Below are 114,665 nucleotides of genomic sequence, written 5' to 3'. Positions count from 1 at the left end.
AAACGTCCAGAACGCGGTACCGGGCGTTCGACGGCCGCGGAAGGCAATGAAGGAGACCGATGAACCAGAGCGTGCTGCCCAACATGGACTTCTCCGCGTACGTGGACTCGGGAAGGTTCTCCCGGCCGGGACGGCTACGAGTGCTGGACCAGCTGACTCGGCTCCAGACCGAACGCTTACGGGTCAGCCGCGCGGTGGAGCGCGGACAGCGGGTCGCAGCGCGCATCCTCGGGCGCGGCACGATCGCCATCAACCGGAACATGGCCCTCGAGGTGCCGTCCTGGCGGACTCTCGAGTCGATCCGCAGCTCGGGCACCGTCGGCCAGCTCGCCGTGAGTCTCCCGAACAACACGATCGTGATGGAGAACGGCCTGCGCATGACCAGCATCTGGCACTTCGACGGCCTGGACCCGGAGGTGCGGCTGATCCTGTCCGCCGAGGACCCGGCGGCGTACTTCTTCGGCTACGCACCGGTGCAGATGAAGATCGTCGACAACGCCGAGGTGTTCCTCGACGGACCGACGATCCGCGGCGAGCCGACGGTGATCGCGGTACGGGACACGGCCTGCCTGGATGCCGCTCGTGGTTACTGGGAGGCGGTGCGCAGCACGATGTATCCGTGCGCCGCCGAGGCTCCGGCGGTCGACGGCTTGTCGGAGCGTCAGCGGCGGGTCGTCACGCTCATGCTCACCTGTCCGTCGGACGAGCAGATCGCCCAGCGGCTCGGGGTGAGCGTCCGGACGGTGCGCACCGAGGTCGCGGCGGTCCTCGACCTGCTCGACGCGCCGACGCGGTTCGTGGCAGGGGTCCGGCTGCGGGAGTACCTGAGCGCCGTCACCGCCTGACCGGCGCGCCGGGGGCGCCATGGCGTCCATGAACAGGGCGCGGGCGCCCCCGGCGACGCGGTCAGCTACGCGGGCAGATGTACACCGAGTTCGTGGTGACCCAGTCTCCGCCCACCGAGCCGGACCGCAGCCACTGCACGTACGCCTGCGCCCGGACGAGCTTGCGCGCGGAGGAGCCGCACGACCATGAGTTGGTGCGCTCCACATCCTGCTCGGAAGCCCAGCTGTCGGCGGGGAACTCGTCCCGGAGGTCCAACCAGGTGCCGTTGTAGTTGTACTGGAGGCGGACCTCGACCACCTGGACGCTGTAGTTGTAGGCGTCGTCCCTGTCGGCCACCCGGGCATGGGCGTTGAAGACCCCGGCGGACGACATCTCCACGTTGGCGCAGCGGAGGATCCGGTCGCCGGGCTGGTCTCCGTCGCAGTTGTGCGCGATCTGCTCGGCCGCCACCGCGGGCGAGGCGACGAGCATGGTGGCTCCCAGAGCCACGCCTAGGATCGCGGTCAGCATGCGCTTGATCTGTCGGTTCGTTCGCATGACCGCAGTCAAATACTGGGGCTGGGGAGCGTGTTGCAGGATCCTGCAGGGTCACGTCCAACTCCCACGCGGCACGACAAGACGGAGGCCGCCCGATGATCCACACCTTCCACCTCGCCGAGCTGCCGGCCGCCGTGACGGCACGCGCGCTGCTGCGGCCGCCGTCGGGCACCACCGCACCCGGGCTGGACCACGCCGAGTGCCTGGCGCTCATGCGCCTGGGGGCGCCCACCGTCTCCCTGGACCGGCTGCAACTGCGACGACCGTCGCGCGGATGCGCCTGCTCGAGGTCCCCCGGTTCCTGCGGTGGGGCAAGCCGGTGGAGCGTCAGGTGCGCGACCACCCCGGTACCACGCTCGCCCTGGCCGCCTTCCGGCCGCCGCACACGATCTCGACGTTCTCCGTGTGGCGCACCGTGCGCGAGATGGAGGAGATGGTGCACGGCAGCTCCGGGGTCCCCGCCGACCGGCGGCACGCGGATGCCATGGTCGAACGGCGGCGCCGTGACTTCCACCACGAGTTCGCGACGTTCCGCTTCCGCCCGCTCTCGGAGCACGGCACCTGGGAGGGCCGGACGGGGATCGTTCCGCTGAGCTGACTCCGTTCGGCAGGCTCACGGCAGCCGTAATGGACCGGGTTACGGCTCTGCCGAGCCTCTTGAACGCGAGTCAGCCAACGGTCCCCTCAACCGCCCGATCACCGGGTCGACGTTGCCAATTCCTCAGCGCGCATGCCGCGGTCCAACTGCTGCACCGGGGCGAGACGTCCCGTCGCCAGCACCCAGGCGGCAAGCCCCGCGACCGGGATCGTGATGTACACCGTGACCATGGTGACGTCGACGTCCGCCAGCAGGAACCCGACCAGCAGGGCCAGCACCATGTTGTTCCCGGCGTGGGCGAGGCTCGCCGTCCACACGCTGCCGCTGCGCACCCGCAGCCAGCTCAGGACGATCTCCTGGCAGACGAACGACACCGTCCACACCGCGAGGCCCACCACGACGTCGTCGAACTCGATGTATCCGACGAACGCGAGCGGGTAGTGCCAGACCGCCCAGATCAGACCGGTGGCGAGGGTCGCCGCCACGGGCCGGCCGACGAAGACCCGTTGCCGCAGGTAGCCGGTCCAGCCGAACTCCTCGCCCCAGTAGATCGGCGTGAGCAGTGGGACGACGAGCAGCAGGACCGCGACCAGCGCCCAGCCGGGCAGACCGCCCATCTGGCCGTCCAACGAGGCAAGGGGCACGCCGAACAGCGCGGCCACGGCAGCGGTGGCCGCAACGAGAGCAACCGGGCCCAGCCACGCCATGAGGTACTGCGGCCACGCCTCGCGCAGCCGCAACCGCAGCCCGGCGTCCGCGAACCCCTCACCGGTCACCCACCGCCGCACGACGAAGGCCGCGAGCGCCGGCGCGAACGCGAACGGCAGCTGCACCAGCGGGTTCACGAGCGAGTAGCCGAGCGCCCAGGCGCCGACCATGCCCAGCCAGGCAAAGCCGAACGCGATGACGAGAAAGGTGGTCAGCCCGCGTGCGCGGGTCTTCATGGCTGTCATGCCCCCACAAGATCATCGGGGCACGGGCACGGTCATTGACGGCAAGGGGTCATTCAGGGGTAGTGCCAGGCCTACCGTTCACCAGTCGCCGACCTCCTGGAGGAACGCGTCCGCCTCCTGTACGAGCTCCGCCGTCGGACCGTCGACGATCGCGTACGGCCTCAGCTGTCCCAGCACCCCGGCGAGCCACCCGCAGTACTCCTCGAGCAAGTACGCGTCGTCGTCGTCCGACTCGCGCTCACCCTTCGCCAGGAAGAGCAGGGTGCGCGCCCATTCCAGCCCGTAGTCGCCGAAGCCGGTCCGCATCTCCATCTCCTGCGCCTCGGAGGCCTCGACGAAGAGGTCGTGCGCACGCACCCGGAGCCCCTGGACGGTCCAGTCCACCCGGAGCCCCTGGACGCGCCCGTCATCGTCGGGGTCCTCCATGCTCAAGCGGTCCGCGATCGTGTTGTGGAACCGTGCCAGCCTCGCGCGCGTGGAATCCGCACCCACCGGGGTGATGCCGATCGCCGACAGCCCGCGTGCCTCCTTGGGGCTCAACGGTCGCTCGGTTGTGAGGCTGAGGGCGACGTCGCCGAGGATCTTGACGGCGGAGTCGACCGTGTCCGCGAGGTCTTCCTCGGGCGCGGCCGCGGCGGGCGCTTCCGCGGCGGGCGCTTCCACCGCAGGCGCCGCGTGCCCGGCGAGCTCGGCGCGCCACCGCTCGGCCCGCCCGTCGGCGTCGGCGACGAGCTGGTTGTACTTCCCGGGGTTGTGGGGCTGCAGCCGTCGGTACAGCTCCGCCGCACGGTCGGCCGCGGCGATCGCCTCGTCGACGCGCCCGTTGCGGCCGAGGACCGACGCGTGGAAGTACAGCACGGCGGCCTCCCCGTGGACGTGCCGGGGGTCTCCGGGCTCGAACCGCGCCAGCGCCACGACTGCTTGCAGCGAGATGTCGCTGAAGGTGAGAGCCTCAGCCCATCGTCCGGCGGCCGCCTCCCGCTGCGCTGTGGCTCCTGCCCTTTCGACCATCGCCTCGTTCTGGGCGATCAATGCCTCGCGCCCGTACGGGTCCCTCGCCTTGCCGCGACCGAACAACCCCATGGGAACTCCCTCGCGCTCCGGTGGGATCGGACGCCTGCCCTGAGCCGCCGTCCCACCCACAGCCAGCGAGCCTGCGAGTGATGTTACGGACAACACGGACACACAGGCCAGGATGAATTGTCGACGGAAGGGCCCGCGGACACGACGTCCGCGGGCCCTTCCGTCGACAAGCCGTATGACCGGCTCCGATCAGTCAGCCGTGCAGGTCACCGGCACCGACGACGGCGCGGTGCCGTTCCCGGTGAACCCGATCTCGGTGGACGCACCGGCGGCCAGCGACCCGTTCCAGTCGACGTCGGACACCGTCACCGCCGAGCCCGACGTGCTGAACCGTCCGTTCCAGCCCTGCACGAACGACGCCGGTGCCAGGTTGAACCTCGCGGTCCAGCCACCGATCGCCGCACTGCCCGCGGTGACCCGGACGGCCGCCTGGAAGCCGCCTTCCCACTGCCTCACGACGGTCAGCGCGCCGCTGCAACCACCCGGCTCCTCGACCGGGCCCTCGGCGGTCGTCGCCGCGACCCGGCCGGACGGTGGCGAGACGTTGCGCGCGGCGTCGTACGCCCGCACCGTGTACCCGTACGCGGTCTCCGGGTCCAGGCCCGTCTCGGTGTACGACGTCGTGCTCGAACGGCCCACGACCGCGCCGTCCCGCAGCACCTCGTAACCGGTCACGCCCACGTCGTCCGTGGCGGCGGCCCACGTCAGGGAGACGGAGTTCGCCGTCGTACCTGTCACCCGCAGGCCGGTCGGCGCCGTCGGCGCCTGCGTGTCCGGCTCGCCGACGCCGTCGCCCAGGAGCCGGTCGTAGTCGGCCATCGCCGTCGCGACGGCGACCTGGGCCCAGAACCGGTGATAGGTGAACTGCGGCGCGGCGCCGCCGTCCAGGTACTCCTGCACCTCGGGGAACATCGGGTCGTCCTGGTAGAACGACCGGATGTCGAGGAACGACACCCCGGGCTCGACCACGTCGCCGTTCGGGTTCGTGCCCGACCAGCCCGGCGGCACGTAGGTGCCGTTGCCACCCGGGGTGATCTCGTCGTCGAACCGCCCGTAGTCCGTGCGGGTCTCCACGGTGGCGACACCCATGTCGTCACTGTCCTGGGTCCACATGGCGTCGAGCAGAGCCTTGGCGGTGTCGTCAGCGGCCTGGTCACCCGAGGCCGCCGCGTAGTAGATCAGCGTCCGGGCGAGAGCCCCGGCGACGCCGACGTCCTGCCCGTGGTCCGTCACCTCGACGTGCAGCCCCGCGTTGCTGCCCGGGTTACCCGGGTTCCACGTGTCGGGCTGGCCGGACCACGACAGCGTGGACGGCACCTCCCACGTGGTGTCGGTGACGGTGATCTCCGACAGCACCCACGGCACCCACTTCTCCAGGATGGCCTCGGCCCGCGCGTCGCCCGTCTCGTGGTAGAGCTGCGCGATCCGTTCCATGCCCCAGCCCTGCATGCCGATCCACTGGTTCGACGGCGGGTCCTCGTAGACCGGGTCCTCGTCGTAGACCATGCCGTAGAACGTGCTGGAGCCAGCCGGGTGAGCGGCGTAGCGGCCGCCGACGCTGTTGGTCGCGCCACCGGCGATCCCGCCCTCGTCGGACTGCAACCACTGGAAGAACTCGATCTGCCGGTCCAGGCTCTCCGACCAGTCGTCCTGCGCGGTCGGCGACGCCGGGACCAGGTCCGGGACCGTCGACAGCGCGTGCGCCGCGAGCGGGTTCTGGTAGCCGAAGTGCGCGTGCGACGACCCGATGCGCCAGGCCCACGGGCCGGACGTGTCCAGCGCGCCGCCCCACGCGTAGTACCAGGACAGCAGGTAGTGCGCAGAGCTCCGGCCGCTGCCCGCCGGGCACGACGTCGACTCGCAGCCGGGCTCCTTGAAGTACTTGTCGAACAGCGCGTAGCGCAGGTAGTCGCCCATCTTGGACGCCTTGTCGACGGTGCCGGCGATCTCGGAGCCTGCGCCCTGCGCCTCGGCGAACTGCTTGGCCCAGTACACGGCCTCGATGGCGCGGGCATCGGCGTCCGGCGCGTTGGTGTACTTCCACTGCTTCGCGTAGCTCGCGTCACCCGTGAACAGGTCGAGGTACCCGTTGGGCCCGCCGTAGGAGAAGTCGTCGATCGACGGCTGCGGGATGGTCTCCCACACCGACTCCTGCGGACCCCGCTGGAACGTGTTGATGTACGACGGGCCGGGATGGTCCGGCCCCTGCAGGGTCGACGAACCAGGCGCGGCTCCGAAGCCGTAGATGTTGTCGACGTCGGAGAGCCAGTGCATGCCGTAGACCTCGGACGTGCCGTAGGTCTGCCGCAGCTCGGAGCCGATCGGGTCCGAGCCGACGGACACCCCGGTGTCGAGCTGTGACGGGTACTGGCTCGGATGGTCGTGCTCGGGGGCGTATGTCGCCGGGTCGGCCGGGTTGTACGCACCGTTCGTCGGCTGGTTCTCCGTCGTCGGGATCATGTTGTCCTCGAGCGTGTCCCAGGCGTGGTTGAACGGGTCCCAGTCCCCCGTGACCTGCCCGTACGACGCCTCCAGCCAGAGCCAGAAGCTGTACGCCTCCGACGTCGTCTCGTGCCCGTAGTCCGGGGCCTCGACCATCAGCGTCTCTGCTGCGTGGTACGGGATCCCCTGCGGCGAGAAATAGCCGTTCGCCGGGTCGTGGAGCTTCTCGTACATCTCGAGGAACCGGTCGGTGTACGCACCGGCCACCGCGAGCGGCGCTGCCGCGGTCGCCCCGCCGCCGTCGTCCTCCGGGACGACGCCCGGCAGGCCGGCGCTCGCGGGCGCCATCATGCCGATCGTCGCCAGTGCCGCGACGGTGAGCGTCGCGGTGGTCGCGGCTATGCGCCGCCGTCGTCTGGGGCTCCTCGGAGCCGCTGGGTCTCGGTGCATCCCGTGCATCCCGTGCATGGCGGGCCGCCTTCCTTGGTCGGTGCACATGGCCGACGCCTCGGCGGGCCGGGGCGCGTCATGACTTTCCGGTCTGACGGCGGCGCGGGGCAACGAACCTAAAGGATTAACGTGGCGGGTTCGCGGGCCGCATGGGACGCCGTCGGGCAGGCAGCGCCGGGGGCTCCGACTGGGGTTCCGGCCCGGTCGGCGGGTACCCTACGGCGTGCCAACGAACGCGGGGATCGACCCGGACGAGCTCGCCACCACCCTTCGGGTGCTGGGCAGCCTCAAGGACCTCGACCCCAACCACCCCGACGTCCAGACGGTCAAACGGGCGACCGGTTACATGTGGAAGCTGCTCAAGAAGTCGCGCAAGGCCGCGGTCCGCGACGAGATCCAGGCGCACGACCGGAGCGTCATCGAGAAGACGGCGACCGGTTCCGCAGCGCGGATCGACGACGAGACCGCCGGCATCCCGCTGGTCTCGACCGCGCCGGGGGCGTTCGCCGGAGAGCTCCGCACCGCCCGCGCCTGCTACATCTGCAAGTCGGACTACACGCTGGTCGACTCGTTCTACCACGGGCTGTGCCCCGACTGTTCCGCGAAGAGCCACGCGCGGCGCGACCAGCGCACGGACCTGACCGGCCGCCGCGCCCTGCTCACCGGGGGCCGCGCGAAGATCGGCATGTACATCGCGCTGCGCCTGCTGCGCGACGGCGCCCACCTCACCATCACCACCCGGTTCCCCAAGGACGCGGTGCGCCGCTTCTCGGCGATGCCCGACGCCGCCGACTGGCTGCACCGGCTCAAGATCGTCGGGATCGACCTGCGCGACCCCACCCAGGTGATCGCCCTGGCCGACGACGTCGCAGCGGCGGGCCCGCTCGACATCCTGGTCAACAACGCCTGCCAGACGGTCCGCCGGTCCCCGGGGTCCTACTCACAGCTCGTCACGGGCGAGTCGACGCCGGTCGCCCCGCTCCCCCACGGGCTGGTGGCGCCGGAGATGGTCACGTTCGACCGGATCTCGGAGGCGCACCCCGCCGCGATCGCGGGGGCGCTGACCGCCCTCTCGGTCGCCCACCACGAGGGCCAGTCGCAGGACGACGCCGTCGCAATGCACAGCGCGGCGTCCCTGACGGCGCTGGCGCTCCGCGCGGGGTCGGCCTCCCTCGACGCCCACCTGGCCGGCACCGCCGTCGACGCCGGCGGGCTGCTCCCCGACCTGCAGACGACCAACTCGTGGACCCAGGTCGTGGACGAGGTGGACCCGCTGGAGCTCCTGGAGGTCCAGCTCTGCAACTCGATCGCGCCGTTCCTGCTCATCTCCCGGCTCAGGCCGGCGATGCGGGCCGCGACCTCCAAGGCGCGACGCGGGTACGTCGTCAACGTCTCGGCCATGGAGGGACAGTTCTCCCGCCGCTACAAGTCCGCGGGACACCCGCACACCAACATGGCCAAGGCGGCCCTCAACATGCTGACCCGGACCTCCGCCGCGGAGATGTTCGAGAAGGACCGGGTCCTGATGACCGCGGTGGACACCGGGTGGATCACGGATGAGCGCCCGCACCAGGAGAAGCTGCGCATCGCCGCCGAGGGCTGGCACGCGCCCCTCGACCTGGTGGACGGCGCCGCCCGCGTCTACGACCCGATCGTGCAGGGCGAGGCCGGGAAGGACCTGTACGGCTGCTTCCTCAAGGACTACGAGCCGTCGCCCTGGTAGAACAGCGACGCCGGGGCTTGCTTCGCCTTCTCCTCGGGGCGGCAGCCCACGCCGCGGCACTATCAGTGCCCGGTCCCGAGGTTGGCCTCGGGACCGGGCACTGAATCACGGCGCCGGCGCCCCCAGCGTTCCGAGCCGAGCGAGCTCATAGCTGAGCGCTCGCTCGGGGGCGTCGATCTGGTTCTGCGTGCCGACGACCCCTGCTGCCACCGTTCGCGCCTCGGCGAGCGCGTCGAGCATCGCCGCCCACGCCTCGGCGGGATAGTCCCCCGAGTCGAGCGATTCGGCGTAGGCGATCGCAGCATCCAGGTCGCCCTTGTCGAGCGGCTGGTTCTGCGAGGTCAGCGTGTCGCTCAGCAGGAAGCGGTCGAAGTCGACATGGCCGCCGGTCTGCTGGGTCGCGTAGTTGAACAGTGCTACCCGGTGCCCCATGAAGTGGATCGATCCGCCGAACTCGAGCGGGCCGACGGCGTCGCCGAGCCTGGTCCAGTCGGTCCCGTTCAGGCTGTAGTAGAAGGTCGTGAAGAGCCTCTCCGAACTCCGGGCGAAGTCCAGGTCTGCCTTCAGGTACACCTGCGTGGCACCCCCGAGCGACGTAGCGGTGCCCGGGAGGAAGCTCTCGACCGCCGGCTGGTCGACCGGTGCGGTGAAGGGACGTCCACGATGGACGACCCCCACCGTGTTCACCCCGTTCACGCGCTTGACCCCGACATAGGAGAAGTCGTGGCCGAACGCCGCAAGACCGGCCACGTCGCCGTTCTTCATGCCCGAGACGTCCAGCTTCGTCTCGACCGACTGCCGAGGCCCGAAGGAGCGCTGCGAGAGTGTGTTGCGCGCTTCCTCGAGCCAAGTGAGCTCGCCACCGGGGCTGCGGTGCGTGTACGCACCGGTCACGATCTTGCCGGCCGTCAGACGCAGCCACCCCGCGCGATCCGTGAGCGACCAGTACCGGTTGTCGGGCGTGTGGTTCCACTCCCAGGCCAGGTCGAGGTTCGACCCGTTCGGCGCGATCTCGTCGGGATGCGGCAGCTCTCCGGCGGCTGAGGGGTGCCCGACGAGTGACACGTCGTCGACCTTGTAGTCCATGAGGTGCGTGTTGGGGTCTGCCGACGGATTGCTCGTCCAGGGGGTCTCGATGAAGATGCGGACGTCGGAGAGGGCCTGCGATGCGGGAATCGTGAACGATCCCGACACCTTGCCCCAGCTCCCGCGGGTCACGGCCGTGGCGGGCGTGAGGTTGGTGAAGTTGGTGTTGTTGCCGCCGTACCGAGCGGTGATGAGGAACTGCTTGGTCGCCGGGCTGGCGGGGTTGTCGTACTTGATCCATGCCGAGACGTCGTACGTGACGCCGTGCTGCACCTTGCCGGTGACGTTCTGCGCCGGCCCCGATCCCGTGGCAGTCCGCCCGGTGACCGCGAGGGCCCTCGAGCCGGTGTGCGCGTCGGACGTCGTCGAGAGCGTCGCACCGTCGTTGGCGATCCAGCCCGCTGTGCTTCCGGACTCGACGCCGGGGTTGCCGAAGAGCTCGACGCCGACCAGCGACTCGTCGATGTCGGGTGGTGTCGGCAGCGTCCACTGCTCGTCCTGGTAGCCGCGGTGCGGTGCATCGTTGTCGAAGTCGTCGGACACGACGACGCTCTTGAGCCGCTCGAAGCGCTCCTGCTCAGGGGTGAGCCTGATCGGCTTGTCGAAGACGCCGTCGACCGGCACGACGCCGTTGTTGCCGAAGGTCGGCCACCCGCCGCTCCAGGTCGCCGGGATCAGCGCCGGGATACGACCGACCGGATACGAGTCGCGGAAGAAGAAGCCGTGCCAGTCGTCGCCGCCGGCGCCATCCGCGACGGGCACGAGGCTGCCCTGGGCGAACCCGTTCGAGTTCAGTGCTCCATGGGACTCGTAGGGTGCCGGGGTAGCCGCGAGGCGCCCGAGCAGTTCTCTCGAGCGGAACATGACGACCTGTCGACCGTCGCCGGGCCAGGTGACCATCACCACGTAGTAGTACCCGTCGATGAACGCGACCTGGGCGCCCTCGAAGATCGTATCGGTGCCGATGTACGGCTTGTCCGCGTAGTCGCTGCGCCGGATCACGTCCGGGAACTCCTGCTCGACCGCCGTCAGCGTCGAGTTCAGCCGAACCGCGCTGGAGCCACCGCCACCGTAGAAGATGTACGGCGTTCCGCCGTTGGCGTCGTCGAAGAAGAGCGAAGGATCGTGGAAACCTCGGCCGAACGCCGTCTTCGTCCACGCTCCGTTCTCGATGTCGTCGGTGCGGTACAGGAAGGCGCCGCCGAGGTTCAGGGAGTTGATCAGCACGTAGAAGGTGCCGTCGTGGAAGCGGATCGACGACGCCCACTGCCCCTCCCCGTAGGAGTTCTTGCCGTTGCGCAAGGACGCGGCATCACTGATGTCGAGGCGATCGAACGCGTAGCTCACGATCTCCCAGTTGACGAGGTCGTACGACTTCATGATCGGCGCGCCCGGGCTGAGGTGCATCGTCGTGCTGACCATGTAGTAGGTGTCGCGTCCTTCGTCGTTCTGCGACGCGGGGACGCGCTCGACACTGACGTCCGGCACGTCGGAATTGAGCAGGGGGACCTTGTAGGTGCCGTCACCGCTGTCCGTCGTCGTATACGACGAATCAGGGCTCCACTCTTCGCCGACGCGGACGAGCTGCCACTGCTGGTTGCTGCCGCCCCAGTCGCCGTACTGCACGACGCCGGCGCCGTCGTTGGTCGCCGCGTTCTGGACCTCGACCGCCTTGTTGCTGTTGCGGTTGATCAGCCGGACGTAGCCGCCGTCGGAGTCAGCCAGCCGGAACTGCTGGTTGGTGCCGCCGTGGTCCGCCCACTGGTGGATCGCCGCGCCGTCCGCCGTCGACCAGCTGGACACGTCGAGCACCTTGCCGGAGTGCCGCGCCTTGATCTTGTAGTAACCACCGCCCGCGTCCACGAACTGGAACTGCTGGTTGGTGGCGTTCGTGCGGGTCCACTGGTGCAGCAGGGCGCCGTCGGCCGTGGACACGCCGCTGACGTCCAGGGCCTTGCCGCTGGTGCGGTTCAGCAGCACGTACCAGGCACCGGGGTCGACCGTGGCGGCAGCAGCCGGGCCGGTCACCGCGACGGCACCCGCGCCGACCAGCACCGCCGCCACGGTGGCGGCGACGAACCGCTTCAACCAACGAGGTCGCCGCGACGGCGACGCAACTGACGAATGGCGAGAAAAGGCAGACATGATCCTCCTTGATCAAGAGCCGGACGGTTCACCCGGAGAGGCGTGCACCGCGACCCATACCCGTGCGCTTGCTGAGAACTGTTAGCGCTCACATCCGTGCTGCTGGTGCCGTGCACCTGTGCTGCTCATGGCGCGGCCACTCCTGGCCCGAACTCGAACGAAGCGAGATGTCGCTCAACTTGGACTTCGTCGGCTTCGACCAGATTGTGAGCGCTAACATGCCACCCCGTCAAGGTGCCCGCGGGCCGCCGACGGCCGCGCGTCAGGCTCCCTCGACGTGCAGCGCTGCCGCCGAGCGCGGGTCGTGCGTGGCGACGTAGTGGTCCTCCGCGGCGACCCAGCGCCGGATCCACACGTCGTCGTTCTCGCCCCGCTCCACCTGCCGCCGCAGACGGGTCTGCGGCGGGCAGACAGCGTCGCATGGTGGTCGAGCCGGGTCGCTTGGTGGCGCTGGACTACGTCCCGCCGATCGAGGGTCGTACAGAGGGCCTGATCTTCGTCTACGACGGTGGACGTATGACCGACGAGCAGGCCGCGGCGATCCAGCTGCCCCACGAGGAGCTGCGGTCCTGGGCATGGTGCACGGTCGATCAGGTGCACGAGCGGATGCGCCCCCTGGTCGCCCGTCGTATCGAGGCCGCACTCGGCGCGATCGCTGATGGTGGTGTGGTGGAACTGGAGAACGGCTACTCGGTCAGCGTGAAGCCGACCGAGTAGCCGCTCCGATCAGGCTGCCTGCAGTCAGGCGGCCTGCAGCCGGGCCCGTGTGGTAGCCGTGCGAAGGAGCTCGGACCCACCGGAGCGGTAGAGGGAGTCGCGGATCCGGTCGGCAAGAAAGGCCCCGCGGACTTGATGTCCGCAGGGCCTCTCCGTCGGTCGCGAGTCAGTCGCGAGAACAGGCTGTCACCAGCCGCGCTCGGCCAGCCGGTGCGGCTCCGGGATCTCGTCGACGTTGATGCCGTGGTCCAAGATTGGACCAAGCGCATTCCGGACGCTACGGACCCGGAAGTCCTCTTCAGCTCGTGAGCGACCCGCCGTCATGTTCACAACGTCCCGGGTCAGCACATCTACCTCGCAGCGGGATAGGCAGCGGGATAGGTGGCCGTCCTGCGGGCCACGACCGTCTCGTCGCCGACCTGCCCGGTGACGGTGACCGTCACCTCGCCTGCCGGTATCGAGGCCTGCCGCGAGCTGATCGACACGTTCGCCGACGCCCCCGGCTGCACCGCGGTGAACGACCGCGCGCCGTAGGGCGTCTCGATCTCCACGTCGAGCGAGATGTCCGCGCCGTTCGTCACGGCGACGGACACGTACTGCTTGCCCGCCAGGGTCCGCGTCGTGGCGGACACCGAGAGCTGCCTGATGACCCTCCACTCGAGCTGGGCCGCTGCTGCGTCGAGCACGCGCTGTGCCTCGTCGGCCGTGTCCTGCGTGACGTCGTCGGCGAGGACCGTCGCCCTCGCCGCGTCGAGCGCGGCGCGGAAGACGGCGAAGTCGACGGAGACGTACCGGTCCTCGCGGGCGAGCACGGGTTCGGCATGCTCGATCGCCGCGGTCAGACCGGTGAGGTCCACCTCGGGGGGCTCCTGCCCCTGCGGGCCGAACTCGTACCACTGGAGGTTCGCCACGTAGTTGAGCTCCTGGCCGGGCACGGCGTCCGCCCGCATGACGACGATCAGCGTGTGCGTGCCCGAGACAGGCTCGTCGAGCTCCGCGGTCGTCTCGACGTAGTTGCCCCACCCGCCCGTCTTCGGCAGCTCGACGGTCGCGACCTTCGTCGCCCCGCCCACCTCGTCGAGGTAGAACTCGAGCCGGCGGTTGTCACCGACACGCTCGTCGCGGGTCGACGCGCTCACCGTGACCCGGGTGAGGGGTTCCGGGCCGAGGTCCCGGGCGTCGTAGGTCAGCCGACCACCGTCCCAGGTCCCGCCGACGTTGCCGGCGGGCGCCTCACCGCCCTCCTTCTTCAGGCCGTTGCCGTTGTCGGCGTCGTAGGTCTCGGCCTCGATCCGCACCGGTTCGGCCGTCTCGGGCCCGTCCTCGGCCGTCCGGAAGAACTGCGCCCAGTCCACGTTCGCGACCCACGAGCTCGGCTGGGCCGGGTCGGGCGTGCCGCCGAACACGAGGTAGATCCGGTTCGATCCCGCGAGCGTCCCAGGATCGTCGATCGTGGCCTCGGCGGTGACGTAGTCGTCCCACCCGGCGGTGAGCTCCAGCTCCACCCTGGCCGCGACGGGACCGTCCACCGCGCCGACGCGCACCTCGACATGCTCGTCCGTGGCGCTGTCGGCGGGGTTGTTGGCATAACGCAGCTTGATGCGCCTGGGGAGCTTGTCCCCGAAGTCGATCCCGTCGTACGCGATCCAGGAACCGACCTGGACGCCACCGATGTTCCCGTTCTCCGGGCTCAGCCGGCCGCCCGAGGACTCGTCGAAGTGCTCCGCCTCCAGCACCCGGTAGGGCGTCCCCGTGATCCGCAGGGCGGCGGCCGCCCTCGTGAGCCGGTCCAGCGCCGCACGGAGGTCGTCGTCGGAGGCCGACTCGTCCGCGAGCGTCTCGGTGGCGGCGTCGCGGGCCGCGTCGAAGGCGGAGAAGGACGCCGCGGAGTACGCCCCGCGGACGACGAGGTCGGCCTCGGTCAGCAGCGCGCCGAGCTTCTCACGCCACCGCTGGTCCCGTTCGACCACGACGGTCGCCAGGCCGGAGAGCCCGTCGCCGTGGACGCTCGCCGCCGGAGTACCGTCGAGAGCCGCGTCAGCGAGGTCCAGGCCGAAGGCCGCGCGCTGCGCGTCACCGAGCGAACCGGTCAGGCGGAGCACCAGCGTGCGCGCGTCCTCCAGGACCGCTGTGGCCTCGACACCCCCGGGCAGGCCCCGCAGCGTGAGGTCACCGTCCGCGACGAGGTCACGCCCGTTCGCCCCCGCGAAGCCTGCGCCGCTCAGCGTGAACGTCGTCGAGACGTCGACGGCGCCGTCGGCCGCGGCCTTGAGCCGGGTCGCCTCCGCCCGCAGCGTCGCGCCCTCGAAGTCCACCCGGAAGGTGAACTGGCGGGCGCCGGTCGAGGGCGCACGCGAGAAGGCGTCGTCGGAGATCGACACGGTGAGGTCGTCCACGCCGTCGAACGCCTCCGACCGCTCCGCCGAGCCCGTGAGCGACAGCCGCACGCGCCGGTCCCCCGTGCGCTCCGCCGCCAGCGTCAGCCCCGCGGGCAGGTTCTCGGCGGTGACGGCGTCCGCGAGGCTGTCGCCGTTCGCCCCCGCGAACGTGCCGTTCGCAAGGTTCAGGTCGATGCTGTTGCCGATCGACCCGTCGCCGGCCTCCGCCTCGGCGAACGTTCGCGACGACACGGAGACGGCGCTGATGGGGTCGTAGGCCGAGCTCGGCAGCTCGTCGCTCAGCGACGGCGGCGCGACGGACCCGGCGGCCCAGTCGGAAGCCTCCTGGCCCATCCGGAAGCTCAGCTCACCGCCGGCGGTGAGCTGGTCGTACGTCAGCCAGGTGCGGTCGAACGCCTCACCGTTCAGGGTGGCCGACTGGATGTAGTAGGACTCGGGAGACACCCCGTCCGCGGAGATGTCGAGAGTCCGCCCGGACGGGTAGCTGACGCGCACGTTCTCGAAGAACGGCGTGCCGATCTGGTACTGGTCGGTTCCCGCGGCCACTGGGAACAGTCCGAGCGCCGCCGCGACGAACGTCGACGACATCGTCCCGGTGTCGTTGTCCATCGTGGGCAGGAAGCCCTGTGGATCGTTGCGGAACACCTTCGTCCTCACGGGCGGGGTGAGCTCACCGCCCCCCGAGGGCAGCTCGTGGGTGCTGCCGGTCGCGATGTAGCGGTTCCAGGTCTCCTTCGTGTAGATGCTCCGCACCCAGTGCTGGGTCCGCGCCGGGGCGCCGACGTAGTTGAACAGGTACGGCGCCTGAAGGTCGATCTCGTTCGCGTTGGCGTGCAGCATGCGCTTGCCGTCGTCGGGCGCCTGCTCGCCGAACATGAAGCCGAGCGCCTTGCGCGTGGTCTCCTCGCCACCCATCTTGCTGATCAGCCCACCCATGTCGCCGGCCGCGTACCAGTGGTACTGCCACAGCGTGCCCTGGTAGACGTTTCCGGCTTCGAACCGCTCCGGGTCCGCGTCGGTCCAGGCCCCGTCCGCGTTCCTGGGGAAGATCAGCCCGGTCTTCGTGCCGTCGGCCAGGGTGACGGAGCTCGGCTTGAACAGGTTCGTCCAGTTGGCGGAGCGCAGGCGGTACTGCTGCGCCTCGTCCGTCTTACCGAGCGAGTCGGCGATCGTGGCCATGGCCCAGTCGTCGTAGGAGGTGCCGAGCGTGTCGTCGACCTCGTTCGCGATGTAGCCGCGGCGCACGTTCCCCTCGTCGCCGTAGCCACCCCTCGACTGCGAGACCAGGGCGGGCCAGGCCTGGTCGAGGCCGTGCAGCTGCGCGCCCTTGGCGACGGCGTCGGCGACGACGACCGCGGCGCGCTCGAACCGCACCGTCGGCACCGAGTGGGTGACGTCCGACTGGGAGCCCTTGCCGGTGCTCGCGAACGACCCGTAGAGGTCGACCACCGACTGGGCCATGTCCCGGAACACCTCGGGGTACCCGATCGCGAGGATCTCGTACTTGCGGAAGTCGTCCCAGAATCCCCAGCCGTCGTAGTGCGTGTAGCCGTCGGCCTGGTGCACCTCGCCGTCGAGCCCGCGGTAGGTGCCGCTCGTGCTCGTCGCGTTCACCGGCGAGCCGAACATGCGGTAGAGGTGCGTGTAGAACAGCGTCTGCAGCTCGCCGTCCGGATCGCTGGTCCCGGAGGCCGTCACGGCCAGCCGGCCGAGGATCTCGTTCCATGCGGCCCTTGTCTGCGTGCGCACCTGCTCGAAGGTGCGGTCCCCCATCTCGGCCGCCAGGTCGGTCCTGGCCTGGTCGACGCTGATCGGGGAGACCGCCACCTCCAGCCCCACCTGCTGCCCCGCGTCCACCTCGAAGTCCACGACCGCGCCGATGTCGGTGCCGTCACGGTGCGGTTGCTCGGCCAGAGGGCCGGAACCGCCCCAGGTGCGCACGTTCGACGCCGGCACCGTCGACTCGACGTAGTAGTACATCTGGTAGTCGTAGCCGTTGAAGTGCCCGGTGAAGCTGCCGGAGAGCGCGACACGCCCGTCGTCGAGCGTCTCGTGGCCGAGCGTGGCGCCCCTGCGGCTGGTGAAGTTGTTGCGCAGGTCGACGACGAGGGACGCGGTCCCGGCCGCCGGGAAGGTGAACCGGTCCTGGCCGGTGCGCACGTCGGTGGTCGCCTCGGCGCGGATCGCGCCCTCGTCGGTCGCGAGGTCGACGGCGTAGTACCCCGGCTCGGCCTCTTCGTCCGCGTGGCTGTAGTCCTTCGCGTACGTGTCGGTTCCCGGACGGCTCGTGTACTGCTGGTACGTCGGCACGACGAGGAGGTCGCCGCCGCCGCCCGAGCCGCCCACGCCGTTGAGGTCGGTGTGCGTGAAGCCCGCGATCTGGTCCTCGGCGTAGTCGTAGCCCGAGTGGGAGCGGCCGGGGGTCGTCATCGGGTTGATCTTGACGATCGAGGACGGTGCCTCGGCGCCGACCAGGTCCTGGCCGAAGTCGTCCTCGGTCGAGACGAAGGGGTTGACGAGACCGGCGTAGTCGACCTGGTCCGCCGCGGCGGCGGACGGTTCGGGGCCGACCGGGGCGACGGACAGGCCGGCCCCGGTCAGCGCGACGGCCGTGACGGCCGCCAGCAGGCGTGGGAAGCGGGATACGGGGGACATGACCAGTGGTTTCTCCGGATCAGACGGTGTCAGCCGTAGGGTTGATCAGCCGTGGGTGTCGGCTGCGGTGATGCGGGCGGGCTCGGCCCGCGCGGGCAGGACGCCGGCCTCGGCGAGCGCCTCCTCGCGCGCTCGCGCGACCAGCCGCTCCGTGCGCCGCCGCTCGTGACGACGCTGGAACAGGGCCCAGGCCGCCAGCAGCGCGGCCAGGACCAGCACGACGATCTGCGGCCAGGGCACCGCGAGCACCGTGGTCTGCGCGCTCGCGGGCTCGGCACCCTCGAACGACAGGTCGTCGGAGACGGGCCGGGGCTGTGCCACGACCCGCACGTCGTAGGTCAGCAGCGGCCAGGCGTCCTGGAAGCGGACGGTTCCGCGCCGCGTCTCTCCCGGCGCGATCTCGGCGATCTCCTCGCCGCGGAGAGTGCGCTCGCCGAGTCCGAACGGTCCGGACAGCGCGATCTCGGGCCGGGTGCTCAGGCGGGTGTTACCCGTGTTCTCGAGCGTGTACGCGACCGTGACGTCGCCCGCCTCGAACGGGTTCACGGAGCCGGCGTAGGACGCCGACGCCGCGATCCCGGCGGACGGCGCGAGCTCCCCCGTCACACGCGTCATCACCCGGAAGCCCACCCGTGACTCGACGCCGACCTCGCCACCGCCCGTGGAGTGCACGCTCGCCGCGACGCCCGCGGCGTGGTCGCCCGGCTCGGCGTCGGCCGGGACGGTCACCGTGAACGGCACGATCTCGGTGGCGCCCGCCGCGACGCTCACGCTCGCGGGCAGGTCGATCCAGGTTCCGGCCGCGACCGACTCCTGGTGGGCGGGAAGCATGTTGAAGCGGCCCGTGTCGGTGAAGTATCCGTCGGCGGCGGACAGCCGGAACCGCACCTCGTCGTCACCGTGGTTGGTGACCGCCAGGTGCTCGGAGCGCGACTGGCCGGGGTCCGCCTCCCACTCGACCCAGGCCCGGCCGTCCTCGCCGTTCGCGTCGCCCGGTCGCACCGACCACGTCACGGTGTCGCCCTCCGCGGCGCCGGCGGGGGTGGCCACCAGCACGGAGGCAGCGGTGAGCGCCAGCGCGGCGAGCATGGCGAGCGGGTTCTTCACGGGCGGGGCTCCTGGGATCGGGGGCGGGGCGACGAGGGCCGGCGGGGAGCCGGAGGCGTGCTCCGGTCCCCTGCCGGCCGATGACGTCACTCGAACAGTGACAGGGTGATCGTCGAGGAGTAGCTGCCGGCCTCGACGTCCGCCGGGACCAGGAGCTTCAGGTCCGCGACGGCGCTGAACCGGCCGCCTCCGGCGTTGGCGTCCGCCGAGTCCGCGAGGTAGAGCAGCTCCTGGTCGGCCAGGCCCGGGTCCGACGGCGCCACGTCGCCGCCGACCTCGACGAAGGGCTCCCCCTCCCCCTCGCCCTCGACGAGCTGCGGCGACCAGCCGAGACGGCTCGCCTCGATGGTGTGCTCACCCTGCTCGTCGTGGAAGTCGCTCGCGGTGCCCATCACGTACCAGAAGGCACCGGCCGGGATGTCGTCCGGCGTGCGGGTGTCGGTCACCGTGACCTTCGGCAGCGTGCCCGTGAAGACACGCTCCAGGTCGGTCGACCCGCCCTCCGTGAGCGCGGTCGTGTCGCTCTCGACCGTCATCGCCAGGGCTCCGGGCCCGGTGAGCGGCTCGATCTCGACGTCGACGTCCACGGTGCGGGAGTCCTGCTCGTCGTCGGCCATGGCCGCCGTGCCTGCCGACGCCAGCAGCGCGGCGCCGAAGGCGATCGCACTGCCGCGCAGCACGAGGGAGTTCTTGTTCACGTCGTTCTCTCCTGGTTCAAGGGTCTTGTCTCTCGGGGCCGCGGGCACACCGCGACGGTTCGCCACGGGTCAGCCGGCGGCCGGGTACGAAGCGGTCTTCGAGGTCGTCACCGTCTCGCCGCCGCGCCGGCCCGTGACGGTGACCGTCACGTCGCCGCCGGGGATCGCCGTCTCGCGCGAGCTGATCGACACGCTCGCCGACCGGCCGGGCTGCACCGCGGCGAACGACTTGGAGCCGTACGCGGTCTCCACCACGACGTCGACCGGCGCGGCCTCGTTGTTCGTCACGACCGTCGAGACGTGCTGCTTGCCCGCCACCGTGCGCGTCGAGACGTCCACCGACACGTCCAGGCCCGTCGTCGCACCCGCCTTGGCGAGCACGACCTCGTCCACGACGCTGTTCACCGGAAGTGCGGCGCCGTTGGCCTGGCTGCGCAGGGTGCGCACCGTGATCGTCTCGTCGGTGACCTCGACGGCCGAGTAGTTGCGCACCCGCTCCTGGTTGATCACCGAGGCGAACCACGCCTCGGGTGCCCGGGTGTCGTAGTACTTCGAACCGCTGGACGAGTTCGCCGTGATGTACAGCACCTCGCCGTCCTCGGCCTCGACACGCTCCTGGCCCGCGACCTCGGTCGGGTCGGCGAGCTCGCCGTCCTTGATCAGGTAGCTGCGGGTGTAGTTGTGGTCGTGCCCCATGAGCACCATGTCGAAGCCCAGCTCAGAGATCTTCGCCGGCATGTTGTCGCGCCGGTCGATGATGTCGCCGTCGTCCGTGTGGGAGGCGACGGAGTAGATCGAGTGGTGGAAGGCGAGCACCTTCCACTTCGCGCGGTGGCCCTGCTCCGCGACGACCCGCTCCATGAAGGCGTTGTGGGAGGCGAAGTCGCGGCTGTTGGAGTTGATGTTGAGGAACAGCACGTCCTTGTACAGGAACCAGTAGTCGCCGCCCGACGACGTGCCGTTGGACGCGCCGCCGGACTCCAGGTCCTCGTTCGGCACGTTGAAGTGCTGCTCGTAGGCCTTCGACCCCACGTCGTGGTTGCCGTTGGTCACCACCAGCGGAACGCTGCGGACCTGCTCCGGCTTCAGCAGGGTGTCGTACTGGGCCTCGCTGCCGGCGGTCTCGACCTGGTCGCCGGCCGAGAACAGCATCTCGGCGTCCGGGTACGAACGTGTCGCGACGTCCAGCGTGTCGATCCAGCCTGCCTCGTCGCGCGCGAGGTTCCCGGAGGCGCCGACCTGAGGGTCGCCGAAGAACAGGAAGGAGAAGTCGCCCGTGAAGTCCTGCGTGCGGAAGGTGTGGGCGTCGGACCAGCCGGTCGCGTCGCCGCCGACGCGGTAGGCGTACTCCGTGTTCTCCTCGAGCTGGTCGAAGGTCACGTCGCGGAAGTACTCGCCGCTCGTGGTCTCGCCGCTCTTGGCCGCCTCGACCGTGCGCGCCGTGGCGGGGAAGACGCCGTCGACGACGTCCGCCGCCTCGGCCAGCTGCGCGACCTGCGGAACGTCGACGTTCGAGTACCAGGTGAGGTTGCGCTCGGCCTGGGTCGCACCGACGTGCAGGGCGAGGTCGGCGATCTCAGGCTCGGGGGCCGGGCCGGCGGGAGCCAGCGAGCTCAGGTCGACGTAGATGTCGCTGCTGGTCTCACGGTCCTGGTAGAGCGCGATGGCGATCGTGTTCGCCCCGGGCTCCAGCGCGTCGGCCGGAACCGTGAACGTGCTGGTCACGGGGTCGCCGTTGCTCGCGCCCGCATAGGTGAGGTTCTGGTTCGCGGCCCCGTTCACGCGCTCGTCGACGAACCCGGCGACCTTCTCGCCGTTGACATAGACGCGTACGGCGTCGTCGTAGGTGATCGCGCCCACGAGCGAGTCGAGCTGCGCGAGCTGGCCGTCGGAGACCTCGAACTCGGTGCGCAGGTGGTAGGTCGGAACCGTGTTCTGCGAGCCGTCGAGCGTGTACTGCAACAGCGTGTTCGCGACGAAGCCGCCGCCGAGGTCCGGGGCACCCCGCTTCGACCCGAAAGGCCCGACGGCCTCGCTCCACGCGGAGTCGTCGAAGTCGGTGGTGGTCCAGGACAGCGAGCCGTCGCCGGACGGGTCCGTGCCGTCGTCGGAGTACTTCCAGGCGTCGGCCGTCGTGAGGAACGCCTCCGGCAGCGACTCCGGCCCGAACTCCAGGTAGTCGATGTTGCCGAAGTAGTTCGGGAAGCCGGCGGCCTCGCCCGGCTTCGGGTCGACGTGCATGACCACGATCACCTTGTGCCGGCCCGAGACCTCGGTGAGCAGGTCGGCCGTCGTCGCGCCGTACGAAGACCAGTCGCCGCCCGTCGCCGAGAGCGCCACGGTCGCGACCTTGTTCTCGTCGCTCTTCTCGTCGAGGTAGACGTCCATCGACTGGTTCACTCCGCTGCGGCCGGAGTTGATGACGTAGCGCAGCGTGAGCGTGGACAGCGGGGTGCTACCGAGGTCGACGTCGTCGAACCAGATCTCGGACCCGTTGAAGGTGTTCTTGACGCGCGAACCTCCTGAGGCGCCGCCGTCCGACTCGACGCCGGTGTCCATCACCCGGCCGTCGACCACCTCACCGTTGTTGTTCCCCGTGTACGTCTCGGCCTCGACGCGGACCGGCGTCACGCCGGCTTCCGCGGAGGGCGCGCTGGGGGTCGTGTCGGCCGCCGTGGCCGGGAGTGCGAACACTCCCGCGACGAGCGAGAGGAGGACGACGCCCGCGAGCCCACGCCACCCGTTCCTGCGCTTGCGCGAGTCGCCGACCGGGGTCCGCTTCGCTCTGGTCATCAGCAAGAGGTCACACGCCAATCTTGAGTTCCGTACTGCGGGATGGGAGCGCACTCACGACGCCCGATCGGCACAGTGCTGACCTCAGATGGCCTGGTCGAGGAGATGGGATGAACAACAGGGGCGACCGGGGCGAAGGGTGGCGGAACACCCTCGCGCCACGGGTGAAAAAGTGGCGCTCCGCCGCTCAGTCGAGGTAGAGGACGACGCCGGTGGTCTCGTCCTGGATGCTCGCCAGCCCCGCCCGGATCGCGGCCGCGCCACGCTGCTCGGTGATGCTCGCGTCCACGAGGTCACCGTCCGGGCCGGCCGCCGACCCCCGCGAGGTCGCACCGTCCCAGACCACGGCGGTGACGTTGTCGGTCGGCTCGGCCAGCTGCGCACCGACGACGAGGAACTGCTGGCCGAGCCGCTGCGCGCTCTCGAAGCCGAGCACGTCCACGACGCCGTCCCCCAGGCCGACGACCAGGTCCGGTTCCACGTCGAGCGCCCGATCGAGGGCCGCGCCCACCGGGTCCGCGGCACCCTCGGCGGCTGCGAACTGCTGGAGGTCCCCGCCACCTGCAGAGACCACGCCCCTCGCGGCCGACAGCAAGGTCGCGGACGACGCCGACGCGTCGGGGACGACCACGGCGATCAGCTGCCCCTCCAGACCGGAGAGGGACGCAGGCGGCGTTGCCTCGATCGTTCTTCCCGGCTCAGGCACGGTCTCGTACGCAGCCCCCGACAGCTGCGGCGCGCCGTCCTCCTCGGGAGCCGAGCAACCCGCCGACAACAGAGCGACGGCCAGGAGCATCGCCACGCCGTATCGGGTTCGTCCGTGTGTCACAGCGGCAAGTGAAACCCAGGACGACATGGCAACGGTAGCCGTCAGGTGTCCGCCCGCCGTCCGCCTGGTGAACGGACCACGCAAGGTTGTCCGGCGCAGCGCGCGCCCACTGTTCTGCAGGGTTCAAGTCGCTGTTCTGCAGCACGGAGGTCGCTGATTCGTACCAAGAGATGAGCACCGGGCTGAACGCGAATCAGCCAACGGCCCCGTGACACTGCTGGCACCAAGCAGAAGAGCCCCGCGGACTCGACGTCCGCGGGGCCTCTCTGTCGAAGACCTAGCTCACCAGCCGCGCTCGGCCAGCCGGTGCGGCTCCGGGATCTCGTCGACGTTGATGCCGACCATCGCCTCGCCCAGACCGCGCGAGACCTTGGCGATCACGTCGGCGTCGTCGAAGAACGTCGTCGCCTGGACGATCGCCTTCGCGCGCTGCTCGGGGTTGCCCGACTTGAAGATGCCCGAGCCGACGAACACGCCCTCGGCGCCGAGCTGCATCATCATCGCGGCGTCGGCCGGGGTGGCGATGCCGCCCGCGGTGAAGAGCACGACGGGCAGCTTGCCCGTGGTCGCGACCTCCTTGACCAGCTCGTACGGCGCCTGCAGCTCCTTGGCGGCGACGAACAGCTCGTCCTCCGGCAGCGAGGTCAGACGGCGGATCTGCTGGCGGATCTGCCGCATGTGCGTCGTCGCGTTCGACACGTCGCCCGTGCCGGCCTCGCCCTTCGAGCGGATCATCGCCGCGCCCTCGGTGATGCGGCGCAGCGCCTCGCCCAGGTTCGTCGCGCCACAGACGAAGGGAACGGTGAAGTTCCACTTCTCGATGTGGTTCGTGTAGTCCGCCGGGGTCAGCACCTCGGACTCGTCGATGTAGTCGACGCCGAGCGACTGCAGCACCTGCGCCTCGACGAAGTGGCCGATACGCGCCTTCGCCATCACGGGGATCGAGACGGCCTCGATGATGCCGTCGACCATGTCGGGGTCGCTCATGCGCGACACGCCGCCCTGCGCACGGATGTCCGCAGGCACCCGCTCCAGCGCCATGACGGCCACCGCGCCCGCGTCCTCGGCGATCTTCGCCTGGTCGGGGGTGACGACGTCCATGATGACGCCGCCCTTGAGCATCTCGGCCATACCGCGCTTCACGCGCGCGGTGCCGACCGTACCCACGGTGTTCTCGCCGGTCACGGATTCAGTCACGGTTACCTCGCAAAGTTCTCGCCGATGAGATCGACGCCGGTCGTTCCGGGCGCGGTCGGCGCCCTGACCGAATTCTATCGTCCACCCCGACCCGCCCCGTCCGCCGTTCACAGGGCGGTCATCCGCCGTTCGGCTCCAGGGCGTGCGGCAGGGCGTCGTCCAGCTCGACGGTGCGCGGCATGGGCGCCCGGCCCGCCAGGTGGAACAGCCGGACGTACCAGAGCCTGCGCACCCGCCGCGTCTGCGCGACCGCCTCGTTGTGGAACCGGCGCGCCAGCGTCGCGCGGTACCAGGCCGCCGCGAGCGCCGCCACGATCTCGCTCGACGGCCCCGCGAGCAGGAGCTGTACCGACTCCGGCTCCCCCATCGCCTCCCGCAGGGTCGCGGTGAGCCCCGACTCCGCCCGCTCGCGGTCCGGGCCCAGCCCGTCCATCTTGAGCGCGGCGGCGGGCGAGGTGACGGGTCCGGCGTCCGACGCCGTGTACGCGGCGTCCGCCACCAGGATGGCGCTCGCGGGGTCCAGCGCGCCCGACGCCGCGAGCTCGACCGCCGTCGACGCCCTGCGCACGAGCTGCGAGTCGAGCGCGATCCGGGACGCGGCGACCTTCCGGTGCAGCCGGTCCACGCGATAGGCGCCCCGCCAGGCGAGGAGCAGGCCGATCGCCAGTACTCCGAGCGCGACGAGCGCCATCTCCGACCAGGTCATGCGTCGCCCCCGACCCGGCGCGGGAAGAGTCCCATGACGCGTCCGACGACGTCGCCGCCGATGGCGTTGTCGGCGGCGAGCGTCATGTCGTAGACGGCGAGCACCTGCTCGGTGACGCCGGACCAGTCGAACCGCTGGACCCACTGCGTGGCGTGGGCGCGGTAGGCGTCGCGCCGCGCGGGGTCGGCGAGCAGCGCCAGCACCGTGGCGGCGAGGTCGCCGGGGTCGCCGGTGCGGAAGAGGGCGCCCGCGGCGCCGTCGTCCAGGACGCGCTGGAAGGCACCGAGGTCGCTGGCCACCACCACGGCTCCGGCGGCCATGGCCTCGACGAGCACTATGCCGAAGCTCTCCCCGCCGGTCTGGGGTGCCACGTACAGGTCGGCGGAGGCCAGGAGCTCGGCCTTCTCGGCGTCGGTGACGCCGCCGAGGAACTCGACGGACGAGGCCTGCTCGCCCAGCAGCTCGCGGGTCTCGGCGACTATGCCGTCCCCGCGGCCCGCCACCAGGAACCGGGTGCCGGGCTTGCCGGCGAGGATCGTGGGCACGGCCTGCACGAGGAGGTTCAGGCCCTTGCGCGGCTCGTCGAGCCGGCCGAGGAACGCGACGGTCGGGGCGGAGGGCGTGCCGGTCCACTCGGGGCGCCGGGGGCTGCTCGCGAACACCTCGGTGTAGACGCCGTTCGGGATGACGACGGCGTCCCCGCCGAGGTGGTCCACCAGGGTGCGGCGCGCGTCCTCGGACACGGCGATCCGGGCGGCGACCTTCTCCAGGGACTGGCGGACCAGCGGGTAGGCGACCTGGAGCGCGCGCGAGCGCACCTGCGAGGTGTGGAAGGTGGCGACCACGGGCTCCGTCGTCTGCCAGAGCGCGAGCATCGACAGCGACGGCACCATCGGTTCGTGCAGGTGGACGATGTCGAAGGCGTGGCCGCCGATACCGCCCTCGAGCCAGCGGCGGACCCGCGTGGCGGTCAGCGGCCCGAAGGTGAGCCGGGCGACCGACCCGTTGTAGGGCACGGGGACGGCGCGGCCGGCGGCGGTAACGACGTCGGGCAGCTCGGTGTCGTCGCTGGAGGGGGCGAGCACGGACACCTCGTGGCCCGCGGCCTGCAGAGCCTCGGCGAGGTCGCGCACGTGGAACTGGACGCCGCCGGGGGCGTCGAAGGAGTAGGGGCAGACGATGCCTATCCGCAGCACGCGGTGGCTGCGGCGTCGGACGCCTCTCATCCGGTCTCCCGCGCGCGGCGGGCGGGTCCGAGGTCGTCGACGAACACGCGCTGCAGCATGTGCCAGTCGTGGGTGTGCTCGACGATCGTCCGTGCGAGCTGGTCCACCCAGCCCTGCGTGAGCAGGCGGGCCCGCTCGTCGCGCGGCAGCCCGGCGTCGGGTACGGGCAGCGGCGGGTGGAACGTGATGACGATCCCCCACGGCGTGCGTGCGGCCCGACGGCGGTCGCCGCGCAGCCGCTCGTAGGTGATGCTCACGGCGTGCACGGGGACGCCGGCCTCCAGGCCGACCAGGGCGGGCCCGGCGGCGACCCGGGCCCGGTGCCCGGCGAGGTCCACCTCGATGCCCGTCGAGGTGAGGTCCCGGTCGCTGAGCAGCGGGATGAGCCTGCTGCCCTCCTTGGCGCCGCGGACCAGGGCGCCGAGCACGTCACCGCTGCCGAGGGCCAGCACGTTGATGCCCAGGGAGCCGCGGAACCGGACGAACTCGTCGAACAGCTCGTCGGGCTTGAGCCGTTCGGCCACGGTGAGCACGCCCGCGAGGTAGCGGGAGCCGTAGGCCCCGGCCAGGTCCCAGTTGCCGAGGTGGCCCAGTGCCAGGGAGGCCGCTCCCCCGGCGTCGACCCCCGGCCGGACGTGCTCGTCGTAACCCTCGACGCGCACGCGCGCCTTCAGCTGCTCGGGTGTGACGCCCTGCAGGGTGAACGCCTCGCGGAAGTAGCGCATGTAGCTGCGCATCCCGGCACGGGACAGGCGGCGGATCGCGGCGGCGTCGAGGTCCGGCCGGACGCGGGCGTAGTTGCCCTCCATGCGGCGCACGCCCTTGGTGCGCCGCAGCCAGGTGACGTCGGCCACCACGGTGAACAGGCCCCGCAGGACGGGCTCCGGGATCTTCGTCGCGTTCCGCCACGCGAACGTGTACGCCGCCGCGACGTTCATCAGGCCTCCTGCCCGGCCCTGCTGGTGAGCTGCGCCCGCACCGTCGCCATCCGCTGGAACACGGTCACCAGGCTCGCGAGCGCCAGCAGCGTCAGGACGACCTCCAGCACCACCACGGGCAGGCCCACCTGGATGAACGTGAACGGGACGAGGGCCAGCAGGAGCCGGTCGGCGCGCTCGGCGATGCCGACCTGGGCGGTGGCGCCGACGCTCTCGGCGCGGGCCCTGGCGTAGGGCACGACGCTCCCGAGCACCAGGCAGGCCAGCGCGACGGCGATGCCCCAGAGGCCGTTGTGCTCGTCGGGGTGCAGCACGAACCAGAGCATGATGCCGCCGAACACCGCGCCGTCGGCCACGCGGTCCAGCGTGGAGTCGAGGAACGCGCCCCACGGGCCGGACCGCCCGGACATGCGCGCCATCACGCCGTCGAGCGAGTCGAACAGGACGAAGAACCCGACCAGGAGGCCGCCCACGAGCGTGTACCCCAGGGGGAACAGGGTCAGCGAGATCGCCGAGACGATCAGCGTGCCGGCGATGGTCACGGCGTCCGGTGAGACCCGCAGCGCGAGCAGCAGCCGGGCCAGGGGCGTGAACACCGTGGTCATCAGGGAGCGCAGGCTCCGTAACATTCAGTTCTCCTCTTGGTTGCCGCCCCCTGCGGTCACCCACGCCTCCGCGAGCCGGCGGCGAGTTACTCCCAGCAGCTCGGGCAACGCCTTGGTCTGCCCTACCACGGGCAGGAAGTTCGCGTCACCCAGCCAGCGAGGCACCACGTGCTGGTGCAGGTGCGCCGCGATGCCCGCGCCCGCCACCTCGCCCTGGTTGATACCAAGATTGAAGCCTGCCGGCGCGTACACGGCGCGCGACACGCGCATGGCCTGCTGAGTCATCTGCGCCAGCTCGACGGTCTCGGCGGCGGAGAGGTCCGTGTAGTCCGAGACGTGCCGGTACGGCAGCACCATCAGGTGCCCCGAGTTGTACGGGTAGAGGTTCAGCATCACGTAGCACCGCTCCCCGCGGGCGACGACGAGACCCTGCTCGTCGTCGCCCCGCGGGATGCGGCAGAACGGGCACTGCCCGGCCGTCGAGTCGGCCGGCTTGTCCTGGCCGCCGATGTAGACCATGCGGTGCGGCGTCCACAGCCGTTCGTACCCGTCGTCGGGCGGGCCGAAGTCCGCGGCGTCCTGGACGGTGGGTTCCATCAGGCCTGCTGCGACCGCTCGGCCACGGCCGCCACGATGCGCTCGACGGCGTCCGCCACGGGCACGCCGTTCTCCTGCGTGCCGTCGCGGAACCGGAACGAGACGGCGCCGGCCTCGGCGTCCTCACCGCCGGCGATGAGCGTGAAGGGCACCTTCTCCTTGGACGCGTTGCGGATCTTCTTGGCGAACCGGTCGTCCGACAGGTCGATCTCGACGCGGACGCCGCGAGCCGTGAGCTGCGCGGCGACGTCCTTCACGTAGTCGTCGAACGCCTCGGCGACGGGCACCAGCTTGACCTGCACGGGCGCGAGCCAGGCCGGGAAGGCGCCCGCGTAGTGCTCGATGAGCACGCCCATGAACCGCTCGATGGAGCCGAACTTGGCCGAGTGGATCATGACCGGCTGCTGGCGCGTGCCGTCGGCGGCCGTGTACTCCAGACCGAAGCCCTTGGGCTGGTTGAAGTCGTACTGCACGGTGCCCATCTGCCAGGTCCGGCCGATGGCGTCCTTGGCCTGCACCGAGATCTTGGGGCCGTAGAACGCGGCGCCGCCCGGGTCCGCGACGAGCTCCAGGCCCGTCTCCCGGCCGACCTCCTCGAGGATCTTCGTGGCCGCGGCCCAGTCCTCGTCGGAGCCGACGAACTTGTCCGGCTTGGAGTCGTCCCGCGTGGACAGCTCCAGGTAGAAGTCGTCCAGGCCGAAGTCGCGCAGCACGCTCAGCATGAAGTCCAGGAGGTGCTTGACCTCGGACGGCGCCTGCTCCGGCGTCACGTAGGAGTGCGAGTCGTCCTGGGTCAGGCCGCGCACGCGCGTCAGGCCCTGGACCACGCCGGACTTCTCGTAGCGGTACACCGAACCGAACTCGAACAGGCGCAGCGGCAGCTCACGGTAGGAGCGCCCGCGCGAGGCGAAGATCAGGTTGTGCATCGGGCAGTTCATGGCCTTGAGCCGGTACTTGGACCCCTCGAGGTCCATCTCCGGGAACATGGTGTCCGAGTAGTACGGCAGGTGCCCCGAGGTGTGGAACAGGCCGTCCTTGGTGATGTGCGGCGTGCCGACGTAGGAGAAGCCCTCCTCGATGTGCCGCTGGCGGACGTAGTCCTCCATGACGCGCTTGATCACGCCACCCTTGGGGTGGAACAGCGGCAGGCCGGAGCCGACCTCGTCGTGGAAGCTGAACAGGTCCATCTCGGTGCCGATGCGGCGGTGGTCGCGACGCTCGGCCTCGGCCAGCCGCTCCAGGTGCGCCCGGAGCTCGTCCTTGGAGGGCCAGGCCGTGCCGTAGACGCGCTGCAGCATCGGGTTCTTCTCGCTGCCGCGCCAGTAGGCGGCCGCCGAACGCATGAGCTGCACGCCGTTGCCGATCAGGCGGGTGCTCGGCAGGTGCGGCCCGCGGCACAGGTCGCTCCAGACCACGGTCTCGGTCTCGCGGCCCGCGCCCCGGACGTTGTCGTAGATGGTCAGCTCGGCGCCGCCCACCTCAACATTTTCGCCGTTGTCGTCGTCGCTCGAGCCGCCCTTGAGGCCGATCAGCTCCAGCTTGTACGGCTCGTTCGCCAGCTCGGCGCGTGCCTCGTCCTCGGTGACGACCCGGCGGCGGAAGGTCTGGCCCTCCTTGATGATGCGGCCCATGATCTTGTCGAGGTTCTTGAGGTCCTCGGGCGTGAACGGCGTCTCGACGTCGAAGTCGTAGTAGAAGCCGTCGGTCACGGGCGGGCCGATGCCCAGCTTCGCGTCCGGGTTGACCTGCTGCACCGCCTGGGCGAGCACGTGCGCCGCGCTGTGCCGCAGCACGGCCAGGCCGTCGGGCTCGGCGACCGTCACGGGCTCGACCTTGTGACCGGCCGGGATCTCCCGGTCGAGGTCCCACAGCTCACCGTCCACCCGGACCACCACGACGTCGCGGCGCGTGCCGTACAGCTCGATACCGGTGGTCGTCGCGGTGGTCGTCGTCGCCTCCGTGAGGTTCTCAGCCGGGGTGTGGTCGGCGGGGGCGGGCGGCGATACGACGTCGGACACGACTGTGCTCCTAGAAAAAGGTCACGAGAAACGGATCGAGGGGCACCGTCGTCTCCGACGGTGCCCCTCGATCGTACCGACCGTCGGTCGCGAGCGCCGACAGCGTGGCGCTCGCGTCCCTCGTTGCCGGTCTAGCGCTCGCCGCCCCACTCCTTGGCCTTGTCGCCCAGCGAGTCGATCGCGCCGTCGGCCTTGTCGGGTGCGAACTCCTTGAGCTTGTCGGTGGCAGCGTCGACGTTCTCGTCGGTGAGCTGCTCCTTCGCCTTGGCGACGTTGTCCGGGTCGGTCACGAACTCCTTGGCCTTGTCAAAAAGCCCCATTTTCGAATCCTCTCGACACAGGCACACGGCTGTGCGCCCCCTGCTCGGCGACGGGGTCCCGCCACCAGTCGAGAACCTACGCGCACCCTGCCGCTCGCGCACTGCTGGGTTGGGCAGATCGTCGCATTCCGGGCCCTGGAGTCGGCAGGCGGGCTCCGCGTCTCGTACCGTCAGGCCGTGGAGTACGTGGAGTACCTGACCATCGCCGTCACAGCGGCGGCCGTCATCATCGCCGTCACCGCGCTCGCGCCCCGGGCCGGCGTCGCGTCGCCCCTGGTCCTCGTGGTGCTCGGCGCCGGTGTGAGCCTGCTGCCGTTCGTCCCGGCCATCGAGGTGCCGCCCGAGCTGATCCTCGGCGGTGTGCTGCCCCCGCTCCTGTACTCGGCGGCGGTCGGTCTGCCGTCCATGGACTTCCGGCGCGACTTCGCGGCCATCGGCGGCCTGTCCGTCACCCTCGTGGTGATCAGCTCCGTGCTGCTGGGCCTGCTGTTCCGGTGGCTGATCCCGGACATCGACCTGGCCACCGCCATCGCCCTGGGCGCCATCGTCAGCCCGACCGACGCCGTCGCGACCACCATCGTCAAGCGGCTCGGGGCGTCCCCGCGCAGCGTCACGATGCTCGAGGGCGAGTCCCTGCTCAACGACGCGTCGGCGCTGGTGCTGCTCCGGTCGGCGATCGCGGCGACGGCGGCGACCGTCAGCCTGTGGGAGGTCATCGGTGACTTCGCGTACGCCGCGGGCGTGGCGGTCCTCATCGGCGCCCCGATCGGCTGGGTGGGCCTGCGCATCCGCAAGCGGCTGGGGCACGCCGCGCTGAGCACCGCCATGTCGTTCGTCGTCCCGTTCGCGGCGTACCTGCCCGCGGAGGAGCTGCACGCGTCGGGCCTGGTCGCCGTGGTGGCGGCGGGCCTGGTGACCGGCAACGGGTCCGCGCGGCACCTGCGGCCGCAGGACCGGATCGCCGAGCGGTCCAACTGGCACACCGTCGAGCTGCTGCTGGAGGGCGCGGTCTTCCTGGCGATGGGCATCCAGCTGTTCGACCTGATCGAGGACGTCGAGCGCGGCAACGGCTCGGTCCTGCAGGCCGCCGGCGTCGCCGCCATCGCGGGCGCCGTGGTGCTCCTGGTGCGAACGGCCTTCGTCACGCCGCTGATCGGCCTCCAGGCGCGCAGGGCCCGCCGCGGCGAGGCCGTCCGGGAGACCCTGTCGGGCTTCCAGGACCGCATAGACCTCCGGGTCGCCGCCACCCCGTCCCCCGTCGCCGGGAACGCGGAGGTCGCGGGCAGGCGCTCGGCCGCCGCCCGGCTGGAACGGATCCAGGGCACGCTGCGCCGCCGCACCGCCGACATCGACTACGTCCTCGCCAAGCCGCTCGGCTGGCGCGAGGGCACCCTGCTCGTGTGGGCGGGCATGCGCGGCGTGGTGACGCTCGCCGCCGCGCAGACGCTGCCGGCGGAGACTCCCGGCCGGTCCTTCCTGGTCCTCGTGGCGTTCGGCGTCGCGTTCGGCACGCTGCTGGTCCAGGGCAGCACCCTGCCGTGGGTGACCCGCCGGCTGGGCCTGGTCGGGCAGGACACCACCGGCGACCTCCCGGCCCTGCGCCGCGAGACCGTGCGGGCCGCGCGCGACTTCCTCGCCGACCCCCGCCGCCCGGACGGCACGCCGTACGACGACGGGGTGGTCGCCCGGGTGCGCAAGGACATGTTCCGGGAGCACGAGTCGCAGGACGAGGACGCCGAGCTCACCCGGGAACGCTTCGTCCAGTACCGGGAGCTGCGGCTGGCCGCCATCGCCGCCCAACGCGAGGAGCTACTCGCGGCCCGGGCCGCCGGCACCTACGACTCGGCCCAGCTCGGCGACGCCCTGGACCTGCTGGACGCCGAGCAGATCGCCGTCGAGATGCGCAAGGGCAAGCTGCCGGTACATCCGGACGATTCGGACCGCTAATCTCACCCTGTGACGGACTACACACCGCTCCATCTCGACTGGCCCGGCTGTCTCAACGTGCGTGACCTGGGCGGACTCCCCCTCACCGGTGGCGGCACCGTTCGCGAACGGGCACTGGTCCGTTCGGAGTCGCCCAGCTTCCTGACGGACGACGGCGTCGCCGCCGCCACCGCGTACGGCCTCTCGCGGATCATCGACCTGCGCCGTCCGGCCGAGATCGACCTGGAACCCAGCCGGCTGGCGGGCCTCACCGCCCTCCACCTCCCGGTGCAGGAGCCCGGCGACCCCATCGAGGGGCCCTGGGTCCCCCTCTACACGGGGCTGCTGGACCGGCGTCCCGAGCTGTTCGCGCGCGCCGTCGCAGCCGTCGCGGACGCCCCCGAGGGACCGGTGCTGGTGCACTGCGCCGCGGGCAAGGACCGCACGGGGCTGGTGGTGGCGCTCGCGCTCTCGCTCGTCGGGGCGGACCTCGACGCGCTGGCCGACGACTACGAGCTCACCAACGAACGGCTCGCCCCGCGGTACGCCGCGCCGGGAGCGGTCCTCGACCTCACGGTCGGGCGTGAGATCCCGCCGACCCGGCACGTGATCCTCGGCGCCCTGGAACACCTACGGACACGACACGGTTCGGTCGAGGCCTACCTCACCCGCAACGGCCTCACCCCGGGCCACGTCCGAGCCCTCCGCACCCGCCTGACCGCCCCCTCCCCTCGTTGAGTGCTCGATATTTGCCCTTCTGACGGCCGTCAGGGGGCGAATATCCAGCACTCAACGGCAGCAGGTCAGGGGTGGGCTACCGCCGCCGCCCAGGAGAGCATCGGGGACTGGTTGTTGGTCGCCCTGAGGCGGATCGTCACCGGGCCCGGCTCGGCCAGCTCGACGTCGTAGCTGAGCACCTCGCTCGGGTTGCCCGAGCTCAGGGTCACCGTCCCGACGGGGTGGCTCGCGCCGTCGTGGTCGAGCAGGACGTCCGCGCTCCGGCTGCTGTCGGGCCACCACGAGTGCGATCCGGCCGCGAGGGTGTACGACCCCGCGGGCAGCGTGAAGGTGTAGGACACCTCGGCCCCCACCTGGTTCGCCGTGTACATCCCGGTGGTCGTCGTCTTGTCGTACGCGCCGGGCAGGACGCCCTTGTAGCTGATGGACCGGCTCCCTGAGGCGCTCTGCCCCCAGTGACCCCAGTCCGCGCCGTTCTCCCGGACCTGGTCGGGTGCGTCGTTCACGAGCGCGTCGCCGACGAGGCCGGCGATCGCCCCGTAGGCGGGCGAGTCGTACCCGAGCGCGCCGCCGCTGGTCGCGTTCACGTCGGCGAACGCGACGGTCCCCCGCGGTACGACCTCGACGTGCGCGGTGGCGGACGCCTGGCCGTACGAACCCTTGACGGCGGCCGTCGCCCAGGCCTCGCCGAACGCCGCCGGGTCGACGGTCCAGTCCACCGGCACCTCACGGGTGGTGCCGTCGGTGAGCTCCGCGGTGAGCGTGTCCGGCAGTTCGGGAACGTCACCGACGTAGGTCGCCACGCGGGGCTCCTCGAGGTCGACTATCCGGTTCGCGACCGGCGCGGACGCCGTCCGGAGCCGGGCCACGAGGTCCGCCGCACCCTGTCCGTCGAGCCGGTAGCGCCTCGGGTCGGCGACGGCGGCGCGAGCGTCCGCGATGCCGTTCTGGAGCACCGTCCACTCGACGTCGGTGAAGTCGCCGGTGCGCTCGACGTCCTCCGCGGCGTCGAGCGCGGCGGCGAGCGCCCGGACGTCGGTCGCCCGGGACGCGGGTGCCGAGATCACGCCGACGGCGTCGACGTTCAGCGTGCCCGACGCGACGGTGAGCTTCACCGTGTGCTTGCCCCAGCGCAGGCCCCGCAGCTCGAACGCCTGCTGGTACTGGCCGGACGCGCGGGTGCGGGCGTTGAGCTCTACCGGCTCGCCGTCCACGGTGACGTCCAGGCGTGCGGACCCGTCGTTCGGGCCGAGCACGTCGAGCCCCGAGCCAGTGAAGGTGTAGCTCACGGAGGCGCCGTCGGCCTGGTTGATCGACGACGTGCGGCCGTACTCGAACATGCCCTTGCCGTTGGCGTGCGCCCACTCGCCGTCGTAGACGAGCTTGGTCGCCGCCGGGTCGTCGAGGACTGTCATCTCGTGGCCGTCGAGGTACTCGCCGTAGTACGGCACCTCGTCGGCCACGCGCTCGACCTCGAGGTTGTCGAACTGGGTCCAGTGGAACCCGCTGGCGAGGTCGACCCAACCCGACAGGATCGGAGCGGCGTCCGTCCAGTCGAACACCTGCGTGCCGTCGACCCAGCCGGTGACCCGGTCGCCCGCGACCTGCACGGACAGCTCGTGCCACGCGGCGGCGTCCCAGCCGTCGCCGGCGACGGAGCCGCTCTCGACGGTGGTCCCCCGCCGGGTGAGCTGCCAGCCGCCGTCGACGGCCAGCTTGAGCGCGTACGGCGTGCCGCGGAGGTCGTGGGAGGTGTCGCCGCCGCTGGAGCGGGCGCCGAGGGCGGCGTAGTTGCCGCTCACGGTGTCCCGCTCGAAGCGGACGTCGACGGTGGCGCGGTAGTTGCTCCAGCGCCGGTCGCCGACGGCGGTGATCGGCTCGCCGTTGTTCCACGCCCCGCCGACGCCGGTGCCCTCGCGGTCGACCTGCTGGCGCAGGACCCGCTCGCCGTCGTCGGCCAGGTAGGCCTCGAAGGAGCCGTTGCGGTCCCACGTGTACAGCGGGATCGCGCCCGTGTCCCCGCCGCGGGAGTCGATGAAGTCCTCGGTCCGGCCGGTCAGCCCGCCGCCCTTGCGGACGATCGGCACGCGCTTGTCCGAGTAGTCGAAGCCGTCGGACCAGAGCACGTTCCGCGGTACCTCGCGGGACGCGCCGGCGTCGAGCACCGTGCGCTCGCCCTCGACGGGCAGCGGCGTGGTCCAGCCCTTGTCGCGGCGGACGTCGAGCGAGGTCACGGTGGTGATCGAGTACGGCTGCACGGTGACGCTGTAGGCGCCGTCGGCGTCCGCGGAGACGTTGCCGACGTGCCGCTTGTAGCGGGCGTCGAAGGCCTCGCCGTCCTCCGCCGCGCGGGTCTCCCACACCGCGAGACGGGGCTGGTACCCGAGGTCCAGGTCCTCCGGGGTGATCCGGTAGGTCCGCGGCGTCTCGGAGTCGTTGACGACCACCGTGGAGAAGTCCGAGCGGTCGGGCGCCGCGAGCGTCAGGTAGTTCGGGCCACCGCCTCGCCCGTTGACCGGGTTGGTGCCGGTCGCCGTGGTGGCGGACGCCTGGGGCACCGCACGCCAGATCCCCGCCTGGTTGCGCGAGTCCTCCCAGCCGGTCACCGCGAAGTTCGAGAAGTGCTGCAGCGCGGCCAGGCCGGCGTCGTAGTGGATCCACCCGGACCAGGGGTCGCGGGCGCTCACGAGCTCCTTGTACGAGTACTGCCCGCCCTCGTAGAACGAGCCGATCGCGGGCTGGTAGATGAAGTGCGTGCGCCGGGAGTTGGCGAAGCCCTTGACGATGGTGTTCGCCATCTCCAGGGAGCTTCCGCTCCCGCCGAGGCCGGTGCCCTCGACGGTCGGGTCGGCGGTGTTGTTGTTCGGCCGGAACGACGAGTTGCTGAACGTGGCCTGCGCCTCGCTGTTCCAGACCTCCTCGTCGAGCTCGTCGGCCAGGCGCTTGAAGTTCCCGGCCGCGTCGTCGTCGGTGAAGTAGTGGTAGGTGGAGGCGGCCACGGCGTCGCGCAGCGACGCGTCGGCGACCATCTCGTCACCGAAGGTGCCGAGGCCCGCCTCGTCGGAGATCATCACCTGGATCTGGTGGAAGCGGCTCGCCTCCCCGCGGCGGAAGCCCGCCAGCCGCGGGTCGTCGCTCACGTAACCCGTCGCGTCGGTACGGACGCGCTCGGCGTACTCCTTGGTCCAGTCCAGGTCGGCGGTGTGCTCGTTCACGCCGGGGTGGACGTAGTCGACCATGTACCCGTACTCGCGGTACGCGGCGAGGATCGTGTTCTTGTACCAGTCGTAGATCTTGTCGTTCGTGTTCGCCCAGGGGGCGGCGTTCCAGCGCAGGATCGACACCTTGAGGTCGGGGTTGACCTTCTTGGCGTCCGCCGCGAGCTGGAAGCCCGGGTGCCGGCGCACGTTCGCCGGCTCGTCCGGGGTGCGCATCGTCGACACGTCCGAACCCGTCGAGTTGTTGCGGTCGTCGCCCATCTCGATCTTGACGTGCTGCATGATCGGGTGCTCGCCGCCGAACAGGATCTGCAGCAGCTCCGCGTACTTCCGCGGCTGCTCGGACTTGTAGTCCATCAGGAGGGCGCTGGTGCTGTTGGCGCTGAGCACGCCGAAGCCCTTGAACGTCAGGCCGTTGACGTTGTCCGCGGCGACGTCGTCCCCGTCGACGGTGATCTCGGTGACCTCCGGCGCGCGAGGTGCTTCCGCGGCCGACGCTCCCGCTGCCGCTCCCGCGACGAGCGACGACCCGAGCACGCCGCACACGAGCATCCCGGCGATGGCTGCTGACGACATTCGGCTACGTCTCATGGTGCTCCCCTTCCACGTTGAAGTGTTCGTTCGACGCCGGGCGCACGGCGGAGGCGGTGCAGGTCTTCCTCGATCCGCACGCGGTGGCCATCGGCATCGATGTTCGTTCCTGATCGTTCAGGATCAGCTTCCGGGCGTCACGCTAGCCCGGGCGGCGCAAAGCGCCAAGATGTTGTTCGGTATTGATCACTTCGCCGCGACGGCGGCGCGCCTCAGCGGGCGCGCGCCACCTGGTCGCGCGCCGCGGTGAGCAGGTCCCGAGCGGTGGCGAGCGTGCGGTCGGCCTCGGCAGGGGTGATCCGCACGAGCGCGAACGCGGCGATCGAGAGCCCGGTGACCGCGTCGGCGAGGCGCTCCCGCTCCGCCGGCGCCACCGGGCCGAGGTAGGCGACGACCCCACGGCCGATCGCCGCGCGCAGCTCGTCACGGTAGTCGGCGACGACGCGCGCCACCTCGCCGTCGTGCACGACCGGCGCGGTGGCGGTGTTGATGAGCAGGCAGCCGCTGGTCGCCGACATCGAGTCGGCCCGCGTGAACGCCTCCCGCAGCCCGTCCAGGTACGTGAGCACCGCCTCCGGGGCGACGTCGTCGGCCTTCAGGGGGCGCAGCCTCGGCCGGATCACCTCGTCGAGATAGCTCTGCACCGCGGCGTCGAACAGCCCTCGCTTCGAGCCGAACGTGTTGTAGATGCTCGACCGGCTCAGCCCCGTCGCCTCCTCCAGGGCCGGGACCGAGGCGCCCTCGAACCCGGCACGCCAGAACAGGGTGCGCGCCGCACGCACCACCACATCGCGGTCGAAGCCCTGCGTCCGAGCCATCCCTGCCTCCAGTTGTTCTGTAACGCTCGGTCCAGTATATATTGGAAGAGTCGTTACAGAATAGACCCACCCCGAGGGAGCACGTTGATGTCCGAGTTCATGAGCACGCAGATCCAGCTCGTCTCACGCCCGACCGGATGGCCGACGCACGAGAACTTCCGCACCGTCGCCGTCGCCCACGAGGCCCTCCGGCCCGGTCAGGTGCGCGTGCGCAACGAGTTCGTGTCGGTCGACCCGTACATGCGCGGCCGGATGAACGACGTGCGCAGCTACGTCGCCCCCTTCGTGCTCGGCGAGACGATCCCTGGTGGTGCGATCGGCCGCGTCGTAGAGTCGGCAGACGACGACGTCCCGGTGGGGGCGGTCGTGCTGCACCAGCACGGCTGGTCCGACACGGTGCAGGACGACGCCTCGACCTTCCGCGTCGTCCCCGACGTGCCGGGCGTGCCGCTGTCGCTGCGCCTGCACGTCCTCGGCATGACGGGGCTCACCGCGTACGTGGGGCTCACGGCGATCGCCGGGATGCGGGAGGGCGACACGGTCTTCGTCTCCGGCGCGGCCGGCGCCGTCGGCACCGCCGCGGGCCAGATCGCCAAGCTTCTCGGGGCCAAGCGGGTCATCGGATCGGCGGGATCACCCGAGAAGGTCGCCCTGCTGACCGAGAAGTACGGCTACGACGCTGCCTTCAACTACAAGGACGGCGACGTGCGTGCCCAGCTCGCCGAGGCCGCGCCCGACGGGATCGACGTGTACTTCGACAACGTCGGCGGCGACCACCTCGAAGCCGCCCTCGACGCGTTCAACGACGGCGGACGTGCCGCGCTCTGCGGGGCCATCGCCGTCTACAACACCACCGGGAAGACCCCGGGGCCGGACAACATGGCCAACATCATCACGCGGGGGCTCACCCTGCAGGGGTTCACCCTCGGCGCCTACCTCCACGTCGCCCCCGAGTTCCAGGAGCGGATGACGGCCTGGTTCGCCGCCGGGGAGATCTCCTACGACGAGACGGTCGTCGACGGCATCGAGAACACCGTCGACGCGTTCCTCGACATGATGCGCGGCGCCAACACCGGCAAGATGCTCGTCCGCGTCTGACCGGAGCTGGGCGCAGACATGCAGAAGGCCCTCTGACCGGCGTCTCCGCCGGCCCGAGGGCCTTCTGTCTTGCTGGTGGGCGATACTGGGATCGAACCAGTGACCTCTTCCGTGTCAGGGAAGCGCGCTACCGCTGCGCCAATCGCCCATTGCGAGGTGGGTACGGGATTCGAACCCGTGTGTACGGCTTTGCAGACCGCTGCCTCGCCTCTCGGCCAACCCACCGTGCTCTCCCACCAAAGCGGGTTCGAGCGGATGACGGGACTTGAACCCGCGACCCTCACCTTGGCAAGGTGATGCTCTACCACTGAGCTACATCCGCGTTGCACCAGCTCGGACCCTTTCGGGCCCCTGTTGGTGACGCTCCGGAAGAGTAGTTCACAAACGGTGTGCCGGTCCAATCGAAACGCCGGGACCCGAACGGGGTGCGGGCGGCGTCGCCGGAACCGGCCGACGACACCGCCCGCGCAGGTCAACTGCAGTATCAGTAGATGGACACGCCGTACGCGCTGAGCGCCTCGGTGACGGGCTGGAAGAACGTGGTGCCGCCCGAGGAACAGTTGCCGCTGCCACCCGAGGTGATGCCGAGGGCGACCGACCCGCTGTACAACGCACCGCCGGAGTCGCCGGGCTCGGCGCACACGTTGGTCTGGATCATGCCCCGCACGGTGCCGCTGCCCTGGTAGCGGACACTGACGTTGAGCGCCGTGACGGTGCCGGAGTGCACGCCGGTGGTCGAGCCGTCCCGGGTCACGCTCTGACCCACGTAGGCGTTGCCGGCGGTGTAGCCGCCAGGGTGGCTCAACGAGGTGTTGTCGTACCGGACGATCGCGTAGTCGTTGCCGGGGAAGCTGGAGCCCACGGTGGGGCCGATCAGGGTGCTCTGCGCCGAGTTGGTGTACCAGGTCGGGGCCACGTCACCGCAGTGCCCGGCGGTGATGAAGTAGTACGTGCTGCCGCTCCGGACGTTGAAGCCGAGCGAGCAGCGGTACCCCGAGCCGTAGATGGCGTCACCGGAGCCGAGCAGCGGCTTGAAGACACCGGCGGCGCGCTTGATGGTGAGGTCGTCCACGTCGGTGCCGGCCGCCTTACGGACCGCCTTGAGCTCGGCCGCGGTGACGGTGGAGTCGGCGGTGACGACCACCTTCCCGGTGGCGGCGTCCGTGTACCAGGCCACGCCGTCGACGCCCGCCTTGCCGACGGCGGCGTGCACCGTGGCGAGCTCGGCCGCGGTCGGCTTGTCGGGGGCGGCCGTGGCCGCCGGCCCGGCCAGGGTGGACACCGCGAGCCCGAGCCCTGCTGCGAGTGCGATCAGACGGGCCCGTTTCGCGGAGCCGGGGCGGAGTGTGGTGCGAATGGTTCTCATTGCATCCTCCTGGAGTGACGGGCCCGCTGGCGGCAAGCCCTGCTCGGCAAGGACGGGTCGTCGTCGCCTGCCGTCTCGCTCGCGGAGAGTATTGCCCTCCCCAATTCACCCCACAAGACCTCAAATGAGATGTAACCGACCGGAAACGAAATCGGCTCGTCTCAAGTCGTCTCACCCGGCACCGTCGACGCACGATAGGGTGAAACGCCATAACATGACGCGCTTTCACCCCATACCGAATCGCGGAGCCCTTCCGGGTTATGTTCTGCGGTATGAGTGCGACCGATATCGTCCCCGCCCACCTGATCCCGATCCTGGAAGCGCCGAACTACGGCTTCCTCGGCACCATCCGCCCGGACGACACCGTCCAGGTCAACCCGATGTGGTTCGACTTCGACGGCGAGACGCTGCGCTTCACGCACACCACGAAGCGCGCCAAGTACCGCAACCTGCAGCGCAACCCGTCGATGAGCTTCGCGATCATCAACCACGAGGACGTGTTCGGCTACGTCGAGCTCCGCGGCAAGCTGATCGAGGTCATCCCGGACCCGACCGGCAACTTCTACGTCCACCTGGGCAAGCGCTACGGCAACCCGGACCAGCTGCCGCCGCCGGACAGCGCCGACCGCGTCATCCTGGTGATGAGCATCGAGCACGTCGCATCGAAGTAGCCGTCATCCGCGCGGGGCGATGAGTTCTCCGCACACGGCAGGTCTCTCCTGGTACGGAAGATTCCCCGACGAAGGAGAGACCGATGCCGAACCTGATGGTGGACTTCATCATCTCGCTCGACGGTTACGCGGCGGCGGAGGACTGGCCCGGCCTGTGGGGCATGGGCGGGCCCGAGTACCTGGCCTGGATCACCTCGGACTCCGAGACGTCGCACACGACACTCATGGGCGCGACGACGTACCGGGTCATGTCCGGGTTTGCCGCCAAGATGCCCGACGATCCCCTGACCACCGGTCCCAAGGTGGTGTTCTCGTCGACCCTGGAGGCGCCGCTCTCGTGGGCCAACTCCGAGCTGGTCGACGGCGATGCCGTAGAGGTGGTTCGGGAGCTGAAGCGCACGTCCTCGCGCCCGCTGCGCACCATCGGCAGCCTGAGCCTGAGCCGGTCGCTGCTCAGGGCCGGCCTCGTGGACCGGTTCCGGGTGGTGGTCTTCCCCGTCATCACGGGCGCCAACGGCAAGGAACGCATCTTTGACGGGTACCCGGACGTCAGGCTCGAGCTGGTCAACAACCATCTGTTCGACGGGCAGCTCCAGCTGCTGGAGTACGTTCCCACGGTGTTGGACGCGCCGCCGGGGGCTGATGGCTGACGTCGGGACGACGCACCGGGTCGGCGAGGCTGACCAGTTACGTTCGCGGGCCGAGTCTGCCCTGCTGGGCTACACCCGATCGCACTCGATGCGCTCAGAGAAGTCGGGTTCTGTGAATAGCAAATAGAGAGCTTCGTCACCACTCGAACCAATGAACACCGGGACGTTGCCGATTCCCCCCATTGCGTCATCCTCGAAAAGGAATCGAAGCTCGATATAATCACCAGAATTCTGGAACTCGCTTTGACTCCAAGCGCCCGAGCCTCCTATGACGTCATCCTCCACACCGTCATAGTTTGGAAATATCTTCGCCACCTTCTCAGCGGAGAAGTTCTCCAGCACAAACGTATGGTCGTCTTCCAGTTCGACTAGGCCGACTTGATCACCGTCCGGGTCACACCGCCACTCGCCGACGAGGCTGCTATCGGCCACAGGTCCGGGCCCGCCGCCCGAACAGGCCGACAACCCAATCATGACGGTCGGGATCAAGAGCTTGCTCAGTCGCATCTCGTCTGCCCACCACTAATCAGGCGCGGATCAGACGCACTGATCCGTGCGCCACCGCCAACATTACCAACCCCGGGTAACCGTTCGCTCCACGAATTTGGTCACCCTTGGGGGCGCGTCGGCCCGAACAAACAATCGACGACGGACCGACATCTCCTCACGCCACGATGGAACACCTATCCGGGTTCACCACAGGCGTCCCGCACTAGGTTGTCCGTGCGCACTCTCGAAGTCGTTCGCCACTCACTCCCGCAAAAAGCCCCGACAGGAGCGAGGCATCCACCTATCCGGGGGCTGATGGCAGAGCCGGAACGGTGTGCTGAACTAGGACCGTGGATCCGCACTGCGCCGCCTGGCGGCCTACCGGGCTCGCCTGGACCGAGGCCGGCGCCGCCCTGGAGTGGCTCTCACCGGCCGGTGAGGTACGAGCCAGCGCTGTCGATCTCGGGGCGCGCCTGTCGCTCGTGGTCGGGCCTGACCGACGCTGTACCGGCTTGCGGTGGGACGGCCGCCGGGTGCCCTGCGCCGCCCGCGCATCGATCGACGCGGGTGCCAAGTCCGGCCAGTGCGACTCCTGCGCAGCGATCGCGCGCACCCGGTCGGTGGCGACCGACACCGTCCTGGACGACCCCCGCGAGTTCGGCGTCTATCTCGCCCACCACGGGAGCGTGATCAAGGTCGGGATCACGGCGACGGAGCGCGGGCCGGCCCGGCTGCTCGAGCAAGGCGCGCTGTCCTCGATGATCCTGTCGGCCGGGACGCTGCTGTCCGCCAGACGGTGCGAGGCGCTGCTCACCACCGCGCTGGGCGTACCCCAGCAGGTCCACACCGCCCGTAAGCGCGGCGCCCGGCTGGCGCCTGGGACGGCGTCGGCCCGCGCGGCGGAGCTCGTCGCCGCCGCTGAACAGGCCGCGGGCCTGGTCTGGCCGCCCGGCCAGACCCGCACCGCGACCGGCCCGGTGGATCACACCCCTTCGTACGGGTTGCCCGACGGCGGCATCGTCGCCGACCAGGAGATCGATCCCCTGCAGACCGGAGCCACGATCAACGGCGAGGTCGTGTGCCGGATCGGACGCGACCTGTACCTGTCCACGCCCGACGGGATCGTCCTGCTCGACACGGGCCTGCTCCAGGGCTGGGCGCTGAACCGCGCCGAGGACGATGCGCTGCTCACAGCGCGGACAACGCCGGTGGCGAAGCCCCGGGCGACGACGGAGGTCCAGCATGACGTCCTCTTCTGACGCTGACGGCGTCCGCGGGACCTCGGAAGGTTCTATCGAAGGGTTTCACTACGCCCCGTTCCATGGGAAGCCAGGGGACGTTGAACCCGCTCAGCGTCTGCCGTTCGACCTGTCTGACCTTCGTGTGATCGGGACGCTGGCCATCTGCAACGTCGACGAGACACCGACGGACAATGTCCGGCCGAGCATCAACATCAAGATCACGCAGTACGTGCGTCTGTCCGACGAGTCCTTGATACGCCTCGACATGGATCGAGGCGTCACCACTGGCGGCCGCGGAACTGGCGAGGACATCTCCTGGAAGCGCACGGCGGACGACCTGATCGCGGAGCTCTTGGATCTGGTCCAGGCGGACGACCGCCACAATCCTGGTTCCCATCCGTGGGAGGACCTCGCAGAGGCGGCCAGGCGGCGGGGTGTCGACGTCGACGGCTCGACGTTGGCCGCGCTGCCGTATCGGGTGCTGCTGACAGACGAGGTCACCGTCTTGTTCGAGCTCTGATGTCGTCTTCGGCACGCGCATCCCCGCCCTGCGCACCGGACGGCTTTCGTGCCATCGCGTCCACGGGCAAGCTCGCTCACATCATCCCCACGGCAACCATGGTGCGAGGTCCTGGATCGATGCCCTGTTCGCCCGGACGAGCAGGACGAAAGTTCCAAGTCCGATCAGGAGTCCCACCACTTTGGTGGTCCTGTCCGTGAGGTCGACGGCGTCGGAGAGTCGCGCTGTCCAGGCCCGGCGGGCAGGAGCCGGACTGACGTCGTCGACCAGGTATGCGAGCTGATCCTGGGTAGCTCGGAGGAAGTCATGCTTTCCCCCGATGAGGACGGCAGTGATGCGCCGCAGGGACCGAGTGATCTCAGTGGGACGGTCGAGGGTTAGGGAGTCAAACGTGGCCAGGTAGGCACGCAGCAGAGCGACTTCCAGGCCCAGCAGATGGGCGTTGGGATGGCGATTCTGCTTGTGGTGGAGATGGTGGGCGTACCGTTCGGTGGCCGCCGCGATAGCGGCTATCTGGCTGCGGGACTGCTCCACTGTGAGTTCCGGCTGCTGCTTGCTGGTCCGCCGGGGTTTCAGGACCGCGGCGATGAGGCCGACGACGTGCAGTCGCCCGGTAAGGCGGCGGTGCAGAACCGCCGTCAACTCCACGATCCCGAAAGCGAGGAGCAGGGACACGACAAACCCAACAAGTTCGGCCACTCCGGGGTCTGCGCTGGCCTTGGTGAGGTAGATGAAGGTCGCGCCGCCGAGGGCGGCCAGCATCAGGTGGTAGTGCAGGCGCACCCGATACAGGTTGGCCGCGATCTCGCGGCGTTTGCTCGGGGTGGTCCAACCACTGGTTCCAGGGATCGGCGGAGGCAGGAAACCGAACCGAGACTCGCGTCCACCGAGCCACCCATATGCGCGCAGGAGACCGGTTGGCCCGAGCACGTGCGCCAGGTAGACGGCGAGGAGCACGAGGAGCAGGGATCCGTGCTCGCGGACTACCAGGATGCGGAGCATGAGGAGGGCAGAGAAGCAGGCCAGCATGGCCGCGAGCGCTGCGAGAACCACATCGTCCACCAGCGCGGCCCGCGGCCTCTTGCTGTAGGCGCGGTGGACTCGCCGGAGGATCCGCACTGCCGCGCCAGGATTGCGTCTCGCCGCCAGGCGGAGCACGCGCACATCGGTGGTGAGGAAGATGCTGAAGAGGCCCCAGAAAGCCGTGAGCAACACCGCGAAGGCGGCAAAGCGAGAAAGGAACTCGCCCACGAAATCAAGCACCTCACTCAGTTCCACGATGACCGCCTCCGACACGACGGCGCACGGCGGTCAACGTATGCAGAACCCGATCGGTCACGATCGATAGTGTGCCGCAGATGCGTCACCTGCCAGCTAGAACGACTGCTCCAAGAGGCCGTACTGGCGGCAACAGAGCGGCCCCGGCCCCGGTAGGTGACGACACCCCAGCAGTGACTTCTACTGCGACTATTCTGCGCTCGTGACCACCGTGCGTGAGCTGAATAGCCTCGCCGACGTGCATGGCGCGGCTCGTGGCGATGCGCTGGCGCTGTGGGCCGCCGCAGGGTCGGCACGTGGCTCGCGCGCCTTTACTGCTGGCGAGGCCGTCGCAGTGGTAGCGCCGGGGCTGTCCGGCCGCGACCGGCTTGCCGTCACGGGCCCTGCTGGCGACGCCGCGGCTCTGGTCCGCGCAGTGCTGCCGCACGTCGGCCTCACATTCCGGCCGATCGGCGACGAAGGCCTGATTCGGCATGTGGTGACCAGGGTTCCAGAACTGGAGTTCGTCGACGCCTTCGGCTGGATGCAGACCGAGACCGCTACAGGCCGCCGCGGCACAGCCTCCTGGCTGACCGCATCGGACGGAGATGACATCACCGCATTGCTCGATGAGACGTTCCCGAACTCCTATGCCCGACCCGGTCGGCCAGGTGTGAGCCGCTGGGCAGGCATGCGCGACGAGTCGGGAGCGCTGCTGGGCTGCGCCGCCGACGCCTGGAGCGCTCCAGATGCCGGCTTCCTTGCCGGCGTCGCGACCGCCGAGCTGGCACGAGGCCGCGGTGTCGGTGCAGCTGTGTGCAGCTTCGTCCTGGACAGCCTCGTCGAGCGCCACGGCAGGGCCGCCTTGATCGTCGACGGCTGGAACGCCGCCGCCGTCCGTCTCTATCGTGGCCTCGGCATGTCATGGCGCCCCCTCGCGGCCGCCAGGGTCATGAACCGCTGAATGATGACGACGAACGAGGAGCCAGCGAGTGACCATCGACCACGGCCAGCATCCCCTTCCGGCCGCTGCGGCCATCGTGTCGAACGTTCCCGGCTCGTTCCCCTGGGGCGTCCTGACACGACGGCACCCGGAACTGATCGCGACCGTCCGTCGGCTCGTGCCGTATCCACCGGCGATCCAGGAGTCGCTCGACCAGCTGCTGGTGACCATCGATGGCACCATCCCGCCACTCCCGCCCGACGCTCACAACCGGGCGGCATGGCAAGAGTGGGCGGCCCCGTACCTGGGCCGCGCGTGGCTGGACGTTCCGTTCCTGTGGGCTGAGTCCTACTTCTACCGTCTCCTGCTCGAAGCCACGGGCTACTTCGGTTCGGGACCGTGGGCCGGGATCGACCCGTTCGCTCCGCAGAAGAACGCAGAGCTCGACACACCCGACCTGGCCCGCGACCTGGGAGACCTTGACCGCCTGGTCGAGTCCCCCGACCAGGCCGGCCTCTCCGCGGCACTGGCCGCCTCGCTCTGGGGCAACCGGGCAGACCTCGGCTTCCAGATATCCGAGCCGTCCGCCCAGGGCAAGGACCAGGTTGACGACCTCGTCGCGGACGACTCGGCGGAGCTGTGGCGTCTCCTGGGCGCAGGGGCAGAGGGCCAGGTGCACCTCGTCGCGGACAACGCCGGCCGGGAACTGACCGCCGACCTCGTCCTGATCGACCGCCTCCTGGCGACCGAGCGCGCCGCAACGGTGACGCTGCACCTCAAGCCGCACCCGTACTACGTCTCCGACGCCACGACCACCGACCTGCTCCAGGTTCTACGGCGCCTGGAGGCGGCAGGTGACACCGCCGGCGACATCGCCGCCCGACTCACTGCCACAATCAGCGACGGGCGGCTCCAGGTCCGCGCCCATGCCTTCTGGTGCAGCCCGCTGAGCTTCCACGAGCTGCCCGCCGACCTCGCCACCGAGCTGGCCGAGGCGACTGTTGTGATCATCAAGGGCGACCTGAACTACCGGCGCCTCGTCGGCGATGCCCGCTGGGATCCCATCACCTCGTTCCAGGACCTGACGGCCTACTTCCCCGCACCGCTGGCGGCGCTACGGACTCTCAAGTCGGACGTCGCTGTCGGGGTGGACCCGGATCGCCTGGCGCACCTGGAGACCACCGCACCGGGATGGCGCACCGCTGGCACCCACGCCGTCATCCACGTGCGCTCCTGATCTCGATTTCCCCAGCCACAGAATCTGTGAACATCGCCTCTGCGGCTCGGGTACAGCTCGAACCCAGCGAATACGCGAAAGGCCCCCAGCCAGCGTCTCCGCCGGCCAGAGGGCCTGTCGTGCATGGTGGGCGATACTGGGATCGAACCAGTGACCTCTTCCGTGTCAGGGAAGCGCGCTACCGCTGCGCCAATCGCCCATGCTGCTGTGCGAGGTGGGTACGGGATTCGAACCCGTGTATACGGCTTTGCAGACCGCTGCCTCGCCACTCGGCCAACCCACCGCCCGGCCAACCTACAACCTAGGCGTGCTCTCATCAGCCGAAGATCTACGAGAGCGGCGTTTTTCCGAGCGGATGACGGGACTTGAACCCGCGACCCTCACCTTGGCAAGGTGATGCTCTACCACTGAGCTACATCCGCGATGCCGGGCATCCTGGGGTTTCCCCCGGTGTTCCGGCGTTCTGAACATTAATCGACCGGAGGGCTAACCGTCCAATCGATCGCGCCGCCGTACGGTTGTCCCGTGTCCCCCAGCCCGGCCCATCCGCCCGCAAACCGCACGATTCGCCCGGTTCCGTCCCGCCGAACTCCCGTAGCTCCGCCGCCCGACGTGACCGGAGACACGGGATGGGCGAGTTTCGCCGGACGCGTCGCGACGGACGCGGTCGAGTGCATCGACATCCTGGCCGAACCCGAACGGCTCGCGACGGGAACCTGGTTCGTCGTCGCAGACTTCGAGGCAGCCTCGGAATCAGGAACGACGGGCCAGGCCCACGCCTGGCGGTTCGCCACACTGCACGACGCCGGGGCGCCCCCCGCAACCACCTGGACCGGTCCCCCGGCCAACGCCTGGGCCTCCTCGATGGACCAGGCCGGCTACGAGGCCGCCGTCAGCCAGGTGCGCGAGCACGTGCGCGAGGGCGACGTCTACCAGGCCAACATCTGCCGGGTGCTGTCCGCGCCCCTCGCCGTCGGACCGGCGGGCGACGAACCCGACGCTCGGGCGCTCGCCGCCCGGCTCGCCGCAGGAAACCCGGCACCGCACGCGGCCGCCGTCCACGTGCCCGCCGCGACCGGGCTGGACCCGGTGTGGGTGGTGAGCGCCTCCCCCGAGCTCTATCTGTCCGTGCGGGACGAGCCGGAGACCGGGACCGTCGTCGAGTCCGGCCCGATCAAGGGCACCGCCCGCACCCCCGACGGGCTCACCGAGAAGGACCGCGCCGAGAACGTCATGATCACCGACCTCGTGCGCAACGACCTGCAGACCGTCTGCCGCCCCGGCACCGTCGCGGTCACCTCGCTGCTGGAGGTCGAGGAGCACCCCGGCCTGGTGCACCTCGTCTCGCGGGTACGCGGCACCCTGTCGGACGACGTCGTCCGCTCCGGCGAGCTGTGGCGCCGCCTGCTGGCCGGCACGTTCCCGCCCGGCTCGGTCTCGGGCGCGCCGAAGTCGAGCGCGATGCGGATCATCCGTGAGCTGGAGCCCGTCCCCCGCGGCCCGTACTGCGGCGCGGTGGGCTGGGTGGTGGACGGCGAGGCCTCCCTCGCCGTCGGCATCCGCACGTTCTGGTGGGCCGACGACGGGACAGGCGGCGTGCTCCGTTTCGGCACCGGCGCCGGCATCACCTGGGGCTCCGACCCGACGGCGGAGTGGCACGAGACCGAGCTCAAGGCGGAGCGGCTGGTCGCGCTGGCGTCCTCGTAGCGGGTTTCGTCGGACACCGATGAGTTCTCCCGGCCTCCGTCGTCGGACACGGCATGGGAATCGTGAAAGCAGACCTGGCAGTTTCGCTCGACGGCTACTCCGCCGGGCACGACCAGTCGTTGGAGCACCCGTTCGGGCCGCTCGCGGGCGAACGGCTGCACACCTGGATGTTCGAGCACGGGGACGCGCACCAGGCCGAGGTCGACGCCATCGTCGGCGCCGGCGCGTACATCATGGGCCGCAACATGTTCACCGCCGGCCGCGGGCCGCTGGACCCGGAGTGGACGGGTTGGTGGGGCGACAACCCTCCGTACCACGCACCCGTCTTCGTCCTCACCCACCATGCGCGTGACCCGATCCCGATGGAGGGCGGCACCACGTTCCACTTCGTCACCGACGGCATCGAGAGCGCACTCGCCCAGGCCAGGGAGGCGGCGGGCGACCGTGACATCTCCATCGCCGGCGGGGCCACGACGCTCAACGAGTACCTCGCCGCCGGCCACGTCGACGAGCTGCGGCTGCACGTCGTGCCGTTCACGCTCGGCTCGGGCACCCGCGTGTTCGACGGCGTGCCGCCCATCGAGTTCTCCTCCACCTCCGTGCGGCACACGCCCGAGGTCACGCACGTGACCCTGCGCCGGTGACAGACTGGGCGCCATGACGGTCATCTGGGCAGAGGGGCGCATGGTCGCGCCCGACGAGGCCGCGCTCAGCGCGGTGGACCACGGCATCACTGTCGGCGACGGCGTCTTCGAGACCTGCGCGGTCATCGACGGCCACGCCTTCGCTCTGACGCGACATCTCGCGCGGCTGGAACGTTCGGCGGCGGGGATGGGCATGGCGCCCCTCGACCTGAGCTGGGTGCGCAGCGGCGTCGACGCCGTCCTCGCCGCCGCACCCGACGCCGGGCGCCTGCGCATCACGGTGACCGACGGCGTCGGGCCGCTCGGCTCCGGGCGGTCCGACGGGCCGCAGACGGTGGTCGTCGCGGCGACCCCCGCCGTCGTCGTGCCGACCGGGCGGGCCGCACGCTCCCCCTGGACCCGCAACGAGAACAGCGCGGTCGCGGGCCTGAAGACGACGTCCTACGCCGAGAACGTCGTGGCGCTCGCCGACGCGATCAAGAAGGGCGCCGACGAGTCGGTGTTCGCGAACACGCAGGGCCTGCTGTGCGAGGGCACCGGCTCGAACGTGTTCCTGGAGATCGACGGGGAGCTCGTCACGCCCCCGCTCAGCGTGGGCTGCCTGGCCGGGATCACGCGCGAGCTGCTGCTCGAGTGGGGCGCCGAGGCGGGCATGCCCGTGCGCGAGGCCAAGGACGGCGAGCTGCCGTTCGCGGTGCTCGACCGGGTGGCGGCCGGCAAGGCCCAGATGCTGCTAACCGGGTCGGTGCGGAACGTGCAGCCGACGGTGTGGCTGGACGGCGCCGACCTGCAGATCGGCGAGCTGTCGAGCGCCGCGCGCGACCTGTTCGAGCGGAACATGCGGGAGCGGCTGGATCCCTGACGCGCCTGGGCGATTGGATTTCGCATCCGCGCTCGAACCAGGCTAATATCGTCCACGCACGCCCTAGCGGGTGAGCAGCACGGGCGATTGGCGCAGGGGTAGCGCGCTTCGTTCACACCGAAGAGGTCACTGGTTCGATCCCAGTATCGCCCACCGTGCAGAAAGGCCCTCCAGCCAGCGGAAACGCTGAGCAGGAGGGCTTTTTGCGTACCTTGCGAGTCCGGCCCACAGCCCGTGAGGGACTAACTGAGGGACTGGCGCTCCTGCCAGCACTGCGACCACGGCGGTCGTGCAATCCTCGACCGCCCGGCGGCAAGATCGTGGACTGTGGGCAGGGACGGAGGCTGCTTCGCGAGGTTCCAGCCTTGCCGGCCTCCGCAGTCACCAGCGCAGGGCTGCTCGAGATCTCACCTCGCGCGTACAACCGTCGATGCCAGTTGCGCTGCCATACTGACGTGATGGCGGATCCCAAAGTCAAAAAGACGTGCTTTATTGCCATGCCGATCACAACACGGCCCGACGAAGCTGTCCGTTACGGCGGAGACCAGAACCACTGGATCCACGTGATGGGCAGTTTGTTCGAGAAGGCAATCGAGCAGGCAGGGTTCGAACCAATCAGGCCGAAAGTGATTGGCGCGAGCCTAATTCACGGTGAAATAATCCGAAATCTCAGCACGGCCGATCTGGTCCTAGTTGACCTAAGCAGCCACAATCCCAATGTCTTCTTCGAACTGGGCGTTCGAACCTCGATAAATCGACCAATATCCCTGGTGCGAGATGAGCACACGGAACTCCCGTTTGACATCGCAGGCATCAATGCGCACCAGTACGATTCCAGGTTACCCGTGTGGGAAAATGATCGACAGCAGGCCGAACTTGCGAAGCACATCCGAGAGAGTTTCGAGAGCTGCAACGGCGAGAACCCACTCTGGAAGCAGTTTGGTCTGAGCATCACAGCGTCAGAGCCCAACGCAGGCGAGTCGCCGTACGAAGCGAAGATTGATCTTCTCGTCAACGAGTTTCAGACGATGAAGAATCAGATCGGGCAGAATCGACGCCTGCTGGGCGAAGCCACCGACTTGGCCGATCCGGAAGCGCGTGACTACTTCTACGGAACGCCTGCAAGGGCATTCAGTGATGCCCTTCATAACGAAATTGGCATACGACAGAGGCGCCCCCTCATGTCCACTATGGAAACGCCCACCGTGGTCCACGCTTATCTTAGGCCGCCGCTTAGCGATGAAGACGAGGCACGCATCCACAAATTAGCGGCACGTCACGGTGTAAACGTAACGGTTTACAGCACTCATTCAGACTTTGACGCGAAGGCTTGGGAGCTGAGCGATCCGCGTGGTACGTCTAATTCCAGCGCAACCGAATTCGACTAACTGGCGAGGTCACGATCCGGCATCTGTCCAGGTTCTACCTCATTCACCACGCCACGGGATAGTGAGAGCGTGGTGCCGCAGGGGGACTGCACCGGAGCCCCACTGCGGCACAGCGCATTCTCGCTATCCCTCAGCCTCCGTCACACCGAACAGCGGTTGCATATGCCATCCCGGGCCAATCTCGGCAACCGCGAACACGCGATCCATGACAGTTGCACCGGTCTCCATCACAGGCCGCAGTTCGTGGCGGTACACCTTCGAGAATCACGCCGCTCTATCGACACGAAGGAACCTGAAATGCAGGTGACGATTGCTGCAGAGCCCGGTTCTCCCGACCGGGCTAACGAGGACAGCACGGCAACCGGCCCCGAAATCCTTGTGCTCCTCGACGGCGCCACAGCCCGGACGGGCACCGGGTGCATCCATGGCGTGTCGTGGTTCGCGGGCCACCTCGCGGAAGGGATCAAGGAGCATGCCCCTCTTGGTCCAGCGGGGGCACTGGCCGCAGCGATCAGCTGGACGGCCGATCTACACCGCGACACGTGCGATCTGTCGCACCCTGGCACTCCTTCGGCCGCCGTCGCCATCGTTCAGGTCACGGGGAGAACGATGCGCTACCTCGTGCTTGGTGACGTCACTGTCGTCATTGACTCGGCCGATGGCATACAGGTCGTCAGCGACCAGCGCGTGAGTCAGACGGCGGCGGCCGAGCGGGCCGCCGCCGATGCGATGCACGCCAGCGACCCGGAGAAGGCAGCAGCTCTCGTCCGCATGAAGCACGCAGAGTTGGCCGCCCGCAACGTGCCAGGCGGGTTTTGGGTAGCAACGACGGATCCGGCTGCGGCAGAGCATGCTCTGACTGGCGAGATTCCGGTCTCTGAGGTCCGCCAGGTGGCGGTTCTCAGCGACGGCGCAGCGCGAGCAGTGGAGTTCGGTCTCTACGACTGGCCCGACGTCCTCGACCTCCTACGGGACGCTGGACCAGACGCGCTGATCCGCCAGGTGAGAGGCGCCGAAGCGAGCGATCCCGACGCAACCCGATGGCCACGAAACAAGATCTCCGACGACGCGACCGCCACTTACTGCATCAACTTCTAGCCGAGCCGAGAGCGGCCCTCGCCCGCTTGGTGTGAACGAAATCCGATGCGCGCCCCTCCCGACCATGCTGTGGCGCCGTCATGTCATCAAACACCTTCCAAACGGCACGCAAGTTGGATTCATGTGTCATTCGAACGATCATCTGAAGCCGTTCTTGATTTGACTTGCCCGTCTTTCGCAACTGATCGAAAGAATAATTTGCCTGCCAGACGTCGATCTCCGTCGTTGCCCATTTCGAGACCAACGTCTCGTGGAACTCTTCCAGTTCGGCAAATCTGGCACGAGCTTCAGTGTCCGCACTCATTGGACCATAGATGAGCAGCCCATCGGCGATGGCCTCATCCCAGTCCTTGAACCACGTCTCACCAAATTCTCCAACGCTGCGATGCAACTTGTGAATGTTCCGCCAGAGGGCCAGTCGGAGGGACCAGGTCTTCCTAGCGGTCAGCCATACCCTGACGCGGAGGGACCACGCATCGAAGGCGAACTTGAACCCGAGTCCAGGTCCGGCGAATGTGATCCGCAGAAGGAGATACCCCGGCGATAATATGAGTGCGCTACCCGCGAACACCACAACTACGAAGGCGGCATCTTGAAGCCATTCGCTACCCGGCACATCAGCCGAGTTGGCGAGTTGCCCTACCGCCACGACTTCCATCAGGTAGATGGCCACGAGAATCAGGGCGTACATGCCCGCAGTTAGCCGGGCAAGGAGCGGCAGGTCGAGCGTCTGCGCGACATGCACCCTTGCGAGAAGTACAAGCGGTAGCCCAAGGATGGGCAGGACCGTTGCGATAGTCACCCAGAAATCCATGACCGAGAGTCTGCCTGCCGACGATGTCCGACACTGGGTGAACACCGTCGCGGAGCGGGTGATTATTGTCGTCCGCCGTAGACTCCAGCGAACTCCTGAGGGACAAACTGGGGGACTACAGCGTGAGCCCCGGCAGGATGTCGTGGGACGAACTGGGACGGCTCCTCAACACTCTCGGACCTCCGACACAGCCCGGGATTCCTTCACACCGAAGAGGTCACTGGTTCGATCCCAGTATCGCCACCGTGAGATAAGGCCCTCCGAACAGCGGAAACGCTGGCGGGGGGCCTTTCGCGTCGCCATAGGAGCGACCCAGCGGACTGACCGTTAGCCGGATATCTCCGCCGTCACGTCCCCCACGAACTCCCCCATCACCGCCGCACACTCCGGCCAGTGGGTCTCCAGCAGCATGTGTCCGGCGTCGTACACGTGCATCTCCAGCCGGTCGAGCACCCGGGCGTAGCCCATGATCTCGGCCAGGTCGAAGTAGGTGTCGTGCCGCCCCCACAGCACCAGGCACGGCGGCTGGTGGGTCCGGTGGTAGTCGGCGATCTCGTCGAACCGGGCGACGTGGCTCGCGTAGTCCCGGAACAGCTCGAACTGGGCCTCCAAGTTCCCGGGTCTCGACATCCGCCCCCAGTCCAGGTGCCACGACTCGGGCGGCTGGAGCTCGCGCACCCGGTCCGGCAGCCCGCTCACGTACTCGTCGCGGACGCCCTCGTAGTTGAGCCATTCGGGCAGGCGGGCCCGGTTCTCGTCCGACGGGTCGGCCCAGAACGCGCGGGCGCTGTCCCACTGGCTGCCCAGGCCGTCGTCGTGCGCGTTGCCGTTCTGGACGACGAGCCCGAGGATGCGACCCGGGTGCCGCGTGGCGAGGTAGTAGCCCACGGGGGCGCCGAAGTCGTGCAGGTACACGAAGAACCGGTCGACCCCGATCCGCTCCAGGAACGCCTCTACTGTGTCCGCGAGGTGCGCGAACGTGTACTCGTACTCGTCGATGCCCGGCGAGGCGGAGAACCCGAAGCCCGGCAGGTCGGGAGCCACGACACGACCCACCGAGGCCAGCGGCGACATCACGTTCCGGAAGAGGTGCGACGAGCTCGGGAAGCCGTGCAGCAGCAGCACGCAGGGCTGCCCGGAATCATCCGAGTCCCCCGCCTCCCGGTAGAAGATCTCGAGCCCGTCGACGTCGATCGTGCGGTGGCGCGGCTTGCTGGTCACCTTCATGGGGACCCTCCTCGATGAGTCCTCGATCGGCCGGAGTCCACTTCGATCGAGGCTAGCGGGACCGCCGTCGACTCACGAGATCGCGCCCGACTAGTGACATAGTCAGGAATCCTCACTAACATCCGCTTTGTTGCTGACAGTCCCGTAAGTACAACGAAGTACCACCGGAACCAAGGAGATCTGCCCATGTCACGAACACGGTCCCGCAGTCCCAGGCCCAGGCTCCGCAGGCTGGTGAACGCGATTGCCGCGTTCGGCGTGCTCGCCATCACCGCGACGGCGCTCGTCGTCACCCAGCCCGTAGCCGCCACCGCGGTCCCCGCCACGATCCCCCTGACCATCACCAACGACTCCGGCCGCGGCGACCAGGTCTTCATCTACGTCCTGGGCGACCCGCACACGGGCCGGCTCGGCTGGTCCGACGCCGGAGGCGCGTTCCACCCCTGGCCCACCGTGGGCGGGACACCGGTCGACGCGCCCGACGCCTCGATCGCCGGCCCGGCGGACGGGCAGTCGAAGACCATCCAGCTGCCCAAGATGTCCGGCCGGGTGTACTTCTCGTACGGCAGCAAGCTCTCGTTCAAGGTCGTCAACGACGGCCGCCTGGTCCAGCCGGCGGTGCAGAACCCGAGCGACCCGAACCGCAACAAGCTGTTCAGCTGGACCGAGTTCACGCTCAACGACTCCGGCCTCTGGATCAACAGCACCCAGGTCGACTTCCTCTCGGCCCCGTACCAGACGGGCCTGCGCAAGGCAGACGGCTCGGTGATCAGCACCGGGATGCTCAAGCCGGACGGCTACCAGAACGTCGTCAACGCGCTGGCCGGCACTCCCGGCTGGAACAACCTCGCCCAGCGCGCCCCCGACGGGTCGCTGCTCCGGGTCCTCGCCCCCGGGCACGCCATCGGGACCGGGCAGATCGACACGAACATCCTGGGCAGCTACATCGACCGGGTCTGGACCAAGTACTCAGGCGAAAACCTCATCGTCGCGCCCTACTCCTACGACCCGGCCGCCCGGTTCACGGGCCGCGTGGTGAACGGCGTCATGCGGTTCACCAACGCCTCGGGCGCGTACGTCACGGAGTTCCGCAAGCCGTCGAGCGACTCGGTCTTCGGCTGCTACAAGGACCTGGCCGCCCCGAACAACGACATCGGAGCCATCGCCCGCACCCTGTGCGCCGGCTTCCACCGCTCGACGCTCCTGACCACGACGACGCAGCCCGGCACCAGCACCTCGGGCTTCTACCAGGAGTCCGTCACCGACTACTACTCCAAGTACATCCACCAGCAGATGGCGAACGGCAAGGCCTACGGCTTCGCCTTCGACGACGTCCTGGCGCAGGAGTCCCTGGTGCACGACGGCAACCCGTCCGCCGCCTACATCCAGCTCGACCCGTTCCAGGGTGCGGCCACGCCCATCGCCGGGTCCGACGGCGGCGGGGGCGACGGCGGCTCCTCGGCCCTCCCGGCCGGCACGGGGCCGGTGCGCGCCGCGAACGGCATGTGCGTCGACGTCCCGTGGGCCGACGCGGCCGACGGCAACCCGCTCCAGATCGTCAACTGCAGCGGCAACGCCGCCCAGACGTGGGCCCGGTCGGGCTCCACGCTGAGCGCGCTGGGCAAGTGCATGGACATCTCGGGCGGCAGCACGGCCGACGGCGCCGTCGTCCAGCTGTGGAACTGCAACGGGACCGGTGCGCAGAACTGGACCTACCAGTCCGCTTCCCGGGCGGTGGTCAACCCCCAGTCGGGCAAGTGCCTGACGGCGGTCGGGGGCACTCCCCTGCGGGACGGTCAGCGACTCGAGATCCGCACCTGCACCGGCGCGGAGACGCAGCGCTGGACGTTCTAGGGCCCTCGTTGGCCTAGCGAACTAGGTGGTCGAGCTTGTCGCCGTTGGTCGAGTGTGTCGAGATCTGGGGTCTCGACACGCTCGACCAACGGCGGTGATCACCTCAGGAAGGCGAGCGCGTCGGCGGCGAAGCGCTTGTCGTTGAACGTGCCGCTGTGACTCTGTCCCGCGTAGACGACGAGCCGGGCTTCAGGGATGCCGTCGACGGTCTGTCGGGCCAGCTCCACCGGGTAGACGAGGTCCTTGTCGCCCTGGATCAACAGCGTGGGCGCCTTGATGTCGTGCAGCCGGCCACGCAGGTCGAAGCCGTCCTCGGCGTTGAGCACGGTGACCGCGTCGGTGTGGTCCTCGCGGCTCCCGTCCGAGAGCCAGAGCAGGCCCCCGAGCAGCTTCCGGCCGACCTTCGACTCCGTGACGACCTCGGCCAGCGCGGGGCTCGGCCGCCTGCCCTGGCGCGCGCGTTCGATGTAGCCGCGCTGGGCTCGTCTGCCGACGGGGCCGAGGGTGCAGGCGGTGCCACCCAGGACGAGGCGGCCGACCAGGCCGGGATGGTCGGCGGCCAGCTGGAGGGCGATGGACCCGCCCGTCGAGATGCCCAGCACGGGCACCCGGTCCTCGAAGGTGGCCCCGATCCCCGCCGCGTAGACGGACGCGAGGTCGGCCATCGTCGTCGTCGACGGCAGCCCGGGCGGTCGGTTGACGACGTAGACCGTGAAGTGCTCGGTGAACCGCCGGAGCATCCGCATCGTCGACCAGCGCGCGAGACCCGTCGGGTTGGCCGCCTGCGGAGTGAAGAGCAGGACCACCAGCGGCGGCCCGCTACCAGCGGAGAGATAGGGCAGTCCGTTCAGCATGCGGTGATCCTCTCGCCGCGACCTCGACCAGGCAACGCCATGAGCAGAACCCCACCGGTGCCGGGCAATCGCCTGCATGCGGCTCACTACGCTGGGGCGATGGACCAGTGGGACATGACCGACGGCGTCGTCGAGCTCCCCGACGGCCGGCGCGTCCGAGGCACGGGGCTGCGCCGCCCACGCCGGGACTCGCCCGCCCCGGACCTCGCCGTCTACCTGCTCGGCCGCGACCCGCGGGTGCCCGACTGGGAGTACCGGTGGGTCCGGTGGCGCGACTTCCGGCTGCCCGACTCGACCGAGCAGGCGCTGGCCGCGCTGCGCGAGGCGCACACGCGGGCGGCGTCCGAACGCGTGGAGATCGCCTGCGGCGGCGGGATCGGCAGGACGGGCACCGCGCTCGCGGTCCTCGCGGTCATGAGCGGGGTCCCGGCCGACGACGCTGTGCCCTGGGTCCGCACGAACTACCACCCGCGCGCGGTAGAGACCCGGCGTCAGCGGCGCTGGATCGGCGAGGTCGCGCCAGGGTGACGGGCGGTGGTCGGTAGAACGTCAGGTGATCGGTGGCCCGGGCTACCGATCACCTGACGTTCTGCCGACCACCCTCATCACGCCCGTCAGTCGCGCGCGAGCAGCTCCAGCGTGTCGATCACGCGGTTGGAGAAGCCCCACTCGTTGTCGTACCAGGCCACCACCTTGACGTGCTTGCCCTCGACGCGGACCAGCGCCGCGTCGAAGATGGCGGACGCCGCCTCCCCAGTGATGTCGCTGGAGACCAGCGGCTCGTCGGAGTAGTCGAGGATGCCCTTGAGCTTCCCGTCGGCCGCGGTCCGGTACGCCGCGAGGACGTCGTCGCGGGTGACCTCGCGCTCGACCGTCGTGTTGAGCTCCACGAGCGAGCCGACCGGCACGGGCACGCGGATCGAGTCGCCCGACAGCTTGCCGTTCAGGTTCGGCAGCACGAGGCCGATCGCCTTGGCCGCACCCGTCGTCGTGGGCGCGATGTTGACGGCGGCGGCGCGGGCCCTGCGCAGGTCGCGGTGCGGCCCGTCCTGCAGGTTCTGCTCCTGGGTGTAGGCGTGCACGGTGGTCATGAAGCCGTGCTCGATCCCGGCCAGGTCGTCCAGGACGGCGGCCAGCGGGGCCAGCGCGTTCGTGGTGCACGAGGCGTTCGAGACGATCACGTGCTCGGCCGGGTCGTAGACGTCGGTGTTCACGCCGTAGGCGAGCGTGACGTCGGCCCCGGCCGAGGGTGCGCTGACCAGCACCCGCCGCGCACCGGCGTCGAGGTGCGCGCGGGCGGCGTCGGCGGAGGTGAACCGGCCCGTGGCCTCGAGCACTATGTCGACGCCGAGCTCGGCCCACGGCAGCTTGGCGGGCTCGGGCTCGCCGAGCACCTTGATGCGGCGGCCGTCGACGACCAGCTCGTCGCCGTCGACCTCCACGGAGCGGCCGAGGCGGCCGAGCGCGCTGTCGTACTTGAGCAGATGAGCGAGCGCGTCCGGGGCGGTGAGGTCGTTGATCGCGACCACCTCGAGGTCGCTGTCGCGCTCGAGCAGCGCGCGGAGGGAGTTACGTCCGATGCGGCCGAAGCCGTTGATGGCGATGCGTGTCATGCCTCAATGCTCTGCCGACCGGCGCGACGTCGAAAGCGGCTGGAACGCCATGGTGCGCAAGCATCCCGCCAGACATAACGCCACCGTGCGCAAGGATCTCGCCACCCCTCTGCCGCGTTGTCAGAAAGCCCCGCACGTGTCAGACGCTCAGGTCATCGGAGTGACCTGAGCGTCTGACACGGGCGGGGCTTTCTGACAGTCACGCCGAGAACGTGTGCCGGTACTCCGTCGGAGACGTGCCGAGGATCCGGTGGAAGTGCAGGCGCAGGTTGGCCGCGGTGCCCAGCCCCACGCGGTGCGCGATCTGCTCGACGCTCAGGTCGCTGCGCTCCAGCAGCTCGCGCGCCAGGTCCACCCGCGCCCGGAGCACCCACTGCATCGGCGTGTACCCGGTGTCCTCCACGAACCGCCGCGAGAACGTGCGCGCCGAGACCCGCGCGTTGCGCGCCAGCGCGTCGAGCGTCAGCGGCTCGGCCAGGTGCTCCAGCACCCACGCCCGGGTGTCGGCGAACACGTCGCCGAGCGGTTCGGGCACGCTGCGCGGCACGTACTGCGCCTGTCCCCCGCTGCGGTACGGCGCGGCCACCAGCCTGCGGGCGACGTGGTTGGACAGCCCCACGCCGTGGTCGCGCCGCACCAGGTGCAGGCACAGGTCGATGCCGGACGCCGCCCCCGCCGACGTCAGCACCCCGCCCTCGTCGACGAACAGCACGTTCTCGTCCACCTGGACCAGCGGATGGCGCTCGCGGAGCGCCTTCGTGTAGTGCCAGTGCGTGGTCGCGCGCTTGCCGTCGAGCAGCCCGGTCGCGGCCAGGGCGAACGCCCCGGTCGAGATCGCGGCCAGCCGGGCCCCGCGGGCGTGGGCCGCCTTGAGCGCGTCGACGACGACGGCGGGCGGGTCCGCGGCGGCCGGCGTCCGGTAGCCGGGGACGAACACGGTGTCGGCCCGTTCGAGCGCGTCGAGCCCCTCGGCCACGTGGTACGAGAGGCCGTCGCCGCCGGTCACGAGCCCGGGCGCGGCGCCGCAGACCCGCACCTCGTAGGGCATGCTCGGCCGGTTCGAGAACACCTGCGCGGGGATGCCGACGTCGAGCGGCTTGGCGCCCTCCAGCACCAGCACGGCGATCTGGTGGTTCTTCCGGCGCGACACGCTCACGCCTCGCATCGTAGGCGGCCCGCACGGCGGAGGTCCGCCTCCAGAACACGATCAGGCATGCTGCACGGCCCAGAACCAGGCCTGATCATGTTCTGGAGGCGGACCTACCCGGGGCCGGGTCTCAGCGCACCGGCGCTCCCGGGCCGAGCGGGATGCCGAGCGCCCACCAGGCGAAGAACAGGCAGGTCCAGGCCAGCGTCATGCACACGGCCAGCGGCAGCGTGTAGGACGCGAGGGTGCCGATCCCGGCGCTCTTGCGGTACCGCTGGAGGAACCCGAGCGCCATGATGAAGTACGGGCTCATGGGCGTGATCGCCGTCGACCCGGAGTCGGCGATCCGGAACAGCGCCTGGGTGGTCTCGGCCGGCACGTCCAGCAGCATGAGCATCGGCACGACGATCGGTGCCGCGAGCGCCCACATCGCCGAGCCGCTGGTCACGAGCACGTTGACCAGAGACAGCAGCGCGAGGATCGCGAGGAACACCGCCCAGATCGGCACGCCGGTGGACTCCAGGGCCTCCGCGGAGTTCACGGCGATGACGTCGCCGATGTGCGTCCAGTCGAAGTACGCGAGGAACTGGGCGATGGCGAAGAACAGCACCAGCACGGGCGCCATCTGGCGCACGCCCTCGGCCATCAGCTTCGGCACGTCGGCCGCCTTGGTGATCGCGCCGGACCGCCATCCGTACACGATGCCGACCAGCGCGAACAGCACGGCGACGATCGCGGCGATCCCGTCCAGGAGCGGCGACTCGGTGAGGCTCCCGCCCTCGCCGCGCAGCGGGGACGACGGCGGCAGCACCACCGCGACGACCGCCAGCATCGCGACGAGGCCGCTGAGCATCGCCGCGCGCAGCGCGGACCGGTCGCGCGGCGAGAGCTCCAGGCCCTCGACGTCGTCCAGGTCTGCGTCGGGGTCGGCGTCGAGGTCGGGCCGCTTGGCGAGGACCAGGTTCGTGACCAGGGTGATCACTGTCGCCAGCAGCAGCGAGGACGCGATGTTGAAGTACCAGTTGCTTACGGGCGAGATGTACGCGTTCGGGTCGATGATCCGCGCGGCCTCGGTGGTGATGCCCGCGAAGATGGCGTCGTTCGGCGTCGGCACGGGGCTCGCGTCGTAACCGGACGCGATGGACGTGTAGGCCACGACCACGCCGAGGATCGGCGACTTGCCGACCGCGCGGAACGCGAGCCCGCCGAGCGGCACCAGGATGATGTACGCCGCGGCGCTCGCGACGTGCGAGACGGTGCCCGCGAACGCGACGGCGAACACGACCCACCCGACGGGCACGCGGGAGACCGAAACCTTCATGGCGGCCGACAGGAAGCCGGTGCGCTCGGCGATGGCGACGCCCATGATGACGGCGACGATGGTGCCCATCGGGCCGAACGTGGCGAAGTTGTCGACGGCGGTGGAGACGGCCATGGCCAGGCCCTCGCCGCTGAGCAGGTTCTGGACCACCACCTCCTCGCCGTCGGCCGGGGAGACCACGGAGACGCCGGCCGCCGCGAGCGCGGCGCTGAGCACGCCGAGGATGCCCGCGAGGATCCAGAACAGCCAGAACGGGTGCGGCAGGGCGTTGCCGAGGCGCTCGACGACGGCGAGGGCGCGCAGCACGCGGGGCAGGCGGTCCGGCTCGGGGCCCGAGGTTCCGGGGGTCCCGGCGGTGCCGGGCGTGGACGTGGCGGTCATGACGCCGCCCCCTGCCCGGCGCGCTCGGCCAGGAACCGGACCGGCAGGCGCTCGTCGTGCAGGAACTCCCACATGACCTCGTGGGCCTCGATGCTGTGCGTCGCGTAGCCGCCGCCGGAGTAGCTGTCCTCCCCCGGCCAGGTGTGGCCGCCGCCGAGCACCGCGACGTGCGTGACGTCGGCGCCGCGGTCGCACCGGGTCCAGTGGTAGGTGGTCACGTCGTCGGCGGTCTCCTCGACGCGGGGCCTGGTGGCGCACCCGTTGCGGTCGGCCCAGGCGGCGGACCAGTCCTGGACGGCCGGGAGGCCGCGGTCCGCGTCGCCGTCGTACGGGATGGTGGCGTCAGCGGTGCCGTGGAACTCGATGACCGGCACCGGGCGCTCCGGCGCGCAGTCCGGGTGGCCGGTCCCGTAGAAGGCGGCGGCCACGGGCGCGATCGCCGCGATCCGGTCCGACAGCTCGCAGGCGAGGATCCCGGTGAAACCTGCGCCGTTGGACTTGCCGGTCGCGTACACGCGCCGGGTGTCCACGCAGAGATCCGACTCCAGGGTGTCCAGCAGGTCGTTCGTGTACGCGATGTCGTCGACCCCGGGCGCCGAGTAGGGCGCCCCCTCCCAGGCCTGCCGGTCGCCGTCGCCCGTGCCGACCACGCCGTTGCCGTAGGCCACGATCGCCGGCAGGGCGTCCAGTCCCGAGAACGCCTCGGTCCCCGCGCCGGTGTTGCCGCGGCCGTGGAACACGAGCACGACCGGCCACGCACGGTCGCTGCGGTACCCGTCGGGCAGGTGCAGCTGCACGGTCCGTTCCCGGCCGTCGCTGGTGAGCGTGCGCAGCACGCTGCTGCCCGGTGCCTGGCCCGGGTCGGTCCCGCACCCGGCCGACGGCGACGCGGCGTCGGCGGACGGGGCGTCGACCAGTGCGGGTGCGGCGGAGGCCGTGGCAGCTCCGAGCGGACCGGCGAGGCCGGAGGCCGCGAGCACCAGCGCGGCCAGGAGCGCGGCGCGGCGGCCGGGCCGACGCCGGGCTCCCCCGGCGCCCGCGGGGGCGGATGATGCTGTCGTCGTTGACATGCGAGTCCTCTCTTGGTGCCCGTGTCCGGGCATGACGGGATGGACACCTGGCGGGCCAGGTGCGTCGTGGGGTTCGGTCCAGCCGGTACGAGGGGCCGGGCTAGGCGGCCAGCCACTCCTCGAGGAACGTGGTGATGCGGCCGACCATGGCCTTGACGATGGCGGCGCCGTCCTCGGCGGTGGCGCGGCGGGGGTCACCGAGCACGCCGTTGGGGCTGAGCCGGTCGTACGGGAGGGTGAGCGCGGGCTGCGCGTGGTGGCGCGCCGTCCGGGAGACGCCGTCGAGCTGGTCCGGGGTGGTGGTGCCCGGCTCGAGGCGGTCCGTGTGCACCAGGTGCGGTGCGATGTGCAGCATCTGCGCCGTCTCGGCCTCGCCCGAGTGCCCGTGGACGGCGCTCGGGTCCATCGCGGCCACCGCGTCGCCGGCCAGCGAGGTCAGGGGCGACCATGCGAGCTGGACCCCGGGGTGCGAGACCAGCAGGTCCTGCGCCACGGTCGTCAGCGTCGCGTTGTTGCCGCCGTGCCCGGTCACCACCAGGAACCGTGTCCAGCCGTGGTTGTGCAGGCTCGTCACGTACTCCCGCACGACGGCGGCGAACGTCCCCGTCGTCAGCGTCACCGTGCCGGCGAACGCCATGTGGTGCGGCGACACCCCCACCGGGAGCGACGGGCCCACCACCACCCGGCCGGCCAGGTTCGCGGCGACCCGCTCCACCACAGCCTCCGCGCGGAACAGGTCGGTCCCGAGCGCCATGCCCGGCCCGTGCTGCTCCAGCGCACCGGCGGGGATCAGCACGATCGTGCCGCGGGCAGCGGCGTCGGCCGCCTCCCGCGTCGTCATCTCCGCCAGGCGGACCGGCGCGCTCACGACGCGTCCCCGCCGAAGTCGGCCGCCTCCAGCGACTCCCGGATGGTCGTCAGGTGCTCCCGGGTGAGCCGTTCGGCGGCCGCGCCGTCGCCGTCGCGCACCGCCCCCAGGATCTCCAGGTGCTCGGCGTGGTCCCGCTGGCGGTCGTCGTACCGGAACCGGATCTCCGTCTGCTCGGGGGCCCGCACATGCAGCAGGGCCTCCACCGTCTCGCGCAGCAGGCCGTTGCCCGACGCCGCCGCCAGCTCCACGTGGAAGTTGAGCGCCGGGCGGAACCCGTGCACCGGGGGTTGCAGCGCCGTCGCCGTGGCGGCCTCCAGACGCTGCAGCCCCGCAGCGTCGCGGGCGCTCGCGGCGAGCGCCGCGATGCCGGGCTCGATGACCAGGCGGGCCTGGACGAGCTCGATCACCGAGGCCCTGGTGATGTGCGGCCGGTGCGGGTTGGCCAGCACCGACCGCTCGAGGCCCGGTCCGATGTACGTGCCGGAGCCGTGCCGCAGCTCGACCACGCCGGTGGCCTCCAGCCGCCGCAGGGCCTCGCGGACGGTCGGGGTCGTGACGGCGAACCGCTTGGCCAGGTCGCGGGAGGACTCCAGCACGTCGCCGGGTCCAAGGCTCTCGGAGCGGATCAGCTCGACGATGTCGTCCGCCAGCCGCTCCGAGAACGAGGCTCTACCTTGAGTCATGAAAGTGACTAAATCACTTGATGACTCACCGGTCAACCCCGCCGGGCCGCCAGGGACGCGTAGTCCGGCAGCTCTATCGCGTCCACCGCCTTGTCGATGCCGCCCATCACCATGCCGGCGAGCGGCGTCCTGAGCATCGCCCCCATCACCGCGGTCCGCGCCTTGATCTCGAAGGCCGTCGGCGGGAGGAAGCCCCGCGCCCCGCCCGGGAGCTGCTTCATGTTGGCCTGGGCGTACGGCCGCATGCGGGACTCGTACGCGGCGAAGGCGGGCTCGGGATCGCCGTCGGCCCGGGCGAGCTCGCCCGCCAGCACGTACGCCCCCACCAGCGCCAGCGACGTACCCATGCCCACGGAGCCGGCCGTGCAGGCGTCCCCGAGGAGCGCCACGCGACCCCGGTGCCAGGCCGGCATCTCCACCCGGACGTGCCGGTCGAAGTAGAAGTCGTCGGCGTCCCACATCGCGTCCAGCAGGCGCGGCACCTGCCAGCCCTCGCCGGCCAGGACGTCGGCGACTATCCGCTTCTGCCCGGCGATGTCACGCCGGTCGTAGGTCACCGGGTCGCCCGCGAAGTGCACCATGCCGCGAGCGCCCCCGTGCGCGGGGTACAGCAGCACGTTCCGGCCGCCGACGCCGTTGCCCTTCGGCATCGAGTACAGGAACTCCCAGCCGTCGAGACCCCAGGAGTCCCGGCCGGACTCCTGGGCGCTCTCGGCGGTGAACACCGCGCGGTGGTACCCGGAGTCGACGGTCCGCCACGCGCCGTCGAACGCGAGGCGCCGCGTCGTGGAGAAGACGCCGTCCGCCCCGACGACGGCGTCGAACCGGCGGGGCGCCGACCGCTCGAAGGTGACCCCCACGCCGTCGGGCAGCTGGTCGAGTGCCGTGATGCTGTCGTCGTAGACGTACTCCACACCCTCGGCGGCGTCCATGATGATGCGCATGAGGTCGCCGCGCAGGATCTCGATGTCGGCGATCACTCCGCCGGAGTGGCCGAACAGCTCGGTGGGGAGCTCGACGGTGCGACGTCCGGCGGTGTCGAGGTAGGCGATCCCGCGCACGCCGGTGTGGGCGGCGCGCACCTGGTCGGTGATGCCCATCCGGTCCAGGACGGTGCGGCCTGCGCCGCGGACGTCGATGCCCTGGCCGCCGGGGCGGGGTCCGGGGCTGCGCTCGACGACCGTGACGTCGAAGCCGTACCGGCGTAGCCAGAAGGCGAGGGCGGGTCCGGCGACGCTGGCGCCGGAGACGAGTACGTGGGTCATGGCTGCTCCTGGAGGTGGTGTACGAGCGGGTGTTTCGTACACCGTACGAACCGTCCTATGCTGGGTAAACCACGAGGTAGTACGGCAGGTAGTGCACCGATCGCATGCCCGGTGCGGCCTGCGGAACGCACGACCGGAGCCCGTCGAGTGCACTAGTACAGGAGCGCGATGTCCACCACGTACGAGCGGATCGCCGACGAGATCCGCGCCCGGATCCGATCGGGCGAGCTGAGCGCGGGCGATCCCGTCCCGTCCACGCGCCGGATCGTCGCCGAGCACGGCGTGGCGATGGCGACCGCGAGCCGGGTGCTCGACGCGCTGCGGCGGGACGGGCTCGTCGAGGCGCGGCGCGGGGTCGGCACCGTGGTCGCCGCCGGTGCGGGCACCGGTCCGGCGTCGCGCCCGGCCCCGGTCGTCGACGACGTCGTGCGCGCGGCCATGACCGTGGCCGACGCCGAAGGGCTCGGCGGGCTCTCGATGCGGCGGATCGCCACCGACCTCGGCATCCCCACCATGTCGCTCTACCAGCACGTACGAGGTCGCGAGGAGCTGCTGACCCGCATGCTCGACGCCGTCTACGCCTCCGCTCCCTTACCCGACCCGCTGCCCGACGGCTGGCGGGCCCGCGCCGAGGTGTGCGCCCGCACGATGTGGGACGCGTTCCAGCGCCACCCGTGGGCGGCACACGTCATGTCGATGACGCGGCCCCAGGTGCTGCCGCACGGTGTGCCCCACACCGAGGCGCTGCTGGCCGCGTTCGACGGCGTCCCCGGGCGGACGTTCGACGTCGACACCCGGATGCACCTGACCGTGTCGGTCTTCCAGTTCGTGCGCGGCGTCGGGGTCAGCATCGAGCCCGCTCTGCTGGCCCGCCAGGACACGGGCATGACCGACGAGGAATGGATGGACCAGTCGGTCCCCGGCCTCCGTGCCGTCGCGGACCCGCGCCGCTACCCCCACTTCGCCGTGGCGACGTCGACGGACATCGACCTCACCCTCGACTCGCTCTTCGAGTTCGGCCTGGCCCGCCTCCTGGACGGCTACGCGGTCTTCCTGGGCGAGACACCGTCCGCGCCGTAGGCTGACCGCGTGACGTCCAGCACGGTGAGCCGCCCGCGGGCGGGCCAGGCGATGTCCCCGCGCGAGCGGGAGAACCGGCGGCTGCTGCGGGCCCGGGACGCCATCGACCGCGACTACGGCCGACCGCTCGACGTGCCGACGCTGGCCCGCGTCGCCCACGTCTCGCCGTCGCACTTCAGCCGCAGCTTCCGGGCGACGTTCGGCGAGACACCGCACCGCTACCTGCAGCGGCGGCGCATCGAGCGGGCGATGGCGCTGCTGCGCGACACCGCGACCCAGGTGACCGACGTCGCCCTCCTGGTCGGGTTCAACAGCCTCGGCACCTTCAGCCGCACGTTCAGCGACATCGTCGGCGTCTCGCCGACGGAGTACCGGCGGCGGACGCGACCGGTAGCGGCTCCCGTCTGCTTCACGAAGAGCTGGCTACGCCCCGCCGACCGGGCCGGCTCAGGCCGAGCAGTTTCGGAGAAGCGCACCGCACCGGGGCCGCCGTAGCGTGACCGGCATGTTCAAGAACATCTCCATCACCTCCGTGTACGTCCTCGACCAGGACGAGGCCCTCGACTTCTACGTCGGCAAGCTCGGGTTCGCCGTCAGCAACGACGTCGACATGGGCTTCATGCGCTGGCTGACCGTCTCCCTGCCGGCCGACCCGGACCGCCACCTGCTCCTGGAGGTACCGGGGCCGCCCTCGCTGAGCGAGGAGGTCGCCGCCCAGGTCCGGGACCTGGTCACCAAGGGCGCGCTCGGGGTCGCGTGCATCCTGACCACCGACGACTGCCGCCGCACGTACGCCGAGCTCAGCGCCAAGGGCGTCGAGTTCACCGAGGAGCCTGTCGAGCAGCCGTACGGGATCGACTGCGCGCTGCGCGACCCGTTCGGCAACCACATCCGGGTCACGCAGCCCGCCATCGGCCCGGTGGAGGTCACGGACGAGGACATCGCCCGCTGGGGCGGTGCGCCGCAGAACGGCTGACGCCCCGGCCGGGGCCGGGGCTCAGGGCCGCGGCGGCCCGGCCTCGACGCGGCGCAGCACGGCGGCGCTCGAGTAGAGGTCGGGCGACTCGTACAGCCCGCGCTCGTCCCACCAGGTCGCCCCGGCCTCGGCCAGCGGTCCGACGACGTCGGCCGCCGCCTCCGGCGTCGTGCGCCCGCCCGCGACGACGTCGTACGGGCCGTCCGACGTGCGGTGCCCCGCGACGTAGGCCGCGACCTCGCGGACCTCGTCCGGCGTCGGCGGGACGCCGTGCCCGGACGCGAACAGCGGCACCACGCCGTCCCACTGCGCCGCGCGGCGGAACGGGCGGCGGTTGGGCCAGTACCCGCCCACCCACACCGGCGGCCGGGGCCGCTGGACGGTCGCGGGCAGCAGCTCCACGTCCCGCACCACGTAGTGCGGCCCGGCGTGGTCGACGCGCTCCCCCGCCCAGTAGCGGGCGAGCAGGCCGAGCCCCTCGTCCAGCTTCTCGGCGAGCACCACCGGGTCGGTCTCGTCGCCGAAGCTGCCGAACTCGTCCTCGACCGGCCCGCCGAGGCCCGCGCCGAAGATGACGCGGCCGCCGCTCACCGCGTCGAGCGTCGCCACCTGCCGGGCGAGCTGTTCGGGGCGGCGCCTGGCCACCGGGGTGACGAGGGTGCCCAGCCGGAGTCGTGACGTCGCGAGCGCCGCGGCGGTCAGGAGCATCCACGGGTCGCCGAACGGCTGGCCGCGGCGCATCTCCTTGCGGTGCACCACGTGGTCCCAGACGAACAGGCCGTCCCAGCCCGCGTCCTCGGCGGCGCGGGCGACGCTCGCGACGGTGCGGGGGTCGGCGAAGTCGCCGAAGTTGGGGATGTTCACGGAGTAGCGCATCACGCACCGGCCTCCCCGGTCTCGGCCTGGGCGGCCGGTTCGCGCAGCTCGCGCCACATGATCCGCAGCCCGACGTCGCCCAGCTCGGGGTGCCGGAAGGCGCCGGGCGCGACGCCGAGCGTCACGAAGCCGAGGCTCTCGTAGAGGTGGACGGCGCCCGCGTTGGTGTCGACCACGGCGTTGAACTGGATGGCGGCGTACCCGGCGCGGCGGGCCCAGCCGATCATGTCCTCGACGAGCGCCCGGCCGGCGCCGGTGCCGCGCACGGCACGGTCGACCATGATGCTGCCCGAGGCGATATGGCTGCCCGGGCCCGGCCGGTTCGGGTACATGTTCGCGGTGCCGACCACCGCGCCGTCGCGCACCGCGACGACCACCCGCACGGGGGCGTCCAGCCAGGCCGCCCGGGCCTGCGCCTCGGTCATGGCGGGGTCGTAGGAGAAGGTGTCGGCGGCGCGCACGACCTCGCGCACGATCGGCCAGATGTCCGGCCAGTCCTCGGCGGTGGCCCCGCGCACGGTGGTCGCGGGCCGGACCCCGAGCGTGGAACCGGGCGCGGCGTCGGCTGAAGGTTGCATGCCCCTACCCTGCCGCACGGCCTGCCGGTCCCGCCAAGGGATACCCCCACACGCCACCTCCCGCCGCAGTGCGGCCCGGCGTACGGTCGGAGCATGTGCCGAAACATCACGACGCTCCGCGGGCTCGAACCGCCCGCCACCGACGACGAGATCACCGCCGCCGCCCTGCAGTTCGTCCGCAAGGTCACGGGCGTGACCAAGGTGAGTGACGCCACACGCGAGCCGGTCGAGCAGGCCACGCAGGAGATCACGGAGATCGTGACGCGCCTGCTCGACGCGCTGCCGGAACGCCGTCAGCCACCCAAGACGGTGCCCCCGCTCCGCCGCGCGGAGGTCCAGGAGCGCATCGCGCAGCGCATCAAGGAGCGCGAGGAGCACGAACGCCTGCACGAGCTGGGCATCTCACACTCGCACTGAGCGGCTCGTACCCCTACAGTTGTCGTGTGCTCGCACCGCTCACCTGTTGCTGTCGCTGACCCCGGATCCATCCGTCGTCCGCGTGTATCGTCGCGCGCCCTGCAACACGCGCCCAGCAATAAGGAAGAGAACAGGTGCAGTACGCCAACTCTGTCATTGACCTCGTCGGCAACACGCCCCTCGTCCGGCTCCACCGGGTGACCGAGGGCGTGACCAGCGCGACCGTGCTCGTCAAGCTCGAGTACCTGAACCCCGGCGGGTCGTCCAAGGACCGCATCGCCGACCGCATCATCGAGGCGGCCGAACGGGAGGGCAAGCTCCGTCCGGGCGGCACCATCGTCGAGCCGACCTCCGGCAACACCGGGGTGGGCCTCGCGCTGGTCGCCCAGCAGCGCGGTTACCGGTGCGTGTTCGTGCTGCCCGACAAGGTGGGCAAGGACAAGCGCGACGTGCTCACGGCGTACGGCGCCGAGGTCGTCGTGACGCCGACGGCGGTCGCGCCCGACAGCCCCGAGTCGTACTACTCGGTGAGCGACCGGCTGGTGCGCGAGATCCCCGGCGCGTTCAAGCCCGACCAGTACTCGAACCCGAACGGCCCGCGCTCCCACTACGAGACGACCGGCCCCGAGATCTGGCGTGACACCGAGGGCAAGGTGACCCACTTCGTCGCGGGCGTCGGCACCGGCGGCACCATCACGGGCACGGGCCGGTACCTGCGCGAGGTGTCCGACGGCAAGGTGCGCATCATCGGCGCCGACCCCGAGGGCTCCGTGTACTCGGGCGGCACCGGCCGCCCGTACCTGGTCGAGGGCGTCGGCGAGGACTTCTGGCCGACCGCCTACGACCCCACCGTCCCCCACGAGATCATCGCCGTGGACGACGCCGAGTCGTTCGCGATGACCCGGCGCCTGGCGCGCGAGGAGGGCATCCTGGTGGGCGGGTCCAGCGGCATGGCGGTCGTCGCCGCGCTGCGTGCCGCCCGCGACCTCGGCCCGGACGACGTGGTGGTGGTCCTCCTGCCCGACGGCGGCCGCGGCTACCTCGCCAAGATCTTCGACGACACCTGGATGCGGTCCTACGGGTTCTCGCCCGCGATCGAGGACCACACGGTCGCCGACGTCCTGGCCGCGAAGGCGGACCGCACCCCGCCGCTGGTCTACGTGTACCGGACCGACACGGTCCGCGACGCGATCGACCGGATGACGCGCACCGGCGTCTCGCAGCTGCTCGTGCTCGCCGCCGAACCACCCGTGGTCCTCGGCGAGGTGGCCGGTGCCGTGCACGAGGACGACCTGCTCGACGGCGTGTTCGCCGGCAAGGTCAACCTCTCCGACGAGGTGGGCGGGCTCATCGGCAGGCCCCTGCCGCTCGTCGGCGTCAACGAGCCCGTCGGGGCGCTGCGCGCGGCGCTCGCGACCGACGGCGCCCTGCTCGTGACCGACGGCGGCAAGGCGCTCGGCGTCGTGTCGCGCTCGGACCTGCTCGACTACCTCGCCGTCTGACCCGTCGCGCCGCCCGACCGGGCCCGCCCCTCCCCGCATCAGCTCGCATCAGCTCGCATCAGCTCGCAGCACTGAACCCTCGAAGAGAGAGCACCATGACCGACGTCCGACCCAACCGCTTTGACACCCTCGCGATCCACGCGGGACAGCACCCCGACCCGACGACCGGCGACGCGATCCCGGCGATCCACGTCACCTCCACCTACGCGCAGGACGGCATCGGCGGGCTGCGCGGCGGGTACGAGTACTCGCGCGGGGGCAACCCGACGCGGACCGCGCTGGAGGAGCAGCTCGCGGCCATCGAGGGCGGCGCCCAGGGCATCTCGTTCGCGTCCGGCCTCGCCGCCGAGGACGCCCTGCTGCGCGCCGTGCTCGCGCCCGGGGACCACGTGCTCGTGCCGAACGACGTGTACGGCGGCACGCACCGGCTCGTCCGCACCATCCACGGCAAGGCCGGCATCCAGCACACGACGGTGGACACCGCCGACCTCGACGCCGTCCGCGCCGCGATCCGGCCCGAGTCCAAGGTGCTGTGGGTCGAGACGCCGTCGAACCCCCTGATGAAGATCAGCGACATCCCCGCGCTGGCCGGCCTCGCCCGGGAGGCGGGCCTGCTCCTGGTCGTCGACAACACGTTCGCGTCGCCCGCCCTCCAGCGCCCGCTCGACCTCGGTGCCGACGTCGTGGTGCACTCCACGACCAAGTACCTCGGCGGGCACTCCGACGTCGTCGGCGGGGCGGTGGTCGTGGCGAACGGCGGCGAGGAGCTCGCCGAGCAGGTGCGCTACGTGCAGTTCGCGGCGGGCGCGGTGTCCAGCCCGTTCGACGCGTTCCTGACCACGCGGGGCATCAAGACCCTCTCCGTGCGGATGCAGCGCCACTCCGAGACCGCCCAGACGCTCGCCGAGCGCCTGGTCGAGCACCCCGCGGTGGCCCGCGTGCTCTACCCCGGCCTGCCCGACCACCCGGGCCACAAGACCGCCGCGCACCAGATGTCGCGCTTCGGCGGCATGATCTCGCTGGAGCTGGCGGGCGGGGAGCGCGCCGCGCGCACGTTCGCCGAGTCGACCCGGGTCTTCCTGCTCGCCGAGTCGCTCGGTGGCGTCGAGTCGCTGGTCAACTACCCGAGCGAGATGACGCACGCCTCGGTGCGCGGCACGGAGGCCGAGGTGTCGCCGTCGATCGTCCGCCTGTCGGTAGGCCTGGAAGACGTGACGGACCTCCTGGACGACGTCGGACAGGCCCTGGACCGCATCCGTTGAGTGCTGGGTATTTGCCCTCTCGGAGCGCTCAAGAGGGCAAATATCACGCACTCAGCGCTTGATCCGGCGGGCGCTAGCCTGGGGGCGTGAGCGAACACGCCCCCGTCAGCGCTGCCATGCACCGGGCCAAGGCAGATGCCCGCGCCTCCCACGTCACCGTGGGTCTCGTGCGGCATCTGGCCGGCGACCGCGAGGAGATCGACTGCTCCTGCGGCATGACGCTGACCAACGGGCCGCAGTGGTCGCTCGACGAGCACATCCGCCTGCACAGGGCAGAGGCGCGCTACCTGGCGTTGAGCCAGGTAGCGCCGGCGGGCATGCCGCGCCTCATCCCCGTGGGCCCGGGGCGGCTACCCCGCTGACGCGGCCGTCAGAGCTCCTCCGGGTCGTCCCAGGACACACCGCTCGACGATCCGGAGATCGGGTCGAGGGCGCAGTCGGCGAGGTTGCGCGGCGCCTTGGAGGCGTCTCCGCCGCCGAGCAGGCCCCGGCGGGTTGCGGCGCGGCGGACGGCCGGCGGCGCGATGCGTGCGTAGAAGGCGTTCGACTCGTCGACCAGATCGGTCGGACCTGAGTCGGCGGGCTCGGTGGCGGACTGGGGTTCCCCCGTGATCATGAACACATTCTCGCAGAAACCCGGCTGGCTGCACATCCACTTGGCACATTATTTCTAATCCTCGCCAAGCCTCCACCGCGACGGCACGCCCGGCACGCAGATCTCCCCCCACCTGCACCGCCGGGGTGTGATGATCGTCGGATGCAGACCTGGCCTGGGCGCCCCTACCCCCTTGGCGCGACGTTCGACGGTACGGGTACCAACTTCGCGCTCTACTCGTCGGTCGCCCAGAAGGTGGAGCTGTGCCTCCTGGCCGACGACGACACCGAGACCCGCGTCGCCGTCACCGAGACCGATGCTCACGTGTGGCACGTCTACCTGCCCGGGGTCGGCCCCGGCACGCGGTACGGGTACCGCGTGCACGGGCCGTACGACCCGGCGTCGGGCCACCGCTGCAACCCGGCGAAGCTCCTGCTCGACCCGTACGCCAAGGCGGTGGACGGCGACCTCGACGGCGACCCGTCCCTGTTCTCGTACTCGTTCGACGACGTGGAGCAGGCCACGACGGGCACCACGCCGGAGTCCTCCGACTCGCTGGGCCACACCATGGTCTCCGTCGTGGTCAACCCGTTCTTCGACTGGGGCCACGACCGCCCGCCGGCCACGCCGTACCACGAGACGGTGATCTACGAGGCGCACGTCAAGGGCCTCACGATGCGCCACCCCGACGTCCCCGACGAGCTGCGCGGCACGTACGCGGGGCTCGCGCACCCGGCAGTGATCGAGCACCTGAAGAAGCTGGGCGTCACGGCCATCGAGCTGATGCCGGTGCACCAGTTCGTCACCGACCCGTCGCTCGCGGCCAAGGGCCTGACGAACTACTGGGGCTACAACACCATCGGGTTCTTCGCGCCGCACAACGGCTACGCGGGCTACGGCCGGCGCGGCCAGCAGGTCATGGAGTTCAAGGCCATGGTCAAGGCGATGCACCAGGCGGGCATCGAGGTGCTGCTCGACGTCGTCTACAACCACACCGCCGAGGGCAACCAGCTGGGGCCCACGCTGAGCTTCCGGGGCATCGACAACGCCGCCTACTACCGGCTGGTCGACGGCGACGAGGCGCACTACTTCGACACGACGGGCACCGGCAACTCGCTGCTCATGCGCTCCCCCGCCGTGCTGCAGCTCATCATGGACTCGCTGCGCTACTGGGTCGAGGAGATGCACGTCGACGGGTTCCGCTTCGACCTGGCGGCCACGCTGGCCCGCCAGTTCCACGAGGTCGACCGGCTGAGCGCGTTCTTCGACATCGTGCACCAGGACCCGGTGATCTCCCAGGTCAAGCTGATCGCCGAGCCGTGGGACCTGGGCGACGGCGGCTACCAGGTGGGCGGGTTCCCGTCCCTGTGGACCGAGTGGAACGGCCGCTACCGCGACACCGTGCGCGACTTCTGGCGCGGGGAGCCGTCGACCCTGCCGGAGTTCGCCTCCCGCCTGACGGGGTCGAGCGACCTGTACGAGCACAGCGGCCGCATGCCCAGCGCATCCATCAACTTCGTCACGGCCCACGACGGCTTCACGCTCGCCGACCTCACGTCGTACGACGAGAAGCACAACGAGGCCAACGGGGAGGACAACCAGGACGGCGAGAGCCACAACCGGTCCTGGAACTGCGGCGTCGAGGGCCCCACCGACGACCCGGAGATCCGGGAGCTGCGCGCCCGGCAGCGCCGCAACCTCCTGGTGACGCTCATGCTGAGCCAGGGCGTGCCGATGATCGCGCACGGCGACGAGCTCGGGCGCACGCAGCAGGGCAACAACAACGCCTACTGCCAGGACAACGAGCTCTCCTGGATGGACTGGGAGCTCGAGGACGAGAACGCGGCGCTGCTGGAGTTCGCCAGGAAGGCGGTGCGGCTGCGCCGCGACCACCCGATCCTGCACCGCCGCCGGTTCTTCGACGGCAGCGGCACGGACGCGCTCGGGGACGTCGAGTGGCTCGACCTCACGGGCGCGCGGATGGACGACACGGACTGGCACCAGTCGTACGCCAGGACGGTCGCGGTGTTCCTGAACGGCGACGCGATCTCCGAGACCGGCGGGCGCGGCGAGCGGGTGGTCGACGACTCGTTCCTGCTGCTGCTCAACGCCCATTCCGGGGCCCTGGACTTCACTCTGCCGCCTGGTGCCTACGGAAAGGCCTGGACCGTGGTGCTGGACACCGACGGCAGCGCCGAGCCCGGAACCGTGCTGGACGCCGGTACCGGACTGACCGTGACGGGACGCAGCGTCGTGGTGCTGACCCGCCCAAGCGGAACACCGGGCTAGGCTGTCCGCCGTGACCGGACCGAGGAGTGGAACCGGGGGAACCACACCACCGCCCCGACCAGGGCCTGACATGCCCGTTCCCGGGCCGAGGCCAGTGGTGTGGGCCCCACGTGCGCGTGTCATCGAGGTGCTCGTGCCCTACGACCCGCAGGACGAGCCGGAGCACATGCCGCTGCGCCTCGTCGGCGCCGGCGAGCCCGGGTACTGGGGCGCCGACAGCGTGCTCGGGCACGGCACCGACTACGGCTACTCGGTCGACGGCGGCCCGCTGCTGCCCGACCCGCGGAGCGTGTGGCTGCCGCAGGGCATCCACGGTCCCACCAGGGTCTTCGACCCGGCGTTCGAGTGGACCGACGGCTCGTGGTCGCCGCCAGACCTCTCCACGAGCATCCTCATGCACGTGGACGTCGAGACGTTCACCCCGGAGGGCACGCTCGACGCCGCCGCGGCGCTGCTGCCCACCGTCGCGGAGCTCGGGGCGCACGGCGTCGAGCTCGCGCCGGTGGCGGCGTTCGACCCCGCCGTCGGGCCGACGCGCGGTGTGCGCCTCTACTCGGTGCACGAGCCCTACGGCGGCCCGCGTGCGCTGCAGCGCTTCATCGACGCCGCGCACGCCGTCGGCCTCGCCGTCGTGCTGGACATCCCCTACCGCTGGGCGGTCTCGGACGAGCTCGGGCTGGAGGCCTACGGCCCGTACCTGGCCGGCGGCGGCCGGCCGCGGCCGCCGCGCTCCGACGTCGGCGACGCCGGCGAGCACGCCCTGCAGGCGATGCGCCCCCGCACCGGCCAGGTGCCCCTGGACCGGCCGCGTACGGGGCCCATCCAGCTCCGCACGGGACAGGTGCCGAGCATCGGCACGCGGGCGGGCAAGGTCCCGTCCGCGCCGACGGTCCGCACCGACTTCGTGGGCGACCGCATCAACCTCGACGGCAGCGGCAGCCGCGGGCCGCGCGACTTCCTCGTCGACGACGCGCGGCACTGGCTGCGGGAGTACCACGTGGACGGCCTGGTGCTCGACGTCGACGCCCTCGTCGACCGCTCCCCCACCCCGTTCCTGGGTGAGCTCGCGGACTACGTCGTCGGGATGGGCGAACAGCTCGACCGGCGCTTCAGCCTGCTCGTGGACGGTCCCGGCCGGAGCGACCGGCTGACCACCATCCTGCTGCGCATCCTGTCCGGCCCGGGCAAGACCGAGGACATCCAGGCGCTGCAGATGCTCGCCGACCTGGTGCACCCGTCGGTGCGCCGCGCCACCCGCCAGAACAGCCAGAACAGCGGGCGCCGCACCCGGGTCCGGGCCGGCGCGAGCGTGGTCGAGGACATCACGCGGCTCCCCGCCGCGCAGCTCACGGTGCCGTGGGCGGGCGAGGAGAGCCCCGCGACGGCCCTCCTCGGGGTGGACGACGTCGACATCCGCTCCAGCGTGCTCGCCACCGTGATCCTCGCGGGCAACCCGCTGGTGCTCGACACCGTGCACGCACCGGTGGTCCCGCGCAACGACAACGAGCGGCGCCTGGTGCGCTGGGCCCGCGACCTGATCTCCATCCGGCACGACATCAGCGAGGAGCTGGACCTGCCGCTGGAGATCCGCTCCACCGCGGACCGGTCGGTCATCGCGGTGCTGCGCGGCAGCCTCGCGTTCGTGCTCAACACCGGCCACGGCCTCGCCGCGCTGCGCCTCGGGAGCCTGCTACGGCCCGCCGAGGGGGCGGGCAAGGCGCCGCTCCCCGGGGCGTTCAAGCTCGCCGCGGCCTGGGAGCCGGGGGCCACGCGTCTGGTCGGCGACACCCTCACGGTGCCGCCCCGGATGACCGCCGTGCTGCGTGCGGAGAGCTGACCTGCGAGCCTGATCCCCTGGCACCGGCGTCTGCCGGTCCCGCGAAGGAGGCGGCACCGATGGCAAAGAAGCCCGAGAAGCTGTGGACGACCCCGGCGGACGACGCCCTGCGCTGGGTGCGCGGGACCGACCTGACCGCCATGGACCAGTCGGCCACGCCCGGCTGGTCCGGCAAGAAGGCCGACGGCGAGGAGCTGATGGCGGCGCGCGGGCCGGAGCTCGCCGAGCTCCAGGAACGTCTCTTCGCGCACGGCCGCACCGGCGGCGACCGGTCGGTGCTGCTGGTCCTGCAGGGCCTCGACACCGCGGGCAAGGGCGGGATCGTGCGCCACGTCGTCGGCATGGTGGACCCGCAGGGCGTGCAGCACAGGGGGTTCGGCGTCCCTACAGAGGAGGAGCAGCGGCACGACTACCTCTGGCGGGTCCGCAACGCGCTGCCCCGGCCCGGCTACCTCGGGGTCTTCGACCGGTCGCACCACGAGCAGGTGCTGGTGGTGCGGGTCAACCGCCTCGAGCCGCAGAAGGTCTGGCGCACACACTTCCGGGAGCTCAACGAGTTCGAGGCGGAGGTGGCGGCGTCGGGCACCCTGATCGTGAAGGTGGCCCTCATGGTGTCGGCGGACGAGCAGAAGGTGCGCCTGGCCGAGCGGCTCGAACGGCCCGACAAGCACTGGAAGTACAACCCCGGGGACATCGACGTCCGCACAAAGCTCCCGGAGTACCTGGCGGCGTACCAGGAGATGCTGGACCGGACCTCCACCGAGGTGGCGCCCTGGTACGTCGTGCCGGCGGACCGGAAGTGGTACGCACGCCTCGCGGTCACCGAGCTGCTGACGGGCGCCCTGCGGTCGCTGGACCTGGGCTGGCCGCCGGCCGACTTCGACGTCGAGGCCGAGAAGGCCCGCCTCGCGGCCAGCTGACCTGCGGTTCTTCACCCGCTCCGGGGAACAACCTTCGCCGGGCGTCACCCGTCTTACGTGGCATGAGGAACCACGCAGCGGTACACCCTGTCATCCTCGGTGGCGACGCCGGCGCCTACAGCCTCGCCCGTGCCTTTCACGAGCGCTACGGCGTCAGGTCGACGGTCGTGTCCATCCGCCCGACCCCCAACGTCGCGCACTCCGGCATCATCGACAACGTCGTCGAGCCGCGGCTCGACGACCCCGCCGTCATGGTCGAGCTGATCCGCCGGGTGGCCGCCACGGTCGAGGGACCGGTCGTCGCGCTCACCTGCGTGGACTGGTACGTGCGGGCGCTCGCGCAGCACCGCGACCGTCTGGAGGACGTGGCGCTGGTTCCGTACCCGTCGGTCGGGCTGCTCGACCACGTGATGGACAAGCAGCGGTTCTCCGCGCTCTGCCACGAGCTCGGGGTCCCCCACCCGCGCACGGAGGTGCGGGCCGGCGGGGAGCCGGTCGGCGACCTCGACCTGCGCTTCCCGGTGATCGCCAAGCCCGGCGACAACGCCGCGTGGCACCACGTGTCGTTCCCCGGCAAGGCGAAGGTGCACCTGGTGCAGGACCGCGCCGAGCTGGCCGCACTCCTGCGGGCGGCCGGGGACGCGGGCTACCGGCGGCCCGTGATCGTCCAGGAGTACATACCCGGCGATGACTCGCAGATGCGGATCATGACGACCTACTCCGACCGCTCGGGCGCGGTGCGCATGGCCTGGGGCGGGCACGTGCTGCTCGAGGAGCACACGCCGGGCACTCTCGGGAACCCCGCAGCGATCCTCACCGGGCGGCTCCCCCAGGTCGAGGCGGACGCCCGCCGGCTCGTGGAGCACCTGGGCTGGACCGGGTTCGCGAACTTCGACGTGAAGGTGGACCCGCGTACCGGCGTCGGACACTTCCTGGAGCTGAACCCGCGCACCGGGCGGTCCAACTACTACCTGACGGCGAGCGGGCTGAACCCTGCCGTCTACTGGGTGGCGGACCATCTCGGAGGGCAGTGGCCGGACGTCGCGGAGCCGCTCGAGGTGCTGTACCGGATAGTCCCGGGCTTCCTCCTGGACAGGTACGTGCAGGACACCTCGCTGCGCGCCGCCGTGCGCGGCGCCCGCGTGGTGCACCCGCTCAAGTACCGGCGGGACCTGTCGCCGCGCCGTGACGCCTGGGTACGTCTTGCCGAGCTGAACCAGGTGCGCAAGTTCGCGCAGCACCACCCGCTGCAGGACCCGGGCGGGGCGCCCGCACGGCCCGGGTTCGGGAGCGCGTACCCGTCGGCGGAGCAGGACGTTGCCTGACGTCGGCGCGCCGGGTGCCGGCCACCAGGGCACAGGAGCAGGGCGAGACGGCGGGTTCTCCGGCCTCGTCGGCGTGCTGGGCGGGGTGGGCCCGCTCGCGACCGTCCTGTTCATGGAGCGCGTGGTCCGGCTGACCGACGCCGCCCGCGACCAGGACCACGTGGACATGATGGTGCTGCAGCACGCCACCGTCCCGGACCGGACGGCGTTCGTGCTGGGGCGCTCGCCCGACGACCCCGGGCCGGTGCTCGCCGCCGACGCGCGGCGGCTCGCCGGGGCGGGGGCCGACTTCCTCGTGCTGCCGTGCAACACGGCGCACGCGTTCGCCGGCGCGATCGCGGCGGCGACATCGGTCCCGCTGCTGTCCGCGGTCGACGCGACCGTGTCCGCGGTGCTCGCGCGCGACACCTGGACCGGCAGGCTCAGCGGGCCGCGCCCGGAGGCCGTCGGCCTCCTCGCGACGGAGGGGACCATCGCGTCGGGCGTCTACGCCGACGCGTTCGGCGCGCGCGGCATCAAGACCCTGCTGCCGGACGTCGCGGGGCAGGCGGCCGTGACGTCGCTGGTCTACGACGGCGTCAAGGCGGGCCGCGGCGGCGACCTGACGGCCCTGGAGGGCGTCATCGCCGACCTGCGCCGCCGCGGGGCCGCCGCGCTGGTGCTGGGGTGCACCGAGCTGTCGGTCGCGGCGGAGGCCACGGCGACGCACCTCCTGCCCGGCGTCGTGCTCGTGGACTCCCTCGACGAGCTGGCCCGGGCGACGGTGCTGCGCGCGGGGCGCCGGCTGCGCGCGGACGCGTAGGGAGGCGTCAGAGCAGCTTGCGTCCCTCTTCGGCCAGCGCGCCCAGGCGGGACAGCGCCCGGTAGTACTTCTTGCGGTACCCGCCGGCCAGCATCTCCTCGGTGAACAGGCCGCGGGTGTCCGCCGACCCGCCGAGCAGCACCGGCACGTCCCGGTCGTAGAGGCGGTCCACGAGCACCACGAGGCGCAGCGCCACCTCCTGCGCGGTCACGGGATGCACACCGGTCAGCGCGACGACGGAGACACCGTCGAGCAGCGCGCCGTACCGGCTCGGGTGCACCGTCGCGAGGTGCGCCAGCAGGTCGTCGAACGCGTCGAGCGTGCCGCCCGGCCGGTCCGCCGCGGCGACGACCTCTGCCTCGGTCAGCGGCTCGGAGTCGGTGACGACCTCGCGGTGGCGGTAGTCCGGACCGTCGACCCGCAGGGTCTCGAAGCGGTCGGAGAGCGCCTTGATCTCGCGCTGGAAGTCCTGGGCGGCGAAGCGGCCCTCGCCGAGCGCGTCGGGCAGCGTGTTCGACGTCGCGGCGAGCGCCACGCCCCGGTCCGCGAGCTCGCGCATGAGGCGGGACATGATGGTGGTGTCGCCGGCGTCGTCGAGCTCGAACTCGTCGATGCAGACCAGCTTCTTGGCGGCGAGCGCCTCTACGGTGGGGAGGAACCCGAGCGCCCCGACGAGGTTGGTGTACTCGACGAAGGTGCCGTAGGCGGCCTTGTCGGAGCCGAGCGCCTCGCCGACGGCGTGCGCGAGCGAGGTGAGCAGGTGGGTCTTGCCGACGCCGAAGCCGCCGTCGAGGTAGACCGCCGGCGCGGCCTTGCGGCGGTTGAACAGGCCGCGCCTGGGGGCGGTGATCTCCGCGGCGATCTCCTGGAGCCGGGCGAGCGCGCGGCCCTGGCTGGGGTGTGCCGGGTTGGCGCGGTAGGTCGCGAAGCGGGCGTCCGCGAAGTGGCGCGGCGGCACGAGATCGGTGACGAGCCTGTCGACAGGGACCTGCGGTCGGACGGCGCACAGGGCGGTCGTCGCGGTCTGGCTGTTGACGGTGGCGGTGGTTGTCACGAAGCAAGAGATTACCGGCGTCACGGCACGTGGGGCGTGCCGCGAGAGCAACGTCACACGTGCAGGACGGCGGGTGCGCCGGGGTCGTCCAGCAGCTCACCGAGGGCCCGCACCACCTGGGCGGGGGCCCTGGTCTGGGCCGGGTCCTCGTTGCGGTCGTCGCCCGCGACCGCGTGGTCGATGACGAGCTCGTGGAAGCGGACGGGCGGGGAGGCGTCGGCCCGCTGGGCCTCCAGGCGCAGCACCTGGACCAGCATCGCGAGGCCTGCTCCGGTGACGCTGACTGCGCCGGACCCGGCCATGGCCTCGCGGGAGGCCGCGCCGTTGAGCACCACGTACGGGTCGCCCGGTCCGAGCAGCGGCGCGAGCGCGCGTGCGGCGTCGAGGTGGGCCGTGAGGTGGGACGCCAGCGTGGCGGACCACTCGGCCGGGTCCAGGTCGAGCAGGTCCGGACCCTTCTGCCAGCCGCCGATCGACGCGACCACCGCGCCGGGCAGCGGGACGCCGGCCCGCGCGCAGGCCTCGCGGACGGCGTCCGCCTGGGCGGCCGGGTCCGCGCCGAGCACGGGGATCACGCTGGGCTGGACGGTGACCCGCTCGGGCAGCGTGTGGCGTGCGACGGCGAGCACCGCGCGGCCGTCGGCAGCCAGGCCGCGTGCGACCCGGCTGCCGACGAATCCGCTCGCCCCGACGACGAGGACGGGACGGGTGCTGTTCACCGGTTCAGACTAATTCAGGAGACGGTGTCAGGCGGCGGCGGGCTGCGCCACGGCCTTGGGGTCCGGGCCGAAGCGGTTGGGGCCAGGCGTACCGGCGGTCGCCTCCCACACGATCAGGATGATCCCGCCGACGACCGGGACCAGGCCGAGGAAGACCCAGAAGCCGGAGCGGTCCGTGTCGTGCAGACGCCGGACGGTGACGCCGAGGCCCGGCAGCAGCAGGGCGAGGTTGAAGATGGAGAGCACGGCGTAGCCGGCAGTCAGGGAACCAGGCATCGCCGGGACGGTGGTGCTCCCGGTCATGGCGGCATCCATGGTGGCGGCCGTGTACTCGCTGAGGCCCGGCACGACGAGCACCACGTAGAGGATCGTCGAGACGATCGTCACGGCCAGGGTGTACCACCAGTACTCGGAGCGACGCGCGCGCCCGTTGAAGACCGCGTAGTTGGACAGCACGGTCTTGATGGACTCGATGAACGACATCGGGGTGAAACCTCTCTCACGATTTATGCCAGAAATATCCGGCAAGTGCGCACACAGTGTCCCGATCAGCCACACAGTGCGCAAGGCTTAACTTTGGGTAGAACTGCCCATCGGTGACGGCGCCCCCGGAAACGCCGGACGCCCAGGCCACCGGGGTGGTCTGGGCGTCCGAGACGGTGACGCGACAGCGGAGGGGTCAGTACCCCGTCGCCGTCGGCTCCGGGTAGTACTGCGCGTACTTGCGGCGGTAGTTCTGCGTGATCGCCTCGACGATGAGCCGGCGCTTGAGGCCGGAGTCACGGTCGTACTTCAGCGGGTTGATCACGTCACCGCTGGCCTTGAGCGCCTTGATCCGGTTCTTGAGCTCCGGGTCGAGGACGTACTTGGACAGCAGGCCGAACGGCACCACCGTGTAGAGCACGTCGCGCACGGCCCGCACGGGGCGGATCGGCCGGTGCAGCACCCAGTCCTCCACGAGCACGCGAGCCACGTTGGCCCCGCCCGCGGTGACGTAGTAGTTGTTCCGCCCGATGCGGGGGTTCACCTCGAAGTACACGTGCTGGCCCGTGCGCGGGTCCAGCTTGTAGTCGAAGTTCGCGAACCCCACGTAGTTCGTCGCGTCGAGGAACCGGGTGGCCGCGTCCATCGCGTCGTCGTACGCCTCCACCAGGATGGCGGCCGGGATGCCCAGCGTGCCGGGCGTGTGCTCCTCCAGGAGCACCCGGCCGGTCGCCAGGAGCGTCACCTCGCCCGACGTGTCGCGGTAGGCGGTCAGGGACCGCATCTGCGTCTCGTCGCCCGGGATGAACTCCTGCACCAGGAACGTGCCGGGGAAGTTCGCGTCGGCGAGGTGGCCCAGGATCACGTCGAGGTCCGCGCGGGAGTCGATGTGGTGGATCTTCTTCTTGCCGGGGAAGTCCACGTAGTACCACTCGGCGCTGTTGGACGGCTTGCCCACCACGGGGTACTGCAGGTCCACCTCGAGGGCGGCCACGGCGGCCCGCCCGCCGTCGGCCACGACCTTGGCGATGTCGACCGCCACCGTGCGCGGCGTGGGGATGCCGAGCTGGTCGCACACCTGCGCGAAGCCCTCCTTGCTGCTCACCTGCTCCAGGACCGGCAGCGACGGGTACGCCAGCACGTAGCCGGCGGCCTCCAGGCGCTCCCGGTGGATGATGAGCGTGCGCACGTGCCAGTCGGCGTTGGTCAGCAGGACCAGCACCTTGTCCCGGTGCTGCTGCGCCAGGCCCTCGAGGGTCGGCAGGAGCACGTCCACGTCGTCGATGTGCGGCACCACCACGTTGTCGACGATCGCCGAGTCCTGCATGGCACGCGTGGCGACCTTCGACAGCACCACGGAGTGGGTGCCGTACTGCTCGTGGAACGCGCGCGCGAGGGCGTACATGCCGACGTCGCCGCCGATCCCCACCACCATCAGGTCCGGGACGGGAACCTCCCCGCCGCCGCCTACGAGCCCCTTGTCCGCGGGGAGACCCCTCACGCCTCAGCCTCCGTGCGGTCGCCGGACCACTCGGTGTGGAACGTGCCCTCGCGGTCGACCCGCTTGTAGGTGTGCGCCCCGAAGAAGTCGCGCTGCGCCTGTACGAGCGCGGCGGGCAGCCGCTCGGCGCGGACGCCGTCGTAGTACGCGAGCGAGGAGGAGAAGGCGGGCGTCGGCACGCCGTTCTGCGCCGCACCGGCCACCACGCGGCGCCAGGCGGGCAGACCGCTCGCGACGGCGTCGGTGAAGTACGGGTCGGCGAGCAGCAGCGGCAGGTCCGCGTCGCGCTCGTACGCCTCGGTGATCCGGTTGAGGAACCGGGCGCGGATGATGCAGCCACCACGCCAGATGCGGGCCATGGCGCCGCGGTCGATCGCCCAGCCGTACTCGGCGGCGGCCGCCGCGATCTGGTCGAAGCCCTGCGAGTAGGCGACGACCTTGGAGGCGTACAGGGCCTGGCGGACGTCCTCGATGAACGCGTCGCGGTCCTTGACCTCCCACTCCTGCGTGTGCGCGGGGAGCGACGCGAGGCCGGCGGTGCGCTGCGGCACGGAGCCCGACAGGGCGCGCGCGAAGGTGGCCTCGGCGATGCCGGTGATGGGCACGCCGAGGTCCAGGCCGTTCTGGACCGTCCAGCGGCCGGTGCCCTTCTGCTCGGCCTGGTCCAGGACGATGTCGACGAACGCCTGGCCGGTCTCGGCGTCCACGTGCTGCAGGACGTCGGCGGTGATCTCGATGAGGAACGACTCCAGGTCGCCCGTGTTCCACTGCGCGAAGATCTGGCCGATCTCGGCGGCCGAGGCACCCAGACCCTGGCGCAGCAGGTCGTACGCCTCGGCGATGAGCTGCATGTCGGCGTACTCGATGCCGTTGTGCACCATCTTGACGAAGTGGCCCGCGCCGTCGGAGCCCACGTAGGTGCAGCAGGGGACGCCGTCCACCTTCGCGGAGATGTCCTCCAGGATGGGGCCGAGCGACTCGTACGACTCGGGCGTGCCGCCCGGCATGATGGACGGGCCGTTCAGCGCGCCCTCCTCGCCGCCGGACACACCGGTACCCACGAAGTGCAGGCCGTGCTCCTTGAGGGCCGCCTCGCGCCGGATCGTGTCCGGGAAGTGCGCGTTGCCGGCGTCGACCACGATGTCGCCCTCCTCCAGGAGGGGCACCAGCTCGTCGATGACGGCGTCCGTCGGGCCGCCGGCCTTGACCATGATGACTACCTTGCGCGGGCGCTCGAGCGACGCGACGAAGTCGGCGAGCGTCTCGCTCGGCACGAACTCGCCGTCGCTGCCGTGGTCCGCCACCAGGGACTCGGTCTTGGCGTACGAGCGGTTGTGGACCGCCACCGTGTAGCCGTGACGTGCGAAGTTCCGCGCGAGGTTGCGACCCATCACCGCCAGCCCGGTGACGCCGATCTGTGCTGTGCCTGACACGTTCTTGCTCCTTAGGACTTGGGTACGGGCCGGCGTACGCGCGAGGCGTGCCGTGACCCGCGTCCAGCCTAGTGGGCCGGGGTGCGGGTGGCGCCGCGCCGTCCGCCGGGCGGGCAGATCACGTTCCGGCGACCGCCGCGCGCCTCCGCGTGGAGATTGCGGTACGGACGTACCGTGAAGTGGTGACCAGCGGCCCGCCCACCGGCGTCCCCGTCGACTTCGCAGCGGCTCTCGCCGACCTGCGGCGTCAGGCCTTGCGCTCAGAGGTGCGCCTCACGGAGATCCCGGCCCCGCGCCGGGTGGCACCGTTCAGCGTCGCGCTCTCGGGCGACGTGCTGCCCGGCGCCCCGCCGGGACCGGCCGGACGGGACCGTTCCGACGACCGTGACTACTCACATGACCACTCCGAGGAACCGCTGGCCACCGGCCGCTTCGTCGTGCTGCACGACCCAGTGGGCCAGGAGGCCTGGCACGGCACGTTCCGGGTGGTGACCCTGGTGCGTGCCTCGCTCGAGCCGGAGATGGCGGCGGACCCCATGCTCGCCGACGTCGCCTGGTCCTGGGTGGGCGAGGCCCTCGAGTCCGCGGGGCTGGTCCGCGGCACCGACACGGTGGCCGAGGGCGGCACGGTCACGCGCGTGCTGTCGCACAGCTACGGCGCGCTCGAAGGCACTCCCGACGCGGTGGACCTGGAGATCCGCGCGTCGTGGACACCGCTCGACACCCGGCTCGGCACGCACCTGAACGCGTGGGCGACGCTGCTCACCATGGCCGCGGGGGTGCCTCCGCTCCCCGAGGGGGTCGCGACGCTCACCAGGCGTTTTACCGACCGATCGAAGCAACGCCATACGGTAGGTCCATGACCACCACGGAGCGAGGACTCCCTGCGGAGACATCGACGCCCGTGCCCGCACCTGTCACCCCACTGACCGAGCCCGCCGACGGGCTGCCGGAGGTGGTGGCGACGCAGGGCGCTTTCGCACGGGTCGTCGAGGCGTTCGCCGCAGGATCCGGGCCGGTAGCGGCCGACGCCGAGCGCGCCTCCGGGTACCGGTACGGCCAGGCCACCTACCTCGTCCAGGTACGACGGGAGGGTGCGGGCACCGCGCTGATCGACCCGGTCGGCGTCCCTGACCTCTCGCCGCTCGGCGAGGCCGTCGGCGACGCCGAGTTCGTCCTGCACGCCGCCTCGCAGGACCTGCCCGGGTTCGCCGAGCACGGTCTGCGCCCCGCGCGGGTCTTCGACACCGAGCTCGCCGCGCGCCTGCTCGGCATGGAGCGCGTGGGGCTCGCCGCCGTCGTCGCGGAGGTGCTGGGCCTCGGCCTGGCCAAGGAGCACTCGGCGGTCGACTGGTCCACGCGTCCCCTGCCGGAGGACTGGCTGCGGTACGCCGCCCTCGACGTCGAGGTGCTCGTCGAGCTGCGCGACCGCCTCGCCGAGCGGCTCGAGGCCGCTGGCAAGACCGAGTGGGCGGCACAGGAGTTCGAGGCGGTGCGCACCGCTCCCCCGCCCCCGCCGCGGATCGATCCCTGGCGCCGCACCTCCGGCATGCACGTGCTGCGCAACCCGCGCCAGGTCGCCGCCGTCCGCGCGATGTGGCTCGCACGGGACGCGAGCGCCCAGGCGCGCGACATCTCGCCGGGCCGGGTCCTGCCCGACCGGGCGATCGTCGCGGCGGCGAAGGCCATGCCGAAGACCGCCGGCCAGCTCGTCGCCCTGCCGGAGTTCGCGGGCAAGGGCACCAAGCGCCGGGCCGCGTACTGGCAGAAGGCGATCGACGACGCGCGCGCCCTGCCCGAGTCGGCGCTGCCCTCGGTGCGCGGGCCGCGTTCCGACGGTCCGCCGCCGCCGCGCACCTGGGGTGACCGGGACACGACCGCCGCCCGCCGCCTCACTGCGGCGCGCGAGCTTATGACCGCGCTGTCCGAGGAGCTGAACGTCCCGGTCGAGAACCTGCTGCAGCCCGACGCGCTGCGCCGGCTGTGCTGGACGCCACCGGTACCCGCCGACGCCGCGGGCATCGCCGAGTTCCTGCGCGGCCGAGGGGCCCGCGAGTGGCAGCTCCGGCTGCTGGCAGGCGCCCTGGAGCGGACGTTCGCCGAGGCAGCACACGAACCGGGTGTGAAAGCGTCACCCCCGCCCCAGTAGAGTCGTCCCCATGCCAGCCCTGTCGGAGCCCATCACGCTCGCCGTCGACGTAGTCACCGAACCTTCGACCTGGGACCGCGAGGTGCTCGCCCTCGGCGGACACCCGCTCCAGCTGTGGGGATGGGGCGAGGTGAAGGCCGCCGGCAACTGGCGTGCGCACCGGCTCCGGGTGACCGAGGACGGCACCACGGTCGGCCTGGCGCAGCTGCTCGTGCGGCCGCTGCCGGCCCAGTTCAAGGCGCTGTCGTACGTGCCGCGCGGGCCGGTCGTGGCGCACCACGACGGCGAGACGGCGCAGGCGGTCTTCGGTGTCGGCGACTCGGCGACGCGCAACGCCGTGACCAACACGGTGGTGGAGTGGGCGCGCGAGAACGTGGGCGGCGTCGGCATCACCATCGAGCCGGACTGGCCCGCGGGCACGCCGCTGGACCTGGCGGGACGGCGCCAGGCGTCGAACCACATCCTGATCCCGAGCACGCTGATCCTCGACCTCACCCGGCCCGCCGACGAGCTGCTCGGCGACATGCGCAAGTCGACGCGGTACGAGATCCGCAAGGGCGCGCGGCTGGGCCTCGACATCCGCCGGGTGACGGAGGACGCGGAGGTGCTGCGCGTGCTCGACGTCTACAAGGAGACCGCCGAGCGTGCGGGCTTCGCGATCCACTCCGACGAGTACTACCTCGACATCAACCGGTCGCTCGGCGACAAGTCGGTGCTGGTGGCCACCTACGTCGACGACGTGCCCGCGTGCTTCGCGTGGTGCGTCAACTCCGCGAGCACCTCGTTCCTGCTGTACGGCGGCGGCAACGACGCCGGCCGCAAGGCCACGGCCACCGCGCCGACCTACTGGCGCACCATCGAGATCGCCCGCGAGCAGGGCCTCGTGCGGTACGACATGAACGGTCTGCTCAACGACGGCATCAGCGACTTCAAGAAGAGCTTCGCCAAGCACACCGACGAGCTGGTCGGCTCGATCGACGTCGCGTTCTCGCGCTTGTACACCACCTGGAACACCGCCCTCCCGACGGCGAAAAAGGTAGTCCGCAAGCTCCGCGGCAACTAACCCACCCCGCCCGCCCACCCTCCCCGCGCGACTCGCGAAGTAGAGCACCTGTCCGAGTCTCCCTGGTGTCACCCAGGGAGACTCGGACAGGTGCTCTACTTCGCGAGTCGCGCGGGGAGACTCAGTTTCAGACCGGGTCTCATTTCTTGTGTGCTTTTTACCGGTACTCGCGGTAGCGTGTATCTCGATCCAGCGGCGTCGCTCACCGGACGTCGCCGTCCCGAAAACCCCCAGGAGTTCTGCTGATGACCGCAGCCCCGGAAACACCGCGCGTCCGCCGCGGCGTACGCGACGTCGTGTTCGTCGACGGCGCCCGCACGCCCTTCGGCAAGGCCAAGCCCGACGGCATCTACGCAGAGACGCGTGCCGACGACCTGATCGTGAAGGTGGTGCGCGAGCTGCTGCGGCGCCACCCCGAGCTCCCCCCGGAGCGGATCGACGAGGTGGCCATCGCCGCCACCACCCAGCAGGGCGACCAGGGGCTCACGCTCGGCCGCACCGTAGGCATGCTCGCCGGTCTCCCCCAGTCCGTGCCGGGCTACGCCATCGACCGCATGTGCGCCGGCGCCATGACGGCCGCCACGACCACGGCAGCGGGCATCGCCATGGGCGCCGCCGACGTCGTCATCGCGGGCGGCGTGGAGCACATGGGCCGCCACCCGATGGGCTTCGACGCCGACGTCAACCCCCGGTTCGTGGCCGAGAAGCTCGTGGACCCGCAGTCCCTCAACATGGGCGTCACCGCGGAGAACCTGCACGACAAGTTCCCGCAGCTGACCAAGGAGCGCGCCGACCGGTTCGCCGTCGAGTCGCAGGCCAAGTACGCCAAGGCAGTGGCCAACGGCAACATCGAGCCGGACCTGGTGCCGGTCGCGGTCCGGTCCACCGAGCAGGGCTGGGGCCTGGCCACCACCGACGAGCTGCCGCGCCCCGAGACGACCTTCGAGTCCATCCAGGGCCTCAAGACGCCGTTCCGCGCGGGCGGGCGGGTCACCCCCGCGACGTCGTCCCCGCTGACCGACGGCGCGACCGCCGCCATCCTCGCCTCGGGCGACGTCGCCGCCGAGCTGGGCCTGCCCGCGAAGATGCGCCTGGTGTCGTACGGCTACGCCGGCGTGCCGCCGGAGATCATGGGCTACGGCCCCGTGCCCTCCACCGACAAGGCGCTCAAGGCCGCGGGCCTGACGATCGACGACATCGGCCTGTTCGAGCTGAACGAGGCGTTCGCGGTGCAGGTCCTGTCGTTCCTGGACCACTACGGCATCGCCGACGACGACACCCGCGTCAACCAGTACGGCGGCGCGCTGGCCATGGGCCACCCCCTGGCCAGCTCCGGCGTCCGCCTGATGACGCAGCTCGCCCGCCAGTTCGAGCAGCACCCCGAGGTCCGCTACGGCCTCACCGCCATGTGCGTGGGTCTGGGCCAGGGCGGCAGCGTCATCTGGGAGAACCCCCACCACGCCGACTACTCCGGCCACACGGACGAGGAGAACTGACCCGTGCCTGAGACCCCCAACGCTCCCGCGGAGCGCGTCACCCACTCGCTGGTCCGGGACGTGCGGCTGCCCGGCGGCGCCGGCGTCCTCGCGCTGGTCACCCTCGACAACGGCCTGGACCACACCAAGCCGAACACGCTCGGCCCGGCCGGCATGGCCGAGCTCAAGGCAGCGCTCGAGATCGTCCGTACCCGCGCCGAGGCCGGCGAGATCGTCGCCGTCGGCGTGACCGGCAAGCCCTACTTCGTCGCCGCGGGCGCCGACCTCAAGGGCATCACCTCCGTGCACGACCACGCCGAGGCCGTCGAGCTGGGCCGCATGGGCCACGCCGCGTACACGATCCTCGGCGACCTGCGCGAGGCCACGGGCGTGCCGACCTTCGCGTTCGTCAACGGCCTCGCACTGGGCGGCGGCCTCGAGGTCGCGCTGAACTGCGACTACCGCACGGTGGCCTCCGACGCGGCCGCGCTCGGCCTGCCCGAGACCGGCATCGGTCTCATCCCCGGCTGGGGCGGCGCCTACCTCGTACCCCGCCTGGTCGGCGTCGAGAAGGCTGTCGAGGTCATCCTCACGCGGCCGGCGGCGAACAAGCCGTACAAGCCGGCCGAGGCCCTCAAGATCGGCCTGGTCGACGAGCTGTTCGAGGCCGCCGACTTCCTGGAGCAGTCCATCATCTGGGCCGCCAAGGTCGTCACCGGCGAGATCGAGGTGCCCCGCCGCGAGCTCGACCCGCAGCCGGTGTGGGACGTCGTAGTCGCCACCGCCAAGGCCCAGCTCGACGCCGTCGTCGGCACCTCGCGTCCCGCGCCCCACCGCGCGCTGGAGCTGATCGCCGGAGCCCGGAACGCCACCAAGGCCGAGGCCTTCGCGGCCGAGGACCAGGCGCTGGCGGACCTGGTCATGTCCGACGAGATGCGCGCCAGCATCTACGCGTTCAACCTCGTGGGCGGCGGCAAGAAGCCCCAGGGCGCCCCGGACCCCAAGCTCGCCAGGCCGATCACCAAGGTCGGCGTCGTGGGCGCCGGTCTGATGGCCGCCCAGATGGCGTTCCTCTTCGCGCAGCGCCTCGGCGTGCCGGTGGTCATGCGCGACCTGGACCAGGAGCGCGTGGACAAGGGCCTGTCCTTCGTCCGCGAGACGGCGGAGAAGCTCGCCGGCCGCGGGCGCCTGTCCCCCGACGCCGCGCAGCGCATCGTCGCGTCGGTGTCCGGCACCACGGACCTCGGCGAGTTCGCCTCGTGCGACTTCGTGATCGAGGCCGTCACCGAGGTGATGGGGCTCAAGAAGAAGGTGTTCGCCGAGCTGGAGGGCGTCATCTCCCCCGAGACGGTGCTCGCGACCAACACCTCGGCGCTGTCCGTCACCGAGATGGCGGCGGACCTGCAGCACCCCGAGCGCGTGGTCGGCATCCACTTCTTCAACCCGGTGGCCCAGATGCCGCTGGTCGAGGTGATCAACGCGCAAGCCACCTCGGACGAGGCCCTCGCCACGGCGTTCGCCATCTCCAAGAAGCTCCGCAAGACGGCGATCATGTCGGCCGACCGCCCGGGCTTCATCGTGAACCGCCTGCTGCTGCTCGTGATGGGCCAGGTCCTGGACGCGATCGAGGGCGGGACGCCCGTCGAGCTCGCGGACCGCGCGCTCGCCCCCCTCGGCTTCCCGATGCCGACGTTCGAGCTGACCGACCTGGTGGGCCCCGCGGTCGCGCAGCACGTGCTGACGTCGCTGCGGGAGAACCTCGGCGACCGCATCCCGGCCTCGCGAGGCCTGGCCAAGATCGTCGAGGACGGCACCCGGGTGGTGCTGGACGGCCCCAAGGGTCTGCCGAAGCCGGTCAACCCGGCCATCCAGGAGTACTTCGGCGAGGCGCTGACGCCGGGCGAGCCCGGCAGGCACGGCCAGGGCGTGCTCGACGCCGACGGTGTGCTCGACCAGGTGCTGACGGCGCTGACCACCGAGATCGGCCTGATGCTGGACGAGGGTGTCGTGCCCGGCCCGCAGCAGATCGACCTCGCGATGATCCTCGGCGCCGGCTGGGGCTTCCACACGGGCGGCATCACGCCGTACCTGGACCGCACCGGCTACAGCGAGAAGGTCCTGGGCAGGCGGTTCCTGCCGGACGGCGTGGCGAACGTCCCCTCCTGAGGCTGTAACGCCTGAGAGCCGGATCTGGGCCCTCCGACGACGGCGCACACTTTCGTGCGTCGTTGTCGGAGGGCCCCGCTACGCTCTGCGAACATGACAGACGTCGGACCGGGAACGCACGCGCACTACGTGGTGGTCGGCGACGGTCCGCTCGCGTTTCGCCTGACCAGAGCGCTCAGCACGCGCTACCGGGGAACCGTGTCGGTGGTCCTGCCGGACCGCACCACCCGGTACGCCCAGGAGATGGCGGACCTCGACCGGGTGGACCTCGTCGAGACCGACCGGGTCGACGAGAAGGCCCTGACCGCGGCCGGCGCGGACCGCGCGCACGCCGCCGCGCTCGTGGACCAGGACGACGGCGGCAACGTCGCCCTGGCCCTCATGCTCCGCGAGGCCTGGCCCGCGCTGCACGTGGTGGTGCGGATCTTCGACGAGTCGCTCGGGCGGCACCTGCAGCGCGACCGCTGCACGGTGCTCTCGGCGTCGGCGTTCGCGGCGCCCGAGATCGTCGCCGCGGCGCTGCGCCGCCAGGTCCGCCTCCCGGTGCAGCATCGCCGCCTCGTTACCGTGTCGGACGAGGAGACGTCCCTGCCCACCCGCATGGTCCTGTTCGCGACGGACGAGGACGGCACCGTCACGGCGCTCCCGAACGACGAGGAGCTGGCCGGGCTCGCCCCCAAGGTGCTCCTGGCGGACGCCGGCGAGCGCGACGTCCTGCCCGAGATGAAGGCGGATCTCGAACAGGACGAGGACGAGGTGGACCCGCACCGGCGACGCCGGTTCGGCGAGTACCTGCGCACCCTGGCGATCACGTCGGGCTGGAACCTGCTGCTCGCTGCCGGGGTCCTTCTCGTGGTCGTGCTCGTCGGTGCGATGACCATCCAGCTCGCCACCGGCTCGTCCTTCCTCGGCGCGCTGTACGAGGCGGTGCTGCCCGCACTGGCGGGCAGCGACCCCGACCACGACGCCAACCCTGTCGTCAAGGCCACCCAGGTGGTCCTGACGATAGTGAGCGTCGCCGTCATCCCCTGGGTCACCGGTGTGGTGGTCGACGGCGTCGTGCGGACCCAGCGCCTGCTCGACGCCGGTTCCCCGCTGCACGCGATGTCCGACCACGTGGTCGTCGTCGGCCTCGGCGACCTCGGCACGCGCATCGTCAGGTCCCTGGACCGCCGCGGTGTGCCCGTGGTCGCCGTCGACATCGACGAGTCGGCACGCGGTATCGCGGTGGCCCGCGCCAGGGACGTACCCGTGGTGATCGGCGACGCCCGCAGGGCGGCGACCCTGCGCGCCGCGTACGTCGACACCGCCCAGGCGATAGTGGTGGTCACGAGTGGCGGCGCGACGACCATCGGCATCGGCTTCGCGGCGCGCTCCATCCCGCGGCCGGAGGACGCGCCGACGCCGCTGCGCACGGTCCTGCGCGTCTACGACAAGGACCTGTCACGGCGCATCCGCCGCGAGATCCCCGACTCCGTAGGGCTCAGCTCCTCGTTCCTCGCCGCGCCGTGGTTCGCCGCGTCGATGATCGGCCAGGAGGTCAAGGCGACCATCCCGTACCGGGACCGGGTGCTGGTGCTCGCCGAGATCGTGATCATGGAGGGCAGCCGGCTCGCCCGCATGCATCCCGATGATGTCGATCTCGGTGGCGATCTCGACGGCGACGAGGAGGACGCCGAGGGCGTCGTGCGGAGCCGCCTGCTCGCGATCCGCACGAAGCCGCAGGCCAGCGGGGGTGGCGGCCGCATGATCGAGCCGTCGGAGGGGTGGTACCTGCACGCCGAAGACACGCTGGTCGTCATCGCGACCACCGCGGGCCTGCGTCGCCTGCGCGACCTGGCGACCGCGCCGCAGCTCCCGGCGCGCACGGTATGAGCCACGCAGTGTGGGAACAGCGGTGACTGGCCTGAACGATCAGCCGAGAACCGGCCCGTTCGGCGGTCCACCTGGCGCATAGCCTCGGGCCATGCACAACGGACTCAGCGTCCCCCAGGGGGCCGCACTCACCCTCGGTGCCATGCTCGGCACCGGCGTCATCTCCCTGCCCGCCCTGGCCGCCGGCGTGGCGGGCCCGGCGTCACTGGTCGCCTGGGCGGCCCTCGTGCTCCTGTCCATCCCGCTCGCCACGACCTTCGCCGCGCTCGGCGCGCGCCACCCCGACGGCGGGGGCGTGGCCACCTATGCCCGCCTTGCGTTCGGCGAGCGGGCGTCCACCATGGTCGGCTGGGCGTTCTACGCGACGATCCCCGTGGGCGCGCCCGCCGCCGCGGGCTTCGCCGGGGCCTATGTCGCCGACGCCACCGGCGGCGGCACGGGGACCGCACTGGTCACCACCGTCGCCATCATCGCGGTGTGCGCGGTGATGAACTGGTTCGACCTGCGGGTGTCCGGCACGGCGCAGCTCGTCATCGCGGGGGTGGTCGCGCTCCTGCTGGCCGTCGCCGTGGTCGTCGCCCTGCCGCACGCGCAGCTGGCGCACCTCACGCCGTTCGCCCCGCACGGCTGGGGCGCCGTCGGCTCCGCCGCGGCCCTGCTGGTCTGGGCGTTCGCGGGCTGGGAGATCCTCGGCTCGCTGTCCGCCGAGTACCGCAACCCGGCCAGGGACATCCCGCGGGCCACCGCCATCGCCGTGGCGGCGGTGGGCGTGCTGTACCTGGGCGTCGCGTTCGCGACGGTGGCGGTGCTCGGGCCGACACCCGGTCCCGCACCGCTCTCGGACCTGCTGGTGCTCGGGTTCGGCGAGAGCGCCCGGCCCGTCACCACGGTGCTGGCCGTGCTGCTGACCGTCGGAGCCATCAACGTCTACTTCGCCGGCGGCAGCCGGATGGGCGCGGCGCTGGCCCGCGACGGCGCGCTCCCCGCGTGGCTCGCGTCCGCGCCGGGCCGCACGCCCCGCAGTTCGCTGGCGCTCATCACCGCCGTCGCCCTCGGCACGACGGCGCTGCTCGCCGGCCTGCAGCAGTCCACCGACGCGATCCTGCTCATGGCGACCGCCACGTTCTCCCTGCTCTACGTGGTGGGAACCGCCGCGGCGCTGCGGCTCCTGCCGCGCCGGGGCGCGGCGTGGTGGTGCGCGGCGGTGTCGCTGGTGGCCGCGCTCGGGCTCCTCGTGATGACCGGACCGCACATGACCGGTCCGCTGCTCGCCGCGCTGGGCGGGCTGGCCTGGGCGACCTGGCGCCGGCGGCGGGCGCGCGTCGCGGCCGCCGTCACGCCAGGAGCTGCTCCAGAACCCGAATGCCTGGTCGGATAGTGCCCGTGACCGCGCCGCCGATCCCGAGCACCACCCCGTCGCGGTGGGGACCCACCGCGTAGGCGGCGAGGGAGTCCAGGGCGACCGACCGCCGTCGGGCACGGGCCACGAGCTCCTGCGAACCCAGCGGGGCGTCGGCGGACAGGTAGGCGGCGACGTGCAGGCCCGCCGCCGACGGCACCGGCTCCACGGGCAGGCCCGCCAGCGCGTCCAGCAGGATCTCGTGCCGCTCGGTGTAGTGCGCGGAGGCCTTCCGGACGTGCCGGGCGAGCAGCCCGTCGTCGATGAAGCGGGCGAGCGCCGCCTGTACGTGCACGGCGCCGTGACCGTCGGTGAGCTGCCGGGCCGCGAGCAGCGCGTCCCGCAGCGACGGCGGCGCCACCAGGTAGCCGACGCGCAGACCCGGCAGCAGCGACTTCGAGAAGGTGCCGACGTAGACGACGCGCCCGTCGCGGTCGAGGGCCTGCAACGACTCCAGCGGACGGCGGGCGCGGCGGAACTCGCTGTCGTAGTCGTCCTCGATCACTGCCGTCCCGTGGCGTGCCGCGTGCGCCAGCAGGGCCCGCCGTCGGGCCAGCGACAGCGGCATCCCGAGGGGGAACTGGTGCGACGGCGTGGTGTAGACGAGGCGGGCCCGGGGCGGGATGTCGTCCACGACGAGCCCCTCGGCGTCGACCGGCACCGGCACCACCTGGACGCCGTGCAGCGCGAAGAGCTCGCGCGCCTCGGGGTAGCCGGGGTCCTCCATGGCGACGACGTCCCCCGGTTCGAGCAGCACGCGCGCCACCAGGTCGAGGGCCTGCTGCGCGCCGGTCGTCGCGATGATGTCGTCGGGCTCGGCATGCACGCCGCGCGAACCGGCCACGTAGCGGGCGACCGCCTCCCGGAACCGGGGCAGCCCGGCGGGGCCGGAGTACGCACCCGCGGCCGGTCCGCCGGACCGCGACTCGGCCGCGAGCAGGCGGCGCCAGGTGTCGAACGGGAAGAGGCTCGCGTCGGGGATGCCCACCCGGAAGTCGTGCGCGGGGACTGCCGCGTCGCCGCTCGTGGCGTGCGGGGTCCAGCGCCAGCCCGCCCGGGGGCGCAGGGCGCCCGCCGCGCGGTGCCGCACGCGTGGGTTGTCGCTCGCGGCGGCGGTCGCGAACGTGCCCGATCCGGGCCGCGTCTCCAGGAAACCCTCGGCGACGAGCCGCTCGTAGGCCTCCGCCACGCTCGCGCGCGAGACGCCGAGGTCCCGGGCCAGGTCCCGCGTCGAGGGCAGCCGCTGCTCCGCGGGGATCCGGCCGGTGGTCAGCGCCGCGTGCAACGCGCGGTAGATGGCATCGGTGCGGCCGGTGCGCTGGCTCAGATCGACGGCGAGGTCCACCCGCCGATCATCGCCCATCCCGGCGGACATGACAGCCGCTCATTACGGTTCGGACTCATCGGGGCAATTCACCCGATTGAACCGCCCCTTTTCGCCGATTCGGGACAGACGGGGCACCTAGCATCGCGGCTCATGAGCACTGAACCCCCGCCGACGGCGATCCTCCCCGAGGAGCCCGCCGCAGCGCCCACCGACGCCACGGGCGCGGCTCCGGAGCCGCCCGCGACGCTCCCGGACGCCGACGGCGCCCCTCGCCCGTCGGCCCGTCCCCTGACCGCCGCCCTGCTCAACCTGAGCGGGCTCGGTCTCGGCTACCTGCACCTGCGCGCGTGGCTCCGCCTGGCCGTGGCGCTGGCCGCGACCGCCGGCCTGGCCTGGGTCGCGCTGCCGATCGGGCGCGAGCCGATCGCCGTCTGGTGGGCGCTCGGCTACCTCGGTGCGCTCGGGCTGTTCGCCCTGGACGCCGCACTCCTCGCCCGGCGCCGGGCACGCCGCGAGACGCCGCAGCGCACCGTCTGGGCGCCGCGGACCGCCGGCCGTATCGCGTGGGCCACGCTCGCGATCGTCCCGCTCCTGGGCACTGCGTACGTGGTGACGCAGCACGAGGTGCTGGAGCAGTACCTCGCGCACGACCTGGCCCAGGCGCAGGAGAGCCTGGACTCCGCGGGCACGGCCTTCGGCGCGTTCCGGAAGACCTACGACACCGCGTACACGACGTATCTGACGACGGCAGCGGAGCACCCGGCAACGCGGGCCGCCGACCGGGTCCCCGGGCTGATCGACGACCTGTACGCGCAGGCCAAGGGCGCGACGGAGTGCAACGCGCTCACCGCGGTGCGGCACTTCGCCCTGCCGGAGACCCAGGGCCCGCTGAAGGCGGTCGCTCAGGACGAGCTGTCCGGCGCGCTGCACGACTGCGGCATGGAGTTCGTCGCGGAAGGCAAGCTCCGCGACGCGAAGCAGCCGCTGGCCGAGCTGATGGCCGACCACGCGTCCAGCGATCCGGCAGCGGCCCTGCCCGACGACCTGGCGGCATGGCGGGACAGCCTGATCAAGGACCTGTCGAGCAAGGGTGGCTGCACCGAGACGGCCGCGGCGACGGGCTCGACGAGCTTCCTGGCCGGCTTCGACTCCGGCAAGGTCAGCGAGCTGGCCGACAAGGCCCGGACCGAGGTGCCGGCCGGGCTGCTCAAGTGCGCGGTGCGACAGTTCAAGGCCCAGGACCACCTCGACGCGGCAGCCAACCTGACCGCCCTCCTCGACTCGTACCCGAGGGCGAGGGAAGCCGGATACGCCGGACGCCTCCAGATCGCCACGGGCATCGCGCAGCTGGACCCGAAGGCGGGTGTGAAGCTGCCCTCGCTCAAGGAGCCCGAGGGAACCGTCACCCTGACGGTTCACAACTACAGCCCGGACACGTTCGAGATGGTCTACACCGGGCCGGCCACCGGCGTCATCACCATCGACGCGTGCGACGACTGCAAGTACTACGCGAAGGGCGACCAGCCGGCGTGTGTCGGCTACTCGCTCACGGTCCCGAGCGAGACAGTGACCATCCCGGCGGGCGACTACCTCACGGCGACCCGCCAGGACGGCGTCATCCTCGACTGGGAGAACGGGGAGCTCGACAAGGAGAGCTTCACCGCCGACGGCGGGCTCTGCACGTGGAGCCAGAAACGCTGAGCGCAGGACACGACCCCCGTGCCGCCGAATTCCCTTCCTCGGCGGCACGGGCACCTGTTGAATGCGTTCCGACATGACTACGCACTTCACGTCCGACCAGCACTTCGGGCACCTGAACATCATCCGGTTCTGCGACCGTCCGTTTCCCGGCGTCGGCGCGATGAACTCCCGGCTCGTCCAGCTCTGGAACGAGACGGTCACCGACGACGACACCGTGTGGGTGCTCGGCGACGTCGCCCTCGGCGCGCTCGACGAGTCGCTCGCCCACATCGGCCGGCTGGCGGGGCGCAAGCTCCTGGTGCCCGGAAACCACGACCGCTGCTGGGAGGGTGACCGCGCGCTGCGCAAGGGAGACCCGGAGGCGCGCGAACGACGTCGGGCCAAGGAGCGGCAGCGGTACCTGGACGCGGGCTTCGCCGAGATCCACGACCGGCCGGAGCCGGTCACCGTGGGCGGGCAGAGCGTCGTGCTGTCGCACTTCCCGTACGAGGGCGACTCGCACGGCGAGGACCGGTTCGTCGAGTACCGGCCGGCGGACCGGGGCGCCTGGGTGGTGCACGGCCACGTGCACAACACCTGGCGCCGGCGCGGCAGGCAGATCAACGTCGGCGTCGACGCGTGGGGCGGGCGGCCGGTGTCTGCCGAGACCATCGCGGGTCTGCTGACCGAGGGCGCGGACGACCTGGAGCCGCTGAGCTGGGTGTGAGGTGCTCGGCGTGACGTGCTCCGGCGTGACGATCAGACCCGGTACGACAAGAGCGCACGTTCTGAAGGTGATGAACGTGCGCTCAGGCGTCAGGGTGCGCGGCGCCTCCGGTGTGCGAGGCGCACTCGCTGCGTCAGCGGAAGCGCCAGGGCGCCGGCCGCCGCGCGGGGGTCATGCGGATACGAGGGACTCCGAGTCGCGGTGCTCGCGGTCCGACTTGTAGGACGCGATCTCCGCTGCGTTGAACATCAGGTCGCTGCCGACCATGTGGTAATCGATCTCACCTGCCTCGAGAAGGTCGATGACGTGCAGCTTCGACACTCCCAGCAGACGCGCGGCTTCGAGCGTCGTCAGATCCTGGTGCGGTCGGTTGACTTCTGCTTCCAATGTGATTTCGTTCACACCGCTAGTCTTGCGCGCTCAGGTGGCCGGAGTCCAGTCGAATCGGTGCGAGTTTCGATATCCGATGATGATTCTTTTCTCCGTGCGAACCGGGCTCGCGGCAATTGCTCACACCCGCACTCCTGCCCATGTCCGCGCCTGTGAACGCGCGTCCGCGTGAGGTGTGACACGATAAGCGCCATTCCGCCGGCCCCCAATGGGTCCGACGGTTTTCCTGGTCAACTGGCGGATCGCAACGATCCATCGCGCGCAAGGGGGATGGATGGCAGCGCCGTCCGCAGTGCCCGCACTGATTTCGGCCGACAGCAGCACTTCTCCCGATCTTCAGTCGATTCTTGAGATCAATCGTGCTGCTTATGACATGCTCGTCGGCACCTACAAGGGAACGACCGGGATACGTCAAGAGAGCGCCAAGAAATGGCTGACGGAACGGCTTACGCAGCCAACTGCGACGGCCCACCCGACGGCACTGGACATCGGCTGCGCCGACGGAACCCACTCGCGCGTCCTGTCCGCGCTGGGCTATGCGGTCACCGGAGTCGACTTCTCGGCACCCATGATCGCCGCGGCCCGCGAGCTCTCGGACGACCCGACCCTGCCGCACAAGCCCCGGCTGCTGCACGGCGAGTTCCTGGCGGGCCGGTACGTCGACGACCAGGGTGCGGAGGCGCCGCTCGACGGAGAACGGTTCGACCTCGTCCTCGCCACCGCTTTCGTCCACCTCTTTCCGCCGGAGGCCGACGACGACGCCGTGCGCAAGGTCCTGCGCCACGTCGCCCCGGGTGGCACCGCCCTGATCTCCACGACGGCGGACGCGGCGGACCGGCAGGGCCTGGAGATCAAGGCCGGCGCGGACGGACTGACGGCCCAGCGTTGGCGGAACCACTACACGGCCGAGTCCTTCACGTGGCTCGTGGGGGAGGCCGCCCGCGACGTCTACGGGGTCAAGGTCCCGGTCCACCCCTGGAAGATCACCGACCCGGACGTCAACGGCAAGGTCTGGATCGACGTCGCAGTGGACCGGCCCCGCCTGACCGGATCTGCTCAGACCTCCTGGAACCCGCGGTAGACCGCCGTCCGGAGCTCGACCGCGTAGGGCCCCAGGGCCGGCATGCCAAGACGCTCGGCGGCCGCGATCTCGGCCTCGATGTCATACGGCACCCGGACGAACTGGAGCCCGAACGGCGCCTGGCCCGGCTCGTCGACGACCCCCTCCAGGATCGCGTAGCTCGGGACCGGCTCGTCCAGCGGATTGCCCACGCTGCCGACGTTGAACAGGGTGCGCCCTCGCTCGACCTCCACGAAGGCGTCATGGATGTCGCCGTAGCCGACCATGGACGGCACCGGGCCGTCCCCCGTCATCGCCGTGTTCGCGAACATCCCCGCGAACTCCTCAGCCGTGTGCGCGGCGCGCACCCGCACGTGCGGGCTGGTCGCCGACGCGTGGAACAGCCGGATGTGCCGCCCGCTGACCAGCAGGTCGTGGCTCATCGGGAGCGCCCTCAGCCAGTCGCGCTGATCCTGGCGCAGCTCGTCGCGCCACCAGATCATCTCGGGGGCCGACTCGTCGCTCCACACGGGCAGGTCGTCGTCCCAGTTGCCTCGGATGTTGACGTCGCACACCTTGTCGCACCGGTCGACGACCTCGCCGCCTCGTGGGCCCTTCCCCACGAAGTCGCCGAGGTTGATGATCCGGTCGACACCGCGCGACTCGATGTCGTCGAGCACCGCATCGAGTGCGGTGAGGTTGCCGTGCACGTCACTGATCAGGGCAATTTTCTCCAAAGGCACACACCGGATAGTGCCACATCCCGGCCTGGTGCCGCCCGGTTTCACGTCGCCCGGTTTCAAGCGGACCGCGGGTCCTCCTCGCCCAGCGCGAGCCCCTCGTCCCCGCGTCCCAGCGCCCGCGGGCGGCGTTCGGCCGGCACCGGGTGCCCGACGGCCAGGGAGAGCGAGTGCAGAACGTGGTGCAGGATCGGCGGGTTGAGCTCGTCCTCGTCGTCGTACCGCGTCAGGCCGATGCCGAGCCGCTCGATCGACTTCCGGTAGAGGTGGAACTCCACGTAGCCCGAGGCCTCCGGCGTGCCCGGGTCCCGGATCGAGCCGCTGTACTGCACGGTGGTCCGGTAGGTGTGGATGTTCAGCTGCCCCCGGCCCTCGGCGTTGATCTCGCGCGCCAGCCCTTCCAGCCGCTCGTGCGCCTGCCGGACCTGCCCGATGAAGGCCTCGTCCCGGTCGTAGTACCCGTCGATGGTGGCCGCGATCGCGGGGTGGTCGAGGAGCCACTGCGGGTCGACCTTGATGACGTCAATGTCCACGCCCCGGTTCACCGTCGCCCGGATCAGGTTGGAGTCACGCGCGAGCCTCGTCATGCCGAACCCGAAGACCACCACCTGGCGGCGTGCGGACCTCCAGATCTCCAGCGACGCGTTCCGGTGCTCGCGGTCGGCGCTGACCCACTCGATCCCCCGGTACTGCCGCAGCTCGTTCAGCAGCCGCGCCCGCTCGAGATCGGCCTCCCGCTCCACCCGCTGCCGGACGGTGATCGTCCGCTCGAACAGGTACACGACCGCGATGACGACCGTCGCGACGCCGGTGCACCAGACGATGGGGATCGTCACCCTGGGCGGCATCACGTCGGGAATGAAAGTAAGAACGAGGTTGGACATCGCGCCGAGCGCGACGACCAGGAGACTTCCCCGAGCCCATCCCTGCATGTGGACCACCCCCAGGATTCGCGCGCACGACCTGGTATCACCAATCCGATTTTAAAGCAACGAATCGGTCAAGTCCAGATAATACTGGAACATAGGTTTCGCCGGAAAACTGCCGCGGGCACGCGGGAGCCGGACCTCAAGCCGTCGTGAACCCGACCAGCTCGTCGGCCTCGCCCCTGGCCTGCTGCGCCTCGGCGAACCGCCCCTGATCGTGCAGCGCGAGCGCCAGCACGCGCAGCGCCGCCGCGAGGCTCGGCCGGTACTTCGGCGTGTTCTCCGCGACGAGGTCCCTCAGGAGCGCCACCGCCTCGCTCGCGGGCGCCAACGCCTCGTCACCGAGCTTGAGGACGGCGAAGATCGAGCTCAGGTTGGTCAGCGACCGCGCCAGCCGGGGACGGTAGCGGTGCGGGTCGGTGCCGACCAGCTCGCGCCACGTCCTGGTCGCCTCGCGCTCCGCGTTGAGCGCGTCCTGCGGGCGGTCCAGCCTCGAGTGGGTGACGCCCAGGGCGGACAGCGCCTCGGCGAGCTCGGGCACGTACCGGCAGGGGTTGTCGGCGGCGAGCCGCCGCTGCACCCCTACCGCCTCCTGCTGCAGCTCCAGGCCCTCGGCCCGCCTGCCGAGGCCCGACAGCTGCGTGCCCAGCGCCCGGAGCGAGTGCGCGAGATCCGCCAGGTAGCGGCCCGGGTTCTCCTCGGCGGTCCGACGCCGGATCTCCACCGCCTTCTCGAGGTAACGCAGCGACTCCACGCCCCGGCCCTGGTCCGTGAGCACGCTGCCCATGACCTCGAGCGAGTCGCCGAGCCCCGAGAGGTGCTCGTCGGGATCGGCGTGGGCCAGTCGCCGGCGGATCTCCAGGGACTCCTCGGCGACCGGCAGTGCCTCCGCACCCCTGTCGAGCTCCAGCAGCCGACGAGCCACGTTCATCAGGGACAGGGCCAGCGCACCCGTGAACCGGTCGGGGTTGCGGCCGGCCAGCCCGCGCCAGAGCTCCACCGCCTCGCGGCTCGGCGCGAGCGCGGACAACGGCTTCCCCAGCTCCGCCAGCGTGACGGCGAGGTTCGACACCGCCGTCGTCAGGTCGAGCGTGACGACGCCGGGGTGGTCGGCGTCGACGAGCCGGAGCAGGCCGACCGCCTCCTCCTCGCACCGCAGCGCGTCCTGCGGCCGCCCCTGGTCGGACAGCGTCGCGCCCAGGTTCGTGAGCACGGCGGCCAGGCGCGGCCGGAACCGGTGCGGGTCCTGCTCCACGAGCCCACGGAACAGGGCGACGGCCTGCCGCTCGTACCGTTCGGCGTCGGCGGACCGGCCCACCTCGCCGAGCGCCACCCCGACGTCCCGCAGTGCCTCGGCGCGGCGCGCGCGGTCGCCGTCCGGGGTCGCGGCGAGGGTGCGCAGCGTGAGCTCGGCGCGCAGCTCGCCCAGCGCGAGCGACGGGTGCGGGAGCGCGCCGGAGACGGTACGCAGCACGTGACCGTCCTCCGGGAGCGCGGCGACGGCCGCCCCGAGCTGGTCGAGCGCGTCGCTCAGGCCCGCGGACCGCCTGTCGAGCCGCTCCACGGCCATGCCCGCGGTGCGCAGGGCGGCCCGCCTGACCGACGGCGCCGCCGCTCCCGCCAGGCACACACCGAGCAGCTGCGGCGTGTCGGTGAGCTCGCCCAGCAGGTGCGGGTCGACCAGGCGGCGGGGCAGCGCCCGGTGCGGGTCCAGCCGCACCAGCCACCGCCCGATGTCGGCCTCCGCGCCCGGCCGCACCCCTGGTACGACGTCCGCCACGCGCCGCACGAGGTTCTCCGCGGCGTCCGCGGTGCGCACGCCGGTGAGCGTCGCGGCCGCGACCAGGGAGTCGATGGCCTCGGGCAGGAACCCGGCCTCACCCAGCAGCCCCGCTTCCTCGGCCGAGCGGAACCAGGTCCAGCGCTCGTGCTCCAGCAGCTCGTCGAGGGCGTCCGACACGTCGACCGGCAGCACGCTCCGTGGCCCGCGCACCTGCGTCCGCATGACGGCGCACAGCGCGGCCGCGTGCAGGTCGAGCATGCGGGCACCACCGGGCACCGACCCGACGGCCACCCGCGGCACGGGGATCCCGAGGGCCTGCGCGTACGGCTCCACGAACGCCGTGACGAGCCGCGCGTCCACCTGTCCGGGGATCACCTGGGCGCCCAGGTCGTCACCGGCGCGCGCCGGTTCGAGCAGCGCCCGGACCGCCAGCCCCGCCGCGGTCAGCCGGTTGAACCACGGGCCGACGTCGCGTGCGACCAGCAGGATCCGGAGCGCCCCGTTGCGGCCCCGCGCGGCCGTCCGCAGCAGCTCCGTGAGCGCCGGCCCGCGCGTCTCGGCGTCGTCGAGCAGCAGGAGTGCGGGGGCGCCGTCGGGGACGGCGGGCAGGGCCGCGGGTTCCGCGCCGTCCGGCACGTCGAGGCAGGTCCAGCCGGCGTGCGCCATGGCGTGTGCCGCCTCGCGGGCGAGGCGGGTCTTTCCGACACCGCGCGGGCCGGTGACGAGCTGGACCGCTACCGCCGCCGGACCCGTGCACCAGTCGAGGAGCGCGGCGAGCTCGGCGGCCCGGCCCACGAACGGCACCGTGCGCCGGGCCGGCGCGAGCAGCCTTCCGGGCGACAGGAGGTGTGTGACCGTCGCGCCTGGTGGTGACGTCAGCATGGACACGACGTCAGTGAACCCCAATCCCGTGGGGACCGGATATCACACCCAGATCGGCCACCGAGGTCGGCTCATGGTGTGCGGCTCAGGCGCTCCTGCTCCTCGGCGAGGATGGTCCGTGACAGCGACGTCTCGGACGGCGGCGCGACGTCCACGGCCGACGGCGAGGCGTCGGTGATCTCGGACTGGCGGGCGAACTCCTCGAACAGTGCCGACTTGGAGCCGAGGATCTCCATCATCCGCTGGTCCACGGACTGCTCGACCAGGAGCCGGTGCACCTGCACGGTGCGCGTCTGGCCCATGCGGTGGGCGCGGGCGACGGCCTGCGCCTCGATCGTGGGCTTGACCTGTGGCTCGCAGAAGATGACGACGCTCGCGGCCTGCACGTTCAGCCCCACTCCCCCGGCGGTGATCTGGCTGACCAGCACCGACGGTCCGCCGGGCTCGGAGAGCGCGTCCACCATCGTCTGCCGGTCCGGGACGGGCACGGACCCCGTCAGCGGGCCGACCGCCAGGTCGCCGAGCAGGTCCATGACCTGCTCCAGGACGGACAGGAAGTAGGAGAAGACGATGACGCGGCGGCCGCCGTCGACCGCCTCGGTGACGAGCTCGCGCAGGCGGACGAGCTTCGCGGACTCATCGGCGTCGGACACCGCGAACGCGGCCCGCCGCATCGCCATGAAGTTGCCCGCGAGGACTGCTTCCCGGTAGGCGGCGCCGTCGACCGGGCCGAACTGCTCCCACTCCTCGACCTGCACCATCTCGGGCAGCTCGGTGAGCACGTCCTCCTGGTTGCGGCGCAGGTAGGCGGGCGCGACGATCCGGCGGAAGGCCCGCGCGCCGGACAGGTCCGCGTTGGGGTCGAGCTGTCCCGCGACCTCGGGCTGCAGGTAGCCGACCATGTTCCTGAACTCGGCGACCTTGTTCTCCATCGGCGTGCCGGACAGGAACAGGACGCGGTCGGAGCGGTCGGCCCAGCGCCGCACCTCGCGGCCGCGGATGGTCTCGGGGTTCTTCACGTAGTGCGCCTCGTCCACGACCATGAGCGCCGGCCGCAGGTCGTACGGCAGGTCGAGCCTGCCGAGCACCTCGAACGTCGTGATCGCGACGCCGCCGCGCTCCAGCCAGGCCGCCGCGGCCCTCTCGCGGTCGTTGCCGTGCATGACGACGGCGGTCAGGTCGGAGTGCTGCTCCACCTCCCGCTTCCAGTTGGTGACGACGCTCGCCGGACAGACCACCAGCACGTGCGTGCCGCCGGTGGCCACGAGGTGCGCGGCCACGGCTATCGACTGCATGGTCTTGCCGAGGCCCATCTCGTCGCCGAGGATCGTGCGGCGCTGCACCAGCGCGTACTTGGCGCCGAACTGCTGGTAGCCGCGCAGGTTCGCGCGCAGCAGGGTCCGGTCCAGGGGCTGCGCCTCGACCCGCCGCACGACGTCGGCGGGCAGGCCGCCCTCGGCCGCCTCGTGGTCGTCGCCCAGGTCCACGACCTGCGACAGGAGGCCGTAGTACTCGGCCGACCGGGCCTCGAAGTCCGCCCACACCTCCCCGCCCTCCGGCGGCTGCCCAACGGCGGCGCGCACCGCCCGCGCGTCGTCCGTCAGCCGCGCGAGCGCCACCTGGTCCGCGAGCGCGGAGACCGCCGCGAAGGCCGCGGCCTTGCGGTCGGCGGGCGCCACGAGGCGCCGCCAGAGGCTCGTGGCGAGGCCCGCCGGCTCCAGCTGCTCCGGCACGACGGCGGCCACGCGGCGCGCCTCGTCCAGGTGCCGGTGGCGGGCGTCGGTCGCCAGCCCGAACGCGTACAGGGTCTGGACGAGGACCGTCGCGTACGGGTCGTCGGGGTCGACGTCGATGCGGAACCGCAGGTCGGCGTCGACCTCGTCGGCCAGCTCGCGGGCCGCGGACGTGGCCAGCTTCGCGGTTCCGGCGCCGATGCCCGCCTCGACGAGCCGGTCGGTCCCCGCGACGAGCACCTGGGTGACGTGCGCGAAGCCGGCCTTCTCCAGGACTGTGACCCGGAGCTTCTTGCGCCGGTCCTCCAGGGCCGTGACGCCGACGGTGCGCAGGACCGCATGGACGCGCACCTCGCGGGTCGCCGTGTAGGCGTCGCGGACGCGCTCGCGCAGGCCGACGTCGGCGGTGGTGAGCAGCCGGGCGTCGTCGAGCAGGCCGTGCGCCTGCTCCACGATGCGGCGGGCCGCTCGCACCTTCCACGGTCGGGGTGGTCCGGCGGGGGCAGCTGGTGGGCTGGGGAGGGTCGTCTGCTCGGTCATGGCGCTGCGAGCGTACCCGGATGGTCTGACATGCCCGATTTACGACGGGTCTATCTTGGGTGCATGACCAACGAGCAGAGCAGCCGGACGAGCAGGTTCGGTGGGACCACCGTCACCACCGTCGAGGAGCTCCGCGAGATCATCCCGCCGCCCCTGGGCCCGGCCGCGGGCAAGGTGCGCAGCTCCCTGCACGACCTGGACCGGCAGTGGCTCGAGGCCGCGCCCCTGTGCCTGGTCGCGACGTCGGACGCCGACGGCAACCTGGACGTCTCCCCCAAGGGCGACCCGGCGGGCTCGCTGGTGCGCATCCTGGACGAGCACACGATCGCCATCCCGGAGCGTCCGGGCAACCGGCGCACCGACGGGTTCCTCAACGTGCTCGCCAACCCGCACGTGGGCCTCATCTTCGTGATCCCCGGCCGTGGCGACACGCTGCGGGTCAACGGCTCGGCCCGCGTAGTGCGCGACGCGCCGTACCTCGCGGGCCTCCAGGTGCGCCACAACCTCCCGGTGCTCGCGCTCGAGGTCGACATCGAAGAGGTCTTCCACCACTGCTCCAAGGCGTTCCTGCGCTCCAAGACGTGGGACCCCGAGACCTGGGACCTGGAGACCGTGCCCCGCCGCGCCGTCATCGCGCACACCCTGGAGCGTCCGGAACAGACCCTCGCGCAGGTCGAGGCGCACTACGGCCCCCAGTACTCGGAGACGATCTACGGCTGAGCCAGATCTACGGCTGAGCTACGGCGCGGGATCCATCTTCAGCATCGCCCGCACCGGTGCCACGCACTCCAGCGTGACGTCCGGCCGGTGCACCTCCGGGCGCGCATCCCACATCTCGCGGGTCATCCGGTACCGGTTCTCCGTGGCGGCCTCGCCCTTCCTGTCCACCACGCCGACGCCGTTCGGCGCGTAGCCGAGCGACCGGGTCACCCCGTTGGACTCCGGGTTGTCGTCGAAGGCCTCGGTCCGCGCGTCGACGGCGTCGAACCCGTGGAACAGCAGGTGCAGCGCCATCAGCCGCATCCGCTTGCCGATGCCCTGGCCGTGGTGCACCAGGCCGAGCCACGAGCCGGTCCCCGCGGACCGGGTCACGCCGAAATCCGTGGCGTTCACGCTCTGGACGCCGATCGGCTCGCCGTCGCGGAACACCGCGAGCTCCAGCGCCCACGCGTCCGGCGACATCTTGCCGCGCGACGACCAGTGGTACTGCAGAAGATTCCGCCGCACCTCGTCCCGCTCGCCGGCGTTCCACGGGAAGAGGAACGGGCTCCGCTCGGGCGGGTGGATACCGGCCACCGCGACGTCGGCCAGGTGGAAGAGCTCGGCGTCGTCGGGCAGGCGCAGCTCGAGGTCGCCGCAGACGACCCGGAGGCCGAAGGGCGGGAAGGCGCTGGCGAGGTCCATGCGCAGACGGTTCCAGGTCCGGTCCGTGCCGGGCAAACTCAATTCCTGCTGCACTCCTGCTGCGCGACCCGGGAGGCGAGGTACGCCCCTGTGGCAGGTGCCAGGCCTGCTGAATTCTGTTCGGCACAGCCCCGTCAAGTTCGCCCCAGCTGAACTGTTCGGTTGCGCCGGATCTGCCGTAGCCCAGGTGAACGCAGTTCAGCGGACCTGGCACCTGCCACAGGGGTATACGTTGCCCGGCGCCTGCCCGGCAACGAGCGAAGGCGCCTGACCTCCAGCCCTGTGGACGACCGCCGACGCTGGACGGACGCAGGCGGCACCCTGGTCCCATGGCACGCACCAACTACGACCCGCTGGAGCGTCACCCGCTCTTCGACGGCACCCTGGACCCGGACATCGACGACGAGGCGGCACCCGAGGTCCGGCCGCGGCCCGCCCCGAACCTGTACCGCGACGGGCTCGCCCTCGTGTGTGCGGCGGCGATCCGGTTCGAGGCAGCCCGGCGCGGACTGAGCCAGATGCAGATCGCCGCCGAGGTCGGGCTGTCCCGCGCGGCCGTCTCCGACCGGTTCCGCGGCAAGACGGCCTGGACGCTGGATCAGCTCGGTGTGATCGCCCTGCTCTTCGGCTGCGACGTCTCCGTGCTGGTCAAAGAGCCCCGCAAGCCAGCGCGGGACGTGGCCGGGAACTACTGGTGAGCAGGTCTCGACAGGCTCGACCACCAGGAAGGCTCGACCACTAGGCCGGGCCGAGTCATTCCAGAGTCGCGTCCGCCGCGCGCCGGGCGACCACGCCGAGGTCGCCGTCGGCCTGCGCCGCCCAGGAGCGCTGGCGCGAGGCGCCGTCACCACCTGACCAGAGGACGCCCAGCAGCTCGGTGACGGTGTCGAGGTCGCCCATGTCCGCGAGAGCGTCGCGGACATGGTCCACCAGTGCGCCGACGACGTCGTGCGCGGGGGCCGGCCGCCAGGTCCGCGGGTCGACGAGCTCGCCGGACAGGCCGGACCGCCCCGCCCGCCAGAGCGCGGTGCGCAGGATCTCGACCGGGACGTCGGGTGCGGGCGAGTCGGCCGCGCGCGCGGCAGTCTCCACGAGCCCGCGGGCAAGCGCGGCGAGCAGCGTCGCGGTGTCCGCGGACAGGCACACGTCGGCCACCCGGATCTCGACGGTCGGGTAGCGCGCGGACAGGCGGGCGTCGAAGTAGACCATTCCCTGGTCCAGGATCGTCCCCGTCGCGACCAGGCCCTCGACCGCCGAGTGGTACGCCTCCGGCGTGCCGAACACCCGCGTCGGGCCTGCCGTGGGCCAGCGGGACCAGACCTGCGAACGGAAGCTCGCGTACCCGGAGTCGTCGCCCATCCAGTACGGCGAGTTCGCGGACAGGGCCAGCAGCGGGGCCAGCCAGGGCCCGATGCGGTCGAGCACCGCGACGCCCTCGACGTCGCTGGCCACCCCGACGTGCACGTGGCACCCGCTCGTGAGCTGCTCCCGGGCGGTCAGCCCGAACGCGGCGCGCGCCGTGAGGTACCGGAGCTTGCCGACCGTCGTGCCGGCGAACGCCAGGGGCGAGGTGCCGAGCGCCGCGATACGCGCGTCGTGGCGCTCGGCCGCCGCCTGGGCGCCGGCCCTGCCCTCCCGGATCGCGGCGGCGATCTCCTCCAGCGTCGTGCGCGGCGGCGTGGCCGTCTCGATCTGCTCTTCCATGAACTCGTGCTCGAGCGGCCCGTCGGCCGGCTCCGCGCTGCCGAGCACGTCCTGCGCCCGCGCGATCGGCGCACCGTCGTGCCCGACCAGCATCAGTTCCTCTTCGACGCCGACGGTCCGCCTGGTCACTGTTCTCCTGTCGTTCACCGAGGATGTGCCGTTCACCAGGGAAGTCTCACACGTCTCCCGATCAGCTCGCCCCTCACACCAGCGCGAGCGCCGCGAGCGCGTCGCGCGTGGCGTCGGCGGCGGTCATGCGCTGCGCCCTGACGATGTGGTCACGGCTCGCGTGGTCGAGGAAAGCCACCGGCAGGCCCACGTGGACCTGCGGTGTCCCGATGCCCTGCTCGCTCGCGCGCTGCGCGAGCATGTCGCCCACGCCGCCGTCGACGACGCCGTCCTCGAGCGTGACCACGAGCTCGTGCTCGCCGCACAGCTTGACCAGGTTCTCCGGCACGGGCAGCACCCACGTCGGGGACGCGACGGTGACCGCCAGGCCGTGCGCCGCGAGCGCCTCGCCGGTCTCCATGGCACAGCCGGCCATCGAGCCCACGCCGACCACGAGCACCCGCCGCGCCGACTCGTCGGTCGAGACCCCGCCCACGGGAGAGAACCGCCCCACGACATCCACGCCGTCGAGCTCCTCGACAGCCGGGATGTCGTCGCCCACGGCGCCCTTGGGGTACCGGACCACGGTGGGCGCGTCGTCGACGTCGACGGCCGCACGCAGCGCGCCGCGGAGCGTCGTCTCGTCGCGGGGCGCGGCCAGCCGCAGGCCGGGCACGATGCGCAGCATCGCCATGTCCCACATGCCGTTGTGGCTGGCGCCGTCGTCGCCGGTGATGCCTGCGCGGTCGAGGACGAAGGTGACGCCCGCCTTGTGCAGGGCGACGTCCATGAGGACCTGGTCGAACGCCCGGTTCAGGAAGGTCGCGTACACGGCGACGACGGGGTGCAGCCCGGCGAACGCCATGCCGGCGGCCGAGGTCACCGCGTGCTGTTCGGCGATGCCGACGTCGAACGTGCGCTCCGGGAACTGCTCCTGGAACGGCGCGAGCCCGACGGGGTGCAGCATGGCGGCGGTGATGGCGACGACGTCGGGCCGGCGGCGGCCGATCTTGACGATCTCGTCGGCGAAGATCTTGGTCCAGCCGAACCGGCTGGCCGCGACGGGCAGCCCGGTCTCGGGGTGGATGACGCCGACGGCGTGGAACCGGTCGGCGATGTCCTCCTCGGCGGGCTTGTACCCGCGGCCCTTCTCGGTGATGGCGTGCACGATCACGGGGCGGCCGTACGCCTTGGCGCGGCCGAGAGCGCGCTCGAGGGCCTCTTCGTCGTGGCCGTCGACGGGGCCGATGTACTTGATGCCGAGGTCCTCGAACAGGCCCTGCGGCGCGACGACGTCCTTGAGGCCCTTCTTCAGGCCGTGCAGCCAGCGCCAGGCGAAGCGTCCGGGCGCGCCGGAGCGGTGCAGCGCCCGGGTGCCCCAGCTCAGGACGGCCTCGTAGCCGCCGGAGGTGCGCAGCGTGTCGAGGTGGTTCGCGAGCCCGCCGATGGTCGGCGAGTAGGACCGGCCGTTGTCGTTGACGACGATCACGAGCCTGCGGTCCCGGCTCTCGGCGATGTTGTTCAGCGCCTCCCAGGCCATGCCGCCCGTCAGGGCGCCGTCGCCGATGACCGCCACGACGTGGTCGTCCTTGCCGCGCACCTGGTTGGCCTTGGCGATGCCGTCCGCCCAGGAGAGCGCGGTGGAGGCGTGGGAGTTCTCGACGATGTCGTGGGGCGACTCGGCGCGGCTCGGGTAGCCCGACATGCCGCCGCGCTTGCGCAGCTCCGAGAAGTCCTGGCGGCCCGTGAGCAGCTTGTGCACGTAGGCCTGGTGTCCGGTGTCGAACACTATGGAGTCACGCGGCGAGTCGAAGACCCGGTGCATGGCGATGGTCAGCTCGACGACGCCCAGGTTCGGGCCGAGGTGACCGCCCGTCCGCGAGACGCTCTCGACGAGGAATCGACGGATCTCCTCCGCGAGCTCCGGCATCTGGCCGGGCGTCATCGCCCGGACGTCCTCGGGCGAACGTATGTCGCTCAGCAGGCCCATGCTCGTCCTTTCGTCATGCCCCTCAGCAGGGGAATCGGGGCCCCACTCTAAGGGTCGCCGACCACTCCACTGTGCCACGGGACCGCTGCCTACCTCGCCTGTCTCCTGCCTGTCTCCGATACCTCCACAACGATGTGGCCGGACTCATAGGCACGACGGGCAGAAGACCTTACTGTTGGTGAACGTGCGATTCCTCCCCGAGCAGAGCCCGGCCACCGACCTCACCTACGGCGACGTCTTCCTCGTCCCGTCCCGCTCGGACGTCACGTCGCGGTTCGACGTCGACCTCGCGTCCGACGACGGCACCGGCACCACGATCCCCGTCGTCGTCGCGAACATGACCGCGGTGGCGGGCCGCCGCATGGCGGAGACCGTCGCCCGGCGCGGCGGGATCGCGATCATCCCGCAGGACGTCCCCGCCGACATCGTGGCGAGCGTGGTCGCCGATGTGAAGGCCAAGGACCCGGTCATCGAGACGCCGGTGATCGTCTCCCCGCACGACACCGTGCACAGCGTGCTGAACCTGCTCGGCAAGCGTTCGCACGGCGCGGCCGTCGTGGTCGAGGACGACCGGCCCGTCGGCGTGGTGACCGAGTCGGACTGCACGGACGTCGACCGGTTCACGCGCGTCTCCGAGGTCATGTCCGCCGAGCCGCGGCTGCTGGACGCCGCGCTCCTGGACACCGCGGGCGGGCTGGAGGCCGCGTTCGACGTGCTGCACGCCGCGCGCCTCGACCTGGCGCCGGTGGTGCGCGACGGACGCCTCGCCGGGATCCTCACCCGCAAGGGCGCGCTGCGCTCGTCGATCTACTCCCCCCGCCCTGGACGCGTCCGGCGCCCTGCGGATCGGGGCCGCCGTCGGCATCAACGGCGACGTCGCCGCGAAGGCCAAGGACCTGCTCGCGGCGGGCGTGGACGTGCTGGTCGTCGACACGGCGCACGGCCACCAGACCAAGATGCTCGCCGCCCTGGAGGCGGTCCGGTCCGTCGACCCGAGGGTGCCGGTGGTGGCGGGCAACGTCGTCACCGCCGAGGGCGTGCGCGACCTGGTGGCCGCGGGCGCCGACATCCTCAAGGTCGGCGTGGGTCCGGGCGCGATGTGCACGACGCGCATGCAGACCGGCGTCGGCCGGCCGCAGTTCTCCGCGGTCCTGGAGTGCGCGGCCGCGGCACGCGAGCTCGGCAAGCACGTCTGGGCCGACGGCGGCGTGCGCCACCCCCCGCGACGTCGCCCTGGCGCTGGCCGCGGGCGCGTCGCAGGTGATGGTCGGCTCCTGGTTCGCCGGGACGTACGAGTCGCCCGGCGACCTGAAGTCCGACGGCGCAGGCCGGCTCTACAAGGACTCGTTCGGCATGGCCTCGGCGCGCGCGGTCGCGGCCCGCAACTCGGGTGCGGGGACCGCGTTCGCGCGCGCCCGCAAGGCGCTCTACGAGGAGGGCATCTCGACCGGCAAGATGTACCTCGACCCGGCCCGGCCGGGCGTCGAGGACCTGCTGGACGAGATCACGTCGGGCCTGCGGTCCTCGTGCACGTATGCGGGCGCGCGCTCGCTCGCCGAGTTCTCCGAGCGCGCGGTCGTCGGCATCCAGTCGGCCGCCGGCTACCAGGAGGGTCTCCCGGTCCCGACGAGCTGGTAACCCTCTTGCGGGGTTAGTCGACGATCA

95 protein-coding genes, 7 tRNA genes and 1 pseudogene (1 of these 103 only partly in view) are annotated in these 114,665 nt (G+C 71.0%); 46 read left to right on the top strand and 57 right to left on the bottom strand.

Translation table 11 applies throughout. From position 1 onward, the window contains the following. The first annotated feature begins 59 nt into the window (after nt 1-59). A complete protein-coding gene (locus ACNYC2_RS08925) occupies nt 60-845 on the top strand; it encodes a helix-turn-helix transcriptional regulator (RefSeq protein WP_419706675.1) in 786 nt (261 codons plus the stop codon). Nucleotides 846-906: 61 nt separating this feature from the next. On the opposite strand, the gene ACNYC2_RS08920 is transcribed toward ACNYC2_RS08925, so the two are convergent. Next, entirely contained in the window at nt 907-1,383 is a 477-nt protein-coding gene (locus ACNYC2_RS08920; RefSeq protein WP_419706674.1) for a hypothetical protein, read from the bottom strand. 274 nt (nt 1,384-1,657) lie between these two features. On the opposite strand from ACNYC2_RS08920, the gene ACNYC2_RS08915 reads away from it, so the two are divergent. Further along, the gene (locus ACNYC2_RS08915) at nt 1,658-1,981 is read left to right on the top strand and encodes a hypothetical protein (protein ID WP_419706673.1); all 324 of its coding nucleotides are present in this window, start codon (nt 1,658-1,660) and stop codon (nt 1,979-1,981) included. Nucleotides 1,982-2,079: 98 nt separating this feature from the next. Here ACNYC2_RS08915 and ACNYC2_RS08910 read toward each other — a convergent pair whose 3' ends face one another. The 3 genes from ACNYC2_RS08910 to ACNYC2_RS08900 all read right to left on the bottom strand — a co-directional run bounded on the left by ACNYC2_RS08910 (nt 2,080) and on the right by ACNYC2_RS08900 (nt 6,909). Then, entirely contained in the window at nt 2,080-2,934 is an 855-nt protein-coding gene (locus tag ACNYC2_RS08910; protein ID WP_419706672.1) for a CPBP family intramembrane glutamic endopeptidase, read from the bottom strand. Nucleotides 2,935-3,012: 78 nt separating this feature from the next. Next, complete coding sequence (locus ACNYC2_RS08905; RefSeq protein WP_419706671.1) at nt 3,013-4,017, bottom strand: hypothetical protein; 1,005 nt, start codon at nt 4,015-4,017, stop codon at nt 3,013-3,015. A 189-nt stretch (nt 4,018-4,206) separates the two neighbouring features. Continuing rightward, on the bottom strand, nt 4,207-6,909 hold the full coding sequence (locus tag ACNYC2_RS08900; RefSeq protein ID WP_419706670.1) for a glycoside hydrolase family 48 protein: 2,703 nt from the start codon (nt 6,907-6,909) through the stop codon (nt 4,207-4,209). A gap of 223 nt (nt 6,910-7,132) precedes the next feature. Here ACNYC2_RS08900 and ACNYC2_RS08895 point away from each other — a divergent pair, with 223 nt between their 5' ends. Next, nucleotides 7,133-8,632 carry an SDR family NAD(P)-dependent oxidoreductase gene (locus tag ACNYC2_RS08895; protein ID WP_419706669.1) on the top strand — a complete coding sequence of 500 codons (1,500 nt, stop codon included), beginning with the start codon at nt 7,133-7,135 and terminating at the stop codon, nt 8,630-8,632. Between the two features lie 105 nt (nt 8,633-8,737). On the opposite strand, the gene ACNYC2_RS08890 is transcribed toward ACNYC2_RS08895, so the two are convergent. Beyond that, entirely contained in the window at nt 8,738-11,806 is a 3,069-nt protein-coding gene (locus ACNYC2_RS08890; RefSeq protein WP_419706668.1) for an RICIN domain-containing protein, read from the bottom strand. 477 nt (nt 11,807-12,283) lie between these two features. Between ACNYC2_RS08890 and ACNYC2_RS08885 the strand changes: the two genes are divergently transcribed. Continuing rightward, entirely contained in the window at nt 12,284-12,580 is a 297-nt protein-coding gene (locus tag ACNYC2_RS08885; protein ID WP_419706667.1) for a hypothetical protein, read from the top strand. A 350-nt stretch (nt 12,581-12,930) separates the two neighbouring features. Here the strand turns inward: ACNYC2_RS08885 and ACNYC2_RS08880 are convergent, their stop codons facing one another. The 13 genes from ACNYC2_RS08880 to ACNYC2_RS08820 all read right to left on the bottom strand — a co-directional run bounded on the left by ACNYC2_RS08880 (nt 12,931) and on the right by ACNYC2_RS08820 (nt 30,668). Beyond that, nucleotides 12,931-17,634, bottom strand: a complete 4,704-nt coding sequence (locus ACNYC2_RS08880; RefSeq protein ID WP_419706666.1) for a glycoside hydrolase domain-containing protein — start codon at nt 17,632-17,634, stop codon at nt 12,931-12,933. 45 nt (nt 17,635-17,679) lie between these two features. After that, nucleotides 17,680-18,741 carry a hypothetical protein gene (locus tag ACNYC2_RS08875; protein ID WP_419706665.1) on the bottom strand — a complete coding sequence of 354 codons (1,062 nt, stop codon included), beginning with the start codon at nt 18,739-18,741 and terminating at the stop codon, nt 17,680-17,682. A gap of 86 nt (nt 18,742-18,827) precedes the next feature. Then, the gene (locus tag ACNYC2_RS08870) at nt 18,828-19,439 is read right to left on the bottom strand and encodes a hypothetical protein (protein WP_419706664.1); all 612 of its coding nucleotides are present in this window, start codon (nt 19,437-19,439) and stop codon (nt 18,828-18,830) included. Nucleotides 19,440-19,508: 69 nt separating this feature from the next. Beyond that, nucleotides 19,509-22,232 carry a fibronectin type III domain-containing protein gene (locus ACNYC2_RS08865; RefSeq protein ID WP_419706663.1) on the bottom strand — a complete coding sequence of 908 codons (2,724 nt, stop codon included), beginning with the start codon at nt 22,230-22,232 and terminating at the stop codon, nt 19,509-19,511. 187 nt (nt 22,233-22,419) lie between these two features. Beyond that, entirely contained in the window at nt 22,420-23,061 is a 642-nt protein-coding gene (locus ACNYC2_RS08860; protein ID WP_419706662.1) for a BMP family ABC transporter substrate-binding protein, read from the bottom strand. A gap of 282 nt (nt 23,062-23,343) precedes the next feature. Beyond that, nucleotides 23,344-24,258, bottom strand: coding sequence for a pyridoxal 5'-phosphate synthase lyase subunit PdxS (gene pdxS / locus ACNYC2_RS08855; protein WP_377133273.1), 915 nt, complete (start codon nt 24,256-24,258; stop codon nt 23,344-23,346). Nucleotides 24,259-24,376: 118 nt separating this feature from the next. Then, nucleotides 24,377-24,964 (bottom strand): hypothetical protein, encoded by a 588-nt coding sequence (locus ACNYC2_RS08850; RefSeq protein ID WP_419706661.1) that lies wholly within the window; start codon nt 24,962-24,964, stop codon nt 24,377-24,379. Beyond that, nucleotides 24,961-26,190 (bottom strand): glycosyltransferase family 4 protein, encoded by a 1,230-nt coding sequence (locus tag ACNYC2_RS08845; RefSeq protein WP_419706660.1) that lies wholly within the window; start codon nt 26,188-26,190, stop codon nt 24,961-24,963. Before ACNYC2_RS08845 ends, ACNYC2_RS08850 begins: the two co-directional genes overlap by 4 nt. Beyond that, nucleotides 26,187-27,128, bottom strand: a complete 942-nt coding sequence (locus tag ACNYC2_RS08840; RefSeq protein ID WP_419706659.1) for a phosphatidylinositol mannoside acyltransferase — start codon at nt 27,126-27,128, stop codon at nt 26,187-26,189. The genes ACNYC2_RS08845 and ACNYC2_RS08840 overlap by 4 nt, the downstream gene beginning before the upstream one ends. Next, complete coding sequence (pgsA, locus tag ACNYC2_RS08835; RefSeq protein WP_357442759.1) at nt 27,128-27,757, bottom strand: phosphatidylinositol phosphate synthase; 630 nt, start codon at nt 27,755-27,757, stop codon at nt 27,128-27,130. The genes ACNYC2_RS08840 and pgsA overlap by 1 nt, the downstream gene beginning before the upstream one ends. Then, nucleotides 27,758-28,330 carry an HIT family protein gene (locus tag ACNYC2_RS08830; RefSeq protein ID WP_419706658.1) on the bottom strand — a complete coding sequence of 191 codons (573 nt, stop codon included), beginning with the start codon at nt 28,328-28,330 and terminating at the stop codon, nt 27,758-27,760. It lies immediately after the preceding gene. After that, nucleotides 28,330-30,348, bottom strand: coding sequence for a threonine--tRNA ligase (gene thrS / locus ACNYC2_RS08825; RefSeq protein WP_419706657.1), 2,019 nt, complete (start codon nt 30,346-30,348; stop codon nt 28,330-28,332). The genes ACNYC2_RS08830 and thrS overlap by 1 nt, the downstream gene beginning before the upstream one ends. Nucleotides 30,349-30,479: 131 nt before the next feature. Beyond that, nucleotides 30,480-30,668: a hypothetical protein gene (locus ACNYC2_RS08820; RefSeq protein ID WP_419706656.1), complete on the bottom strand. Its 189-nt coding sequence runs from the start codon at nt 30,666-30,668 to the stop codon at nt 30,480-30,482. A 177-nt stretch (nt 30,669-30,845) separates the two neighbouring features. Here ACNYC2_RS08820 and ACNYC2_RS08815 point away from each other — a divergent pair, with 177 nt between their 5' ends. Together ACNYC2_RS08815 and ACNYC2_RS08810 are read left to right on the top strand one after the other, a co-directional pair. Beyond that, nucleotides 30,846-32,615, top strand: coding sequence for a cation:proton antiporter (locus tag ACNYC2_RS08815; protein ID WP_419706655.1), 1,770 nt, complete (start codon nt 30,846-30,848; stop codon nt 32,613-32,615). A 9-nt stretch (nt 32,616-32,624) separates the two neighbouring features. Continuing rightward, nucleotides 32,625-33,332 (top strand): tyrosine-protein phosphatase, encoded by a 708-nt coding sequence (locus tag ACNYC2_RS08810; protein WP_419706654.1) that lies wholly within the window; start codon nt 32,625-32,627, stop codon nt 33,330-33,332. A gap of 65 nt (nt 33,333-33,397) precedes the next feature. Here the strand turns inward: ACNYC2_RS08810 and ACNYC2_RS08805 are convergent, their stop codons facing one another. Beyond that, entirely contained in the window at nt 33,398-37,141 is a 3,744-nt protein-coding gene (locus ACNYC2_RS08805) for an Ig-like domain-containing protein (RefSeq protein ID WP_419706653.1), read from the bottom strand. 212 nt (nt 37,142-37,353) lie between these two features. Then, a complete protein-coding gene (locus ACNYC2_RS08800; protein ID WP_419706652.1) occupies nt 37,354-37,959 on the bottom strand; it encodes a TetR/AcrR family transcriptional regulator in 606 nt (201 codons plus the stop codon). Nucleotides 37,960-38,046: 87 nt separating this feature from the next. Between ACNYC2_RS08800 and ACNYC2_RS08795 the strand changes: the two genes are divergently transcribed. Further along, nucleotides 38,047-39,057 carry an NADP-dependent oxidoreductase gene (locus ACNYC2_RS08795; protein ID WP_419706651.1) on the top strand — a complete coding sequence of 337 codons (1,011 nt, stop codon included), beginning with the start codon at nt 38,047-38,049 and terminating at the stop codon, nt 39,055-39,057. A gap of 73 nt (nt 39,058-39,130) precedes the next feature. Here the strand turns inward: ACNYC2_RS08795 and ACNYC2_RS08790 are convergent. The 4 genes from ACNYC2_RS08790 to ACNYC2_RS08775 form a co-directional block, all read right to left on the bottom strand. Next, nucleotides 39,131-39,205: transfer RNA gene (locus ACNYC2_RS08790), tRNA-Val, on the bottom strand. Between the two features lie 6 nt (nt 39,206-39,211). Beyond that, nucleotides 39,212-39,282, bottom strand: a tRNA-Cys gene (locus ACNYC2_RS08785). A 25-nt stretch (nt 39,283-39,307) separates the two neighbouring features. Continuing rightward, a tRNA-Gly gene (locus tag ACNYC2_RS08780) sits at nt 39,308-39,379 on the bottom strand. A 162-nt stretch (nt 39,380-39,541) separates the two neighbouring features. Then, complete coding sequence (locus tag ACNYC2_RS08775; RefSeq protein ID WP_419706650.1) at nt 39,542-40,423, bottom strand: S1 family peptidase; 882 nt, start codon at nt 40,421-40,423, stop codon at nt 39,542-39,544. A 272-nt stretch (nt 40,424-40,695) separates the two neighbouring features. Here ACNYC2_RS08775 and ACNYC2_RS08770 point away from each other — a divergent pair, with 272 nt between their 5' ends. Together ACNYC2_RS08770 and ACNYC2_RS08765 are read left to right on the top strand one after the other, a co-directional pair. Then, complete coding sequence (locus ACNYC2_RS08770) at nt 40,696-41,094, top strand: PPOX class F420-dependent oxidoreductase (protein WP_419706649.1); 399 nt, start codon at nt 40,696-40,698, stop codon at nt 41,092-41,094. Between the two features lie 83 nt (nt 41,095-41,177). Continuing rightward, nucleotides 41,178-41,744, top strand: a complete 567-nt coding sequence (locus ACNYC2_RS08765) for a dihydrofolate reductase family protein (RefSeq protein WP_419706648.1) — start codon at nt 41,178-41,180, stop codon at nt 41,742-41,744. Between the two features lie 69 nt (nt 41,745-41,813). On the opposite strand, the gene ACNYC2_RS08760 is transcribed toward ACNYC2_RS08765, so the two are convergent. Further along, nucleotides 41,814-42,251 carry a hypothetical protein gene (locus ACNYC2_RS08760; protein WP_419706647.1) on the bottom strand — a complete coding sequence of 146 codons (438 nt, stop codon included), beginning with the start codon at nt 42,249-42,251 and terminating at the stop codon, nt 41,814-41,816. A 332-nt stretch (nt 42,252-42,583) separates the two neighbouring features. On the opposite strand from ACNYC2_RS08760, the gene ACNYC2_RS08755 reads away from it, so the two are divergent. Further along, nucleotides 42,584-43,492 (top strand): DUF2797 domain-containing protein, encoded by a 909-nt coding sequence (locus ACNYC2_RS08755; RefSeq protein WP_419706646.1) that lies wholly within the window; start codon nt 42,584-42,586, stop codon nt 43,490-43,492. A gap of 124 nt (nt 43,493-43,616) precedes the next feature. After that, nucleotides 43,617-43,994, top strand: coding sequence for a hypothetical protein (locus ACNYC2_RS08750; protein WP_419706645.1), 378 nt, complete (start codon nt 43,617-43,619; stop codon nt 43,992-43,994). An 81-nt stretch (nt 43,995-44,075) separates the two neighbouring features. Here the strand turns inward: ACNYC2_RS08750 and ACNYC2_RS08745 are convergent, their stop codons facing one another. Next, entirely contained in the window at nt 44,076-45,272 is a 1,197-nt protein-coding gene (locus ACNYC2_RS08745; RefSeq protein ID WP_419706644.1) for a hypothetical protein, read from the bottom strand. Between the two features lie 202 nt (nt 45,273-45,474). Here ACNYC2_RS08745 and ACNYC2_RS08740 point away from each other — a divergent pair, with 202 nt between their 5' ends. Together ACNYC2_RS08740 and ACNYC2_RS08735 are read left to right on the top strand one after the other, a co-directional pair. Next, the gene (locus tag ACNYC2_RS08740) at nt 45,475-46,215 is read left to right on the top strand and encodes a GNAT family N-acetyltransferase (protein WP_419706643.1); all 741 of its coding nucleotides are present in this window, start codon (nt 45,475-45,477) and stop codon (nt 46,213-46,215) included. A 28-nt stretch (nt 46,216-46,243) separates the two neighbouring features. After that, the gene (locus tag ACNYC2_RS08735; protein WP_419706642.1) at nt 46,244-47,431 is read left to right on the top strand and encodes a damage-control phosphatase ARMT1 family protein; all 1,188 of its coding nucleotides are present in this window, start codon (nt 46,244-46,246) and stop codon (nt 47,429-47,431) included. A gap of 124 nt (nt 47,432-47,555) precedes the next feature. On the opposite strand, the gene ACNYC2_RS08730 is transcribed toward ACNYC2_RS08735, so the two are convergent. The 3 genes from ACNYC2_RS08730 to ACNYC2_RS08720 form a co-directional block, all read right to left on the bottom strand. After that, nucleotides 47,556-47,630: transfer RNA gene (locus ACNYC2_RS08730), tRNA-Val, on the bottom strand. Nucleotides 47,631-47,643: 13 nt separating this feature from the next. Further along, a tRNA-Cys gene (locus ACNYC2_RS08725) sits at nt 47,644-47,714 on the bottom strand. Nucleotides 47,715-47,781: 67 nt separating this feature from the next. Continuing rightward, nucleotides 47,782-47,853 (bottom strand) — tRNA-Gly (locus ACNYC2_RS08720). A gap of 190 nt (nt 47,854-48,043) precedes the next feature. Here ACNYC2_RS08720 and ACNYC2_RS08715 point away from each other — a divergent pair. From ACNYC2_RS08715 to ACNYC2_RS08690, 6 genes are all read left to right on the top strand, one after another. Further along, on the top strand, nt 48,044-49,138 hold the full coding sequence (locus ACNYC2_RS08715) for a chorismate-binding protein (protein WP_419706641.1): 1,095 nt from the start codon (nt 48,044-48,046) through the stop codon (nt 49,136-49,138). Nucleotides 49,139-49,191: 53 nt separating this feature from the next. Further along, complete coding sequence (locus ACNYC2_RS08710) at nt 49,192-49,782, top strand: dihydrofolate reductase family protein (protein WP_419706640.1); 591 nt, start codon at nt 49,192-49,194, stop codon at nt 49,780-49,782. A gap of 13 nt (nt 49,783-49,795) precedes the next feature. After that, a complete protein-coding gene (locus tag ACNYC2_RS08705) occupies nt 49,796-50,644 on the top strand; it encodes an aminotransferase class IV (RefSeq protein WP_419706639.1) in 849 nt (282 codons plus the stop codon). Nucleotides 50,645-50,725: 81 nt separating this feature from the next. Next, a tRNA-Val gene (locus ACNYC2_RS08700) sits at nt 50,726-50,797 on the top strand. A gap of 305 nt (nt 50,798-51,102) precedes the next feature. Then, nucleotides 51,103-52,032, top strand: a complete 930-nt coding sequence (locus tag ACNYC2_RS08695; protein ID WP_419706638.1) for a hypothetical protein — start codon at nt 51,103-51,105, stop codon at nt 52,030-52,032. A gap of 297 nt (nt 52,033-52,329) precedes the next feature. After that, on the top strand, nt 52,330-53,130 hold the full coding sequence (locus tag ACNYC2_RS08690) for a protein phosphatase 2C domain-containing protein (RefSeq protein ID WP_419706637.1): 801 nt from the start codon (nt 52,330-52,332) through the stop codon (nt 53,128-53,130). Here ACNYC2_RS08690 and ACNYC2_RS08685 read toward each other — a convergent pair. Both ACNYC2_RS08685 and ACNYC2_RS08680 read right to left on the bottom strand, forming a co-directional pair. After that, nucleotides 53,120-53,944: a hypothetical protein gene (locus ACNYC2_RS08685; protein ID WP_419706636.1), complete on the bottom strand. Its 825-nt coding sequence runs from the start codon at nt 53,942-53,944 to the stop codon at nt 53,120-53,122. The two genes, ACNYC2_RS08690 and ACNYC2_RS08685, sit on opposite strands and share 11 nt — an antisense overlap. 327 nt (nt 53,945-54,271) lie before the next feature. Next, the gene (locus ACNYC2_RS08680) at nt 54,272-55,171 is read right to left on the bottom strand and encodes an alpha/beta fold hydrolase (RefSeq protein ID WP_419706635.1); all 900 of its coding nucleotides are present in this window, start codon (nt 55,169-55,171) and stop codon (nt 54,272-54,274) included. A 234-nt stretch (nt 55,172-55,405) separates the two neighbouring features. Here ACNYC2_RS08680 and ACNYC2_RS08675 point away from each other — a divergent pair, with 234 nt between their 5' ends. Continuing rightward, a complete protein-coding gene (locus tag ACNYC2_RS08675; RefSeq protein WP_419706634.1) occupies nt 55,406-57,025 on the top strand; it encodes a beta-1,3-glucanase family protein in 1,620 nt (539 codons plus the stop codon). 98 nt (nt 57,026-57,123) lie between these two features. Here ACNYC2_RS08675 and ACNYC2_RS08670 read toward each other — a convergent pair whose 3' ends face one another. Beyond that, complete coding sequence (locus ACNYC2_RS08670) at nt 57,124-57,879, bottom strand: alpha/beta fold hydrolase (protein WP_419706633.1); 756 nt, start codon at nt 57,877-57,879, stop codon at nt 57,124-57,126. Between the two features lie 99 nt (nt 57,880-57,978). On the opposite strand from ACNYC2_RS08670, the gene ACNYC2_RS08665 reads away from it, so the two are divergent. Continuing rightward, complete coding sequence (locus tag ACNYC2_RS08665) at nt 57,979-58,407, top strand: protein-tyrosine phosphatase family protein (protein ID WP_419706632.1); 429 nt, start codon at nt 57,979-57,981, stop codon at nt 58,405-58,407. Between the two features lie 86 nt (nt 58,408-58,493). On the opposite strand, the gene gap is transcribed toward ACNYC2_RS08665, so the two are convergent. The 7 genes from gap to ACNYC2_RS08630 all read right to left on the bottom strand — a co-directional run bounded on the left by gap (nt 58,494) and on the right by ACNYC2_RS08630 (nt 66,230). Next, nucleotides 58,494-59,492 (bottom strand): type I glyceraldehyde-3-phosphate dehydrogenase, encoded by a 999-nt coding sequence (gene gap, locus ACNYC2_RS08660; RefSeq protein ID WP_419706631.1) that lies wholly within the window; start codon nt 59,490-59,492, stop codon nt 58,494-58,496. A gap of 199 nt (nt 59,493-59,691) precedes the next feature. Then, nucleotides 59,692-60,648 (bottom strand): GlxA family transcriptional regulator, encoded by a 957-nt coding sequence (locus tag ACNYC2_RS08655; protein WP_419706630.1) that lies wholly within the window; start codon nt 60,646-60,648, stop codon nt 59,692-59,694. A 121-nt stretch (nt 60,649-60,769) separates the two neighbouring features. Then, a complete protein-coding gene (locus ACNYC2_RS08650; RefSeq protein WP_419706629.1) occupies nt 60,770-62,341 on the bottom strand; it encodes an AbgT family transporter in 1,572 nt (523 codons plus the stop codon). Further along, complete coding sequence (locus tag ACNYC2_RS08645) at nt 62,338-63,411, bottom strand: alpha/beta hydrolase family esterase (protein ID WP_419706628.1); 1,074 nt, start codon at nt 63,409-63,411, stop codon at nt 62,338-62,340. Before ACNYC2_RS08645 ends, ACNYC2_RS08650 begins: the two co-directional genes overlap by 4 nt. 100 nt (nt 63,412-63,511) lie before the next feature. Beyond that, nucleotides 63,512-64,279: a creatininase family protein gene (locus ACNYC2_RS08640; protein ID WP_419706627.1), complete on the bottom strand. Its 768-nt coding sequence runs from the start codon at nt 64,277-64,279 to the stop codon at nt 63,512-63,514. After that, entirely contained in the window at nt 64,276-64,965 is a 690-nt protein-coding gene (locus ACNYC2_RS08635; protein WP_419706626.1) for a FadR/GntR family transcriptional regulator, read from the bottom strand. The genes ACNYC2_RS08640 and ACNYC2_RS08635 overlap by 4 nt, the downstream gene beginning before the upstream one ends. A gap of 32 nt (nt 64,966-64,997) precedes the next feature. Then, nucleotides 64,998-66,230: an FAD-dependent monooxygenase gene (locus ACNYC2_RS08630; RefSeq protein WP_419706625.1), complete on the bottom strand. Its 1,233-nt coding sequence runs from the start codon at nt 66,228-66,230 to the stop codon at nt 64,998-65,000. Nucleotides 66,231-66,398: 168 nt separating this feature from the next. On the opposite strand from ACNYC2_RS08630, the gene ACNYC2_RS08625 reads away from it, so the two are divergent. The 3 genes from ACNYC2_RS08625 to ACNYC2_RS08615 are packed head-to-tail and all read left to right on the top strand — an operon-like array spanning nt 66,399 to nt 68,286. Beyond that, entirely contained in the window at nt 66,399-67,310 is a 912-nt protein-coding gene (locus tag ACNYC2_RS08625) for a GntR family transcriptional regulator (RefSeq protein WP_419706624.1), read from the top strand. Nucleotides 67,311-67,361: 51 nt separating this feature from the next. Beyond that, entirely contained in the window at nt 67,362-67,805 is a 444-nt protein-coding gene (locus tag ACNYC2_RS08620; protein ID WP_419707796.1) for a helix-turn-helix transcriptional regulator, read from the top strand. A gap of 10 nt (nt 67,806-67,815) precedes the next feature. After that, nucleotides 67,816-68,286 carry a VOC family protein gene (locus ACNYC2_RS08615; protein WP_419706623.1) on the top strand — a complete coding sequence of 157 codons (471 nt, stop codon included), beginning with the start codon at nt 67,816-67,818 and terminating at the stop codon, nt 68,284-68,286. Nucleotides 68,287-68,307: 21 nt separating this feature from the next. On the opposite strand, the gene ACNYC2_RS08610 is transcribed toward ACNYC2_RS08615, so the two are convergent. Beyond that, on the bottom strand, nt 68,308-69,162 hold the full coding sequence (locus ACNYC2_RS08610) for an LLM class flavin-dependent oxidoreductase (RefSeq protein ID WP_419707795.1): 855 nt from the start codon (nt 69,160-69,162) through the stop codon (nt 68,308-68,310). Next, complete coding sequence (locus ACNYC2_RS08605) at nt 69,162-69,740, bottom strand: N-acetyltransferase family protein (protein WP_419706622.1); 579 nt, start codon at nt 69,738-69,740, stop codon at nt 69,162-69,164. Before ACNYC2_RS08605 ends, ACNYC2_RS08610 begins: the two co-directional genes overlap by 1 nt. Nucleotides 69,741-69,833: 93 nt before the next feature. Between ACNYC2_RS08605 and ACNYC2_RS08600 the strand changes: the two genes are divergently transcribed. From ACNYC2_RS08600 to ACNYC2_RS08585, 4 genes are all read left to right on the top strand, one after another. Next, nucleotides 69,834-70,157, top strand: a complete 324-nt coding sequence (locus ACNYC2_RS08600) for a DUF2277 domain-containing protein (protein ID WP_419706621.1) — start codon at nt 69,834-69,836, stop codon at nt 70,155-70,157. A gap of 134 nt (nt 70,158-70,291) precedes the next feature. After that, the gene (locus ACNYC2_RS08595; RefSeq protein ID WP_419706620.1) at nt 70,292-71,659 is read left to right on the top strand and encodes a cystathionine beta-synthase; all 1,368 of its coding nucleotides are present in this window, start codon (nt 70,292-70,294) and stop codon (nt 71,657-71,659) included. 95 nt (nt 71,660-71,754) lie between these two features. Beyond that, nucleotides 71,755-72,921, top strand: a complete 1,167-nt coding sequence (locus ACNYC2_RS08590; protein ID WP_419706619.1) for a cystathionine gamma-synthase — start codon at nt 71,755-71,757, stop codon at nt 72,919-72,921. A gap of 86 nt (nt 72,922-73,007) precedes the next feature. After that, complete coding sequence (locus ACNYC2_RS08585) at nt 73,008-73,283, top strand: hypothetical protein (RefSeq protein ID WP_377133424.1); 276 nt, start codon at nt 73,008-73,010, stop codon at nt 73,281-73,283. Nucleotides 73,284-73,291: 8 nt separating this feature from the next. Here the strand turns inward: ACNYC2_RS08585 and ACNYC2_RS08580 are convergent, their stop codons facing one another. After that, nucleotides 73,292-73,537 (bottom strand): hypothetical protein, encoded by a 246-nt coding sequence (locus ACNYC2_RS08580; protein WP_377133426.1) that lies wholly within the window; start codon nt 73,535-73,537, stop codon nt 73,292-73,294. 141 nt (nt 73,538-73,678) lie between these two features. On the opposite strand from ACNYC2_RS08580, the gene glgX reads away from it, so the two are divergent. From glgX to ACNYC2_RS08555, 5 genes are all read left to right on the top strand, one after another. Further along, the gene (gene glgX, locus ACNYC2_RS08575) at nt 73,679-75,805 is read left to right on the top strand and encodes a glycogen debranching protein GlgX (RefSeq protein WP_419706618.1); all 2,127 of its coding nucleotides are present in this window, start codon (nt 73,679-73,681) and stop codon (nt 75,803-75,805) included. A gap of 97 nt (nt 75,806-75,902) precedes the next feature. Next, nucleotides 75,903-77,642 (top strand): hypothetical protein, encoded by a 1,740-nt coding sequence (locus ACNYC2_RS08570; protein ID WP_419706617.1) that lies wholly within the window; start codon nt 75,903-75,905, stop codon nt 77,640-77,642. 59 nt (nt 77,643-77,701) lie between these two features. Then, nucleotides 77,702-78,562 (top strand): PPK2 family polyphosphate kinase, encoded by an 861-nt coding sequence (locus ACNYC2_RS08565; RefSeq protein WP_419706616.1) that lies wholly within the window; start codon nt 77,702-77,704, stop codon nt 78,560-78,562. 62 nt (nt 78,563-78,624) lie between these two features. After that, the gene (locus ACNYC2_RS08560; protein WP_419706615.1) at nt 78,625-79,887 is read left to right on the top strand and encodes a carboxylate--amine ligase; all 1,263 of its coding nucleotides are present in this window, start codon (nt 78,625-78,627) and stop codon (nt 79,885-79,887) included. Further along, nucleotides 79,880-80,689 carry an aspartate/glutamate racemase family protein gene (locus tag ACNYC2_RS08555; protein WP_419706614.1) on the top strand — a complete coding sequence of 270 codons (810 nt, stop codon included), beginning with the start codon at nt 79,880-79,882 and terminating at the stop codon, nt 80,687-80,689. Before ACNYC2_RS08560 ends, ACNYC2_RS08555 begins: the two co-directional genes overlap by 8 nt. A gap of 7 nt (nt 80,690-80,696) precedes the next feature. Here ACNYC2_RS08555 and zapE read toward each other — a convergent pair whose 3' ends face one another. The 5 genes from zapE to gndA all read right to left on the bottom strand — a co-directional run bounded on the left by zapE (nt 80,697) and on the right by gndA (nt 85,879). Next, a complete protein-coding gene (zapE, locus tag ACNYC2_RS08550; protein ID WP_419706613.1) occupies nt 80,697-81,743 on the bottom strand; it encodes a cell division protein ZapE in 1,047 nt (348 codons plus the stop codon). Nucleotides 81,744-81,796: 53 nt separating this feature from the next. Then, the gene (locus tag ACNYC2_RS08545; RefSeq protein ID WP_419706612.1) at nt 81,797-82,462 is read right to left on the bottom strand and encodes an SDR family oxidoreductase; all 666 of its coding nucleotides are present in this window, start codon (nt 82,460-82,462) and stop codon (nt 81,797-81,799) included. Nucleotides 82,463-82,489: 27 nt separating this feature from the next. After that, nucleotides 82,490-82,945 carry a DUF805 domain-containing protein gene (locus ACNYC2_RS08540; RefSeq protein ID WP_419706611.1) on the bottom strand — a complete coding sequence of 152 codons (456 nt, stop codon included), beginning with the start codon at nt 82,943-82,945 and terminating at the stop codon, nt 82,490-82,492. A gap of 196 nt (nt 82,946-83,141) precedes the next feature. Next, the gene (locus tag ACNYC2_RS08535; protein ID WP_419706610.1) at nt 83,142-84,446 is read right to left on the bottom strand and encodes a carboxylate--amine ligase; all 1,305 of its coding nucleotides are present in this window, start codon (nt 84,444-84,446) and stop codon (nt 83,142-83,144) included. Then, nucleotides 84,443-85,879, bottom strand: coding sequence for an NADP-dependent phosphogluconate dehydrogenase (gene gndA / locus ACNYC2_RS08530; RefSeq protein WP_419706609.1), 1,437 nt, complete (start codon nt 85,877-85,879; stop codon nt 84,443-84,445). Before gndA ends, ACNYC2_RS08535 begins: the two co-directional genes overlap by 4 nt. A gap of 182 nt (nt 85,880-86,061) precedes the next feature. Here gndA and ACNYC2_RS08525 point away from each other — a divergent pair, with 182 nt between their 5' ends. The 7 genes from ACNYC2_RS08525 (at nt 86,062) to ACNYC2_RS08495 (ending at nt 95,985) form a co-directional block, all read left to right on the top strand. Beyond that, nucleotides 86,062-86,742 carry a DUF3000 domain-containing protein gene (locus tag ACNYC2_RS08525; RefSeq protein ID WP_419706608.1) on the top strand — a complete coding sequence of 227 codons (681 nt, stop codon included), beginning with the start codon at nt 86,062-86,064 and terminating at the stop codon, nt 86,740-86,742. After that, nucleotides 86,739-88,028, top strand: a complete 1,290-nt coding sequence (locus tag ACNYC2_RS08520) for an HRDC domain-containing protein (RefSeq protein WP_419706607.1) — start codon at nt 86,739-86,741, stop codon at nt 88,026-88,028. Before ACNYC2_RS08525 ends, ACNYC2_RS08520 begins: the two co-directional genes overlap by 4 nt. Before the next feature lie 10 nt (nt 88,029-88,038). Continuing rightward, nucleotides 88,039-89,091: a lipid II:glycine glycyltransferase FemX gene (locus ACNYC2_RS08515; protein WP_419706606.1), complete on the top strand. Its 1,053-nt coding sequence runs from the start codon at nt 88,039-88,041 to the stop codon at nt 89,089-89,091. Between the two features lie 245 nt (nt 89,092-89,336). Continuing rightward, nucleotides 89,337-90,587, top strand: coding sequence for a thiolase family protein (locus ACNYC2_RS08510; protein WP_419706605.1), 1,251 nt, complete (start codon nt 89,337-89,339; stop codon nt 90,585-90,587). 3 nt (nt 90,588-90,590) lie between these two features. Next, the gene (locus tag ACNYC2_RS08505) at nt 90,591-92,732 is read left to right on the top strand and encodes a 3-hydroxyacyl-CoA dehydrogenase NAD-binding domain-containing protein (protein WP_419706604.1); all 2,142 of its coding nucleotides are present in this window, start codon (nt 90,591-90,593) and stop codon (nt 92,730-92,732) included. Between the two features lie 93 nt (nt 92,733-92,825). Then, a complete protein-coding gene (locus ACNYC2_RS08500; RefSeq protein WP_419706603.1) occupies nt 92,826-94,607 on the top strand; it encodes an NAD-binding protein in 1,782 nt (593 codons plus the stop codon). 91 nt (nt 94,608-94,698) lie between these two features. Then, nucleotides 94,699-95,985 (top strand): APC family permease, encoded by a 1,287-nt coding sequence (locus ACNYC2_RS08495; protein ID WP_419706602.1) that lies wholly within the window; start codon nt 94,699-94,701, stop codon nt 95,983-95,985. Here ACNYC2_RS08495 and ACNYC2_RS08490 read toward each other — a convergent pair. Next, complete coding sequence (locus ACNYC2_RS08490) at nt 95,942-97,381, bottom strand: PLP-dependent aminotransferase family protein (protein WP_419706601.1); 1,440 nt, start codon at nt 97,379-97,381, stop codon at nt 95,942-95,944. The two genes, ACNYC2_RS08495 and ACNYC2_RS08490, sit on opposite strands and share 44 nt — an antisense overlap. A 102-nt stretch (nt 97,382-97,483) precedes the next feature. Between ACNYC2_RS08490 and ACNYC2_RS08485 the strand changes: the two genes are divergently transcribed. After that, complete coding sequence (locus tag ACNYC2_RS08485; RefSeq protein WP_419706600.1) at nt 97,484-99,034, top strand: hypothetical protein; 1,551 nt, start codon at nt 97,484-97,486, stop codon at nt 99,032-99,034. A gap of 73 nt (nt 99,035-99,107) precedes the next feature. Then, complete coding sequence (locus ACNYC2_RS08480; RefSeq protein ID WP_419706599.1) at nt 99,108-99,740, top strand: metallophosphoesterase family protein; 633 nt, start codon at nt 99,108-99,110, stop codon at nt 99,738-99,740. 171 nt (nt 99,741-99,911) lie between these two features. Here ACNYC2_RS08480 and ACNYC2_RS08475 read toward each other — a convergent pair whose 3' ends face one another. Then, the gene (locus ACNYC2_RS08475) at nt 99,912-100,142 is read right to left on the bottom strand and encodes an excisionase family DNA-binding protein (protein ID WP_357502358.1); all 231 of its coding nucleotides are present in this window, start codon (nt 100,140-100,142) and stop codon (nt 99,912-99,914) included. A gap of 361 nt (nt 100,143-100,503) precedes the next feature. Between ACNYC2_RS08475 and ACNYC2_RS08470 the strand changes: the two genes are divergently transcribed. After that, on the top strand, nt 100,504-101,211 hold the full coding sequence (locus ACNYC2_RS08470; protein WP_419706598.1) for a class I SAM-dependent methyltransferase: 708 nt from the start codon (nt 100,504-100,506) through the stop codon (nt 101,209-101,211). Here the strand turns inward: ACNYC2_RS08470 and ACNYC2_RS08465 are convergent. From ACNYC2_RS08465 to ACNYC2_RS08450, 4 genes are all read right to left on the bottom strand, one after another. Further along, a complete protein-coding gene (locus tag ACNYC2_RS08465) occupies nt 101,187-101,933 on the bottom strand; it encodes a metallophosphoesterase family protein (protein WP_419706597.1) in 747 nt (248 codons plus the stop codon). The genes ACNYC2_RS08470 and ACNYC2_RS08465 overlap by 25 nt on opposite strands. A gap of 56 nt (nt 101,934-101,989) precedes the next feature. Continuing rightward, on the bottom strand, nt 101,990-102,862 hold the full coding sequence (locus tag ACNYC2_RS08460; protein ID WP_419706596.1) for a hypothetical protein: 873 nt from the start codon (nt 102,860-102,862) through the stop codon (nt 101,990-101,992). A gap of 136 nt (nt 102,863-102,998) precedes the next feature. Further along, nucleotides 102,999-105,521, bottom strand: a complete 2,523-nt coding sequence (locus ACNYC2_RS08455; RefSeq protein ID WP_419707794.1) for a tetratricopeptide repeat protein — start codon at nt 105,519-105,521, stop codon at nt 102,999-103,001. Between the two features lie 71 nt (nt 105,522-105,592). Beyond that, entirely contained in the window at nt 105,593-107,794 is a 2,202-nt protein-coding gene (locus tag ACNYC2_RS08450) for a DEAD/DEAH box helicase (protein ID WP_419706595.1), read from the bottom strand. Nucleotides 107,795-107,857: 63 nt separating this feature from the next. Here ACNYC2_RS08450 and ACNYC2_RS08445 point away from each other — a divergent pair, with 63 nt between their 5' ends. Next, the gene (locus ACNYC2_RS08445) at nt 107,858-108,514 is read left to right on the top strand and encodes an MSMEG_1061 family FMN-dependent PPOX-type flavoprotein (protein ID WP_419706594.1); all 657 of its coding nucleotides are present in this window, start codon (nt 107,858-107,860) and stop codon (nt 108,512-108,514) included. Nucleotides 108,515-108,532: 18 nt separating this feature from the next. Here the strand turns inward: ACNYC2_RS08445 and ACNYC2_RS08440 are convergent, their stop codons facing one another. Next, nucleotides 108,533-109,198: a GNAT family N-acetyltransferase gene (locus ACNYC2_RS08440; RefSeq protein ID WP_419706593.1), complete on the bottom strand. Its 666-nt coding sequence runs from the start codon at nt 109,196-109,198 to the stop codon at nt 108,533-108,535. A 329-nt stretch (nt 109,199-109,527) separates the two neighbouring features. On the opposite strand from ACNYC2_RS08440, the gene ACNYC2_RS08435 reads away from it, so the two are divergent. Beyond that, nucleotides 109,528-109,896, top strand: a complete 369-nt coding sequence (locus tag ACNYC2_RS08435) for a helix-turn-helix domain-containing protein (RefSeq protein ID WP_419706592.1) — start codon at nt 109,528-109,530, stop codon at nt 109,894-109,896. Nucleotides 109,897-109,951: 55 nt separating this feature from the next. Here the strand turns inward: ACNYC2_RS08435 and ACNYC2_RS08430 are convergent, their stop codons facing one another. Then, nucleotides 109,952-111,031 (bottom strand): carboxylate-amine ligase, encoded by a 1,080-nt coding sequence (locus ACNYC2_RS08430; RefSeq protein WP_419706591.1) that lies wholly within the window; start codon nt 111,029-111,031, stop codon nt 109,952-109,954. A 73-nt stretch (nt 111,032-111,104) separates the two neighbouring features. After that, nucleotides 111,105-113,000, bottom strand: a complete 1,896-nt coding sequence (gene dxs, locus ACNYC2_RS08425) for a 1-deoxy-D-xylulose-5-phosphate synthase (RefSeq protein ID WP_419706590.1) — start codon at nt 112,998-113,000, stop codon at nt 111,105-111,107. Nucleotides 113,001-113,184: 184 nt separating this feature from the next. On the opposite strand from dxs, the pseudogene ACNYC2_RS08420 reads away from it, so the two are divergent. Next, nucleotides 113,185-114,638 (top strand): annotated as a pseudogene (locus tag ACNYC2_RS08420) (GuaB1 family IMP dehydrogenase-related protein). Nucleotides 114,639-114,651: 13 nt separating this feature from the next. Here the strand turns inward: ACNYC2_RS08420 and ACNYC2_RS08415 are convergent. Further along, nucleotides 114,652-114,665, bottom strand: the end of a protein-coding gene (locus ACNYC2_RS08415; RefSeq protein ID WP_419706589.1) for a HelD family protein. It continues 2,038 nt past the right edge of the window; 14 of the gene's 2,052 nt are visible here — the last part of the coding sequence; its start codon lies off the right edge, out of view; the stop codon is at nt 114,652-114,654.

The organism is Promicromonospora sp. NFX87 (assembly GCF_048564965.1).
Taxonomy (GTDB): Bacteria; Actinomycetota; Actinomycetes; order Actinomycetales; family Cellulomonadaceae; genus Promicromonospora.
This window is presented reverse-complemented; position numbering and strand designations above follow the sequence as displayed.

What these genes read in the sequence shown, in the direction of transcription:
- ACNYC2_RS08690 (WP_419706637.1), top strand. Translation starts at nt 52,330, where the DNA reads ATGCAGGTGACGATTGCTGCAGAGCCCGGTTCTCCCGACCGGGCTAAC.
- pgsA (WP_357442759.1), bottom strand. Translation starts at nt 27,757, where the DNA reads ATGTTACGGAGCCTGCGCTCCCTGATGACCACGGTGTTCACGCCCCTG.
- ACNYC2_RS08490 (WP_419706601.1), bottom strand. Translation starts at nt 97,381, where the DNA reads ATGTCCGCCGGGATGGGCGATGATCGGCGGGTGGACCTCGCCGTCGAT.
- ACNYC2_RS08885 (WP_419706667.1), top strand. Translation starts at nt 12,284, where the DNA reads ATGGTGGTCGAGCCGGGTCGCTTGGTGGCGCTGGACTACGTCCCGCCG.
- dxs (WP_419706590.1), bottom strand. Translation starts at nt 113,000, where the DNA reads ATGGGCCTGCTGAGCGACATACGTTCGCCCGAGGACGTCCGGGCGATG.
- ACNYC2_RS08760 (WP_419706647.1), bottom strand. Translation starts at nt 42,251, where the DNA reads ATGCGACTGAGCAAGCTCTTGATCCCGACCGTCATGATTGGGTTGTCG.
- ACNYC2_RS08480 (WP_419706599.1), top strand. Translation starts at nt 99,108, where the DNA reads ATGACTACGCACTTCACGTCCGACCAGCACTTCGGGCACCTGAACATC.
- ACNYC2_RS08450 (WP_419706595.1), bottom strand. Translation starts at nt 107,794, where the DNA reads ATGACCGAGCAGACGACCCTCCCCAGCCCACCAGCTGCCCCCGCCGGA.
- ACNYC2_RS08605 (WP_419706622.1), bottom strand. Translation starts at nt 69,740, where the DNA reads ATGCAACCTTCAGCCGACGCCGCGCCCGGTTCCACGCTCGGGGTCCGG.
- ACNYC2_RS08580 (WP_377133426.1), bottom strand. Translation starts at nt 73,537, where the DNA reads ATGATCACGGGGGAACCCCAGTCCGCCACCGAGCCCGCCGACTCAGGT.
- ACNYC2_RS08710 (WP_419706640.1), top strand. Translation starts at nt 49,192, where the DNA reads ATGGGAATCGTGAAAGCAGACCTGGCAGTTTCGCTCGACGGCTACTCC.
- gap (WP_419706631.1), bottom strand. Translation starts at nt 59,492, where the DNA reads ATGACACGCATCGCCATCAACGGCTTCGGCCGCATCGGACGTAACTCC.
- ACNYC2_RS08470 (WP_419706598.1), top strand. Translation starts at nt 100,504, where the DNA reads ATGCTCGTCGGCACCTACAAGGGAACGACCGGGATACGTCAAGAGAGC.
- ACNYC2_RS08765 (WP_419706648.1), top strand. Translation starts at nt 41,178, where the DNA reads ATGCCGAACCTGATGGTGGACTTCATCATCTCGCTCGACGGTTACGCG.
- ACNYC2_RS08435 (WP_419706592.1), top strand. Translation starts at nt 109,528, where the DNA reads ATGGCACGCACCAACTACGACCCGCTGGAGCGTCACCCGCTCTTCGAC.
- ACNYC2_RS08565 (WP_419706616.1), top strand. Translation starts at nt 77,702, where the DNA reads ATGGCAAAGAAGCCCGAGAAGCTGTGGACGACCCCGGCGGACGACGCC.
- ACNYC2_RS08830 (WP_419706658.1), bottom strand. Translation starts at nt 28,330, where the DNA reads ATGGAACCCACCGTCCAGGACGCCGCGGACTTCGGCCCGCCCGACGAC.
- ACNYC2_RS08925 (WP_419706675.1), top strand. Translation starts at nt 60, where the DNA reads ATGAACCAGAGCGTGCTGCCCAACATGGACTTCTCCGCGTACGTGGAC.
- ACNYC2_RS08670 (WP_419706633.1), bottom strand. Translation starts at nt 57,879, where the DNA reads ATGCTGAACGGACTGCCCTATCTCTCCGCTGGTAGCGGGCCGCCGCTG.
- ACNYC2_RS08850 (WP_419706661.1), bottom strand. Translation starts at nt 24,964, where the DNA reads ATGACCTGGTCGGAGATGGCGCTCGTCGCGCTCGGAGTACTGGCGATC.
- ACNYC2_RS08685 (WP_419706636.1), bottom strand. Translation starts at nt 53,944, where the DNA reads ATGGATTTCTGGGTGACTATCGCAACGGTCCTGCCCATCCTTGGGCTA.
- ACNYC2_RS08800 (WP_419706652.1), bottom strand. Translation starts at nt 37,959, where the DNA reads ATGGCTCGGACGCAGGGCTTCGACCGCGATGTGGTGGTGCGTGCGGCG.
- ACNYC2_RS08650 (WP_419706629.1), bottom strand. Translation starts at nt 62,341, where the DNA reads ATGACCGCCACGTCCACGCCCGGCACCGCCGGGACCCCCGGAACCTCG.
- ACNYC2_RS08840 (WP_419706659.1), bottom strand. Translation starts at nt 27,128, where the DNA reads ATGAACGTCGCGGCGGCGTACACGTTCGCGTGGCGGAACGCGACGAAG.
- ACNYC2_RS08460 (WP_419706596.1), bottom strand. Translation starts at nt 102,862, where the DNA reads ATGCAGGGATGGGCTCGGGGAAGTCTCCTGGTCGTCGCGCTCGGCGCG.
- ACNYC2_RS08645 (WP_419706628.1), bottom strand. Translation starts at nt 63,411, where the DNA reads ATGTCAACGACGACAGCATCATCCGCCCCCGCGGGCGCCGGGGGAGCC.
- ACNYC2_RS08540 (WP_419706611.1), bottom strand. Translation starts at nt 82,945, where the DNA reads ATGTCGTTCATCGAGTCCATCAAGACCGTGCTGTCCAACTACGCGGTC.
- ACNYC2_RS08905 (WP_419706671.1), bottom strand. Translation starts at nt 4,017, where the DNA reads ATGGGGTTGTTCGGTCGCGGCAAGGCGAGGGACCCGTACGGGCGCGAG.
- ACNYC2_RS08910 (WP_419706672.1), bottom strand. Translation starts at nt 2,934, where the DNA reads ATGACAGCCATGAAGACCCGCGCACGCGGGCTGACCACCTTTCTCGTC.
- ACNYC2_RS08920 (WP_419706674.1), bottom strand. Translation starts at nt 1,383, where the DNA reads ATGCGAACGAACCGACAGATCAAGCGCATGCTGACCGCGATCCTAGGC.
- ACNYC2_RS08880 (WP_419706666.1), bottom strand. Translation starts at nt 17,634, where the DNA reads ATGTCCCCCGTATCCCGCTTCCCACGCCTGCTGGCGGCCGTCACGGCC.
- ACNYC2_RS08610 (WP_419707795.1), bottom strand. Translation starts at nt 69,162, where the DNA reads ATGCGCTACTCCGTGAACATCCCCAACTTCGGCGACTTCGCCGACCCC.
- ACNYC2_RS08485 (WP_419706600.1), top strand. Translation starts at nt 97,484, where the DNA reads ATGAGCACTGAACCCCCGCCGACGGCGATCCTCCCCGAGGAGCCCGCC.
- ACNYC2_RS08915 (WP_419706673.1), top strand. Translation starts at nt 1,658, where the DNA reads ATGCGCCTGCTCGAGGTCCCCCGGTTCCTGCGGTGGGGCAAGCCGGTG.
- ACNYC2_RS08630 (WP_419706625.1), bottom strand. Translation starts at nt 66,230, where the DNA reads ATGACCCACGTACTCGTCTCCGGCGCCAGCGTCGCCGGACCCGCCCTC.
- ACNYC2_RS08495 (WP_419706602.1), top strand. Translation starts at nt 94,699, where the DNA reads ATGCACAACGGACTCAGCGTCCCCCAGGGGGCCGCACTCACCCTCGGT.
- ACNYC2_RS08845 (WP_419706660.1), bottom strand. Translation starts at nt 26,190, where the DNA reads ATGAGAGGCGTCCGACGCCGCAGCCACCGCGTGCTGCGGATAGGCATC.
- ACNYC2_RS08775 (WP_419706650.1), bottom strand. Translation starts at nt 40,423, where the DNA reads ATGAGAACCATTCGCACCACACTCCGCCCCGGCTCCGCGAAACGGGCC.
- ACNYC2_RS08865 (WP_419706663.1), bottom strand. Translation starts at nt 22,232, where the DNA reads ATGACCAGAGCGAAGCGGACCCCGGTCGGCGACTCGCGCAAGCGCAGG.
- ACNYC2_RS08440 (WP_419706593.1), bottom strand. Translation starts at nt 109,198, where the DNA reads ATGGACCTCGCCAGCGCCTTCCCGCCCTTCGGCCTCCGGGTCGTCTGC.
- ACNYC2_RS08515 (WP_419706606.1), top strand. Translation starts at nt 88,039, where the DNA reads ATGCCAGCCCTGTCGGAGCCCATCACGCTCGCCGTCGACGTAGTCACC.
- ACNYC2_RS08625 (WP_419706624.1), top strand. Translation starts at nt 66,399, where the DNA reads ATGTCCACCACGTACGAGCGGATCGCCGACGAGATCCGCGCCCGGATC.
- ACNYC2_RS08560 (WP_419706615.1), top strand. Translation starts at nt 78,625, where the DNA reads ATGAGGAACCACGCAGCGGTACACCCTGTCATCCTCGGTGGCGACGCC.
- ACNYC2_RS08680 (WP_419706635.1), bottom strand. Translation starts at nt 55,171, where the DNA reads ATGAAGGTGACCAGCAAGCCGCGCCACCGCACGATCGACGTCGACGGG.
- ACNYC2_RS08455 (WP_419707794.1), bottom strand. Translation starts at nt 105,521, where the DNA reads ATGCTGACGTCACCACCAGGCGCGACGGTCACACACCTCCTGTCGCCC.
- ACNYC2_RS08590 (WP_419706619.1), top strand. Translation starts at nt 71,755, where the DNA reads ATGACCGACGTCCGACCCAACCGCTTTGACACCCTCGCGATCCACGCG.
- glgX (WP_419706618.1), top strand. Translation starts at nt 73,679, where the DNA reads ATGCAGACCTGGCCTGGGCGCCCCTACCCCCTTGGCGCGACGTTCGAC.
- ACNYC2_RS08770 (WP_419706649.1), top strand. Translation starts at nt 40,696, where the DNA reads ATGAGTGCGACCGATATCGTCCCCGCCCACCTGATCCCGATCCTGGAA.
- ACNYC2_RS08510 (WP_419706605.1), top strand. Translation starts at nt 89,337, where the DNA reads ATGACCGCAGCCCCGGAAACACCGCGCGTCCGCCGCGGCGTACGCGAC.
- ACNYC2_RS08615 (WP_419706623.1), top strand. Translation starts at nt 67,816, where the DNA reads ATGTTCAAGAACATCTCCATCACCTCCGTGTACGTCCTCGACCAGGAC.
- ACNYC2_RS08820 (WP_419706656.1), bottom strand. Translation starts at nt 30,668, where the DNA reads ATGGGGCTTTTTGACAAGGCCAAGGAGTTCGTGACCGACCCGGACAAC.
- ACNYC2_RS08900 (WP_419706670.1), bottom strand. Translation starts at nt 6,909, where the DNA reads ATGCACCGAGACCCAGCGGCTCCGAGGAGCCCCAGACGACGGCGGCGC.
- ACNYC2_RS08795 (WP_419706651.1), top strand. Translation starts at nt 38,047, where the DNA reads ATGTCCGAGTTCATGAGCACGCAGATCCAGCTCGTCTCACGCCCGACC.
- ACNYC2_RS08805 (WP_419706653.1), bottom strand. Translation starts at nt 37,141, where the DNA reads ATGAGACGTAGCCGAATGTCGTCAGCAGCCATCGCCGGGATGCTCGTG.
- ACNYC2_RS08695 (WP_419706638.1), top strand. Translation starts at nt 51,103, where the DNA reads ATGGCGGATCCCAAAGTCAAAAAGACGTGCTTTATTGCCATGCCGATC.
- ACNYC2_RS08705 (WP_419706639.1), top strand. Translation starts at nt 49,796, where the DNA reads ATGACGGTCATCTGGGCAGAGGGGCGCATGGTCGCGCCCGACGAGGCC.
- ACNYC2_RS08665 (WP_419706632.1), top strand. Translation starts at nt 57,979, where the DNA reads ATGGACCAGTGGGACATGACCGACGGCGTCGTCGAGCTCCCCGACGGC.
- ACNYC2_RS08635 (WP_419706626.1), bottom strand. Translation starts at nt 64,965, where the DNA reads ATGACTCAAGGTAGAGCCTCGTTCTCGGAGCGGCTGGCGGACGACATC.
- ACNYC2_RS08520 (WP_419706607.1), top strand. Translation starts at nt 86,739, where the DNA reads ATGACCACCACGGAGCGAGGACTCCCTGCGGAGACATCGACGCCCGTG.
- ACNYC2_RS08620 (WP_419707796.1), top strand. Translation starts at nt 67,362, where the DNA reads ATGTCCCCGCGCGAGCGGGAGAACCGGCGGCTGCTGCGGGCCCGGGAC.
- ACNYC2_RS08500 (WP_419706603.1), top strand. Translation starts at nt 92,826, where the DNA reads ATGACAGACGTCGGACCGGGAACGCACGCGCACTACGTGGTGGTCGGC.
- ACNYC2_RS08600 (WP_419706621.1), top strand. Translation starts at nt 69,834, where the DNA reads ATGTGCCGAAACATCACGACGCTCCGCGGGCTCGAACCGCCCGCCACC.
- ACNYC2_RS08445 (WP_419706594.1), top strand. Translation starts at nt 107,858, where the DNA reads ATGACCAACGAGCAGAGCAGCCGGACGAGCAGGTTCGGTGGGACCACC.